At 70.4% G+C, this 111,489-nt stretch carries 108 protein-coding genes, 1 pseudogene and 1 riboswitch (2 of these 110 cut by a window edge); of the genes and pseudogenes, 53 read left to right on the top strand and 56 right to left on the bottom strand.

What is annotated here, in order from left to right; translation table 11 throughout:
• The 3 genes from betT to H5368_RS08480 all read right to left on the bottom strand — a co-directional run.
• Positions 1-1,809: the 5' portion of a choline BCCT transporter BetT gene (betT, locus tag H5368_RS08490; protein ID WP_182823259.1), read on the bottom strand. The gene continues 423 nt to the left of window position 1, outside the view; only the first 1,809 of its 2,232 coding nucleotides appear in the window; it begins with the start codon at positions 1,807-1,809; its stop codon lies off the left edge, out of view.
• Between the two features lie 110 nt (positions 1,810-1,919).
• Positions 1,920-2,450, bottom strand: a complete 531-nt coding sequence (locus H5368_RS08485; RefSeq protein ID WP_182823257.1) for a GNAT family N-acetyltransferase — start codon at positions 2,448-2,450, stop codon at positions 1,920-1,922.
• A gap of 29 nt (positions 2,451-2,479) precedes the next feature.
• Positions 2,480-2,917 (bottom strand): hypothetical protein, encoded by a 438-nt coding sequence (locus H5368_RS08480; RefSeq protein ID WP_182823255.1) that lies wholly within the window; start codon positions 2,915-2,917, stop codon positions 2,480-2,482.
• Between the two features lie 134 nt (positions 2,918-3,051).
• Here H5368_RS08480 and H5368_RS08475 point away from each other — a divergent pair, with 134 nt between their 5' ends.
• Complete coding sequence (locus H5368_RS08475) at positions 3,052-3,591, top strand: lipocalin family protein (RefSeq protein ID WP_182823253.1); 540 nt, start codon at positions 3,052-3,054, stop codon at positions 3,589-3,591.
• Positions 3,592-3,613: 22 nt separating this feature from the next.
• Here the strand turns inward: H5368_RS08475 and H5368_RS08470 are convergent, their stop codons facing one another.
• The 9 genes and pseudogenes from H5368_RS08470 to H5368_RS08430 all read right to left on the bottom strand — a co-directional run.
• Positions 3,614-4,021, bottom strand: coding sequence for a GFA family protein (locus H5368_RS08470; protein WP_182823922.1), 408 nt, complete (start codon positions 4,019-4,021; stop codon positions 3,614-3,616).
• A gap of 62 nt (positions 4,022-4,083) precedes the next feature.
• On the bottom strand, positions 4,084-4,467 hold the full coding sequence (locus H5368_RS08465; protein WP_182823251.1) for a nuclear transport factor 2 family protein: 384 nt from the start codon (positions 4,465-4,467) through the stop codon (positions 4,084-4,086).
• Between the two features lie 20 nt (positions 4,468-4,487).
• The gene (locus H5368_RS08460) at positions 4,488-5,015 is read right to left on the bottom strand and encodes a GrpB family protein (RefSeq protein WP_182823249.1); all 528 of its coding nucleotides are present in this window, start codon (positions 5,013-5,015) and stop codon (positions 4,488-4,490) included.
• A gap of 18 nt (positions 5,016-5,033) precedes the next feature.
• Positions 5,034-5,597 (bottom strand): cold shock and DUF1294 domain-containing protein, encoded by a 564-nt coding sequence (locus H5368_RS13510; RefSeq protein WP_182823247.1) that lies wholly within the window; start codon positions 5,595-5,597, stop codon positions 5,034-5,036.
• A gap of 206 nt (positions 5,598-5,803) precedes the next feature.
• Positions 5,804-6,460 (bottom strand): hypothetical protein, encoded by a 657-nt coding sequence (locus tag H5368_RS08450; protein WP_182823245.1) that lies wholly within the window; start codon positions 6,458-6,460, stop codon positions 5,804-5,806.
• A gap of 2,739 nt (positions 6,461-9,199) precedes the next feature.
• On the bottom strand, positions 9,200-9,961 hold the full coding sequence (locus tag H5368_RS08445) for an endonuclease/exonuclease/phosphatase family protein (RefSeq protein ID WP_255486489.1): 762 nt from the start codon (positions 9,959-9,961) through the stop codon (positions 9,200-9,202).
• A 46-nt stretch (positions 9,962-10,007) separates the two neighbouring features.
• Entirely contained in the window at positions 10,008-10,850 is an 843-nt protein-coding gene (locus tag H5368_RS08440; protein ID WP_182823242.1) for a thiol:disulfide interchange protein DsbA/DsbL, read from the bottom strand.
• Between the two features lie 33 nt (positions 10,851-10,883).
• Positions 10,884-11,534, bottom strand: a complete 651-nt coding sequence (locus tag H5368_RS08435) for a thiol:disulfide interchange protein DsbA/DsbL (RefSeq protein ID WP_182823241.1) — start codon at positions 11,532-11,534, stop codon at positions 10,884-10,886.
• Between the two features lie 280 nt (positions 11,535-11,814).
• Positions 11,815-12,573, bottom strand: a pseudogene (locus H5368_RS08430) (c-type cytochrome); the annotation flags it as partial.
• A gap of 160 nt (positions 12,574-12,733) precedes the next feature.
• Here H5368_RS08430 and yihA point away from each other — a divergent pair.
• From yihA to H5368_RS08410, 4 genes are all read left to right on the top strand, one after another.
• Complete coding sequence (yihA, locus tag H5368_RS08425) at positions 12,734-13,348, top strand: ribosome biogenesis GTP-binding protein YihA/YsxC (protein WP_182823237.1); 615 nt, start codon at positions 12,734-12,736, stop codon at positions 13,346-13,348.
• A gap of 160 nt (positions 13,349-13,508) precedes the next feature.
• The gene (locus tag H5368_RS08420; protein ID WP_182823235.1) at positions 13,509-14,873 is read left to right on the top strand and encodes a glutamate--cysteine ligase; all 1,365 of its coding nucleotides are present in this window, start codon (positions 13,509-13,511) and stop codon (positions 14,871-14,873) included.
• A gap of 19 nt (positions 14,874-14,892) precedes the next feature.
• Positions 14,893-17,646 carry a phosphoenolpyruvate carboxylase gene (gene ppc, locus H5368_RS08415; protein WP_182823233.1) on the top strand — a complete coding sequence of 918 codons (2,754 nt, stop codon included), beginning with the start codon at positions 14,893-14,895 and terminating at the stop codon, positions 17,644-17,646.
• 41 nt (positions 17,647-17,687) lie between these two features.
• Complete coding sequence (locus H5368_RS08410; RefSeq protein ID WP_182823231.1) at positions 17,688-18,326, top strand: glutathione S-transferase family protein; 639 nt, start codon at positions 17,688-17,690, stop codon at positions 18,324-18,326.
• On the opposite strand, the gene H5368_RS08405 is transcribed toward H5368_RS08410, so the two are convergent.
• Positions 18,323-18,676 (bottom strand): TfoX/Sxy family protein, encoded by a 354-nt coding sequence (locus tag H5368_RS08405; RefSeq protein ID WP_182823229.1) that lies wholly within the window; start codon positions 18,674-18,676, stop codon positions 18,323-18,325. The genes H5368_RS08410 and H5368_RS08405 overlap by 4 nt on opposite strands.
• Positions 18,677-18,798: 122 nt before the next feature.
• On the opposite strand from H5368_RS08405, the gene frmR reads away from it, so the two are divergent.
• The 4 genes from frmR (at position 18,799) to H5368_RS08385 (ending at position 21,509) form a co-directional block, all read left to right on the top strand.
• The gene (frmR, locus tag H5368_RS08400) at positions 18,799-19,074 is read left to right on the top strand and encodes a formaldehyde-responsive transcriptional repressor FrmR (protein WP_182823227.1); all 276 of its coding nucleotides are present in this window, start codon (positions 18,799-18,801) and stop codon (positions 19,072-19,074) included.
• A gap of 73 nt (positions 19,075-19,147) precedes the next feature.
• Positions 19,148-20,257 (top strand): S-(hydroxymethyl)glutathione dehydrogenase/class III alcohol dehydrogenase, encoded by a 1,110-nt coding sequence (locus H5368_RS08395; RefSeq protein ID WP_182823225.1) that lies wholly within the window; start codon positions 19,148-19,150, stop codon positions 20,255-20,257.
• Positions 20,258-20,265: 8 nt separating this feature from the next.
• Positions 20,266-21,093 carry an S-formylglutathione hydrolase gene (fghA, locus tag H5368_RS08390; RefSeq protein ID WP_182823222.1) on the top strand — a complete coding sequence of 276 codons (828 nt, stop codon included), beginning with the start codon at positions 20,266-20,268 and terminating at the stop codon, positions 21,091-21,093.
• Complete coding sequence (locus H5368_RS08385) at positions 21,090-21,509, top strand: sugar transporter (RefSeq protein ID WP_182823220.1); 420 nt, start codon at positions 21,090-21,092, stop codon at positions 21,507-21,509. Before fghA ends, H5368_RS08385 begins: the two co-directional genes overlap by 4 nt.
• Here H5368_RS08385 and H5368_RS08380 read toward each other — a convergent pair.
• The 6 genes from H5368_RS08380 to H5368_RS08355 all read right to left on the bottom strand — a co-directional run bounded on the left by H5368_RS08380 (position 21,479) and on the right by H5368_RS08355 (position 27,542).
• Positions 21,479-22,216: an ATP-binding protein gene (locus tag H5368_RS08380; protein ID WP_182823218.1), complete on the bottom strand. Its 738-nt coding sequence runs from the start codon at positions 22,214-22,216 to the stop codon at positions 21,479-21,481. The two genes, H5368_RS08385 and H5368_RS08380, sit on opposite strands and share 31 nt — an antisense overlap.
• Positions 22,217-22,221: 5 nt before the next feature.
• Positions 22,222-22,563, bottom strand: a complete 342-nt coding sequence (locus H5368_RS08375) for a hypothetical protein (RefSeq protein WP_182823217.1) — start codon at positions 22,561-22,563, stop codon at positions 22,222-22,224.
• Between the two features lie 96 nt (positions 22,564-22,659).
• Positions 22,660-22,824 carry a hypothetical protein gene (locus H5368_RS08370; RefSeq protein ID WP_182823215.1) on the bottom strand — a complete coding sequence of 55 codons (165 nt, stop codon included), beginning with the start codon at positions 22,822-22,824 and terminating at the stop codon, positions 22,660-22,662.
• 64 nt (positions 22,825-22,888) lie between these two features.
• Positions 22,889-24,835, bottom strand: a complete 1,947-nt coding sequence (locus H5368_RS08365) for an acyltransferase family protein (protein WP_182823213.1) — start codon at positions 24,833-24,835, stop codon at positions 22,889-22,891.
• Positions 24,835-26,154 carry an amidohydrolase family protein gene (locus H5368_RS08360; RefSeq protein WP_182823211.1) on the bottom strand — a complete coding sequence of 440 codons (1,320 nt, stop codon included), beginning with the start codon at positions 26,152-26,154 and terminating at the stop codon, positions 24,835-24,837. The genes H5368_RS08365 and H5368_RS08360 overlap by 1 nt, the downstream gene beginning before the upstream one ends.
• Positions 26,151-27,542: an amidohydrolase gene (locus H5368_RS08355; protein ID WP_182823918.1), complete on the bottom strand. Its 1,392-nt coding sequence runs from the start codon at positions 27,540-27,542 to the stop codon at positions 26,151-26,153. Before H5368_RS08355 ends, H5368_RS08360 begins: the two co-directional genes overlap by 4 nt.
• Positions 27,543-27,681: 139 nt before the next feature.
• On the opposite strand from H5368_RS08355, the gene H5368_RS08350 reads away from it, so the two are divergent.
• Together H5368_RS08350 and H5368_RS08345 are read left to right on the top strand one after the other, a co-directional pair.
• Positions 27,682-28,458 carry an AMP nucleosidase gene (locus H5368_RS08350; protein WP_182823209.1) on the top strand — a complete coding sequence of 259 codons (777 nt, stop codon included), beginning with the start codon at positions 27,682-27,684 and terminating at the stop codon, positions 28,456-28,458.
• A 2-nt stretch (positions 28,459-28,460) separates the two neighbouring features.
• Complete coding sequence (locus tag H5368_RS08345; protein ID WP_182823916.1) at positions 28,461-28,994, top strand: DUF924 family protein; 534 nt, start codon at positions 28,461-28,463, stop codon at positions 28,992-28,994.
• Positions 28,995-29,432: 438 nt separating this feature from the next.
• On the opposite strand, the gene grxD is transcribed toward H5368_RS08345, so the two are convergent.
• A complete protein-coding gene (gene grxD, locus H5368_RS08340; RefSeq protein ID WP_182823207.1) occupies positions 29,433-30,359 on the bottom strand; it encodes a Grx4 family monothiol glutaredoxin in 927 nt (308 codons plus the stop codon).
• 81 nt (positions 30,360-30,440) lie between these two features.
• On the opposite strand from grxD, the gene H5368_RS08335 reads away from it, so the two are divergent.
• Complete coding sequence (locus H5368_RS08335) at positions 30,441-31,226, top strand: polysaccharide deacetylase family protein (protein WP_182823205.1); 786 nt, start codon at positions 30,441-30,443, stop codon at positions 31,224-31,226.
• Here H5368_RS08335 and H5368_RS08330 read toward each other — a convergent pair.
• Complete coding sequence (locus H5368_RS08330) at positions 31,199-31,891, bottom strand: TetR-like C-terminal domain-containing protein (RefSeq protein WP_182823203.1); 693 nt, start codon at positions 31,889-31,891, stop codon at positions 31,199-31,201. The two genes, H5368_RS08335 and H5368_RS08330, sit on opposite strands and share 28 nt — an antisense overlap.
• An 82-nt stretch (positions 31,892-31,973) precedes the next feature.
• Here H5368_RS08330 and H5368_RS08325 point away from each other — a divergent pair, with 82 nt between their 5' ends.
• Genes H5368_RS08325 through H5368_RS08315 form a run of 3 tightly spaced genes read left to right on the top strand, consistent with a single transcriptional unit; the run spans position 31,974 to position 33,211 of the window.
• Positions 31,974-32,369, top strand: coding sequence for a VOC family protein (locus H5368_RS08325; protein ID WP_182823201.1), 396 nt, complete (start codon positions 31,974-31,976; stop codon positions 32,367-32,369).
• 51 nt (positions 32,370-32,420) lie between these two features.
• Positions 32,421-32,804 carry a DUF1428 domain-containing protein gene (locus H5368_RS08320; RefSeq protein ID WP_182823200.1) on the top strand — a complete coding sequence of 128 codons (384 nt, stop codon included), beginning with the start codon at positions 32,421-32,423 and terminating at the stop codon, positions 32,802-32,804.
• The gene (locus H5368_RS08315; RefSeq protein ID WP_182823198.1) at positions 32,801-33,211 is read left to right on the top strand and encodes a VOC family protein; all 411 of its coding nucleotides are present in this window, start codon (positions 32,801-32,803) and stop codon (positions 33,209-33,211) included. Before H5368_RS08320 ends, H5368_RS08315 begins: the two co-directional genes overlap by 4 nt.
• 454 nt (positions 33,212-33,665) lie before the next feature.
• On the opposite strand, the gene H5368_RS08310 is transcribed toward H5368_RS08315, so the two are convergent.
• The 3 genes from H5368_RS08310 to H5368_RS08300 are packed head-to-tail and all read right to left on the bottom strand — an operon-like array spanning position 33,666 to position 36,257.
• Positions 33,666-34,358 carry a methyltransferase gene (locus H5368_RS08310; protein WP_182823195.1) on the bottom strand — a complete coding sequence of 231 codons (693 nt, stop codon included), beginning with the start codon at positions 34,356-34,358 and terminating at the stop codon, positions 33,666-33,668.
• A complete protein-coding gene (locus H5368_RS08305; protein ID WP_182823193.1) occupies positions 34,355-34,981 on the bottom strand; it encodes an SGNH/GDSL hydrolase family protein in 627 nt (208 codons plus the stop codon). Before H5368_RS08305 ends, H5368_RS08310 begins: the two co-directional genes overlap by 4 nt.
• 7 nt (positions 34,982-34,988) lie before the next feature.
• Positions 34,989-36,257 carry an aminotransferase class I/II-fold pyridoxal phosphate-dependent enzyme gene (locus tag H5368_RS08300; protein WP_182823191.1) on the bottom strand — a complete coding sequence of 423 codons (1,269 nt, stop codon included), beginning with the start codon at positions 36,255-36,257 and terminating at the stop codon, positions 34,989-34,991.
• Positions 36,258-36,369: 112 nt separating this feature from the next.
• Between H5368_RS08300 and rsgA the strand changes: the two genes are divergently transcribed.
• The 3 genes from rsgA to H5368_RS08285 all read left to right on the top strand — a co-directional run bounded on the left by rsgA (position 36,370) and on the right by H5368_RS08285 (position 41,128).
• A complete protein-coding gene (rsgA, locus tag H5368_RS08295) occupies positions 36,370-37,422 on the top strand; it encodes a ribosome small subunit-dependent GTPase A (protein ID WP_255486398.1) in 1,053 nt (350 codons plus the stop codon).
• A 34-nt stretch (positions 37,423-37,456) separates the two neighbouring features.
• Positions 37,457-38,707, top strand: coding sequence for a flavohemoglobin expression-modulating QEGLA motif protein (locus H5368_RS08290; RefSeq protein ID WP_182823189.1), 1,251 nt, complete (start codon positions 37,457-37,459; stop codon positions 38,705-38,707).
• Between the two features lie 87 nt (positions 38,708-38,794).
• Positions 38,795-41,128, top strand: coding sequence for an NADP-dependent malic enzyme (locus H5368_RS08285; RefSeq protein ID WP_182823187.1), 2,334 nt, complete (start codon positions 38,795-38,797; stop codon positions 41,126-41,128).
• Between the two features lie 12 nt (positions 41,129-41,140).
• On the opposite strand, the gene H5368_RS08280 is transcribed toward H5368_RS08285, so the two are convergent.
• From H5368_RS08280 to H5368_RS08270, 3 genes are read right to left on the bottom strand one after another with little or no spacing between them, the layout of a single operon-like run.
• On the bottom strand, positions 41,141-41,497 hold the full coding sequence (locus H5368_RS08280) for a response regulator (RefSeq protein WP_343203905.1): 357 nt from the start codon (positions 41,495-41,497) through the stop codon (positions 41,141-41,143).
• Positions 41,498-41,502: 5 nt separating this feature from the next.
• Positions 41,503-41,943: a response regulator gene (locus H5368_RS08275; RefSeq protein ID WP_182823182.1), complete on the bottom strand. Its 441-nt coding sequence runs from the start codon at positions 41,941-41,943 to the stop codon at positions 41,503-41,505.
• Positions 41,940-43,739, bottom strand: a complete 1,800-nt coding sequence (locus H5368_RS08270; RefSeq protein WP_182823180.1) for an ATP-binding protein — start codon at positions 43,737-43,739, stop codon at positions 41,940-41,942. The genes H5368_RS08275 and H5368_RS08270 overlap by 4 nt, the downstream gene beginning before the upstream one ends.
• 122 nt (positions 43,740-43,861) lie before the next feature.
• On the opposite strand from H5368_RS08270, the gene aceE reads away from it, so the two are divergent.
• Entirely contained in the window at positions 43,862-46,552 is a 2,691-nt protein-coding gene (aceE, locus tag H5368_RS08265; protein ID WP_182823178.1) for a pyruvate dehydrogenase (acetyl-transferring), homodimeric type, read from the top strand.
• Between the two features lie 103 nt (positions 46,553-46,655).
• On the opposite strand, the gene H5368_RS08260 is transcribed toward aceE, so the two are convergent.
• From H5368_RS08260 to H5368_RS08235, 6 genes are all read right to left on the bottom strand, one after another.
• A complete protein-coding gene (locus tag H5368_RS08260) occupies positions 46,656-48,029 on the bottom strand; it encodes a collagen-like protein (RefSeq protein WP_182823176.1) in 1,374 nt (457 codons plus the stop codon).
• A gap of 252 nt (positions 48,030-48,281) precedes the next feature.
• Complete coding sequence (locus H5368_RS08255) at positions 48,282-49,802, bottom strand: acetyl-CoA hydrolase/transferase family protein (RefSeq protein WP_182823174.1); 1,521 nt, start codon at positions 49,800-49,802, stop codon at positions 48,282-48,284.
• Positions 49,803-49,928: 126 nt separating this feature from the next.
• Positions 49,929-50,171 (bottom strand): DUF3297 family protein, encoded by a 243-nt coding sequence (locus H5368_RS08250; RefSeq protein ID WP_182823172.1) that lies wholly within the window; start codon positions 50,169-50,171, stop codon positions 49,929-49,931.
• A gap of 95 nt (positions 50,172-50,266) precedes the next feature.
• A complete protein-coding gene (gene msrB, locus H5368_RS08245) occupies positions 50,267-50,728 on the bottom strand; it encodes a peptide-methionine (R)-S-oxide reductase MsrB (protein ID WP_182823170.1) in 462 nt (153 codons plus the stop codon).
• A 26-nt stretch (positions 50,729-50,754) separates the two neighbouring features.
• Positions 50,755-51,039 carry a DUF4031 domain-containing protein gene (locus H5368_RS08240; protein WP_182823167.1) on the bottom strand — a complete coding sequence of 95 codons (285 nt, stop codon included), beginning with the start codon at positions 51,037-51,039 and terminating at the stop codon, positions 50,755-50,757.
• An 11-nt stretch (positions 51,040-51,050) separates the two neighbouring features.
• The gene (locus tag H5368_RS08235; RefSeq protein WP_182823165.1) at positions 51,051-51,608 is read right to left on the bottom strand and encodes a DUF3016 domain-containing protein; all 558 of its coding nucleotides are present in this window, start codon (positions 51,606-51,608) and stop codon (positions 51,051-51,053) included.
• A gap of 142 nt (positions 51,609-51,750) precedes the next feature.
• On the opposite strand from H5368_RS08235, the gene H5368_RS08230 reads away from it, so the two are divergent.
• From H5368_RS08230 to H5368_RS08220, 3 genes are all read left to right on the top strand, one after another.
• The gene (locus H5368_RS08230; RefSeq protein ID WP_182823163.1) at positions 51,751-52,476 is read left to right on the top strand and encodes a murein L,D-transpeptidase catalytic domain family protein; all 726 of its coding nucleotides are present in this window, start codon (positions 51,751-51,753) and stop codon (positions 52,474-52,476) included.
• 63 nt (positions 52,477-52,539) lie between these two features.
• Entirely contained in the window at positions 52,540-53,583 is a 1,044-nt protein-coding gene (locus H5368_RS08225; protein ID WP_182823161.1) for a L,D-transpeptidase, read from the top strand.
• Positions 53,584-53,586: 3 nt separating this feature from the next.
• Positions 53,587-54,279, top strand: a complete 693-nt coding sequence (locus H5368_RS08220) for a M23 family metallopeptidase (RefSeq protein WP_182823159.1) — start codon at positions 53,587-53,589, stop codon at positions 54,277-54,279.
• Positions 54,280-54,298: 19 nt separating this feature from the next.
• On the opposite strand, the gene H5368_RS08215 is transcribed toward H5368_RS08220, so the two are convergent.
• Positions 54,299-54,934: an arylesterase gene (locus H5368_RS08215; protein ID WP_223877998.1), complete on the bottom strand. Its 636-nt coding sequence runs from the start codon at positions 54,932-54,934 to the stop codon at positions 54,299-54,301.
• A gap of 181 nt (positions 54,935-55,115) precedes the next feature.
• Between H5368_RS08215 and H5368_RS08210 the strand changes: the two genes are divergently transcribed.
• Both H5368_RS08210 and H5368_RS08205 read left to right on the top strand, forming a co-directional pair.
• Positions 55,116-55,763, top strand: coding sequence for an ABC transporter ATP-binding protein (locus H5368_RS08210; RefSeq protein ID WP_305067738.1), 648 nt, complete (start codon positions 55,116-55,118; stop codon positions 55,761-55,763).
• Positions 55,760-58,288: an FtsX-like permease family protein gene (locus H5368_RS08205; protein ID WP_182823154.1), complete on the top strand. Its 2,529-nt coding sequence runs from the start codon at positions 55,760-55,762 to the stop codon at positions 58,286-58,288. The genes H5368_RS08210 and H5368_RS08205 overlap by 4 nt, the downstream gene beginning before the upstream one ends.
• A 42-nt stretch (positions 58,289-58,330) precedes the next feature.
• Here the strand turns inward: H5368_RS08205 and H5368_RS08200 are convergent, their stop codons facing one another.
• Complete coding sequence (locus tag H5368_RS08200; protein ID WP_182823152.1) at positions 58,331-58,657, bottom strand: hypothetical protein; 327 nt, start codon at positions 58,655-58,657, stop codon at positions 58,331-58,333.
• A 139-nt stretch (positions 58,658-58,796) separates the two neighbouring features.
• On the opposite strand from H5368_RS08200, the gene H5368_RS08195 reads away from it, so the two are divergent.
• Together H5368_RS08195 and H5368_RS08190 are read left to right on the top strand one after the other, a co-directional pair.
• Positions 58,797-59,411 (top strand): RNA polymerase sigma factor, encoded by a 615-nt coding sequence (locus H5368_RS08195; RefSeq protein WP_182823150.1) that lies wholly within the window; start codon positions 58,797-58,799, stop codon positions 59,409-59,411.
• On the top strand, positions 59,408-59,851 hold the full coding sequence (locus H5368_RS08190; protein ID WP_182823149.1) for a hypothetical protein: 444 nt from the start codon (positions 59,408-59,410) through the stop codon (positions 59,849-59,851). Before H5368_RS08195 ends, H5368_RS08190 begins: the two co-directional genes overlap by 4 nt.
• 6 nt (positions 59,852-59,857) lie before the next feature.
• Here H5368_RS08190 and H5368_RS08185 read toward each other — a convergent pair whose 3' ends face one another.
• Positions 59,858-60,118 carry a hypothetical protein gene (locus H5368_RS08185; protein ID WP_182823147.1) on the bottom strand — a complete coding sequence of 87 codons (261 nt, stop codon included), beginning with the start codon at positions 60,116-60,118 and terminating at the stop codon, positions 59,858-59,860.
• Between the two features lie 124 nt (positions 60,119-60,242).
• On the opposite strand from H5368_RS08185, the gene H5368_RS08180 reads away from it, so the two are divergent.
• Positions 60,243-61,346 carry a class I SAM-dependent methyltransferase gene (locus H5368_RS08180; protein ID WP_182823145.1) on the top strand — a complete coding sequence of 368 codons (1,104 nt, stop codon included), beginning with the start codon at positions 60,243-60,245 and terminating at the stop codon, positions 61,344-61,346.
• Positions 61,343-62,071 (top strand): pseudouridine synthase, encoded by a 729-nt coding sequence (locus H5368_RS08175; protein ID WP_182823143.1) that lies wholly within the window; start codon positions 61,343-61,345, stop codon positions 62,069-62,071. The genes H5368_RS08180 and H5368_RS08175 overlap by 4 nt, the downstream gene beginning before the upstream one ends.
• Here H5368_RS08175 and H5368_RS08170 read toward each other — a convergent pair whose 3' ends face one another.
• Positions 62,072-62,644 carry a DUF1415 domain-containing protein gene (locus H5368_RS08170; RefSeq protein ID WP_343203894.1) on the bottom strand — a complete coding sequence of 191 codons (573 nt, stop codon included), beginning with the start codon at positions 62,642-62,644 and terminating at the stop codon, positions 62,072-62,074. It abuts the gene before it with no gap.
• Positions 62,637-63,119, bottom strand: coding sequence for a YajQ family cyclic di-GMP-binding protein (locus H5368_RS08165; RefSeq protein WP_182823140.1), 483 nt, complete (start codon positions 63,117-63,119; stop codon positions 62,637-62,639). Before H5368_RS08165 ends, H5368_RS08170 begins: the two co-directional genes overlap by 8 nt.
• A gap of 103 nt (positions 63,120-63,222) precedes the next feature.
• On the opposite strand from H5368_RS08165, the gene H5368_RS08160 reads away from it, so the two are divergent.
• Positions 63,223-64,275 (top strand): NAD(P)-dependent alcohol dehydrogenase, encoded by a 1,053-nt coding sequence (locus H5368_RS08160; RefSeq protein ID WP_182823137.1) that lies wholly within the window; start codon positions 63,223-63,225, stop codon positions 64,273-64,275.
• Between the two features lie 88 nt (positions 64,276-64,363).
• A complete protein-coding gene (locus H5368_RS08155) occupies positions 64,364-65,227 on the top strand; it encodes a DMT family transporter (RefSeq protein WP_343203904.1) in 864 nt (287 codons plus the stop codon).
• Positions 65,228-65,292: 65 nt separating this feature from the next.
• Here the strand turns inward: H5368_RS08155 and H5368_RS08150 are convergent, their stop codons facing one another.
• Entirely contained in the window at positions 65,293-65,928 is a 636-nt protein-coding gene (locus H5368_RS08150; protein WP_182823135.1) for an OmpW family outer membrane protein, read from the bottom strand.
• A 251-nt stretch (positions 65,929-66,179) separates the two neighbouring features.
• Between H5368_RS08150 and H5368_RS08145 the strand changes: the two genes are divergently transcribed.
• The 13 genes from H5368_RS08145 to H5368_RS08085 all read left to right on the top strand — a co-directional run bounded on the left by H5368_RS08145 (position 66,180) and on the right by H5368_RS08085 (position 79,878).
• Complete coding sequence (locus H5368_RS08145) at positions 66,180-66,932, top strand: DUF2884 family protein (protein ID WP_182823133.1); 753 nt, start codon at positions 66,180-66,182, stop codon at positions 66,930-66,932.
• A gap of 78 nt (positions 66,933-67,010) precedes the next feature.
• Positions 67,011-68,441: a dihydrolipoyllysine-residue acetyltransferase gene (locus H5368_RS08140; protein WP_182823131.1), complete on the top strand. Its 1,431-nt coding sequence runs from the start codon at positions 67,011-67,013 to the stop codon at positions 68,439-68,441.
• A gap of 5 nt (positions 68,442-68,446) precedes the next feature.
• Positions 68,447-70,267 carry a dihydrolipoyl dehydrogenase gene (lpdA, locus tag H5368_RS08135; RefSeq protein ID WP_343203903.1) on the top strand — a complete coding sequence of 607 codons (1,821 nt, stop codon included), beginning with the start codon at positions 68,447-68,449 and terminating at the stop codon, positions 70,265-70,267.
• A gap of 229 nt (positions 70,268-70,496) precedes the next feature.
• Positions 70,497-72,434: a peptidoglycan recognition family protein gene (locus tag H5368_RS08130; protein ID WP_220486517.1), complete on the top strand. Its 1,938-nt coding sequence runs from the start codon at positions 70,497-70,499 to the stop codon at positions 72,432-72,434.
• Positions 72,435-72,764: 330 nt separating this feature from the next.
• Positions 72,765-73,145 (top strand): hypothetical protein, encoded by a 381-nt coding sequence (locus H5368_RS08125; RefSeq protein ID WP_182823127.1) that lies wholly within the window; start codon positions 72,765-72,767, stop codon positions 73,143-73,145.
• A gap of 2 nt (positions 73,146-73,147) precedes the next feature.
• Complete coding sequence (gene atpB, locus H5368_RS08120) at positions 73,148-73,945, top strand: F0F1 ATP synthase subunit A (RefSeq protein ID WP_182823125.1); 798 nt, start codon at positions 73,148-73,150, stop codon at positions 73,943-73,945.
• Between the two features lie 68 nt (positions 73,946-74,013).
• Positions 74,014-74,304 (top strand): F0F1 ATP synthase subunit C, encoded by a 291-nt coding sequence (gene atpE / locus H5368_RS08115; protein ID WP_182823122.1) that lies wholly within the window; start codon positions 74,014-74,016, stop codon positions 74,302-74,304.
• A 98-nt stretch (positions 74,305-74,402) separates the two neighbouring features.
• Positions 74,403-74,873: a F0F1 ATP synthase subunit B gene (locus H5368_RS08110; RefSeq protein WP_182823120.1), complete on the top strand. Its 471-nt coding sequence runs from the start codon at positions 74,403-74,405 to the stop codon at positions 74,871-74,873.
• A 5-nt stretch (positions 74,874-74,878) separates the two neighbouring features.
• Positions 74,879-75,406 carry a F0F1 ATP synthase subunit delta gene (locus H5368_RS08105; protein ID WP_182823118.1) on the top strand — a complete coding sequence of 176 codons (528 nt, stop codon included), beginning with the start codon at positions 74,879-74,881 and terminating at the stop codon, positions 75,404-75,406.
• Between the two features lie 105 nt (positions 75,407-75,511).
• Positions 75,512-77,062 carry a F0F1 ATP synthase subunit alpha gene (atpA, locus tag H5368_RS08100; protein WP_182823115.1) on the top strand — a complete coding sequence of 517 codons (1,551 nt, stop codon included), beginning with the start codon at positions 75,512-75,514 and terminating at the stop codon, positions 77,060-77,062.
• Between the two features lie 75 nt (positions 77,063-77,137).
• Complete coding sequence (atpG, locus tag H5368_RS08095) at positions 77,138-78,001, top strand: F0F1 ATP synthase subunit gamma (RefSeq protein ID WP_182823113.1); 864 nt, start codon at positions 77,138-77,140, stop codon at positions 77,999-78,001.
• Positions 78,002-78,035: 34 nt separating this feature from the next.
• Entirely contained in the window at positions 78,036-79,442 is a 1,407-nt protein-coding gene (gene atpD, locus H5368_RS08090; protein WP_182823112.1) for a F0F1 ATP synthase subunit beta, read from the top strand.
• 10 nt (positions 79,443-79,452) lie between these two features.
• Positions 79,453-79,878, top strand: a complete 426-nt coding sequence (locus tag H5368_RS08085; protein WP_182823109.1) for a F0F1 ATP synthase subunit epsilon — start codon at positions 79,453-79,455, stop codon at positions 79,876-79,878.
• A gap of 110 nt (positions 79,879-79,988) precedes the next feature.
• Here the strand turns inward: H5368_RS08085 and H5368_RS08080 are convergent, their stop codons facing one another.
• Positions 79,989-80,372: a GtrA family protein gene (locus H5368_RS08080; RefSeq protein ID WP_182823107.1), complete on the bottom strand. Its 384-nt coding sequence runs from the start codon at positions 80,370-80,372 to the stop codon at positions 79,989-79,991.
• Positions 80,369-82,426 carry a hypothetical protein gene (locus tag H5368_RS08075; protein ID WP_182823105.1) on the bottom strand — a complete coding sequence of 686 codons (2,058 nt, stop codon included), beginning with the start codon at positions 82,424-82,426 and terminating at the stop codon, positions 80,369-80,371. Before H5368_RS08075 ends, H5368_RS08080 begins: the two co-directional genes overlap by 4 nt.
• Positions 82,427-82,486: 60 nt before the next feature.
• On the opposite strand from H5368_RS08075, the gene glmU reads away from it, so the two are divergent.
• A complete protein-coding gene (gene glmU / locus H5368_RS08070; protein ID WP_182823908.1) occupies positions 82,487-83,878 on the top strand; it encodes a bifunctional UDP-N-acetylglucosamine diphosphorylase/glucosamine-1-phosphate N-acetyltransferase GlmU in 1,392 nt (463 codons plus the stop codon).
• Between the two features lie 19 nt (positions 83,879-83,897).
• On the opposite strand, the gene H5368_RS08065 is transcribed toward glmU, so the two are convergent.
• The 7 genes from H5368_RS08065 to H5368_RS08035 are packed head-to-tail and all read right to left on the bottom strand — an operon-like array spanning position 83,898 to position 91,482.
• Entirely contained in the window at positions 83,898-85,208 is a 1,311-nt protein-coding gene (locus H5368_RS08065) for a PAS domain-containing sensor histidine kinase (protein ID WP_223877999.1), read from the bottom strand.
• Positions 85,208-86,560, bottom strand: a complete 1,353-nt coding sequence (locus H5368_RS08060; protein WP_182823103.1) for a sigma-54 dependent transcriptional regulator — start codon at positions 86,558-86,560, stop codon at positions 85,208-85,210. The genes H5368_RS08065 and H5368_RS08060 overlap by 1 nt, the downstream gene beginning before the upstream one ends.
• 9 nt (positions 86,561-86,569) lie before the next feature.
• On the bottom strand, positions 86,570-87,802 hold the full coding sequence (locus tag H5368_RS08055; RefSeq protein WP_182823101.1) for an ABC transporter permease: 1,233 nt from the start codon (positions 87,800-87,802) through the stop codon (positions 86,570-86,572).
• Between the two features lie 48 nt (positions 87,803-87,850).
• Positions 87,851-89,161, bottom strand: a complete 1,311-nt coding sequence (locus H5368_RS08050) for an ABC transporter permease (protein ID WP_182823904.1) — start codon at positions 89,159-89,161, stop codon at positions 87,851-87,853.
• A gap of 46 nt (positions 89,162-89,207) precedes the next feature.
• Positions 89,208-89,936: an ABC transporter ATP-binding protein gene (locus H5368_RS08045; protein ID WP_182823099.1), complete on the bottom strand. Its 729-nt coding sequence runs from the start codon at positions 89,934-89,936 to the stop codon at positions 89,208-89,210.
• 33 nt (positions 89,937-89,969) lie between these two features.
• On the bottom strand, positions 89,970-90,185 hold the full coding sequence (locus tag H5368_RS08040; protein ID WP_182823097.1) for a hypothetical protein: 216 nt from the start codon (positions 90,183-90,185) through the stop codon (positions 89,970-89,972).
• 1 nt (position 90,186) lies between these two features.
• Positions 90,187-91,482 (bottom strand): efflux RND transporter periplasmic adaptor subunit, encoded by a 1,296-nt coding sequence (locus H5368_RS08035; protein WP_182823095.1) that lies wholly within the window; start codon positions 91,480-91,482, stop codon positions 90,187-90,189.
• A gap of 192 nt (positions 91,483-91,674) precedes the next feature.
• Between H5368_RS08035 and glmS the strand changes: the two genes are divergently transcribed.
• The 6 genes from glmS to dinB all read left to right on the top strand — a co-directional run bounded on the left by glmS (position 91,675) and on the right by dinB (position 100,605).
• Positions 91,675-93,504, top strand: coding sequence for a glutamine--fructose-6-phosphate transaminase (isomerizing) (glmS, locus tag H5368_RS08030; protein ID WP_182823093.1), 1,830 nt, complete (start codon positions 91,675-91,677; stop codon positions 93,502-93,504).
• 30 nt (positions 93,505-93,534) lie between these two features.
• The gene (locus H5368_RS08025; RefSeq protein WP_182823091.1) at positions 93,535-94,986 is read left to right on the top strand and encodes a bifunctional 2-methylcitrate dehydratase/aconitate hydratase; all 1,452 of its coding nucleotides are present in this window, start codon (positions 93,535-93,537) and stop codon (positions 94,984-94,986) included.
• Between the two features lie 135 nt (positions 94,987-95,121).
• Entirely contained in the window at positions 95,122-96,120 is a 999-nt protein-coding gene (locus H5368_RS08020) for an LLM class flavin-dependent oxidoreductase (RefSeq protein WP_182823089.1), read from the top strand.
• Positions 96,121-96,235: 115 nt separating this feature from the next.
• The gene (locus H5368_RS08015) at positions 96,236-96,805 is read left to right on the top strand and encodes an isochorismatase family cysteine hydrolase (RefSeq protein ID WP_182823087.1); all 570 of its coding nucleotides are present in this window, start codon (positions 96,236-96,238) and stop codon (positions 96,803-96,805) included.
• On the top strand, positions 96,802-99,516 hold the full coding sequence (locus H5368_RS08010) for a bifunctional acetate--CoA ligase family protein/GNAT family N-acetyltransferase (RefSeq protein WP_182823085.1): 2,715 nt from the start codon (positions 96,802-96,804) through the stop codon (positions 99,514-99,516). The genes H5368_RS08015 and H5368_RS08010 overlap by 4 nt, the downstream gene beginning before the upstream one ends.
• A gap of 21 nt (positions 99,517-99,537) precedes the next feature.
• Positions 99,538-100,605, top strand: coding sequence for a DNA polymerase IV (gene dinB / locus H5368_RS08005; RefSeq protein WP_182823083.1), 1,068 nt, complete (start codon positions 99,538-99,540; stop codon positions 100,603-100,605).
• On the opposite strand, the gene H5368_RS08000 is transcribed toward dinB, so the two are convergent.
• From H5368_RS08000 to H5368_RS07980, 5 genes are all read right to left on the bottom strand, one after another.
• Positions 100,592-100,918, bottom strand: coding sequence for a lipid-A-disaccharide synthase N-terminal domain-containing protein (locus H5368_RS08000; RefSeq protein ID WP_182823081.1), 327 nt, complete (start codon positions 100,916-100,918; stop codon positions 100,592-100,594). The genes dinB and H5368_RS08000 overlap by 14 nt on opposite strands.
• A complete protein-coding gene (locus H5368_RS07995) occupies positions 100,915-101,691 on the bottom strand; it encodes a glycosyltransferase family 2 protein (RefSeq protein WP_182823902.1) in 777 nt (258 codons plus the stop codon). Before H5368_RS07995 ends, H5368_RS08000 begins: the two co-directional genes overlap by 4 nt.
• Before the next feature lie 2 nt (positions 101,692-101,693).
• The gene (locus H5368_RS07990; RefSeq protein WP_343203848.1) at positions 101,694-103,355 is read right to left on the bottom strand and encodes a phosphoethanolamine--lipid A transferase; all 1,662 of its coding nucleotides are present in this window, start codon (positions 103,353-103,355) and stop codon (positions 101,694-101,696) included.
• Complete coding sequence (locus tag H5368_RS07985; RefSeq protein ID WP_182823079.1) at positions 103,352-104,056, bottom strand: phosphatase PAP2 family protein; 705 nt, start codon at positions 104,054-104,056, stop codon at positions 103,352-103,354. Before H5368_RS07985 ends, H5368_RS07990 begins: the two co-directional genes overlap by 4 nt.
• Positions 104,057-104,133: 77 nt before the next feature.
• Positions 104,134-105,828 carry a glycosyltransferase family 39 protein gene (locus H5368_RS07980; RefSeq protein ID WP_182823077.1) on the bottom strand — a complete coding sequence of 565 codons (1,695 nt, stop codon included), beginning with the start codon at positions 105,826-105,828 and terminating at the stop codon, positions 104,134-104,136.
• Positions 105,829-105,934: 106 nt separating this feature from the next.
• Here H5368_RS07980 and H5368_RS07975 point away from each other — a divergent pair, with 106 nt between their 5' ends.
• From H5368_RS07975 to gph, 3 genes are read left to right on the top strand one after another with little or no spacing between them, the layout of a single operon-like run.
• A complete protein-coding gene (locus H5368_RS07975; RefSeq protein WP_182823075.1) occupies positions 105,935-106,627 on the top strand; it encodes a response regulator transcription factor in 693 nt (230 codons plus the stop codon).
• Positions 106,624-107,910, top strand: a complete 1,287-nt coding sequence (locus tag H5368_RS07970) for a HAMP domain-containing sensor histidine kinase (RefSeq protein ID WP_182823073.1) — start codon at positions 106,624-106,626, stop codon at positions 107,908-107,910. The genes H5368_RS07975 and H5368_RS07970 overlap by 4 nt, the downstream gene beginning before the upstream one ends.
• 43 nt (positions 107,911-107,953) lie before the next feature.
• On the top strand, positions 107,954-108,610 hold the full coding sequence (gene gph / locus H5368_RS07965) for a phosphoglycolate phosphatase (protein WP_182823071.1): 657 nt from the start codon (positions 107,954-107,956) through the stop codon (positions 108,608-108,610).
• A 23-nt stretch (positions 108,611-108,633) separates the two neighbouring features.
• On the opposite strand, the gene btuB is transcribed toward gph, so the two are convergent.
• The 3 genes from btuB to H5368_RS07950 all read right to left on the bottom strand — a co-directional run.
• Positions 108,634-110,508 carry a TonB-dependent vitamin B12 receptor gene (gene btuB / locus H5368_RS07960; RefSeq protein ID WP_182823069.1) on the bottom strand — a complete coding sequence of 625 codons (1,875 nt, stop codon included), beginning with the start codon at positions 110,506-110,508 and terminating at the stop codon, positions 108,634-108,636.
• Between the two features lie 121 nt (positions 110,509-110,629).
• A riboswitch (cobalamin riboswitch) is annotated at positions 110,630-110,867 on the bottom strand.
• Positions 110,866-111,210 carry a TfoX/Sxy family protein gene (locus H5368_RS07955; RefSeq protein ID WP_182823067.1) on the bottom strand — a complete coding sequence of 115 codons (345 nt, stop codon included), beginning with the start codon at positions 111,208-111,210 and terminating at the stop codon, positions 110,866-110,868. It overlaps the preceding riboswitch by 2 nt.
• On the bottom strand, positions 111,207-111,489 hold the 3' portion of the coding sequence (locus tag H5368_RS07950) for a GAF domain-containing protein (protein WP_182823065.1). 203 nt of this gene lie beyond the right edge of the window; 283 of the gene's 486 nt are visible here — the last part of the coding sequence; its start codon lies beyond the right edge, outside the window; its stop codon occupies positions 111,207-111,209. Before H5368_RS07950 ends, H5368_RS07955 begins: the two co-directional genes overlap by 4 nt.

The following is a 111,489-nucleotide window of genomic DNA, read 5'->3' as shown; positions in this document are numbered from 1 at the left end:
GCGGTCGAGGAACTGCGCGACCTGGCGCAGCGACGGAAAGGCGCGCATCTGTTCCAGCCGCTGCTTCCACGAGCGTTCCGGCACGTGGCCGCCGGTCGACGCCATCGACGGCCGGCGCAGCACCTGGCCTTCGCGTTCGGCGCGCTCCATGCGCAGCACCTTGTGGAACGACGCCATCACCAGGTACGCGATGATCGTCACCGGCAACGCGAAGATCAGCGTCGCGTACTCCATCGTGGTCACGCCGCCCGCCAGCAGCATCGCCACGGTGAGCACCGCGGTCAGCACGGCCCAGAAGATGCGCAGCCACTTCGGGCCGTCGTGCGAGGGATCCGGGATGGACGCGGAGAAGTTGGACATCACCATGGCGCCGGAATTGGCGCTGGTGAGATAGAACAGCAGCCCCGACAGCGTCGCCAGGCCCACCAGGAACATCGGCCCCGGGAACATCTGCAGCAGCGCATACCAGCCCTGTTCGGGGCTGGCGACCGCCAGTGCGGCGAACTCGGTGTTGCCCTGCAGCACCTGGAACAGCGCCGAATTTCCAAACAGCGAGACGATGATGAAGTCGCACAGCACCGGCGCGGTGATCGCCGCGATCACGAACTCGCGCAGCGTGCGCCCGCGCGAGATGCGTGCGAGGAACACGCCCACGAACGGCCCCCACGCCAGCCAGAACGCCCAGAAGAACAGCGTCCAGCCGCCCATCCAGTCGGCGCCGCCGGGCTCGTAGGCGAAGGTCTGCAGCGTGCGCGCCGGGAAGGTCACGATGAAGCGGCCGATGTTCTCCACCAGCGCGTTCAACAGGAATGCCGTCTGCCCGGTGACCAGGATGTACACCATCATGGCCAGCGCGCTCCACAGGTTCAGCTCGGAGATCACGCGGATGCCGCGGTCCACGCCCGACGTGGTGGCGGCGATGGTCAGCACCACCGCGCCGATGACAAGTGAGATCTGCAGCGGCAAACCCTGCTCAAGCCCGAAGATCAGCGCGAAGCCGACGTTCAACAGCACCACGCCGATGCCCATCGACGTCGCCACGCCCATCACCGTGCCGACCAGCGCGATGATGCTGATGCCGTCTCCCAGCGGGCCGCGCACGCGCTTGCCGAGCAGCGGGTACAGGGCCGCGCGGATCGACAGCGGCATGCCCCAGCGGTAGGCGAAGTAGCCCATCGCCATGCCCAGCAGCGCGTACATCGCCCAGCCGGCGATGCCGTAATGGAACATCGTCCAGACCACCGCATCCTGCATCGCCGCGGCCGAAGAGCCGTCACCCGATGGCGGATACAGGTACTGCACCACTGGCCCGGTCACCGAATAGAACAGCATGTCGATGCCGACGCCCGCGGCAAACAGCATCGCCACCCAGGTGCCGAGCTTGTACTGCGGCCGCGAATGATCCGGGCCGAGCCGCACATCGCCTTCCTTGGAAAACGCCACCCACAGCACGAAGCCGATCACCAGCGTCATCGTCAGCACGTAGTACCAGCCGAGGCTGGAGGCGATCCAGTTGACGGCGGCCAGCATGGACGTGCGCGCATGCGCAGGCACCAGGATCGCCCAGGCCGAAAAGGCGAGGATCACCGCCGAGGAGATCAGCAGCACCGGCCAGTTGATGCTGGCCGTGCTGGTTTCCAGCAGCTCCTGCGGCCCCTTGCTGAGGTCGCTGCGCGACACCGGCGCGTCGTCGTCGTGCGGGCGTTCGGGCCGGCGCTCGCTGCCGCCGAAGCGGCTGCGCTCCAGCGGTGGCGGCTTCCCCGGCTGGGCGGCGTCAAAGGGCTCGTTCCCGGGTGGCTCGGTCGGCATGCGCGCGCTCCATGGCCAGGCTCCGCAGCCGCCCGCGGCGAACCGGCATGGTGATGATGACCAACGGAAAGATCATCCGGCGTGAATGGTGGGCGGTCAGGCCGGTCGCGTCACGCTGGCCGGCAGACCGCGTAGACATGCTCCGTGCACGGCTCGCCCGCGGACACCACGTTGCGCGTTTCCACCCTTTCCATGCCCACCCGTTCCAGCAGGCGGATCGACGCCAGGTTGCGCACGTCGGCAATCCCGACCACCCGTTGCGCGGGCGTGTGCGCGAAGACCATCGCGATCGCCTCCTTGACCGCCGCCGTCGCCAGGCCACGCCCCTGCGACCCGCGGCTGAGCGTGAATCCGATCTCCAGCCTGGTGGCGTCGCTGGAGAGCAACAGGCCGATGTCGCCGATCAGCGCCTGGTCGCTGGCCTGCGCAATGCCGATCTGGCACCACACCCCGGGCCGCAGCAGGTCCGCCGCGCCCATGTGGCGCAGGAACTCGCGGGCGTCATCGTCCGGCGTGGGCGCCCAGCCCTGGAAGCGGCCGAGTTCCGCGTCCTGGCGATAGGCCTGGAAGGCGCGGAGGTCGGAAGGCGCCAGCCTGCGGAGCATCGCGTCGCCGGCCATGCGGGGCAGGGGGTCGGCCATCGCGTCGCGTCGGGGCCTTCGGGTGTGGATCAGACCGCTGCGCGCCGCCGCTGCGGAACCAGCGCGGCCACGATGCGATGCCCCAGCCAGGCCATCGGCAGGTAGGCCACGACAAGGTCGAGCGCGCTGAACCACACCGGTGCCGGCAGCATCACCACGCTCGCAATACCGCCCAGCAGGAACGCCACGCCGACCGCCCACGCGGGGCCGGACGTGCGGGCAGGTGCAAGCAGGGTGGCCACCATTGCTCCCGCCAGCGTGCCTAGCGCATGCGCCAGGAACGGAAAGGTGAAGTGGCGCGGCTCGAACAGCGGCAGCGACGCCCTGAGGCCCTCGGCGGTGGTGGTGTCGGCGCCGCCGGGCAGCGGCATGACGCTGGCGCCCAGGCTGATCAGGCCCATGTTGACCACGCTGCCCACGACCAGGCCGATGACCGTTGCCGCGATGAGATGGAGTGCCCTGCGCATCGTGGATCTCCCTTTGCGTACCGTTGCGAACGCCAAGTATGTCGCCTGCCGGCCGCCGTGGCAGCGGCCACTTCATGCCATCGACACGGCGGCTATGCGATTTCACCCTGCCCCTTGGTCAAGGATTCCGCCCCATGCGACATGCAGCCCTCATCCTCACCGCGCTTGCCCTGTCGGCGGGCGTCTCCGGCACGGCGCGCGCGCAGCCGGTCGAGGCCGTGCCGTCGGTGGACCTCGCGCGCTATGCCGGCACCTGGTACGAGCAGGCACACCTGCCGCTGTTCTTCCAGCGCAACTGCGTGGCCAACACCACGGCGAACTACGCCCTGCGCGACGACGGGCGCATCGATGTCGTCAACCAGTGCGACGACGCCAGGGGCAAGCGCACCGAGGCGCGCGGCATCGCCCGGAAAGTGGACGGCAGCACCTCGAAGCTCCAGGTGCGGTTTGCGCCGGCGTTCCTGTCGTTCCTGCCCGCGGTCTGGGGCGATTACTGGGTCATCGGCCTGGACCCGGACTACCAGTGGGCCATCGTCGGCACCCCGGACCGGAAGTACCTGTGGTTCCTGACGCGCGAGAAGACCGTGCCCAAGGAGGCACTGGACGCCCTGATCGCCAAGGCCGACGCGATGGGCTACGACACATCGCGCCTGATCCACACCCAGCAACGTTGACGTGGCAGGTCGCGCGCGCCGCTCAATCAGCAACGCGATCGGCGGGGTGGTTCACGCCGTCGTTGGTCGGAACATCGGCGATGGCGAAGGGGTTGACACCTTCGAGGCAGCCCACGTTGTAGCCGTATTCGTCAGGGCTGGAGCGGCGCTGGTGGTGCGTGTGGATGCCGCAGACACCGCAGAAGAAGTGCTTCGCGATGCCGGTGTTGAACTGGTAAAGCCGCAGGTGCTCCGCGCCCTGCACGACGTGCAGCCCTGACAGCGGCACCGACGCGACAATTGCACCCTTGCGGCGGCACATGGAGCAGTCGCAGCGCCGCGGGTCGACGATGCCATCCGGCAGCTCGAGTTCCAGCACCACCCGGCCGCAGTGGCACCGGGCTCGGTGCCGCGGCTGGATGGTCACGCCCCCCACTTCATCAAGCGTCACGTTCACGCGCTGCGTCTCCCATGGATTTCATCGCCGTGCCGCACGGATCCCGCCGCGCGTTGTCAGGAGGCGTGCACCGGCGTCAGGTGCGTGAGCATGCACAACCAGGTCCCGTCGACCCGGCGATAGATGTCGGTGATGTATTCGTCCGCCTGCATTGGCGCACCGTTGAAAGTTCCGGTGTTCTGCCCGCGGCCGGTCACCCAGGCCATGTCGCCGACGATTGCCGCATGCGTGGCCACCTTGGTCATGGATGCATGTGTCAGCCGGCCGGACGCCACGACGTCCAGGATCCGTGCGCGCGGCACGGGCCCGGCCTCCGGCGTAACCAGGATCCAGTCGTCGGTGACGCATGCCGCGATGCGCGCAACGTCGTTTGAAACCATCGCCGCGTTGAAGCGGTCCTCAAGCTCGATCAGGAACTGCGGAACCTGGGTGGTGCTCATGGGCGTTCCCGTCAGGGGGTTCATTCCAACCCGTTGGCGATGGTGCCACGCACCGCGGCGTGGATGAAATCGCGCTTCGCGTCGGTGTAACCCGCCCGGTCATCCCCGAACACCCCGGCGAGGTGCTGCTTCAGCGCAGCGTAGCGCCCGGCAAGCGCTGCATCGCTGCGGAGCAGGTCGCGAAACCGCAGCTGCTCGCGCCAGATGGTGCCGCCCATGACGACACCATGCAGATGGAAATGACGCGGCCGGACCACAGGCTTGGCAAGGAAGCGACGGTCCGGGATCTCGGCTTCGTGCCGGGCGATATATTCGTAGCCAAGACGCGCCAGCGCCGGGATCACCAGCTCGATGTCGGCGAGGGAGTCCGCACCCAGCAGCATGTCGATGACGGGCTTGGCGGGCATTCCGGGAACCGCGGTGCTGCCGATGTTCTCAATCACGAAGTGCCGTGGCAGCACCGACGCCAGGGCCTCCGATTCCTCATGGAACCGGACCGGCCACTGGTCGTTGTAGGGAGCAATGACAACGGGCGCGCGGTGGGCCATTTGGATGCGGAACGCAGCTCAGCCGATGATACAGGCGGCGCCGGCCAGGTTGAAGACGACCGTCGCCCAGAAGGTGAGCTGGAACGATTGCTTGGCGGTCTTGTGGCGATACCGTTGCTGGGCGATCAACGCTCCCGGCCAACCGCCAAGGAGGTCAACGAGGTGCAACCTGGCTTCGGGCGTGCGTTGCGCATCGCGCCTGGCCGCCAGCTTGTCCGAGCGGTACATGAGGTACGACAGGACACTCAGTGCAAGGTACGCGGCAAGCAGCAACGGCGGGAGAACGCCGGCGGCACAAGCGGCAACACCAGCAGCCAGCGCGCAAATGCCCAGCGCTGCCCTCGGCACCCGCGAAGGTGTGCGTGGCTTCTCGATCAATTGCCCTGCGTGACGAACCTGCCGCGCATTGGTCCGCCCTCGCGCGTCCACGCTGGGCAGGTACGAGATCAGGTCTCCCGCGACAGGCCGACGCGAGGCTCGCTGGAACTCGTTGATATGCACGAACGCGCGCACACCGCCGCCATTCGGCAGGACGAAGCCAAAGCCCTTGTCGTCGTTCCAGTCAGTGATGCGGCCCGCCATGCGCACCGTCGCCCCGCTAGAGCTCACGGCCGTTCACCTGTGCGCGATCGAGTGCATGGAGCGTGTGGCAGAGGAGGCCAATAGCCATCCATACAGCAAATCTCCCCATGACCATCCCAGTTCAATAGTCGTACTCAAACAAAGGAATTGACGCGAGATTGAGGGACTCGAACAACTACTCGCGGTGGTGCACTTCGCGTGTTAATTCACCACTCATCTGCGCGCTCCTTAATCGCCTGTACAAGGTGTGGATTCGCCTTGGTGACTACCCATCCCTCGAGATAAAGGAATAACGCATCAGTAGCCGCAATGAACCCCTCCGCCATCTCTACCCAGAGGTTGCTGGGAAAGCGATCCGGATCTGAACCGATGAGCATTGAGAACGTACCGTCATCTGAAGCGGCCTGAATGGTGCTGTAGATATGCTTGTCTGAGAGATGGATAAAGCCTGAAGTTGCTTTGTACACGCTAGGTGCCCAGCGGAACTCAGAAGCAACGGTCTCAACCAAGTGTCGGTCCGTCATGAATGAGCCGGAACGATCTTTCAACTTTCTTACTTCTGTTCCGGCAAAGACCGAAGTGGCGAACTCATGAGGATCGCCCACACGGTACGAAGCAAAGAAGCGGAGGAATGTGTCTAGCTGAAGCCTGACGAGAGATGCAGCTGCCAAATAATTGTTAGCTCTTACCAGCTGGGTGAAAGCAGAGCTGTTGCTCAGAGAACGATTGAGGACCGCCACAGCTAGAAGATCTAGCGGGAACATCTTAGCGCCGTCAGCAGCAAGCATCTCCTTTCCAAGGCTGAGATGCCTGTCCCTCTCCTTATCGATCTTCTCTAGCAGGGTTTCGAGACTGCTCGACATGAGTGCTAACACCTAAGTTAAGCCGAGACGCGTAGTGGAGAAAAGCATATGGCAAGCTCTACCTGCCATGTGCTTTGCGTAACGAAGCGGCTTCGGCTTGAACGCATTGTTAGGCCTCACGCGATTGGCACACGCGTAACGTGCGAGTGGCCATGTGCTCGCCGCACTGTTTGTACTCGCGCTTGCACTTGATAAGGTCCCCGCCAAGGTAGCGACGATCCTCGCCAAGTATTACGTATGCGATGTAAAACTCGCCAGGCGCGCTAGACAGCGACGGCGGGCTGTCCCATACACGGCTTCTCGGATCTGCTCGCTCTGTCCTGACCAGAAGCAATGTAAGGTCCTTGTCTGCCTGCTCAGAAATGCTTAGGCCCTCAGTAGCCTCTATGGACAGGGTCGCTTCCTGCAGTACTGAGTGCGCGAGATGTCCGTGCGGCTCCCCATTAGCGATTGAAACAGAGCAAGGTTTCATTGGCGGCAAAGCTACAACTCGGGAAGATACCCCGCTTGCAAGATCTTCTGAAGCTGCTTCCCGCGCGGCGTCGGCAGCGGCACGTATCACGCCCTCGGAGGGCTCGTCTGCTGAAGAGCACGCCGTGGCAATCAGCGCCAAAGAGAGAATCAGTAGTCGCGATAGTGACATGAGGCCTAACGCCTGAATTAAGCCGCGCCGCGAAGCGGCGTCGGCTTGAATGAACTGTTAGCGCTCAATCGCGAAGAGTAAAGTCAGTGACAGGCTCATGCTCAACGAAACGTGGATGGTACAAGTCCATGTAAATGATGATCTGGCCCGTCCGGCTGCATTTGACTTCATACAAGTCCATGGGATAGCCGTAGGGGCTTTCATCGCTAGAGCCAACTCGCTTGAAATCAGGGGTTTTGCCGTTCCGACAAACGAGGCGGCTCAAGTAGTCAATTTGCCCTTGCGGCCCTTGCGTGCGGACCGGGCGCTGGGCGCTCCCGAGTGGGAACTTTGAGAGTTGTTCCTGCGAAACGACTGGCGGCTCCCAGTCTGGGAAGAATCGCTGCTTCCGAGCGACCGGGTCAAAATCTGGTGAGTTTGGACTCGGGATGTCTTGGGCCGGCGCCAAGCCGGGCACTAACAGTAGTGCAGCACAGAACAACAAGCGCACAGTAATCTCCTCTTGAGTGCTAACACCTGAATTAAGCCGCGCCGCGAAGCGGCGTCGGCTTGAATGAATTGTTAGAGCCCGCCTAGCTGGCGTTCAACCAGTCGTACCAGCTCAGGATCTGATGAAACCTCATACGAGTTGCCGTGCGCTAGGACAACTACCTTGGCTTGCATCTCAGGTAGGAACGGCCCGCAACTAGGGAGAAGCGTCTCCACGATTGAGCGACTTCTTCCGCGCAGTGTACGGATCACCGTCACGCGTCCCTTACGAGCGCCGTTTGCGACCAAGACGTCATCCTGCGCTGCTATTAACGCGCGCTCAAGCTCCACAAGGTGCAGTCCGGTCACCACGCCAAGATGGACCGAAGTAGCCAAGGCTAGTCTCTCTTCTGCAGGGATGTGCCGGATGCGACACGCATCGGCCGGAAAAGCGAGGAGCGAAACCAGGACGATGGCGAGAACTTTCATTGCGGGCGCTAACGCCAGAATTAAGCCGTGCCGCGAAGCGGCATCGGCTTGAATGAACTGTTAGGCGGCACCGCGCGGAGAGTGTTCAATCGAGGAATTTCCACGTATCTGCACCATCGAAGCGCCTTACGACCACTGACTCGAGGAGCGCTGGCTCGAAGTTGCGCAGGTTTACTCCGTGCCGAGCGCCAGGTTTGGGGTCCAGTGGTTCCCAGTGAGTGAAGATTCCGCACGCTTTGCACCGCACGTTCCTCAGGGTCCGGTCACCCCAAACATAGTCCTCCGTGTTCTCGGGATGCCCTTGAATAGACACTGTGCCTAGCCCGTAGTAGGCGCAAATGACTCCGGACCGGCGACAGAGCGAGCAATTGCAGCTCGTGGCCTCGCTTGGCGGGAATGGAAGAGTGAGTCGAACTGCCCCGCAGTGACAAGAGCCGTGAAGCGATGGTGTTGGCTGTTCATCACTCATGGGCCGCAGTCCTAGTTGGTGTGCCGCCTAACACCTAAGTTAAGCCGAGACGCGTAGTGAAGCGAAGCACATGGCAAGCTGTACCTGCCATGTGCTTTGCGTAACGAAGCGGCTTCGGCTTGAACGCATTGTTAGGCCTTTGCCGGTGAGTACGTCCGACGAACAACTACGACTAAGTAAAGCCCGTAAGCGACTAGCAAGCCACCGAACAAGAAGCCAAAGCCTGCGCCTCGATTGCCGGAGTACAGCTCGTAGCCGACAAAGGATGAGCCCAGAACAAGGAAGAAGAGCGGAGAGAGATACTTGTTGGAGCGATTTACTCCTTGAGCCTGCGTAGCACGCTCCACCATCTCATTGACGGCAGTGACCTCTGGTTCATGCAGATCTCGGCAGGCCAGCCCAAAGCCAAGGTCGTTGGCACAGCTGTGACACAGACCTTTACTGCAATGCTTGCAAAGGCCAACTGCTCGAGTCTCTAAATGGTTGAAGCAACGCATGAAAATCCCCTATGGCCTAACAATTGATTACACCCCATCAACGGGGCGGTAATGCCGGATTAGAGCCCATCTTTAGGGCGGTAGCGAGTACCGCTTCGATTCCGCCGGTATGCACCGAGCTCTCCGCTCAAGGCACATCCATCGAACGTCGCCTTCGGCGCGCCCGAAAACCCCTACCGCCGCAGCGCCCCATCCGGCACTTCCAGATCCACCGACAGCGCCAGGTGGTCCGAAAACGCCGCCGGGAATGCCTGCAGGTCGCGGCATGCAAGCTTGTCGCTCACCAGGATATGGTCGATCGCCCGCTGCGGTTTCCAGCTGGGGAAGGTGTGCACCATGCACGCCGGTGGTTGCAGGCGGGTCTGCCGGAACAGGGTGGCCATTTCCGGGCGGTCGATGGTGCAGTTGAAGTCGCCCATCAACACCACGTGCGGCTGGTCGGCCAGCAGTTCGGCAATGAACGACAGCTGCGACGCGCGCGATTGCGCGCCGAGCGAGAGGTGGGCGACGGCGATGGTCAGGCCTTCGTCGCCTTCGCCGAAGCGCGCCAGCAGCACGCCGCGGCCGGTGATGCGGCCGGGCAGCGGGTAGTCGCTGATGGAGGTCGGTTCGAACTTGCTGAGCAGGCCGTTGGCGCTGGAGGCGAACTGCCCCATGCGGCGGTTGGGCTGGTGCGTCCAGTAGTCGAAGCCGCCGCGTTCGGCGAGGTAGTGGGTCTGGTTGGTGAAGCCGGAGCGCCAGCTGCCGGGGTCGGCTTCCTGCAGGCCCACGATGTCGTGGCGGCCGGCGAGCTTGGCGATGGTGTCGAGCATGCCGAGCTTGTTGCCGGCGGGCAGCACGTGCGACCAGCTGCGGGTGGCGTAGTCGCTGTAGCGGCGGGTGCTGGAGCCCGCCTGGATGTTGGCGCTCAGCAGCTTCAGCCGCTGCACGCGCAGTTCCTCGCGCGGCGCCTCGTCGGGCGCCGCGCCAGGAAGGATGGCGTCAGTTGCCGCCACCGGCCTGCATGGTGGCGCGCTCGCGCGCGATCAGCTGGTCGGTGATGCGCAGCACGTCTTCCAGCGAGCGCCCGCGCACGCGGTACTTGCCGTTGACCACCACGGTGGGCGTTGAGTCGATGCCGCTGCGCACGGCGAACTGCTTGGCGCGGCCCACCTTGGCGTTCACCGCGAAGCTGTCCATGGTGCCCTTGAGCTGCGCGCCGTCGACGCCCTGCTTGGCCATGAACTTGATGATGTCGTCGCTGCTGGCGTTCGGGCGCAGGCTGCGATCGATGTGCATGGCCTTGAAGGTACTGGCGTGCACCTTGTCCAGCGCGCCGATGGCCTCCGCGGCGAAGAACGCCTTGGGGAAGTTGTCCTGGTCGGAGAACACCGCCGGCAGGTAGTTGAACCGCACGTCGCCGGGCAGCTTGTTCTTCCACGCGGTGATCAGCGGGTCGAAGGCGGCGCAATGGCCGCAGGAGTAGGCGAACACCTCGACCACTTCGATCTTGCCGGCGAGCGGCGCGAACGGCTGGCCACCGGTGATCTCGACGTAGTCGGTGCCGGCGACGGGGCCGGGGCCCTGCACCGCGGCCTGCGAGGCGGCGGCGACGGCGGCATCTGCGGCGGGGGCGGTGGCGGCCGGCGCGGTGGCCGCCACGTCATCGGTGGCTGCCGCGGCAGGCGCGGACGGGTCCAGCGCGGGCTCGTCCGGGATCGCGGCCGGGCTGGACGCCTCGGTGGTGGCGGGGGCAGCGGCGATGTCGGTGGCCGGGGCCTCGTCTCGGCTGCAGGCAGCCAGCAGCACGGTCAGCAGCAGGGGGGCGAAGAGCAGCTTGTTCATGGCATGGACTCGATGCGAACGGAAAAAAGGGGGTCAGCGCGCCTTGGCGGCGGCGCGCTCGCGCGCGACCAGCAGGTCGGTGTGGCGGAGCATGTCGGCCAGGCTGCGGCCTTTCACGCGGTACTTGCCGTTGACGATCATGGTGGGCGTGCCCTCCACGCCGGCGCCGATCATGAACTCGCGCGCGGCCTGCATGCGCGCATCGGTCGCCTTGGACTGCATGGCGTTGGCCAGGCGCTTGGCATCGATGCCGAGCGTGGCGTACAGGGTGCCGATCTCCGCCGCCGTGGCGCCACGCGCCGGCAGGCTCTGCTCCACATGGATGGCGCGGAAGGTGGCGTGGTGGGTGCGTGCCAGCTTGCCCATCGACTCGGAGGCGAAATAGGCGCGCGCCAGGCCGTCGTTGGGATCGAACGCCGCCGGCAGGTAGCGGAAGGCGACGTCGCGCGGCAGCGTTTTCGTCCAGGTATCGACCAGCGGCTGGAAGTCGTTGCAGACGTGGCACCAGTAGGCGAACACCTCGACCACTTCGATCTTGCCCTTGGTCGCCTGCAGCGGCGCGCCGCCGGCGATGACCACGTAGTCGCGGCCTTCGACCAGGCCGTCGGTTTGCGCCAGCGCGGGCGCGGCCGCGCACAGGGCGAACAGCAGCGGGAGAAGCAGGTGCGGGAGGCGCAGGGTCATCGACATGGGCTCGTTGGCGGGGGCGGACAGCAAAGCGCCGGCACAGGAGTCTGGCCGGCGCTGCGATTCAGGCGTTGTGAAGACTCCGACCGCGGCGGTCGGCGCAAGTTCACGAAGCCTGCTGGGCGTCCGCTTCCGGCGCGGCGGCGGGCACGGCTTCCACCGGCGCCTCGCCTTCCGGTGCAGCGCCTTCCGGCGCGGCGTCGACCGGCGCGGGCGCAGGGGCGGCGGGAGCCGGCGGGGCCGGCGGCATCTTGGCGATCGCGGCCAGCATGGCGGCGTCGGGACGCGCGTGCAGGCCCTGCATGTAGCTCGACAGCGCGCCGATCTCTTCGTCGGTCAGCTGGCGGGCGATGCTGGCCATGACGTCGAAGTTGGCGGTGTCGCGCGCGGTGGTGGTACCGGTGCGGTATTCCTGCAGGCGGCGCGCGGTGTACCAGGACTGCTGGCCACCCACCTGCGGGTACGCGGGGCCGGGGTTGCCGGCGCCGGTCGGGCCGTGGCAGGCCATGCAGCCCGGGATCCCGCGGGCGAAGTCGCCGCGGCGGAACAGCTGTTCGCCGATCTCGTAGAACTTCATGCCGGCGTAGGTGCCTTCGGTGACTTCGGTGTCGTCGGCGATGCCGGCCGACGACGGCTGGTGGGCGAAGTGCGCGCCGACGTCGCGCATGTCCTGCGCGGACAGCATCGACGCGAACGGCTGCATGATCGCGTTCTGCCGCTCGCCGCTCTTGAACAGTGCGAGCTGCTCGGCGAGGTAGCGTTCGCTCTGGCCGCCGATGTTGGGGTAGACCTCGGGGATGGTGCTCTTGCCGTCCAGGCCGTGGCAGGCGGCGCAGGTGCCGGCCAGAGTGGCGCCGTTCTGGGCGTTGCCCGGCACGGTCTTGGCCAGTTCGGCCAGCGCGTCGACGGACTCCAGCGGCAGGGTCTCCACCGGCTCGGCTTCTTCCAGCGGTGCCACCGTGGTCTGGGCGAAGGCGACGGCGCCGATCACCAGGGCGGTGAGGCCGACGAGGGCGTAGCTGCGGGCGTGGCGCATCTTGCTGGGCTCCGTGGATCGGTCAGGCGGGGCGTTGTGCGCCCGCGCCGCGCTGGCGCCGGAAGGCGCCCGCAAGGCCTGCCATTATCTAGGGCGCGGCTTGGAACGGTCAAACCGGTCTGGCGGCCCGTGGCGCACGCGCCCATGCGATCCTGTGCGCATGGCCAATCCCCTTGCACGCGCCCAGTACCTGCTGGCGGCGCACAACCCGCGTCAGCTCCCGCCCGATGACGGCTTCGAGGTCGCGTTTGCCGGCCGTTCCAACGCCGGCAAGTCCAGCGCGCTCAACGCCCTGTGCCAGCAGAATGCGCTGGCGCGGGTGTCCAAGACCCCGGGGCGCACCCAGCAGCTGGTGTTCTTCGACCTGCCGCCGCACACCCTGCGCTACCTGGTGGACCTGCCGGGCTACGGCTACGCCAAGGTGCCGCGCGAGCTGCAGGCGCATTGGCAGGCCTTCCTCGACCGCTACTTCCAGGCGCGCCAGGCGCTGCGCGGGCTGGTGGTGGTGATGGACATCCGCCACCCGCTGAAGGACTACGACCGGCACATGCTCGGCTACGCCGCCAACCGCGGCCTGCCGGCGCACGTGCTGCTGACCAAGGCCGACAAGCTCTCGAAGGGCAACGCCGGCGCCACGTTGCTGACGGTGCGCCGTGACCTGGCCGCGACCTACGGCGACACGGTGGGCGTGCAGACCTTCTCCGGCGAGTCCAAGCTCGGCGTGGACGAAGCGCGCAAGGTGATCTGCGGCTGGCTGGAGCTGCCCTGCAGCTGATGCGCCAGCAGCCGCCGGCGCGTCCCGATTGCGGGGATGGCGGCGACGCTGCAATCCGGTGGTGGGGCCGGCCGTGCGGAAGCCACAGGATATAGTGGCCGCTTCCTGCGCCGGGCCGCGACCGTTGGCCTTGCCAACAAGCGTCGACGAGCCCGCCACCGTGTCCAGCCCCAGTGAAAGTGCCAACCCCCCCATCCGCTCGCGCGACGAGCTGGTCGCCTATATCGCCGGCGGCGCGCGCGTGCCGGACGATTGGCGCATCGGCACCGAGCACGAGAAGTTCGGCTTCCGCCTCGACGACCTGCGCCCGCCGACCTTCGAAGGCCCGCAGGGCATCGGCGCGCTGCTCGACGGCCTGTGCCGCTTCGGCTGGGAGCGGGTGACCGAGCACGGCCAGGTGATCGCGCTGCTGAAGGATGGCGCGTCGGTCACCCTGGAGCCGGCCGGCCAGCTGGAGCTTTCCGGCGCACAACTGACCACCATCCACGAGACCTGCCGCGAAGTGGGCAGCCACCTGCGCGAGGTCAAGACCGTGGCCGACGAGCTCGGCCTCGGCTTCCTCGGCATGGGCTTCCAGCCCAAATGGGCGCGCGCCGACATGCCGTGGATGCCCAAGGACCGCTACCGCATCATGAAGTCGTACATGCCCAAGGTCGGCAACCTCGGCCTGGACATGATGACCCGCACCTGCACGGTGCAGGTGAACCTCGATTTCGCCAGCGAAGCCGACATGGTGAAGAAGTTCCGCGTGGCGCTGGCGCTGCAGCCGATCGCCACCGCGCTGTTCGCCGACTCGCCGTTCACCGAGGGCAAGCCCAACGGCTACCTCAGCTGGCGCTCGCACATCTGGACCGACACCGATCCCGACCGCACCGGCATGCTCGATTTCGTGTTCGAGGACGGCTTCGGCTACGAACGCTACGTCGACTACCTGCTCGACGTGCCCATGTACTTCAGCTACCGCGACGGCGTGTACCACGACGCCAGCGGCCAGAGCTTCCGCGACTTCATGCAAGGCCGCCTGCCGGTGCTGCCGGGTGCGTTGCCGACCATGACCGACTGGTCCGACCACATGACCACCGCGTTCCCGGAAGTGCGCATGAAGAAGTTCCTGGAAATGCGCGGCGCCGATGGCGGGCCGTGGAACCGGCTGTGCGCGCTGCCGGCTTTCTGGGTCGGCCTGCTGTACGACGATGCCGCGCTGGATGCCGCCTGGGACCTGGTGAAGGATTTCAGCCGCGACGAACGCCACGCGCTGCGCGACGGCGTTCCGAAGCACGCCTTCAAGCTGAAGTTCCGCGACGGCACCGTGCGCGACCTGGCGCAGCGCGCGCTGGAGATCGCCTCCGCCGGTCTCGCGCGCCGCGCGCGTCTCAATGAGGACGGACAGGACGAAACCCGCTTCCTCGAGCCTCTGGTCGAATACGTGATGGCCAACGAAACCCCCGCCGAACGCAAGCTCGCGCTGTACCACGGCGAATGGGCCGGAAACATCGATCGCGTCTTCCGCGAGTTTGCGTACTGAGATCGGTAGCCTGCAAGGCATGAGCAAGCACTCTCCGGAATCCCGGGACCTCGACGCGCCGCTGCGTGAGCAGCTCGACTTTGCCGAGACCGATACGTTGCTGCGCGATGACGTGCGCCGGCTGGGCGGGATGGTCGGCGAGATGCTGTCCGAACAGGTATCGCCGGCGTTGCTGGCGCAGGTGGAGACGGTGCGGCGGGCGGCGATCGCGCGGCGCGAGAGCGGGGCGCCGATCGATGAGCTGGCCGGGCACCTGGCCGCCGTGTCGCTGGACGACGCCGATGCGCTGGTGCGTGCGTTCTCGGCGTGGTTCAGCGCGATCAACCTGGCCGAGCGGGTGCACCGCATCCGCCGCCGTCGCGACCACCAGCGCAGCGACGAGGGGCCGCAGCCGGGCGGGCTGGAGGCGGTGCTCGGCGCGCTGCATGCCGATGGCGTGACGCTCGGCGAGCTGCAGGCACTGCTGCCCGCACTGTGGGTGGAGCCGGTGTTCACCGCGCATCCCACCGAGGCCGTACGCCGCGCGCTGCTGGCCAAGGAGTCGGTGATCGTGGAGCGGCTGGTGGCCGACATCGACCGCACGCGCACGCCCGACGAGCGCCGCAGCGACGAGTCGCGCATCCGCCAGGCGCTGGCCACCACCTGGCAGACCTCGGAAGCGCCACCGCTGAAGCCCACCGTGACCGACGAGGTCGAACACATCGGCCACTACCTCGGCGTGCTGTTCCGGGTGCTGCCGGCGTTCTACGAAGTGTTCGCCGATGCCGTGGACGCCATCTGGGGCGAGCGCATCGCGCTGCCCAACGTGTTGCGCTTCGGCACCTGGGTGGGCGGCGACATGGACGGCAACCCCAACGTGGGCGCCGACACCATCGAGGCCGCGCTGGCCGCGCAGCGCGCGCAGGTGCTGGGCCAGTACCGCGCGGAGCTGGCGGCGCTGGGCCAGGTGCTCACCCAGAGCCGCGGCCGCGCCGGCGTGGACGACGCGGTGAACGCACGGCTCGCCGCGTACAAGGCGCTGATGCCAAAGGCCGCGGCGCGCCTGCGCGCGCGCCAGGCGGACATGCCCTATCGGCAGCTGATGGAGCTGATGTCGGCGCGGCTGGCGGCGACCGCAGCCGACGAGGGCGCGCCGCCCGGCGCGGCATATGCCGGCGTGGACGACTTCCTCGACGACCTCGGGCTCATCGACGCCAGCCTTGCGCACCATCGCGGCCAGCACGCGGGCCTGTTCGCGCTGCGGCGCCTGTTGCGGCGCGTGCGCAGCTTCGGCTTCCACCTCGCAGCACTCGACCTCCGCCAGGACTCGGCCGCGCACGATGCCGCGCTCGCCGCGCTGGAAGGTGACGACGACTGGGCCACGCAGCCGCTCGACGCGCGCCTCGCGCGCCTGCATGCGCTGATCGATGCGCCGCAGCCGCGCGTGCCGGCCGCCGACGCCGCCAAGGCCGCGCTCGACGTGTTCCGTGCGGTGACCACCGCGCGCGCGCGCTACGGTGACGCCGCCTTCGGCCCCTACATCGTCAGCATGAGCCGCAGTGCCGCCGATGCACTCGCGGTGCTGGCGCTGGCGCGCATCGCCGGCTGCGTCGAGGGCGACGGCGCGGGCGAAGTGCCGCTGGACGTGGCACCGTTGTTCGAGACCGTCGACGACCTCGATGCCGCCGCAGGGGTCATGCACGCACTGTTCGACGACCCGGTGTACCGCCGCCACGTGCGCGCCCGCGGCGATCGCCAGATCGTGATGCTGGGCTATTCCGACAGCGCCAAGGACAGCGGCCTGCTCGCCTCGCGCTGGGCGCTGCAGCGTGCGCAGGTCGACCTGATGCGGCTGGCGCGCGAAGCCGGCGTGCGCCTGGTGTTCTTCCACGGCCGCGGAGGGTCGGTGAGCCGCGGCGGCGGCAAGACCGAGCGCGCGATCATCGCCGCGCCGCGCGGCACCGTGGACGGGCGGCTGCGCGTCACCGAGCAGGGCGAGGTGATCCACCGCAAGTACGGCATCCGTGCACTCGCGCTGCGCAACCTCGAGCAGATGACCGGCGCGGTGCTGCGCGCCAGCCTGCGGCCGCGTCCGCCGGAGCCGCGCGTGCAGGCCTGGCGTGCGATCGCCGACCGCCTGTCCGCGGACTCGCGCGCCTGTTACCGCGCGCTGGTGCACGAGGATCCCGGCTTCAACGCCTATTTCCGCGCGGCGACGCCGGTGGACGTGATCGAGCGCCTGCAGATCGGCTCGCGGCCATCGCGCCGCCGCGATGGCGGCATCGCCAACCTGCGCGCCATTCCCTGGGTGTTCGCCTGGTCGCAGAACCGCTCCGGGCTCACCGGCTGGTATGGCGTGGGCCATGCGCTGCAACGCGGCATCGACGAGCACGGCCTCGACGCCATGGCCGAGCTCGCGCGCGACTGGCATTTCTTCGCCGCCATGCTCGACGACGTGGAAATGCTGCTGGCCAAATCCGACCTTGCCATCTTCGAGCGCTACTCGCGCCTGGCCGGTGACGCCCATGACGTGTTTTTCCCGGGCATCGCCGCGGAGTTCGCGCGCACCCGTGACAGCATCCTGGCCATCAAGGGCGCCGACAGGCTGCTGGCGGGCGATTACCGCCTGCGCCTGTCGATCCGCCTGCGCAATCCCTACGTCGACCCGATCAGCCTGCTGCAGGTGGAGCTGCTGCGCCGCTGGCGCGCGGGCGGCAGCGCGGATGACGCGACCCTGCGCGCGCTGTTCGCGACCGTCAACGGCATCGCGGCCGGGGTGCAGAACACCGGCTGAGCGGCGCTAGACTTCGCGGACCCGATCACGGAACCGCCGCCATGTCCGCACCGCGCGAAGAACTCGTCTTCCACACCCACCCGATGTCGCGCGGCCGCATCGTGCGCTGGATGCTCGAAGAGCTGGGCGTCGAATACCGCACGGTGGTGCAGGAGTACGGCGGCAGCATGAAGTCGGCCGAGTACCTGGCCATCAACCCGATGGGCAAGGTGCCGGCGCTGCAGCACCGCGGCGTGGTGGTCACCGAAGCCGCGGCGATCTGCGCCTATCTTGCCGACGCCTTCCCGCAGGCCGGCCTGGCCCCGGCGCTGGACGACCCGGCGCGCGGGACCTACCTGCGCTGGATGTTCTTCGCCGCCGGCCCGGTGGAGGCCGCCGTCAGCGCGCGTGCGATGGGGTTGCTGGCGCCCGCCGAAAAGGCCGGCATGGTCGGCTACGGCAGCTACGAGCACACCGTTGATGCGCTGGAGCAGGCGGCCGCGGCGGCATCGCCGTGGCTGTTGGGCGAGCGCTTCAGCGCGGCCGATGTCTACGTCGGTGGCCAGGTCGACTTCGGCCTGGGATTCAAGTCGATCCCGGAGCGCCCGGCGTTCACCGCCTGGGCCGAACGCCTGCGCGCGCGGCCGGCCTACCAGCGGGCGCAGGCGCTGGACAATGCGCTGATGCCCGCGCGCGGCTAGCCCGCTTTTTCGGGCTGCCGCCGCGGTTTCGGCTTGGCCTTCGGCTTCGGCTCCGGCATCAGCGCGGCGGTGTCGAGCAGGAGCCGCTTCAGCGCTTCGGCATCGTCCAGCAGTTCATCGGCGACGGGATAGTCCTTCGCGCCGGGATACGGAGGCCGCAGTGGCAGGCCGCGTGCCAGGCGCGCCACTGCGGCGGAGGGTTTCACGAACAGGCTGTTGTCGCAGGCGAAGGCCACGACCTTGCCGTCCACGTAGACCGCGTACTCGCCGAACAGCTTCCTGTGGGTCAGGCGCTCACCAAGCGCGGCCTGTTCGGCGATGTAGGCGAGGAAGTGCGGGTCGGTGGCCATGCGGGGATCGGTTGTAGCCCTGGGGCGATGGGTGGATGGTGCATGCATCGTTCTCCTTGGCCGCGCTCCCGGTCAAGTGTCGGCTGGTATACTCCCCCCCACTATCAACCGGGCTGCCCGCCGTGCCGCATTCGCCAGAGGAAAAGAAGAAGGTCCTCGCCCGCGTGCGCCGCATCCGCGGCCAGTGCGACGCGCTCGACCGCGCGCTTGGGGCCGGCGCCGACTGCGCGCCGGTGCTGCAGCAGATCGCGGCCATCCGCGGCGCGGTCAACGGGTTGATGAGCGAAGTGCTCGAGTCTCACCTGCGCGAGCAGTTCGGGCAGCCGGCGGCCGACGCGTCCGACCGCGACGCGCGCGTCGCCGAAATGACCGGCCTGATCCGTTCCTATCTGAAGTGACCCATATCAAGCCGCCACGGCACCTCCGCGCCGCGGCCGCCGACCACGCCATTGCATTGCAGGAGTTGAAACCATGAAATCCCGTGCCGCCGTCGCCTTTGCCGCAGGCCAGCCGCTGCAGATCGTCGAGCTCGACGTCGCCCCGCCGCAGAAGGGCGAAGTGCTGGTCAGGATCACCCACACCGCGCTCTGCCACACCGATGCGTTCACGCTCTCCGGCGACGATCCGGAAGGCGTGTTCCCGGCGGTGCTCGGACATGAGGGCGCGGGCATCGTGGTCGAGGTCGGCGAGGGCGTGACCAGCGTGCAGCCCGGCGATCACGTGATTCCGCTGTATACCGCCGAGTGCGGCGAATGCCTGTTCTGCAAGTCGGGCAAGACCAACCTGTGCGTCGCCGTGCGCGCAACGCAGGGCAAGGGCGTGATGCCCGACGGCACCACGCGCTTCAGCTACAACGGCGAGCCGGTCTACCACTACATGGGCTGCTCGACCTTCAGCGAGTACACGGTGGTCGCCGAGGTCTCGCTGGCGAAGGTGAACCCGGACGCCAACCCCGAGCACGTCTGCCTGCTCGGCTGCGGCGTGACCACCGGCATCGGCGCGGTGCACAACACCGCCAAGGTGCAGGAAGGCGACACGGTCGCGGTGTTCGGCCTTGGCGCCATCGGCCTGGCGGTGATCCAGGGCGCGGTGCAGGCCAGGGCCGGGCGCATCATCGCCATCGACACCAACCCGTCGAAGTTCGAGCTGGCCACGCAGATGGGTGCCACCGATTGCGTCAACCCGAAGGACCACGACACGCCGGTGCAGCAGGTGATCGTGGAGATGACCGGCTGGGGCGTGGACCACAGCTTCGAGTGCATCGGCAATGTCGACGTGATGCGCGCCGCGCTCGAATGCGCCCACCGCGGCTGGGGCCAGAGCGTGGTCATCGGCGTCGCCGGCGCGGGGCAGGAGATCAGCACGCGCCCGTTCCAGCTGGTCACCGGCCGCAAGTGGCTGGGCACCGCGTTCGGCGGGGTGAAGGGACGCAGCCAGCTGCCGGGCATGGTGGAGGACGCGATGCGCGGCGACATCCAGCTGGCGCCGTTCGTGACCCACACGCTGCCGCTGGAGCGCATCAACGAGGCCTTCGACCTGATGCACGAAGGCAAGTCGATCCGCACCGTCATCCACTACTGAGGCCTGCCATGGAACGCATCGAACACCGCGCCAGCTTCGGCGGCTGGCAGGACGTCTACCGCCACCGCTCGGACGTCCTGGACTGCGACATGACCGTGGGCGTGTACTTCCCGCCGCAGGCGGCGGAGGGTCCCTGCCCGGTGCTGTACTGGCTCTCGGGCCTGACCTGCAACGAGCAGAACTTCATCACCAAGGCCGGCGCGCAGCGCCATGCCGCCGAGCACGGGATCATCATCGTCGCGCCGGACACCAGCCCGCGCGGCAACGACGTGCACGACGCCGAGGGCTACGACATCGGCAAGGGCGCGGGTTTCTACGTCAACGCCACGCAGGATCCGTGGGCGGCGCACTACCGCATGTACGACTACATCGTCGACGAACTGCCGGCGTGGGTGGAAGCCGATCCGTCGGCCAGCGACGCGCGCGCGATCAGCGGCCATTCCATGGGCGGCCACGGCGCGCTCACCATCGCCCTGAAGAACCCGGGCCGCTACCGCAGCGTGTCGGCGTTTTCGCCGATCGTCGCGCCGAGCCAGGTGCCGTGGGGCGAGAAGGCGTTCGCCGCCTACCTCGGCGACGACCGCGCAGCGTGGAAGCGGCACGACGCGGTCGAACTGGTGAAGTCGGCAAAGGAAAAGCTGCCGCTGCTGGTCGACCAGGGCGATGCCGACGAATTCCTCGCCACCCAGCTGCGCCCCGAGCTGCTGCAGGCCGCCTGCGCAGCGGCGGACCATCCGCTGCAGCTGCGCATGCAGCCCGGCTACGACCACAGCTACTACTTCATCGCCAGCTTCATCGGCGACCACATCGCCCACCACGCGAAGGCGCTGCGATGAAAGTGCCGGCCAGCGTCTGGATCGTCGGCGGGCTGGCGCTGCTGTGGAACCTGATCGGGGTGGCGGCGTTCACCATGCAGGTGGCGATGCCGGAGCAGGCGCTCGCGGCGATGCCCGCCGACCAGCGCGCGATCTACGAGGCCACGCCCGCCTGGCTGTATCTCTTCTACGGCCTGGCGACCATTGGCGGTGTGCTCGGGTCCATCGGCCTGCTGCTGCGCAGGCGCTGGGCGGTGCCTGTGTACCTGCTGGCGCTGGCGGCCCTGGTGGTGCAGGTGCTCGCCAGCTTCGCGGTCACGCCGGCGTGGACCACGGGGGGTGTCTCAAGCCTCGGTTTCCCGGTGCTCCTGGTGGCGATCGCGTTCGGCCTGTGGTGGTTCGCGCGCTACATGGCCGCGCGCGGAGTCCTGCGCTGATCCGTGGTATCGCTCGGCCGTCGCCCAACCCCCACCGTGTAATCGGTCACGGCGAAGCGGCCGTCGCGCAGGGACGTGGCGCCGCGCACCAGTTGCAGCGGCGCGGTGAACATCGGGCCGTCGCTCACGCAGGTGTGGAATTCGCCGTTCTCGCCGCAGGGGTCGACGGCCGCGGGTAGCGTATCCAGCAAGTCGGCGTCGAAATCGCGGCCGCTGAAGGCGGCATCGAGCTGCGTGGTGTCGACGCAGCACAGCTGCGCGCGCAACCCGCCGGCGAGCATGTCGCGCGCAAGCGCCGTGGTGTCGGCGCCGAACAGCGGGAACAGCGCGCTCCAGCCCAGCCGCGCGCACAGGGCTTCGCGCCAGCCGCGGATGTCGGCCAGCAGCAGGTCGCCGAAGGCGATGCGGGTGATGCCGGGCCAGCGCGCCTGCGCTTCGGCGAGCGTGGCGGCGAAGGCGGCTTCGTAGCAGGCGTTGTCGCAGCCGTGCGGGATGCGCATTTCCAGCAGCGGCAGCCGGGTAGCCGCGGCCTGCGCGTGCAACACGTCGGCGCGCACGTGCTGCAGCGATGCGCGCTCCTCGCCCGCGCTGATGGTGGACAGCAGGCCGACCACGTCGACCTCGCCGCGCTGGCGCAGGGCCTGCAGCGCCCAGGCCGCGTCCTTGCCGCCGCTCCAGGCCAGCAGTGCGACGGGCCGCGGTGCCACGCCGTTCAGCCGGCGCGCACGTCGCGCAGTTCCCAGGCGCTGCCGGCCAGCAGGCGCATGCGGTGCTTGAAGACCGCGCCGGGCAGGACGGTGTCGGCGACCAGTTCCACGCGCGTCTCGCGCTGGGTGCCGGTGACGGTGGCGGATGAATCGATCACGCCGAGCGCGGGATCCACTTCGTCCGGTTCGTCCTGCGTGGCGCGCCAGCGCTGGAACAGGCCGTCGCCGCGCAGCGCGTCCTGCAGCTCGCGGGCAAAGGCGTCGGCACCCTGGGCAATGAAGGCGAACTCGCCCGCGGCGCGGGTGCGTTCCGGGTCGGGCAGGGCAATGAGGTAGCGCGTGGACATGGGCGTCTCCAGGGCTGCGTTGGCCCCAGCTTAGCCGGCGGCGGCGTGAGTCCGGCGTGCCCACCCCCGGCACGGCGGCGTCACGCCATCACGCAGTCACGGCGTGCCCAGGCGCTTGCGTTCCGCTTCACGCGCCTCGGCGCGCTCGCGGCTGCGGATGAAAAGCGGCACGCCGATGGTGATTCCGAACATGATCAGCGCGCCACCGATCGTGAGCCAGCCGACCGGCCGGGCGAACAGCTCGACGAAAACAGGATGCATGGCAGTCCCTCCCTCTGTGTATCCGGATCATCGGCCGTTGCAGGCCGGCGGGTGTTGACCGCGATCAAGGTCTGCGCGGTGCCTCGAGCGCTTCGACCACGGCCGATGCCACCAGCGCGGACGCGCGTGGGCCAAGATGGCCGTAGTCCCAGGTGGTGAGCTCGGCGGGCGTGTCGACGTAGGTCAGGCAGCCGCGCAGGTCGCACAGCGTGGCCAGTGCCGAGACATAGGTGACGTCGTCGCGACCGCTGAATGCGGCGCGCAGCGCGGCGTCCAGCGCATGCACCTCGGGAACGGTTTCGCCGCGCAGCCGCTGCGGCACCTGCAGGAACGGCTCCCGCGCATGGCGCTGCACGAGCAGCGCCGGCAGCCACGCGCGCCAGCGCGGCGCCGGCCCCAGCACCACCACCTGGCCCACGCCGGAGGCGTGCAGCGCGGCGATGCCGGGCTCGAGGTCCGCCAGCACCTGCGCCGGGTCCCGGTATTCGCGCCCGTTCCAGTAGGCGAACAGCACCACGTAGTCCGGGCGCAGGGTGGCGATGCGCTGCAGCACGCGCGCGTTGTCGCTCCGGCACGGCTCCTTGCGGGGATCGACATAGGGCCGGCAGCCGCTGCGCGTGAACTGCGCCAGGCGCAGGCGGCCGTCCGCCACCTCGCGCATGCCCGGGTACAGCAGCGCGGAATGCGAATCGCCCCACAGCACCAGCAGCGGGCGTGGCGGCGAGGTCGGGGCGTCGACGCATTCGTCCGGGAATTCCGCCGGCTCGCCGGGCGCGCCGACCAGCGAACACGTCCCCTCGCGCGATGGCGCGCGCCAGTCGTAGCCGTAGTTCGCGTACCGCCGCACCGGTTCGCCGGCGCGCGACGCAACGCCCTGCAGCGCCCACAGCGCGAGGCCAGCCACCAGCACCATCGCCATCGCCGGCAGCAGCAGCGCCAGCGCGCGGCGCGCGCGCATGCGGTGCCGCAGCGGGCGCTCCACCAGCCACCAGGTGAGCCCTGCCAGCACCACGGCCAGCGCCACCAGCGCCATGCGCAGGCCCGGCGCCACTTCGCCGGTGGCGTGGATGCGCGCGAACGACAGCAGCGGCCAGTGCCACAGGTAGAGCGGATAACTGACCAGCCCGATCCACACCAGCGCGCGCAGCGACAGCAGCCGCTGCGCCCAGCGCGTGGCGGGCACCGCGGCGATCAGCAGCGTGGCACCGGCCACCGGCAGCAGCGCGCGCCAGCCCGGGAACGTCGACTGGTCGCTGAGGCCGACGCAGGCGGCGATGATCAGCGCGAGTCCGGCAAACGCCGCCAGTTCGGCGGCCAATCGCGGGCGTTGCGGCACCGCGGTGGCTGCGGTGCCGCCCAGGCGGTGCGCCAGCCACGCGCCGGCCAGCAGCTCCCAGAAGCGGGTGAACGGCAGGTAGAACGCGGCGCTCGCATCGCGCGGACTCAGCCACAGGCAGTACGCCAGCGACAGCAGCCCGGCCACCAGCACCAGGCGGCGCGTGTCGACCCCGCGCATGGATGCCAGCACCAGCAGCGGCGGCCACAGCAGGTAGAACTGCTCTTCCACGCCGAGCGACCACAGGTGCAGCAGCGGCAGGGTCTCGGCCGCCGCGGCGAAATAATCGGTGTCGTGCCAGAACGCCAGGTTGGCCACGAAGCCGGCGCTGGCCGCGGCATGGCGGCCGAGCGCGGCGTAGTCGGCCGGCACCAGCAGCCACCAGCCGGCCACCAGGCACGCCGCCAGCACGACCACCAGCGCCGGGAACAGCCGCCGGATGCGGCGCACGTAGAACCCGCCGAAGCCGAACGTGCCGGCGGCCAGGCCGTCGCGCAGGATGCCGGTGATCAGGAACCCGGAGATGACGAAAAAAACGTCGACGCCGACGAAGCCCCCCGGCACGAGGCGCGGGAACGCGTGGTACGCGACCACCGCGAGTACGGCGATGGCGCGCAGGCCATCGACGTCCGCGCGGTAGCCGGGCGCCGCCCCCGGGGCCGCGCCTGCTGCCATCAGCGCGCCGGCGTGGGGTACGCGCGCGGCAGGTCACCGCGCGTGGCGTCCGGCGCGGGCCGCAGGTAGCGGTCGCGCAACTCGGTCTGCCGCGAGTGCATCTGGATCGCGCGGCCGTCGAACCACACCTGGCGGGCGACGCTGGCGACGTCGAGCGGGTCGCCGTCCCACAGCACCAGGTCGGCGCGCATGCCTGGCGCGATGCCGCCCAGCTCGGCGCCGACGCCGAACGCTTCGGCGGGCACGCGGGTCAGGCCCGCCAGGCCGTCTTCCCACGGCAGGCCGTGCGCCACCGCGTTGCCGGCCAGCTGGCGGATCTTGCGCGCGTTGTGCGAACTGTCGCCGGCCTGGCTGAAGCCGACGGTCGCGCCGGCCGCGCGCAGCCGCGCGGCGTTTTCCAGCGCCGCGTGGATGCGGTCGAAGTTGGACGGCAGGTTGTCGAGCGGGTCGACGAACACCGGCACCCTGGCCGCGGCCAGTTCCGGCGCCACGCGCCAGGCCTCGCCACCGCCGCGGATCGCGACCTGCACGCCGTGGCGCTTCGACCAGCGCAGCAGCTCGCGGATGTCGGCGGCGCGGTCCACTCCCACCACCAGGCGCCCACCGCCGTCGAAATAGCGCTTCAGCGTGTCGCGCCCGGCGGGGGTGAGCAGCGCGGCGTTGGAGCCGGCCGGGATGCGGCCGCGCACTTCATCCACCAGCTGGTCGAGCAGCATCCACTGCGCCGCGCGCGAGCCGCCGGCGAGGCCAGCGGCACGGCCGCCGCCGAGCTGCACGAACAGCAGCTTCGGGCCCGCCGGCTGGTCGCTGCCGTCCAGGCGCATCACCGCGCCCTGGCCGCCGATGATCGAGCCGCCCTCGCCGGTGCCGGCCGCGAGCAGGGTGAAGCCAAGCCCTTCCACGCGCGCCACCGGGACCAGCAGCGAGTCCGCGTTGTAGGCGAGCGTGACGTCGAACTCCGGCCGCACCACCATCTCCTTGGACGCCGCCCCGAGGGCGAGCGTGGTGTCGGTGGTGGCGTCCTCGCCGGAGACTTCGTCGATGCCGATCGCGGTGATGCCGGCGAACAGCGCCGGGGTGACCGGCTTGCCGTTGGCCTCGACCACCGTGGCGCCGCCCGCATCCAGCCCGGTGCCGACTGCGGCGATGCGGCCGTTGCGTACCAGCACGTCCGCGCCCTGCAGCGTGCCGCGCGCGGTGGCGGTGTGCACGGTGGCGTTGCGGATCAGCAGGTCCTGCGCCAGCGCGGGCGCGGTGGCCACGAGAAGCGCCAGGGCCGCGAGCGGCGCGAGGCGGGTCGTGCCGCGCACGGCGCTCATCGGCCACCTCCGGCAGCCGCGCCCCGGCCGAGCATGAAGTCCGAGCGCGGCTGGCGCGACGGGTCGTTGCGGTCGTACATGCGCGCGCCGTCGATCCACACCTGCTCGGCGAGCGCGTACGAGCTGAAGGGGTTGCCGTTCCACAGCACCACGTCGGCGCGCTTGCCGGCCTCGAGCGTGCCGGTCTGGTCGAGGATGCCCATCGACTGCGCCGGGTTGCGCGTGATCCAGCGGATCGCGCGTTCCGGCGCGATGTCGATGCCGGCGCGGCGCGCGCTGGCCATCACCTTGGCCGACTCCTGGTTGAGGCGCTGGATGCCCTCCTCGGAATCCGAGTGCACGATGGCGCAGCCGTTCACTGCGCGGTCGACGATCGCCACGTTCTCCTGGATGCCGTCGAAGGCCTCCATCTTGAAGCCCCACCAGTCGGCCCAGAGCGCGCCGCAGACGCCGTCGGCGCCGAGCCGGTCGGCGATCTTGTAGGCCTCCACGCCATGGTGGAACGCCGCCACCTTGAAGCCGAACTCGTCGGCGAGGTCGAGCATGGTGACCATCTCGTCGGCGCGGTAGCAGTGGATGTGCACCAGGATCTCGCCGTCCATCGCCGCGGCCAGGGTCTCCAGCTTCAGGTCGCGCTTGCCGGCCTTGTCGCCGCCGGCCTTCTGCTTGTCGCGGTAGTCGGCGGCATCGATGAACGCGGCGCGGTAGCCGGCCACGTTGCCCATGCGCGTCGCGGGGCCGCCCTTCTGTCCATAGACGCGCTTGGGGTTCTCGCCGCAGGCCATCTTCAGCCCGTGCGGCGCATCCGGGAATTTCATGCCCTGGTAGCTGGTGGCCGGCACGTTGCGCAGCGTCACGCCGCGGCCGCCGACCAGGTTGGCCGAGCCCGGCAGGATCTGCAGGCTGGTCACGCCGCCGGCGAGCGCGGCGTGGAAGCCGGGATCCTGCGGCCACACCGAGTGCTCGGCCCACACCGCGGCGGTGACCGGCGAGGTCGCCTCGTTGCCGTCGCTGTGCGAGCGCGTGCCCGGGCTCGGGTAGACGCCGAGGTGGGAGTGCACGTCGATGATGCCGGGCGTGACCCACTTGCCGCTGCCGTCCACACGCACCGCGTCGGCGGGCGCGTCGATCCCGCGGCCCACGGCGACGATGCGGCCGTCGCGCATCAGCACGTCGGCGCCGTCGAGGCGTTCGCCGGTGCCGGTGAGCACGGTGGCACCGGTGACCAGCACCGGCGCGCTGGCGATCGCGCGGTAGGTGCTGGGATAGGCGTCGCCGGTGCTGCTGGCGCCAGGCTTCGCGCCGGCGTCGCGCGGGCCTGCGGCGCTGGTGCTGGCGCAGCCCGCGGCCAGCGCGGTGGCCAGCGCCGCGGCCAGCGCGGCGTGCATCGGATACTTCATCGTGCTCTCCCCCGAATGGTCGCCCACCCTAGCCGGCCCGTGCGCCGGGCCGCAATGTGCGGAAGGTGGGGGCCGCCGTCCGCCTTCGCCGCGCGTGCAAGAATGTTCCGCAAAAAAGGAGCATGGGATGAAAGAGAAGGACGAGATCGTCAACAACTGGCTGCCGCGCTACACCGGCGTGCCGCTTGACGGATTTGGCGAGCACATCCTGCTGACCAACTTCGGCGGTTACCTGGGGCACTTCAGCCGCATGACCGGCGCCGAGGTGGTCGGCATGGACCGGCCGATGCCGAGCGCCACGGCGGACGGCATCACCATGATCAACTTCGGCATGGGCAGCCCGAACGCGGCGACCATGATGGACCTGCTGTCGGCGATCAAGCCGAAGTCGGTGCTGTTCCTCGGCAAGTGCGGCGGGCTGAAGCGCAAGAACCAGCTCGGCGACCTGATCCTGCCGATCGCGGCGATCCGCGGCGAGGGCACCAGCGACGACTACCTGCCGCCCCAGGTCCCGGCGCTGCCGGCGTTCGCGCTGCAGCGCGCGGTGTCCACGATGATCCGCGACCTTGGCCTCGATTACTGGACCGGCACGGTCTACACCACCAACCGGCGGGTGTGGGAGCACGACGAGGCGTTCAAGGAGCGGCTGCGGGCGATGCGCTGCATGGCGATCGACATGGAGACGGCAACCATCTTTGCGGCGGGCTTCGCCAACCGGATTCCGTGCGGGGCGCTGCTGCTGGTCAGCGACCAGCCGATGATCCCGGAAGGGGTGAAGACCGAGGCCTCGGACGCGCGGGTGAGCATCGAGTACGTGGAGAGCCACATCCAGGTCGGCATCGAGGCACTGCGGTTGATCCGCCGCCATGGCAAGTCGGTGCGCCACATGAGGTTCGACGAGTGACGATGCCGGCGCCGGGCGAGGTCGTTGCGTTCTGGCGCGAGGCGGGGCCTGCGAAGTGGTTCGCGCGCGACGATGCGTTCGACGCGCAGCTGCGCGGACGCTTCGAGGCGGCTCACTTCGCGGCGGGGCGGCGGGGGCTGGAGCACTGGATGGCGTCGGCGGAGGGTGCGCTGGCGCTGTTGCTCCTGCTCGACCAGGTGCCGCGCAACATCTTCCGCGACAGTGGGCATGCGTACGCCTGCGATTCGCTGGCGAGGCATTACGCAGTGCGGATGCTGGACGCGGGGCTCGATCTCGAGGTCGATCCGGCGCTGCGGGTGTTCTGCTATCTGCCGTTCGAGCACTCGGAGGACCTGGCCGACCAGGAGCGCTGCGTGGCGCTGGTGCGCGGGCTGGATCCGGAGTTCCTGCGCTATGCGGTGGAGCATCGGGACGTGATCGCGCAGTTCGGGCGGTTCCCGCATCGCAACCGGGCCTTGGGACGGGAGAGTACGGCGGCCGAGGCGGCGTGGCTGGAGGCTGGCGGCGGCTTCTAGATTTGTTGGGGTCCGGCGGGGCTGACCACGCACGCCGGCACGCTTCGCTGGCGTTCCGAGGCGTGCGCGCACCGACATGCGCGGTCAGCCTTTGGTGGGCCGTCGCGGATGCTGGCGACGTCCTGGTTTATGGCGGGGCTGCCCACGCATGCCGGCGCTCTTCGCTTGCGTTCCGAGGCGTGCGAGCACCGACATGCGCGGTCAGCCGGCGGTGGGCTGTCGCGGGTTGTGGCGATGTGCGGCGTCACAACAATGTGTGGAATCGCCGGACGTCCCACTCATCCAGGCAAGAGCACCGTCCCGTCCCTGCCCCTCTCCCACTGCAGCAGGATCACGAGGAGGCCAAGGCCGCACGCCCGCAAGCGCACGCCTCGGAACGCCAGCGAAGCTTCTGGGCGTGCGGCCTTGGCCGGAACTTGGGCCAGGCGAAAGCACCCCTCAGTAGCGGGGGATGGTGCTGTCGACGTGCTGGCTCCAGGCGTCGATGCCACCTTCGATGTTGTAGACCTCGCGGAAGCCGAGCTGGCGGAAGCGTTCGGCGGCCTGGCCGCTGCGGCCGCCGTGGTGGCAGAGGAAGGCGAGCGGGGTGTCTTTCGGGAGCGCTTCGAGCGCGGCGGGGCCGTCGTCGAGGGTCATGAAGGGGGCGGTGACGGCGGCTTGCGCGCGTTCGTCGGCCGGGCGCACGTCGACCAGGCGGACGGTGCCATCGCTGGTGCGGGCCTGGGCGTCGACCGGGGACATGGGTCGTACCGGGGGGATGGCGTTGGGGTTGTCGACCACCAGGCCGCGGCCGCGGGTGTCGTCGGCCCAGTCGATGGTGACGCCGTCGGCGCGACGCGCGGCGGGGGCGTCGACCTGGACGCGCACGCCGTCGCATTCGACGGTGATGGCGGCGGCTTCGGGCTGGGCGAGGGCGAGGCGGGTGCGGTAGTTGGGGTCGATGTCGAGCTTGACCACGAGGTCGCCGCCGGCGTCGTCGATCGCCTTGCGCAGCACGGCGTGCGCGGCGGGTGTGACGGTGACGGTGGGCGGGGTGCGGTCGGGGGCGGGCAGGCCGAGGGCGCTGTGCAGTTCGCCGGAGTTGGACATCTGTTCGATGATGTCGCTGCCGCCGACCAGTTCGCCGTCGATGTACAGCTGCGGAATGGTGGGCCAGTCGCCGTAGGCCTTGATGCCTTCGCGGATCTCGGGGTCGGCCAGCACGTTGATGTGCGCGTAGGGAGTTTCAAGCGCAGTCAGGGCGGCGACGGCCTTGGCGGAAAAGCCGCATTGCGGGGCGCGCGGGTCGCCCTTCATGAACAGCACGATGCGGTTGGCCTGCAGCAGGTCTTTGATGCGCTGGCGGAGCTGGGGGTCGAGGGACATGGCGGCAACCGCATGGAGAGGGGCCGTCTAGGGTACCCCTTCGCCTCCGGCCGCGGCCTTGACGCATGTCATCATGCGGCGATGCCTGCGCCGCCTCCGCCCCCGTTGCATCGTGTTCCGCGCCGTCCGCATGCGTGGCTGTGGCTGGCGCTGGTGGCACACGGGCTTGTGGCCTGGCTTTGGTGGCGCGCGGGCTGGACCTGGGGCCTGGCGGCGCTGTTGGCGGTACATTTGGCGTTCGTGTGGGGCACGCTGCGGCCCGGTTCGCGGCTGTTCGGGCCGGTGCTGCGGCGCCTGCCCGCGGGCTCACCCGAGGTCTGGCTGACGATCGACGACGGGCCCTCCAACGACACGCCGGCCATCCTCGATCTGCTGGACACGCACGCGGCGCGGGCGACGTTCTTCCTGGTCGGTGCGCGTGCCGAGGCGCGGCCCGCGCTGGTGCGCGAGATCGCGGCGCGCGGGCATGGCATCGGCAACCACAGCCAGCGCCATCCGCAGGCGCGCTTCTGGGCCCTCGGGCCGGCGGCGATGCGCCGCGAGATCCTCGAGTGCCAGGCGACCCTGGCACGCATCACCGGGCGCGCGCCGCGCTGGTTCCGGGCGGTGGTGGGCCACGCCAATCCGTTCGTGCATGCGCCGCTGCGCGAGGCCGGGCTGGCGCGGGTGGCATGGAGCGCTCGCGGCTATGACGCCGTGGAATCCGATCCGGTACGCATCGCGCAACGCGTGGCGCGCGGCCTTGCGCCCGGCGCCATCGTGCTTCTGCATGAGGGTGCGCCGCACGGGCGCAGCGTCGAGGCGGTGGCGGAGGTGCTGCGCGCGGTGGAGGCCGCGGGCTACCGCGCGGCCTTGCCGCCCGACTGAGGCGGCGGGGCGGCCTGCAGTCCGTACTCGACCATCGCCAGGAGGCGTTCGGTCAGTGCCGCGCGCTGCGCCGGATCGGTGCCACGCAGCGGTCCTTCAAGCATGAACAGCGCCAGGCCGTGCACCGCCGACCAGGCCAGGAACTCCGCTTGGGGGCGTTGCGCGGCGGGCAACAGGCCCGCGCCGGCCATCGCGTCCAGCGCCAGGCCGAGCATGCCGAACGGGCCCAGCCCGCGTGCACCGGTGGCGGCCGGCTCCGCAGGCAGCGGGTCGCCGGTGGTGCCGGACGCGAAGGCGGTGCGGAACATGCCGGTTTCGCGCTGCGCATAGGCCACGTAGGCGCGTCCGACCGCAGCCAGCATGGCGCGCGCGCGGGGCTTTGCCGCCCGCAGCGCTTCGGCATGCGCGATCTCGTCCTCCATCGCACGCGCGGTCTCGGCCAGCGCCACGGCGCGCACCGCGGCGAACAGTTCGCCATGGCCGCTGAAGTGGCGGTACGCGGCATTCGGCGCCACGCCGGCGCGGCGCGTGGCCTCGCGCAGGACGATCGCGTCGGGGCCGCCTTCACGCGCAAGCGCCACCGCGGCGTCGACCAGTGCGTTGCGCAGGTTGCCATGGCGGTAGGTCTTGCGCGGACGCGGCGCTGGTGCGGTGCGGATTGACATGTGGACAGTGTCCAGTTTAGCCTCCGCGAACACAAGTGAACGGTGTTCACATTGAGCGCCGCACGACGGTCCGGAGGACACGATGGAAGGCTGCGCGAAGGGCAATCCGGTGGTCTGGTTCGAGATCCACGTCCGCGACCTCGCGAAGGCGAAGGCCTTCTACGAGGCGATGCTCGACACCACGCTCGAACCCCTGGCCGATCCAACCGCGGAAGGGACCCTGGCGATGTTCGCGTTCCCGGCCGATCCGCAGGGCTTCGGCGCCGGCGGCGCGCTGGTGCACGCGCCCGATGCGCAGCCGTCCGCGGGCGGCCTGATGGTGTACTTCGGCAGCGATGACTGCGCGGCGCCGCTGGCCCGCGCGCTGGCCGCGGGCGGCCGCGAGGTGTCGGGCAAGGAATCCATAGGGCCCTACGGCTTCTGCGCGGTCGTCGCCGATCCCGACGGCAACCACGTCGGCCTGCATTCGATGGCCTGACACCGCGGGCGACACCCACCGGGTGCCTCCCATCATTCACTGGAGGATGACATGAGCTACATCGACGGTTTCGTGCTCGCGGTGCCCACCGCGCGCAAGCAGGAGTTCATCGACCACGCCAACGAGGGTGATCCGATGTTCATGGACCGTGGCGCGCTGCGCGTGCTCGAGTGCTGGGCCGACGACGTGCCCGACGGCAAGGTCACCGACTTCCGCCGTGCGGTGCAGGCCAGGGACGACGAGTCGGTGGTGTTCTCGTGGATCGAGTGGCCCGACAAGGCGACGCGCGATGCGGCGATGAAGGACATGATGGACGACCCGCGCGCGGATCCGGCGAAGAACCCGATGCCGTTCGACGGCAAGCGGATGATCTTCGGCGGCTTTTCGCCGGTGGTCGCGATGGGCGCGGCGCTGGCGGGGGAGGCAGGCGCGTGAGTGCCTGCAGCGCGATCTACATCAACCTGCCGGTCGCGGATCCGGGGCGCTCGCGGTCGTTCTTCGAAGGGCTCGGGTTCGCCATCAATCCGCAATTCTCCGATGCCAACGCGACCTGCGTGGTGCTCGGCGACAACATGTACGCGATGCTGCTGGCGCGCGACTTCTTCGCGGGCTTCTGCACCCGGCCGGTCGGCGATCCCGCTGCGTCCACGGCGGTGCTGACCTGCCTGCACCTGGGGTCGCGGGACGAGGTGGACGCGATGGTGGCGCGGGCGTCATCGTCCGGCGGCGCGTCGCATCGGGAGCCGGCAGACCACGGGTGGATGTACCAGTCCGCCTTCCGTGATCCGGACGGAAACGTGTGGGAGTTGATGGCGACCACAGGGGATCCGCCGTGGGGGTAAGTGTGAACATCGTCGCTGCTGGCTGATCGCGCGGCGGCTGACCGCACATGCCGACATTCTTCGCTGGCGTTCCGAGGCGTGCGAATGCCGGCATGCACGGCCAGCCGGTGTTGGGCTGCGGCGGGTCGCTGGCAAGCGCCGTGGGTCTTCGCGGCGGCTGTCCGCGCACGCCGACGCTCTTCGCTGGCGTTCCGAGGCGTGCGAGCGCCGACATGCGCGGACAGCCCTTGCAGCGCCGTCGCAACTTGCCGGCGACGTACAGGCTTATGGAGAAGTGTGGCGCCGCGAAACGCCGCACTCCATCACGTCAAGAGCGCTGTCCCGTCCTAGCCGCTCTCCCCACTGCAGCAGGATCACGAGGAGGCCAGGGCCGTACGCCCGCAAGCGCACGCCTCGGAACGCCAGCGAAGCTTGCGGGCGTACGGATCTGGCCGGAGTGTGGCCTAGCGAAAAATCAACCCGCCACGATCAGCCAGTTGTTGAAGGGCGTGTTGCCGTAGAGGGGGCGGAAGTCGACGTGCAGGCCCGCGGCGGCGAGCTGCGATTGCAGGCCTTCGCGCGTGGGGTAGCACTTCGGGACTTCCTGCATCCAGCCGAACAGGTGCGCCAGGCGGTCGGTGATGCGGGTGGTGCGGCCGCGCCGGCTGTCGTCGCCCAGGCCGCTGCGGATCACGAGCTTCGCCCCGGGCGTGAGCATGGCGATCGCGTCGGCGAGCAGCGCGCGCTGCGCGTCGGCATCGAGGTACTGCAGCACGTCGAGGATGGCGACGCTGCCGGCGTGCGGCGGCCAGCCATCGGCGAGGTCGACGACCGCGAAGCGCGCGTCATCTTCGAACCCGCACTGCGCCGCGATGCGCGTGCCGCGGCGGATCTTGTCGGCATCGATGTCGACGCCGTGGTAGGGCATGGCCTGGCCGTCGAGGCGCAGCGCATGCAGCAGCAGGCCCAGCCCGCAGCCGAGGTCGAGCACCGGCGCGCTGGTGCCGCGCAGCGCGTCCAGGACGCCCGGGTAGAGCGGGTCGCTGCGCAGCTTGGACAGCGTGTAGAAATAGTCGTGGCGGTTGCCGAGCACGTGGGCGGGCAGGAACGCGCGCGCGATGGCGCGGGCTTCGTGGGGCGGGAACGGGGCGGTGGCGGAACGGGTCATGGCGTCCTTGCGTGGCGCTGCAGCAGGTGGCGGGCGGCCGGCAAGGCCAGGCGCGTCCATTCGGCGTGCATGGGGGCGGCGGGGTGCAGGCCGTCGTCAGCGAGCATGGCCGGCTCGGCGCCGCGTTCGCGACTGATGGGGCAGATGTCGACGAAAGCGACGCCACGCGCGTCGCAGATCGCGCGTGCGGCTGTGTTGTAGACATCCAGCTCGCGTGCGATCCCGGCCAGGTCCCGTCCACTTTCGGCGGCGAACGGGGTGACGCCCCAGTCGGGGATGGACAGCACCAGCACACGGTCGGTGCGGCCGTCGACAAAGGCGATGGCGCGGTCCAGCAGTGCGCTGAACCCGTCGCGGTACCCGGCGACATCGCGGCCGCGGTACTGGTCGTTGACGCCGATCAGCAGGCTGGCGAAATCGAACGGACCCCGTGGCTGGGCGGCGTCGATCGCAGTGGCGAGTTCGTCGGTGGTCCAGCCGGTGGCGGCGATGGTGAGCGGGTCGTCGATCGCGATGCCGTCCGCGCGCAGCACCCGGGCCAGGCCATGCGTCCAGCGCGCGTGGGGGGCGACGCCTTCGCCGATCGTGTACGAGTCGCCGAGCGCGAGGTAGCGGAGCGCCACGCCGCGGTCAGGCCGTGGCCGCGCGCGCGGCGGTGATCGGCACCACCTTGCCGGCGGCTTCGGCGCGTCGGTCGAGCACGCGTTCGATGCGCCGGAACACTTCGCGCAGCTGGTCCGGCTCGGGCAGCAGCGTCACGCGGAAATGGTTGCGGTAGGGCACGTTGAAGCTCGAGCCCGGCACCACCAGGACGTGCTCGGTCTCCATCAGCTCGAGCGCGAAATCGTGGTCGTCGAAGCCCTGCGCGGCCGGACCGGTGACGCCCGGGAACGCATACAGCGCGCCGGCCGGTGCGTGCAGCTTGAGGTGCGCGCTGGCGGCGCAGCTTTCGATCACCGCACGGCGCGCTTCGTGCAGTCGGCCGCCGGGCGCGCACAGCGGGCCGATGGTGTCGGGCCCCGACAGCGCTGCCGGCACCGCGAACTGGCCCGGCACGTTGGCGCACAGGCGCAGCGCGCCGAGCAGGTCCATGGCGTGGCGGTAGTCGCGGGTGGCGGCTTCGTCGCCGGACAGCATCGCCCAGCCCACGCGCCAGCCGCAGGCGCGGTGCACCTTGGACAGGCCGCCGAACGACAGGCACGGCACGTCGCCGGCCAGCGGCGCCAGCGGCTCGAACGTGGCGCTGTCGTAGAGGATGCCGTCGTAGATCTCGTCGGACATCAGCAACAGGCCGCGGCGCGCGGCGATGTCGACGATGCGCTCGAGCAGCGCGCGCGGGTAGGTCGCGCCGGTCGGATTGTTGGGGTTGATCAGCACGATGGCGCGGGTGCGCGACGACACCAGCGCTTCGAGCTCGTCCGGATCCGGCAGGAAGGCGTTGCCTTCCTTGCAGCGGTAGTACACCGGGCGGCCGTCGTTGAGGATGGTGGCCGCCGACCACAGCGGGTAGTCGGGCGAGGGCAACAGCACTTCGTCGCCGGGGTTGAGCAGGGCGCGCAGGGCGATGTCGATCAGCTCGCTCACGCCGTTGCCGATGAACACGTCGTTGGCCGAGGCGCCGGTGACGCCACGCGCGGCGTGCTGGGCGGCCACCGCCTCGCGCGCGGCGGGCAGGCCCTGCTGGTGCGTGTACGGATCGGTGCCGGCGATGTGGTCGGCGATCGCGCGCTGCAGGTGCTCCGGCGCACGGAACCCGAACGCGCCGGGGTTGCCGATGTTGAGCTTGATCAGGGTGTGGCCCTGGGCCTCGAGGTCGCGGGCGCGGCGGGCAAGTTCGCCACGGATCTCGTAGCGGACTTCGGACAGGCGCTCGCGCGTCTTCAGGCGGGGCTCGGACATCGGTGCGGGGCGTGCGGGGGTGGCCGCAAAGCCTAGCGGAATTGCCGCCCGGCCGCCGGCGCGGCGCGGCTGGGGGATAGAATCCGCGCATGCCCAACACCGACCCGCGCGCTTGAGTCCCGAGATCCTCGCCCTGCGGGCGATCGGCTGGCCGTACGAGGGCCTGCCGGCCACGGGCGGCTGGGCCGAGGTGATGGCCGCGCACCCCGCGGCGCAGCCGGTGCGGGTGGTCGAGCAGCACCGCACCAAGTACGTGGTCGCGGTGGGTCCCGGCGAGGGATTCGCCGTGGAGTCGCTGCCGGAATGGCAGCGTCCGAAGTGCCCGCCGGAGCAGCGCGCCGCGGTCGGTGACTGGCTGCTTGTCGAGGGCCGCCAGGTGGTGGCCCTGCTGCTGCCGCGGCGCAGCGTGGTTAAGCGCGCGGCCGCCGGCGAGCATTACAAGCAGCAGATCATCGCGACCAACATCGACACCGCGTTCGTGGTCTGCGGCCTGGACGGCGATTTCAACCCGCGGCGCATCGAGCGCTACCTGCTGCTGGTGCAGGGCGGCGGCGTGGAGCCGGTGCTGGTGCTCACCAAGGCGGACCAGCCCGGCGTCGACATCGACGGCGCGATGGCCGAGCTGGAAGACAGCATCCGCGCCGGCCTGGCGGTGGTGGTGGTCAATGCCCGCGACCCCGCCAGCGTGGCGGCGCTGGACCCCTGGCTCGGCCCGGGCCGCACCGCGGTGCTGGTGGGCAGTTCCGGCGCGGGCAAGTCCACGCTGACCAATTCGCTGGTCGGCCACGAGCGCATGCGCACCGGCGCGGTGCGCGAAAACGATGCGCGCGGCCGCCACACCACCACCCACCGTGCGCTGGTGCCGCTGGCCTCGGGTGCCTGCCTGATCGACACCCCGGGCATGCGCGAGCTCAAGCCCACCGGCGAGGAGGACATCGCCGAGGGCGGGTTTGCCGAAGTCGAGGCGCTGGCCGACGCCTGCCGCTTCCGCGACTGCAAGCATGATCGCGAACCCGGCTGCGCGGTGCGCGCGGCGATCGAGGCCGGGACGCTGGACGCGGCCCGCTTCGCGCACTACATCAAGCTGCGCGACGAGGTGGCCGGTGCCGCCAGCGTGCTCGCCAGCCGCCTGGCGCAGGCGCAGGCGAAGCCGGGCCGTCGCTGAGCGCGACCGGCGCGCCACGGGGAGATCCGCCGCCATGCACGCCAACGCCGACATCGCCCACCACGCCACGCTCGATGCGCGCATGGTCCAGGCCGCGCGCGGCATCCGCCTGCTGACCCTGGCGAGCTGGCCGGCATCGGTGCAGCACGCGTTCCTGGCGCGCTGGGCCAGCGGTGACGCGCGCCCGCCGCAGTACGCCTATCCGCGCCATGACTTCGGCGACGCACGCCGCGAGCTCGCGGCGATCGCGGTGGCCGCGGACCCGCAGCATCCGCTGGGCGCCTACATTGCCGATTCCGCGCGCAACTGGGGCGTTGCCGCGGAGCTGCTGGAGGCGCTGGGCACGGCGGCCGCCGGCCTGCATTCGGAACGGCTGTTCGGGCGCCCGGACGCGCCCTTGCCGGGCAGCGAGGCCACCACGCGCGATGCCGCGCGGCATTTCATCGCCATCGCCGACGAGCTCGACCGCGAGCTGCTGGCGCCCGAGGAGCAGGTGCAGGTCTCCGCCACCGCGCTGCAGCTGCAGCTGCAGGCCGACCTCGACGCGTTCTTCGACGCGCGCGTGGTCGAGGTGGTGCTCGACCCGGACCTGATCGCCAAGGCCGCCGCCGGCGCCACCCGCATCCGCCTGCGCGCGGGTGCGTCGTTCAGCGACTACGACCGCGGCCAGCTGCTGCAGCACGAGGCGTTCGTGCATTCGCTGAGCGCGCTCAACGGCCGGCGCCAGCCGCTGCTGGGCAGCCTGGCCCTGTCGTCGCCGCGCAGCACCGAAACCCAGGAAGGCCTGGCCACGTTTGCCGAGCTGGCCACCGGCAGCATCGACATCGAACGCATGAAGCGCGTGTCGCTGCGCACCGAGGCGATCGCGATGGCGATCGACGGCGCCGACTTCATCGACGTGTTCCGCTGGTTCCTGGCGGCCGGCCAGGGCGAGGTGGACAGCTTCTCCTCGGCGCAGCGCGTGTTCCGCGGCGTGCCCACCTGCGGCGGCGCGGCGTTCACCAAGGACACCGTGTACCTGCGCGGCCTGGTGGGCGTGCACACGTTCTTCCGGCAGGCGCTGGCCGGCGGGCGCCTGCGCCTGTGCCGCCTGCTGTTCGCCGGCAAGATGACGCTCGACGACGTGGTGGCGTTCGAGCCGCTGTTCGACGACGGCACGCTGCTGCCGCCGTACTGGCTGCCACGCTGGGTGTCGCGCGCCAACGGCCTGGCGGGGACGCTGGCGTTCTCTGTGTTCGCCAACCGGATCCGCCTCGACAAGGTGGGCACCGGCAGGCACGGCTGAGGCGCGACCGCTGCGTTGCGGTGGCGCGGCCGACGCCCCTGGCCGAAGCGGCTAGAATCGATGGCCCGCCCCGCCGACCGTGAACCGATGTCCGACAAGCCCGTCGATCCCGCGCCCCTGAGCCTGTCCGACCACAGCGGCAGCTTCGAGCAGGCGGCACTCGACTACCACCGCGTCCTGCCCGCCGGCAAGATCAAGGTGGTCGCCACCAAGCCCATGGTCACCCAGCGCGATCTGGCGCTGGCGTACTCGCCGGGCGTGGCGCATGCCTGCGAGGCGATCGTCGCCGACCCGCGCGAAGCCAGCACGCTGACCGCGCGCGGCAACCTGGTGGCGGTGATCACCAACGGCACCGCGGTGCTGGGGCTCGGCGACATCGGCCCGCTGGCCGGCAAGCCGGTGATGGAAGGCAAGGGCGTGCTGTTCCAGAAGTTCGCCGGCATCGACGTGTTCGACATCGAGCTCGACGAGCGCGACCCCGACAAGCTGGTCGAGATCATCGCGGCGATGGAGCCGACGTTCGGCGGCATCAACCTCGAGGACATCAAGGCGCCGGAGTGCTTCATCGTGGAGCGCAAGCTGCGCGAGCGGATGAAGATCCCGGTGTTCCACGACGACCAGCACGGCACCGCGATCATCGTCGGCGCCGCGGTCACCAACGCGCTGGAAGTGGCCGGCAAGCGCATCGAGGACGTCCGCCTGGCGACCGCCGGCGCCGGCGCCGCGGGCATCGCCTGCCTGGACATGCTGGTCGCGCTGGGCATGAAGCCGGAAAACATCCTGGCCGTGGACCGCGACGGGGTGCTGTATACCGGGCGCGGCAACATGGACCCGGACAAGCAGCGCTACGCGCGCGACACCGACAAGCGTTCGCTCGACGACATCATCGAAGGCGTCGACATCTTCCTCGGCCTGTCCGCCGGCGGCGTGCTCAAGCCCGGGATGGTGGCGAAGATGGCCCCGCGCCCGATCATCCTCGCGCTGGCCAACCCCTACCCGGAGATCCTGCCGGAAGCCGCGAAGGCCGTGCGTCCGGATTGCATCATCGCCACCGGCCGCTCCGACTACCCGAACCAGGTCAACAACGCACTCTGCTTCCCGTACATTTTCCGCGGTGCGCTCGACGTGGGCGCCACCGGCATCAACGAAGAGATGAAGCTGGCCTGCGTGCGCGCGATCGCGCAGCTGGCGAAGATGGAATCCTCCGACCTCGGCGCGGCCTACGGCGGCGAGATGCCGGTGTTCGGCGAGGAGTACATCATCCCGCGGCCGTTCGACCCGCGCCTGCTGACCATGCTGGCGCCGTGCGTTGCGAAGGCCGCGATGGACTCCGGCGTGGCCACCCGCCCGATCGAGGACATGGACGCCTACCGCGAGAAGCTGGGGCAGTTCATCCACCGCTCCGGGCTGATGATGAAGCCGGTGTACGAGCGCGCCCGTGCCAACCTGCAGCGCATCGTCTACGCCGAGGGCGAAGAGGAAACCGTGCTGCGCGCGGTGCAGACCGTGGTCGACGAGGGGCTGGCGCGGCCGATCCTGATCGGCCGGCCGGACGTGATCGACACCCGCATCAAGCGCCTCGGCCTGCGCCTGCGCGTCGGGGTGGATTTCGACCTCACCAACATCAACGACGACCCGCGCTTCGGCGACTACTGGCGCCAGTACCACGCGCTCACCGAGCGCCGCGGCGTGACCCCGGACGCGGCCAAGAACCTGGTGCGCTCGCGGCCGACCCTGATTGCCGCGCTGATGGTGCAGCGTGGCGAGGCGGACGGGCTGATTTCCGGCCTGGTCGGCCGTTACCACAAGAAACTCGGGTACATCCGCAGCGTGTTCGGCCTGGATCCGGGCGTCAGCAGCACTTCGGCGATGACCGGCGTGATCAACGATGCCGGCGTGTGGTTCTTCCTCGACACCCACGTGCAGGTCGACCCCACCGCCGAGCAGATCGCCGAAGCGACGCTGCAGGGCGCCTACCGCCTGAAGCTGTTCGGCATCGAGCCGAGCATCGCGTTGCTGTCGCATTCCAACTACGGCAGCCACGACAACCCGAGCGCGGCCAAGATGCGCCGCGTGCGCGAGATCCTCGCGCGCCGCGCGCCGCGGCTGAACATCGACGGCGAGATGCAGGCCGATACCGCCTGGGACAGCCTGCTGCGCGAGCGCCTGTTCCCCAACACCACGCTCAAGGGCCGCGCCAACCTGTTCGTGCTGCCCAACATCGACGCCGCCAGCATCGCCTACAACCTGGTGCGGGTGATGACCGACGGCGTGGCGATCGGTCCGATCCTGATGGGCGTGGACCACCCGGCGCACGTGCTCACCTCCACCAGTACGCCGCGGCGCCTGGTCAACATGACCGCGATCACCGCGGTCGAGGCACAGATCCGCGCGCTGCAGCGCGCCGGCGCGGACGACTGACCGCCGCGGCGGTCAGTGCGGCAGCAGTTCGCGCACCAGCGCCGGCAGGCGCGCCAGGTCGTCCTTGAGCAGGACGCCGTCGGCGACGGGAAGCACCTCGTCGCCGGCCAGCGCGCCGGTCATGAACACGAAGCGGGCCTGTGGCGCGTGCGCCAGCACCAGCGCGCGCGCCTCGCGGCCGGAATAGCCGGGCAGGTTGACGTCGCAGACCACCAGGTGCGGGTCGAAGCCGGCCAGCGCCTCGCGCAGCGCATCCTCGCGGTACAGCCGGCGGCACTCCACCAGGATGCCCGCCTCGCGCAGCGTCAGCTCGGTGAGCTCGGCGTCGTCGTGGCAGTCGTCGACAATCAGCACGCGGATCACGGCCATGGCGCTCAAGGGTCGGTCGGAGCCTCGTTGAGGACGGCCCAGAAGCGCCCAAGCGTCTTCACCGCCTCGAAGAACTGGTCCACGTCGACCGGCTTGACCACGTAGGCGTTGACGCCCAGGTCCCAGCTGCGGGCGAGGTCGTTTTCCTCGCGCGAAGACGACAGGATCACCACCGGCAGGCGCTTGAGCGTTTCGTGTTCGCGCAGCTGGTTGAGCACTTCCAGGCCGTCCATGCGCGGCATCTTGATGTCGAGCAGCAGCACCGCGGGGTCGCCTTCGGGGCGGTTGGCGTACTTGCCGCGGCGGAACAGGTAGTCCAGTGCCTCCACGCCATCCTCGACATGGACGATGGGATTGACCAGGTGCGCATCGCGCAGCGCATCGATGGCCATCTCGGCGTCGTGCGGGCTGTCTTCGGCAAGCAGGATGGTGCGGATCGCGGTCATGTGCGCGGGGTTCCTTGGCGGGCGTCCGGGTTGGCGGGCAGGGTGAAGTGGAAGGTGGCGCCTTCGCCGGGCGCGGATTCCGCCCAGACCTGGCCATTGTGCCGGGTCACGACCCGTTTGACGCTGGCCAGGCCGATGCCCGTGCCGCTGAACTCGCTCGCGGCATGCAGCCGCTGGAACACGCCGAACAGCTTGCCCGCATAGGCCATGTCGAAGCCGGCGCCGTTGTCGCGCACCGAGAAGTGGTGCAGGCCGTCGTCGCCCGCGCGGTGGTCGACGTCGATCACCGCCGGCTCGCTGCCGGTGCTGTACTTGACCGCGTTGCCGAGCAGGTTGGTCCACAGCTGGCGCAGCATGTTGTCGTCGCCGACCACGACCGGCATGTGCGCGATGCGCCACTCGACGTGGTGGCCGGGGTTGTCGATGCTGTTGTTGGCATCCAGCATCGCGCGGGTCTCCTCGACCAGCGACTGCATGTCGACCGTCTGCAGGCGCAGTGCGCTGCGCCCGAGGCGCGAGTACACCAGCAGGTCGTCGATCAGCGCCGACATGCGCTTGGCCGAGCCGCCGATGACGTCGAGGTAATGGCGACCCTTGTCGTCGAGGCCGTCGCCGAGGTGGCGGCCGAGCTTGTCGGCGAAGCCGGCGATGTGGCGCAGCGGCGCGCGCAGGTCATGCGACACCGAGTAGCTGAACGCCTCGAGCTCGCGGTTGACGTCGGAGACCTGGTCCACCTTGCCTTCGAGCTGGCGGTTCAGCTCGCGGATGTGGGTCTCGCTGGCCTTCTGCGCGCTGATGTCGCTGGCCGTGACCAGCGCCACCAGGTCGTCGCGGTCGGGCAGCGCCATGCTGCGCGCGTTGACCAGCATCACCCGGTCGACGCCATCCACGGTGCGCTGCTGGCGCTCGAAGTCCCACAGTTCGCGGCCGCGCAGCAGCACGTCGCGCAGGCGTCGCAGCGTTTCCTCGTCGCGCCAGGCGTCGCCGGCATCGGCCAGCGGCGTGCCGCGGATGTCACCCTCGATGCCGAACAGTTCTGCGAACGCGGCGTTGTGCATCACCACGCGCAGGCTGGCGTCGATCAGCACGATCGGCTCGCGCACGGTGTCGAGGACCACGCCGGCGCGGGCATCCGCGCGTCGCGAAATCCCCTCGGCCGCGGTGCGACGCCCGGCGTCGCGCATGGCCAGGGCCGCCAGGCCGAGGATCAGCAGCACCTGGGCGGCCAGCGACCCCCACGCGAGCACCCGGGCCTGGCGCTGGACGCGCGCGGCGTCGGCGTTGCGCACGGCGAGGATGTCGCGCTCGGTCTGGATCAGGGTGGAGATCGGCGCCTGCACCGGGAAGTTCTCGACCAGGCGCCGGATTTCCGCCTGTCGCTCCTCCGTGGCGGCGGCGAGCACGCGGTCGATCTGGACGATGCGCTCTTCCAGGCTGGTGCGCAGCGCGCCCATGCGCACCTGCTGGCGGGGGTTGTCGCGGGTCAGCTCCTCGGCGTGGTCGAGGAGGGGCTTGATCAGGGCTTCGCTGTAGGCGACCCGCTCGTCGAGGATCGGCGCGTCGACGCCGGCGGCCCTGGCGAGCCCCGCGCCCTCGAGGTTGCGGATCGCCGCCGACAGCATCTGCAGCGTGTTCTCCACCTCGAGGGTATGCGCCACCATCGCCGCGGCCTCGCCCACGCGTCGGTCGGCCACCCGCTGCAGCAGGAAGGGCACGAGTACGATCAGGAGCACGACCAGCGCCAGCAACGGCAGGCGCCAGCGCGCGTGTTCGCGTTGCGGCAGGGAGTCTGGCATCGCGGCGGATGATGCTGGATGGCGGCGGTGCTGGCAAACAGCCGCCCCCGGGGGCGGCTGGTAGAATCGGCCATTCTCGACCCTCGAACCAGCATGGCCGACGCGCCGTGGCGGAGCACACAATGAACTGGCTCAACGACGTCCTGCACAACGATCCCGATCCCGCGGAAGCACGCGAGTGGATGGAATCGCTCAAGGCGGTGATCGATGCGGACGGCCCGGAGCGCGCGCACCAGCTCCTGGAAGGCATGGTCGAGCTCACGCGCCGCGCCGGCAGCCACCTGCCGTTCTCGCCGACCACCGAGTACATCAACACCATCCCGCCGCACCTCGAGCCGCAGATCCCCGGCGACCAGACGCTGGAATGGCGGATCCGCTCGATCGTGCGCTGGAACGCGATGGCGATGGTGGTGCGCGCCAACCGCAAGCCCGGCGACCTCGGCGGCCACATCGCCAGCTTCGCCTCCGGCGCCACGCTGTACGACGTCGGCTTCAACCATTTCTGGCGCGCGCCGTCCGCCGACCATCCCGGCGACCTGCTCTACATCCAGGGCCACAGCTCGCCGGGCGTGTATGCGCGCGCGTTCCTCGAGGGCCGGATCAGCGAGTCGCAGCTGGACAACTTCCGCATGGAGGTCGACGGGCGCGGCATCTCGTCCTACCCGCACCCGTGGCTGATGCCGGACTTCTGGCAAACCCCGACGGTGTCGATGGGCCTGGGCCCGATCGCCGCCATCTACCAGGCGCGCAACTGGAAGTACCTGGAAGCGCGCGGCCTGATGCCGAAGTCCGACCGCAAGGTCTGGTGCTTCCTCGGCGACGGCGAGACCGACGAGCCGGAAAGCCTGGGCGCGATCTCGATCGCCGGGCGCGAGGGCCTGGACAACCTGGTGTTCGTGGTCAACTGCAACCTGCAGCGCCTGGACGGCCCGGTGCGCGGCAACGGCAAGATCATCCAGGAGCTGGAAGGCAACTTCCGCGGCGCCGGCTGGAACGTGGTCAAGGCGATCTGGGGCAGCTACTGGGATCCGCTCCTCGCGCGCGACGGCCAGGGCATGCTGCGCAAGCTGATGATGGAAACCGTCGACGGCGAGTACCAGAACTGCAAGGCCTTCGGCGGCAAGTACACGCGCGACAACTTCTTCGGCAAGTATCCGGAAACGGCGGCGATGGTGGCCAGCCTGTCCGACGACGACATCTGGCGCCTCAACCGCGGCGGCCACGACCCGCACAAGGTGTATGCCGCGTACCGCAACGCCATGGAAACCAAGGGACTGCCCACGGTGATCCTGGCCAAGACGGTCAAGGGCTACGGCATGGGCAGCGCCGGCGAGGCGCTCAATCCCACCCACCAGACCAAGAAGCTCGACGACGACGCCGTGCGCGCGTTCCGCGACCGCTTCAAGATCCCGGTGGGCGACGACCAGCTGAAGGACGGCGCGGTGCCGTTCTACCACCCGGGCGAGAAGTCCGACGAAGTGCAGTACATGCTCGAGCGCCGCGCCGCGCTTGGTGGCCACCTGCCGCAGCGCCGCCGCAAGAGCACGCAGACGCTGGTGGCGCCGAAGGTCGAGGTGTTCGAGCGCCTGCTCAAGGACACCGGTGAACGCGAGATCAGCACCACCATGGCGTTCGTGCAGTCGCTGGCCATCATCCTCCGCGACAAGGAGGTCGGCCCGCGCGTCGTGCCGATCGTCTGCGACGAGGCGCGCACCTTCGGCATGGAAGGCCTGTTCCGCCAGATCGGCATCTACGCGCCGGATGGCCAGAAGTACAAGCCGGTGGATCGTGACCAGCTGATGTACTACCGCGAGGACGCCACCGGCCAGGTGCTGCAGGAAGGCATCTCCGAGGCCGGCGCGTTCGCCTCGTGGATGGCCTCGGCGACCAGCTACAGCACCAACGACCTGCCGATGCTGCCGTTCTACATCTACTACTCGATGTTCGGCTTCCAGCGCATCGGCGATGCGGCGTGGCAGGCGGCGGACATGCGTGCGCGCGGCTTCCTGCTCGGCGCCACCGCGGGGCGCACCACGCTCAACGGCGAAGGCCTGCAGCACGAGGACGGCCACAGCCACCTGCTGGCGGGTGCCATCCCCAACTGCCGCGCCTACGACCCCACGTTCGCCGGCGAGGTGGCGGTGATCCTGCAGCGTGGCATGCAGCGCATGCTCGACGAGCAGCAGGACGAGTACTGGTACCTCACGCTGATGAACGAGAACTACGTCCATCCGGCGCTGCCCGAGGGCGCGGCGGAGGGCGTGATCCGGGGCATGTACCTGCTCAAGGACGCCGGCAAGGCGAAGAAGGGCGAGCTGCGCGTGCAGCTGCTGGGTTCGGGGACCATCCTGCGCGAGGCAATCGCGGCGGCGGAGCTGCTGGACAAGGACTTCGGCGTCACCGCCGACATCTGGTCGTGCCCGAGCTTCACCGAGCTGCGCCGCGACGGGTTCGACGTCGAGCGCTGGAACCGGCTCAATCCCGAGGCCAAGGCGCCGCGCAAGGCGTACGTCACCACGCTGCTCGAGGGCCGACAGGGCCCGGCGATCGCCGCGACCGACTACGTGCGTGCGTTCCCCGACCAGATCCGCGCCTTCGTGCCGATGCACTACACGGTGCTCGGCACCGACGGCTTCGGCCGCTCCGACACGCGCGCCAACCTGCGCCGGCATTTCGAGGTCGACCGCTTCCACATCGCCCACGCCGCGATCGCGGCGCTGGCGGCGGACGGCAAGATGACCCCGAAGGACGTCTCACGCGCGATCAAGCAGTACAAGATCGCCGTGGACACACCGAACCCGCTGCTGGCCTGACGGCCCGCGCTGCCGGCACGTCCGCCGTTACGGGGCGACTGGCCGGTTCCAGAAACAGGAAGGCGCGCCTGGGCGCGCCTTCCTGTCTTTACCTGGCAGTCGGTTATTCCGCCAGCTTGGCCCCGTCCACGTTCCACCTCGTCACGGCCTGGTTGGCGGACGCCGCGGCTGGCGCGGTGCCGTTCTGCGCGCAGGCCATCCAGAATGTGACGTTCTGCGACGAGAAGTTGCGGACGTTGGTGGCGATCACCACCCAATCGCGCGCAGTGCCGCCGACGCCGCTGGTGTTGACGTAGATGCCGTCGACGTTCGAGAGGTCGAAGCTCGAGCCCCCGTGGTTGGCGACATACATGCCGCCATTGAAGGCGATCTCGTTGCTGGCGCACTGTGCAACGCCGCGGCGCAGCTCGCGTGCCGGGATAGTGATGGTGCTGGTGACGAAGCGCATGTTCGACAGGCCGGCGGCACCGACCGGACCCTGCGGGCCCATCGGCCCAACCGGACCAGCCGGACCCGTTGCGCCCGTGGCGCCGATGGTGCCCGGAAGTCCCTGCACACCCGGCGCACCTGCGACACCTTGCGGACCGGTTGCGCCGTCCTGGCCGTTCTGGCCGGGCAGCCCGCGTTCGCCCTGCGGCCCGGCGATGCCGGCGACACCCTGCGGCCCGGTCGCGCCGTCCACGCCGCGTTCGCCCTGCGCACCGGTCGCGCCGGTGGCGCCATCGGAGCCGCGCTCGCCCTGCGCGCCCGTCGCGCCTGTCGCTCCGTCAAGGCCCCGCTCACCTTGCGCACCGGCCGGCCCGGCATCACCCTGCTGGCCAGTCGCACCGGTTGCACCCGTCGCGCCGTCCACGCCGCGCTCGCCCTGGGGACCTGCGATGCCTGCGACACCCTGGGCACCCGTTTCGCCCTGCGGGCCGGACAAGCCGCGTTCGCCCTGCGCACCCGCCGGGCCCGTTGCACCGTCCTGGCCGGGAAGTCCGGGCTGTCCCGGCGCACCTGCGTCGCCGGCCGCACCCTGCGGGCCCTGCGGGCCCGTCGCGCCCGCGGCGCCGGCAGTGCCCTGGGCGCCGGCCGGACCGCGTGCGCCGTCCTGGCCGGTCGCGCCCCGCGGGCCGACCGCGCCGATGGTCAGGCCGTAGTCGGACTGGGTGACACCGTTGTTGGTGAAGTGCTCGATGGTCAGCATGTAGTCGCCCGCGGGCGGCAGGCCACCGGGCAGGGTGCAGGTCATCATCGTCAGCCCGTCCGGCCCGCGCGAGCGCATGCAGTGGCGGGTGATGTCGCCCACGTCGCCGAGGGTGATGCGCGAACGCGCCACCGACTGCTGAAGGTTCTCGCCCAAGACGACGAAGGCGTCCAGGTCGTCCATCACCACCACGGATACGATCCGCGGGTCCTGCGCCAGTGCGGCGGTCGAGGCCAAGGCGAAGGTGACGGCCGCTGCCAGCGCCTTCCGGTTTCCAATGATGTTCATCAAGCTGCTCCCCTGTCGTCATCGCGCCCCGGGCCCCCGCCCGACGCATCGCCAAACCGGGAAGCAATTCGCATGCCAAGTGTGACCAGCTGCTCAGTTGATGGGAGGTCTGGCCTGGAACAGGTCGAGCACCGCGAACTGTCTGCCACGCAGGCCGGATTCGAGGCGCGCGTGTTCTCCGACGAGCGCATCGCCGTTCTCTGGCTGCGTTACGGAAGTCCGCCGGCGGCCCGCGCTGCCGGCGATGCGCGCTCAGGCGTCGGCGCGCCGCATGCTGCCGGTTTCGACCAGCCGCTGGTGCCACGACAGCGCCTCGCCCAGCAGGTGCGGGGTGTGCTTGCCGTGGCTGTCGCGGCAGGCGCGGTCGAAGTAGTCCTGCAGCATCGGCCGGTAGTCCGGGTGTGCGCAGCGCTCGATCACCAGCCGCGCGCGCTGCTTGGGCGACAGCCCGCGCAGGTCGGCCAGGCCCTGCTCGGTGACCACCACCATGGTGTCGTGCTCGGTGTGGTCGACGTGGCTGGCCATCGGCACGATGCTGGAGATGCGCCCCCCCTTGGCGGTGCTCGCCGACATGAAGACCGACAGGTAGGCGTTGCGCGCGAAGTCGCCGCTGCCACCGATGCCGTTCATGATGCTGGTGCCGGCGACATGCGTGGAGTTGACGTTGCCGTACAGGTCGGCTTCGAGCATGCCGTTCATGGCGATGCAGCCGAGCCGCCGGATCAGTTCCGGGTGGTTGGACATTTCCTGCGGCCGCAGCACGATGTGCTTGCGGTAGAAATCGACATTGCGCTTGAACTCCGCGGTGCCCGCCGGGCTGAGCGAGAACGAGGTCGCCGACACCATCGACAGCACGCCTTCGCTGACGAGCTCGAGCATGCCGTCCTGCACCACCTCCGTAAACGCCGACAGGCCCTTGTAGCCGCCCTTGGCGAGCGCGGAGAGCACCGCGTTGGTGACGTTGCCGATGCCCGACTGCAGCGGCAGCAGCTGGCTGGTCAGGCGACCCCGCTCGATCTCGTGGGCGAAGAACTCCAGCAGGTGGCCGGCGATCTGCTCCGATGCCGCGTCCGGTGGCGCGAAGGCGCCGATGCGGTCCGGAGCGTCGGTTTCCACCACGGCCACGACCTTGTCCAGGTCGACGCGCAGGTGCGGCTCGCCGATGCGGTCGGCGGGCGCCAGCAGCGGGATCGGCTTGCGATGGGGTGGCAGCGCCGTGCCGTAGTAGATGTCGTGCATGCCGTCCATCTCCGACGGCTGCCAGCGGTTCACCTCGATGATCACCTTGTCGGCGAGGTCGAGCCAGGTCTTGTTGTTGCCGACCGATGACGAGGGCACCAGGGTGCCGTCCGCGTTGATGGCGGTGACCTCGATCACGGCGATGTCGATGTCGCCGAAGAATCCGAACCAGGCGAACTGGGCGACGTGGCTCAGATGGATGTCGAGGTAGTCGAGGCTGCCGTCGTTGATCTGTCCGCGCACCACGGGGTCGGACTGGAAGGGCAGGCGCATCTCGATGCCGTCGACCTTGGCGAGCGCGCCGTCGAGTTCCGGCGCGGTCGACGCGCCGGTCAGGACCTTGATCTGGAAGCGCCCGCCGGCGGCGTTGGCGCGCTCGATGCGGCTGGCCAGGGCGAGCGGAACGACCTTGGGATAGCCCGCGCCGGTGAACCCGCTCATCGCCACGGTCATGCCCGGCTCGATCATGGCCGCCGCCTCGTCGGCCGACTTCAGGCGGTCACGGAGCACGGGATTGAGGATGCGGTCGGTCACGGCGGTGGGGCTCCTGTCTGCGCGCGCACCGCGCGAGTCCCATTCTACCGGCGACGCCCTAGTGGCCCCGGGCGCTGGCGGAATGCAGCGTTGCCGGCCACCCGGTCCCCGGCCGCGACGGCCGTGTCAGGCCTCGTCGCGGAAGTAGGGCTCGACCTGGCCGTTGATCTTCATGGTCATCGGATTGCCGCGGCGGTCCAGCGCGCGGCCTACGGCAACGCGGATCCAGCCCTCGCTGACGCAGTATTCCTCGACGTTGGTGCGCTCCTGGCCATTGAAGCGGATGCCCACGCCGCGCTGCATGGCGGCATCGTCGTGGTGCGCGCTGCGCGGGTCGTTGCTGAGGCGGTCCGGCGGGGTGTCGGTCATGGCGTGGCGGTCCTGGTCGCGATGGTGCGCGCGGGAAGGCCGCGCGGCGGCAAAGGATACGCGCGGCGGGCGGGCCCTGCAGCCGGCCGGCGCGTTCAGTCGGCGACGATGCGCTCGTCGCGGCCAAGGATGTCCGGGAGCAGCTCGCCGCGCGGCGTGAACTGCAGGGACACCGAATTCAGGCAGTGCCGCTCGCCCGTCGGCGGGGGGCCGTCCGGGAAGACGTGGCCGAGGTGGCTGCCGCAACGCGCGCAGACCTCCTCGATGCGCACCATGCCGTGGCTGCTGTCGCGGATGTAGCGGATGTGGCTCGGGTCGTAAGGGGCGAAGAAGCTGGGCCAGCCCGTGCCGGAGTCGAACTTCGCGTCGGAGCGGAACAGCGGCAGGCCGCAGAAGCCGCAGCAGTACGTGCCGTCGCGCTTGTTGTCGAGGAACGCGCCGCAGAACGGCGCTTCGGTGCCGTGCGCCAGCATCACGCGGCGGGCGTCGTCGTCGAGCGTCTGGCTGATGGCACTGCGTGCGTCGTCGCTGGGCGGGGTGAGGTCGAACCTGGTCATGGGCTGCTCCGGGGGATGGTGTGCGTTCAATCGGGGATGCGCCGGCCCTGCGCACGCGCGTTGGCGATGACCTCGCGCAGCCGCGCGCGATCGTGGTGGCGTGAGATCGGCACGGCACCGCACGCGATCGCGCGTTCGCGCAGTTCCGCGGTGACGTCGTAATGGGCGCCGCTGGTCTTGTCCTGGAATGCGTGACGTGGGATGCCGAGTCCATCCGCGAACGCGTGCAGCTCCGCAAGCGTGTCGGCCATCAGGTGCGCCCACCGCCGGCCACGCCAGAGCGTGACCGCATCATCCACGTACACCGCCACCGCGCGCCGTCTCAGCGCCGCGGCGCGCGCAGTTCGTCGCGCACCCAGCGATCGATGAGGCGCTTCTCGTGCTGCAGCGGATCGCTGCGCGCCGCCATGCCGGCCGACGAGGTCAGGAATCCGAGGTCGGTCAGCCGACGCTCGCCTTCGGCAAGCACCTGGCCGCCGGCATCGCGCAGGGTGAAACGCAGCTCGAGGCTCGGCGGATACAGGTCGCGCACCACGCGCACGTCGCCCAGGCTCTGCGTCGCGGGCTCGTACTCGCCGGCGCGGTCGATGTCGATGATCTCCACATCGAGCCGTTCGCCGTCGGCGAGCGCAGCAGCGGATGCCGTGCGCAGGTGTTCGGCGAGGTCGCGGACCCAGTCACCACGGACCGCTTCGAAGCGGCTGCGGCTGTAGCGGATCTCGGTGAACGTTTCCGGATCGGTCCAGGAAACGGCGACCGGGCCGTACGCGTCCAGGGCGCGCGGAGCGTCGGCGTCGGTCACGTTGGTCGGGCGGGTTTGGGCGTGGCCGGCGAACAGCGCGGCGAGCAGGAGGACGGTGATCCTGGCGAACGTGGCCATGGCAGGCTCCGTCGAATGTCTGCAGCCATTCTGCGCGCGTGCCATCGCGGCGGCAAACGCGGGCACGCGCCGCGCGTGCAGGCATTCAGCCGGTTCGACGCCACGCCTTGCGCAGCGACGCAGGCGGCCGCATCTTGCCGAGATGGCAGTCCGTTCCCGCCGCCACATCCATCCATCGCAGGCGCGCCTGCCGGGCCTGCTGCTCGCGGTGCTGCTGCTCGCGGCCACGCCGCCGGCCCATGCCCGGGACCTGCTGGCGCGCCTGTCCGCTGCGGCGCCCACGCTCGACCGCACGGTCCTCGCGCTCGCGCTGCAGGCGCGCGACTGTGCGCGCGCGGCGGACGTCGCCGGCGCCGGTGCCGATCGACTGGCGGTGATCGACTACACGCTGCCGTCGACCGAGAAGCGCCTGTGGGTGTTCGACCTCGGCAAGGCGACCCTGCTGCACGCCGAACACGTGGCCCACGGCCGTGGCAGCGGCGACAACATCGCGGCGCGCTTCTCCAATGTCGAAGGCAGCTTCCAGTCGAGCCTGGGCCTGTTCGCCACCGCCGAGACCTACATCGGCGAGAACGGCTACTCACTGCGCATGGATGGCCTGGAGCCCGGCGTCAACGACGCGGCGCGCGAACGGCTGGTGGTGATGCACGGCGCCGACTACGTCGATCCCGCGCAGGCGCGCCGGCAGGGCCGGCTGGGGCGCAGCTGGGGCTGCCCGGCGGTGCGCGCGGGGGTGGCACGCGCGGTGATCGACAATCTGCGCGACGGCCAGTTGCTGTTCGCGTACGCCCGCGACGCGGCATGGTTGAACGGCTCCCGCTTCCTGCATTGCGCGCGGGCTGAACGCAAGGCACGCGCGGCGCGCTGATTTCACGCGCCATCGCCAGGCGCTCACGCAGCATCGCCGCACCTGCCACCAAGGACTGTCCGCATGACTCCAGCCAAGCCGCTTGCCCTCGCGCTGAGCGCGATCCTGTTCGGCGCGCCCCTGCTTGCCGCCGCGCAAGCACCCGCCCTGCCACCGGGGGCGAAGCCTGTCGTACCCGCTGTGCAAGCCGCGGACACCGGGCCCGCGCCCCGCGTGGAGGTGACCGGGGCCGACCATCCCGCCAACGCCGCCACGGCCACGTCCGGTGATGGCGCGATGCTGCGTGCGCAGATCCTGCTCGACCGCGCACACTTCTCCCCGGGCGAGATCGACGGCAGTGGTGGCAGCAACACCCGGCGCGCGATTGCCGCCTTCCAGCGCAGCCGCGACCTGACGGCGAGCGGCAAGCTCGACGCCGCCACCTGGCAGGCGCTGAACGCCGACACCGCCCCGGTGCTGGTCGAACATGCGATCGCGGCTGACGAGGTCGCGGGTCCGTTCCGCAAGCTGCCCACCGACATGATGGCGAAGTCGAAGCTCGACAAGCTCGGTTTCGAGAGTGCGGCCGAAGCGCTGGGCGAGAAGTTCCACGCCAGCCCCAAGCTGCTGCAGCGCCTCAACGCGGGCAAGGACCTCGCCGCGGCCGGTACCCGCATCGTGGTGCCGAATGTCTCCGGCGCGACACCGCTCCCGGAGATCGCGCGGGTGGTCGTGGACAAGTCGGATTCGGTGGTGCAACTGGTGACCGCGGACGGCAAGGTGGTGGCGCAGTTCCCGGCCTCCACCGGCAGCAAGCACGACCCGCTGCCGATCGGCGAGTGGACCATCAAGGGCGTCGCGCGCGACCCAACCTTCCACTACAACCCGGCGCTGTTCTGGGATGCGGATCCGTCGCACGCCAAGGCGACGCTGCAACCCGGCCCCAACAACCCGGTCGGGCTTGCCTGGGTCGATCTGTCGAAGGAGCACTACGGCATCCATGGCACGCCGGTGCCGGCCAACGTCGGCAAGACCGATTCCCACGGTTGCATCCGATTGAGCAACTGGAACGTGCTGATGCTGGCGGCCGCGGTGAAGCCGGGCCTGCCGGCGATCCTGCAGGAATAGGCCATGCGGTACGTCGCCATGGTCCTCGCCGGCCTGCTGCTGGCGGCGGTCGTGCACCTGGCGGGGATGTCGCGCGCCGAGCGCGCGCGGATCCTTCGCATCACGCCGGCACCGGAGGCAGGGGCTGAGGATCGCGCGGGCCCCGTCGACCGTGGTCCCAGCCGGGCGACGCGGCGCCACACCACGCAGCCGCCGTCGCCACCCGGGCGGCCGGTCGCCATCGCGACCCGGCCACGCACTGCCTTGCCGCTGCCCCTGCCGTCGGGACTGGTGCTGCCGGTGCAGGGCGTGGTGCCCGCGCAGCTGTCGCCGACCTTCGAGGACGCGCGCAGCGAAGGCCGGGTGCACGAGGCGATCGACATCATGGCGCCCACCGGGACCCCGGTGCTGGCGGTGGCCGATGGCCACGTCGAAAAGCTGTTCGACAGCGCGCAGGGCGGACTGACGATCTACCAGTTCGAGCCGGGCGGGCGCTTCGCGTACTACTACGCGCATCTCGACGGCTATGCGCCGGGGCTGGCCGAGAAGCAGCAGGTGCGCCAGGGCCAGGTGATCGGCTACGTCGGCAGCACCGGCAACGCGGACCCGGCGGGCCCGCACCTGCACTTCGCGATCTTCGTGCTGGGGCCGGAGAAGCAGTGGTGGAAGGGCACCCCCATCGACCCGTTCCCGCTGTTCACCGGCAAGGCGCCCTGATGCGTCGTCGCCGCGATCGTCAGCGCAGCAGCGGTTCCAGCGCCGGCCAGACATGGTCGCCGATCGCGGGCTGCGCCTCGGCCACCGGATGCAGGTTGTCGTCCATGAAGTTGCCGCGGTCGGCGGCGACGGGTTCGAGCAGGAACGGCAGCAGCGGAATATCGAAGAAGGACGCGAGTTCGCGGTAGGTGCGGTCCAGGCCACGGGTATATTCCGCGCCGAGGTTGGGCGGCATGCGCATGCCGACCAGCAGCACGCGCGCACCGACATGCTCCGAAGCGCCGATCATCCGCGCCAGGTTGTATTTCAGCTCGGCCAGCGGCAAGCCGCGCAGCGCGTCGTTGGCGCCGAGCGCGATCACCACCACCGCCGGCTGGTGGCGCACCACCTCGCGTGCGACCCGCGACGAGCCCCCGGCGCTGGTCTCGCCGCTGATGCTGGCGTTGACGACCCGCCAGCCGGGGCGTTCACTGGCCATGCGCCGCGCCAGCAGGTCCACCCAGCCCTGGTCGGTACGCAGGCCGTAGGCGGCCGACAGCGAATCGCCCATCACCAGGACGGTGCGCGGCGGGGCGTTGTCGGGTGCGGCGGCGGCGGGCCGGCCCTGCGCCTGGGCCACACCGGCCAGCAGCAGGATGCACAAACCCAGCAGCATTTGGACCTGGCGGCATATCGCCCAATATCCTGTCATCGACTTCTCCGATCCGGCTGACCGCGGCGCGCCACGCGCCAGGCTGGACATCATGCCCCCACGAAGGTCCCCCATGCCCGATTCCACCGCAACCCCGTCCGCCGCGCCGCCCGCACTCTCCGCTGTCGGTCTCGGCAAGCGCGTCATGCTGCCCGCCGGCGAACTGGTGATCCTCGACGGCGTCGGCTTCGAGATCGCCGCCGGCGACAGCGTGGCGATCGTGGGCGCGTCGGGTTCGGGCAAGAGCACGCTGCTGTCACTGCTCGCGGGACTCGACACGCCCAGCAGCGGTGATGTACGGGTGGACGGCGCGCCGCTGTCGACGCTCGACGAGGACGGACGCGCCAAGGTTCGCGGCGCCAAGGTCGGCTTCGTGTTCCAGAATTTCCAGCTGCTGCCATCGCTCACCGCGCTGGAGAACGTGATGCTGCCGCTGGAGCTGCGCGGCGATGGCGACGTGGAAGGCCCCGCGCGCGAGATCCTGGTGCGCGTCGGCCTCGGCGAGCGCCTGGGCCACTACCCGCGGCAGCTGTCGGGCGGCGAGCAGCAGCGCGTGGCGGTGGCGCGCGCGTTCGTCACCCGGCCGTCGTTGCTGTTTGCCGACGAGCCCACCGGCAACCTCGACACGCGCACCGGGCAGGCGATCATCGAGCTGCTGTTCGCGCTCAACGCCGACCTCGGCACCACGCTGGTGCTGGTGACCCACGACGAGCACCTCGCGCAGCGCTGCCGGCGCACGCTGCGCCTCGACAGCGGCCGCCTGGTCGCCGACGACGCGCGCGCCGCGGCATGAGGGCGCTCGCACTCGCCGCGCGGCAGCTGCGCCGCGACCTGGCCTCCGGCGACATCCGCATCCTGCTGGCGGCGCTGGTGCTGGCGGTGGTGGCGGTGACCGCGGTCGGCTTTGTCACCGATCGCGCCGCGCGTGCGCTGGCCATCGAGGCCAACCGCCTGCTTGGCGGCGACGCCGTGCTGCGCGGCGACGCGCCGATCACCGGTGCGCTGCGCGAAGCCGCGCAGGCGCCCGGGCTGCGCCATGCCGACACCGTCGGGCTGGACACCATGATCCGCGTCGGCGAGGGCGAAGCCGCGCAGCTGAAACTCGGCGAGCTGCGCGCGCTGGGCGCGGGCTTCCCGCTGCGCGGCAGCTTCCGCATCGCGGGTGCCGACGGCATCGAGCGCGCGGCGACCGGGCTGCCGGGGCCGGGCACGCTGTGGATGGGCCGTGCCGGCGCCGAAACGCTTGGCGCGCGCATCGGCGACGCCGTCGGCATCGGCGAATCGCGGCTGCGGCTGGCGGCGATCGTGGCGCAGGAACCCGATGCCGCGCTCGACTACTTCAACGTCGCGCCGCGGGTGTTCCTCAACCTCGGCGACCTCGACGCCACCGGGCTGGTGCAGGAAGGCAGCCGCATCCGTTACCGGCTGGTGGTCGCGGGCGACGCGGCGGCGGTGGACCGCTTCACCCGCGCCGCGCGCGATGGCCTCGAGCGCGGCCAGCGCCTGGAAACCGCCGCGGATGCGCGCCCGGAAGTGCGCTCCGCGCTCGACCGTGCGGGACGCTTCCTCGGGCTCGCCGCACTGGTGTCGGTGGTGCTGGCGGCGGTGGCGGTGGCGATGGCCGCGCGCCGGCACAGCGCACGCCACCTGCAGGGCGCGGCGGTGATGCGTTGCCTGGGCGCCAGCCAGCGCACGCTGGTGGTGATCCATGTCGGCGAACTGGTGCTGCTGGGGCTGCTGGCCTGCGCGGTCGGGATCGCGATCGCCTATGGCCTGCAGTGGGCGATCGGCGCATGGCTGGCGGACCTGCTCGGCATCGGCATCCCGCCGGCCGGTCCGCTGCCGGCGCTGCAGGGCATGGGCGTGGGCATGGTGGTGCTGCTGGCGTTCGCCGCGCCGCCCGTGCTCGCCCTGCGCCGCGTGCCCGCGCTGCGCGTGCTGCGCCGCGACCTGGATGCCACCGAACCCAGCGCCTGGCTGGTGGCGCTGGCCGGGCTGGGCGGCATGGCGGCGTTGCTGTGGTGGCAGGCCGGCTCGGCCACGCTGGGCCTGGCGATGCTGGCGGGCATTGCCGTGACGCTGCTGGTTCTGGCCGGGTTGGCGTGGCTGTTGATCCTGGCCGTGCGCCGGCTGCGCACGCGGCTGCGCGGCAGCCTGCGCTATGGCCTGGCCAACGTCAGCCGCCGTGCCGGCACCAGCATCGCGCAGGTCTCGGCGCTCGGCCTTGGCCTGATGGCACTGCTGCTGCTGACCTTCGTGCGCACCGACCTGCTCGACCGCTGGCGCGTGTCGCTGGCCGAGGACGCGCCGAACCGCTTCGTGATCAACGTGCAGCAGGAGCAGATGCCCGGCGTGCGCGCGCTGCTGGCCGAACAGGGCCTGGGCGAGCCGGTGCTGTACCCGATGGTCCGCGGCCGCCTGGCCACGCGCAACGGCGAGGCGGTCGACACCGCCGGCATCGCGGCGTCCGCCGACGACGCCGACGACGGCCGCCGCGCGCAGCGCCGCGCCGAGCGCGAGTTCAACCTGTCCACCGCCACCGCACTGGGCGATGACAACCGCGTCACCGCAGGACGCTTCTGGGGCGCAACGCCGCCGGCCACCCCCGAGCTGTCTGTGGAGGAAGGCTTTGCCGAGTCGCTGGGCTGGAAGCTGGGCGACCGCATCGCCTTCGACATCGCCGGGCGCGCGCTGGAGGGCACCGTCACCTCGCTGCGCAGCGTGGAGTGGGAGAGCTTCAAGCCGAACTTCTTCGTGCTTGCGTCGCCGGGCGCGCTCGACGGCTACCCGGCGAGCTGGATCACCGCGGTCGGCGTGCCGCGCGGCGATGCCGCGTTCACCCGCGCGCTGGTCGGCCGCTATCCCAACGTGTCGGTGATCGATGTCGACGCGGTGCTCGACCAGGTGCGCGCCACCGCCGACCAGGTGTCGACGGTCGTGGAGGTGGTGTTCTGGTTTGCCCTGGCAGCTGGCGTGCTGGTGCTGCTGGCCGCGATCAGCGCCAGCCAGGACGAGCGCCTGCTCGAGGGCGGGGTGATGCGCGTGCTCGGCGCCAGCCGCTGGCAGCTGCGCCTGGCGCAGGCTTCTGAATTCGCCGCCATCGGCCTGATTTCCGGGGTGGTGGCGGCGATCGCCGCCTCGGTGCTGGCCGGGGTGATCGCCAAACGCGTGTTCGACCTGCCGTGGCAGCCGGACCTGGCGATGGTCGCGATCGGCGCGGCGGTCGGAGTGGCGGCCGCGCTGCTGGCCGGGCTGTTCGCCACGCGCCGGGTGCTGGATGCGCCCCCGGCGGTGACCCTGCGCGAGCTGCAGGGCTGAACTCGCGGGGCCGGGTCCAGTCGACCGCGGCCCCGTGCGGGCTCAGCCTGCGCGTCGGGCGATGAAATACGCCGCCAGGTTGCCGAGGCCGGTGGCGCCGAGCAGCACCGCGAACGCACCGGGCGTCGCTTCACGCAGGCCCAGCGCCTCGATCACCGCAAAGCCGATCGCCAGCAGCACCAGCACCGTGCCCCAGCGCAGCGAGGCCTGGCGGCGGCGCGCCTCCTCGCCTTCAAGGATCGAGCGCACCATGGCTTCCGAGCCGTTGCTGGCGACCATCTGCCGGCGCGTGCGGGCGTCGACGACGGCCTTGATGGACAGGTAGATGCACGCGAACAGCACGATCGGGATGAAGACTTCGAAATCCATGGCGGTGTCCCTGGGTAGGTGGTGACGCCGCGCGGATTGGCGGCTTGCTGGAGTGGATACCGCGGCGGCGGCGCCGGTTGCATCGGCGGGCGCGTGCGATCGCTTGCAACCGCGGCCCTGCCGGGCGTATCCCGTGCACATGGATCAGGTTTTCAATGCGGGCGGCGCCAACGCGCTGCGCGATGACGCGCACGGCGACGATGCCGCGCGCGTCGCCGCCGTGCTCGCCGGCACGCCCGGGGCCTTCGAAGCGCTGGTGCGGGACTACCAGCGCCTGGCCTGGCACGTGGTGCAGCGCATGGTGCGGCACCCGGAGGACACCCGAGAACTGTGCCAGGAGGTGTTCCTGCGCGTGCACCGCTACCTGCCGCAGTACCGCGCGGACGCGCCGCTGCAGGCATGGATCGCGCAGGTGGCGTACTCGGTGGCCAGGCGCCACCTGGAGCGCCGCAGGATTCCGCTGGCGGAGCCGATCGACGGCGACGCGCTGGCACCGGCCGAGCGCGTGGCCGACGCGTTCGACCTCGCTGCGGCGCACGCCGAAGCAGACGAGGCGCGCCACCTGCACGCGGCGATCGACGCGCTGCCGCCGCTGCAGCGCACCCTGCTCACCCTGTACCACCTCGAAGAACTGCCGATCGCGGAGATCGCCACGATCACCGGGCTCGCCGAGGGCACCATCAAGAGCCACCTGTTCCGCACCCGCAAGGCCCTGCGCGCCGTGCTGGAACGCCGCATCGGAGTCGCCGCATGAAACCGCATCCCCCGATCGATGAGCGCGAATGGCAGGCGCAGGAGCGCGCGATGCGCCGCAGCGCGCCGGGCGGCCACGAGGATCCGCTGGTGGCGGGCTACCGCAAGGTGGCCGCGGCGGCACGCGCGGCGTCGCCACCCGAACTGCCGGAGGATTTCGCGGCGCAGGTCGCTGCTCTCGTCGGCGGTGAAGCGCGCGCGGTGCCGGATGGCCGTCTCGAACGCGTGCTGCTGCGCATCCTGCTGGCGTTGCTGCCGGTGGCGCTGGCCGCGGTGCTGGTGCTGTTCGGTGCGCGCTGGTGGCAGGCGGCGTCGGGCGTGCTGGGCGAGGACGCGCTGCGCTGGCTGCTGGTGGCCCTTGCCTGCGCGGTCGTGTCCTGGGGGATCGACCGGGTGCGGGCTGGCGCCGACTACCCCGGCGGCGGCCACGCCGCTGCCTGAGCCCGGTCAAGCGGGCGCGCGTTCCTCGTCGGCGCCGAAGCGGCGCGCGTAGTCGCGTTCGGCCGAGGTGCCGTTCACCTCGCTCGCGGCGAGATCCGGCGCGCCGTAGACGGCATAGACCGGTGCGCCTTCCGTGCGGCCGACCAGATGCAGGCGATACCGCGAATGCCCGCTGCCGGTATCGGGCGGGTAATGGGCGGGCGGCTCGCCGCCGTCATAGGCGATTTCGGTGTTGTCCACGGGACCGCCGACAAAAAGCAGGCGCATGTTGCCTCCAGGGTGTTCGGGTCTGCATCCATCCTCGCCGCCATGGCGTTCAACGGCGATGAAACCGGCGTGCCCGAGCCCCTCACGTAGAATCGCGGTCCCTCCCCGCGGCGAACCCACCTCCATGCCAGGCCCCAACGGCGACCCCGCGCTCGACGCGCTGCTGCTGCCCTTTGCCGAAGGCGAACTCGCCTGGCCGGCCGACGGCGCACTGTTCCTGCGCGCGCGCGCAGGCGCGGCCCTGCAGGCGCAGGACCGGCCCGGGCTGGTGTGCGAACAGGGCTATCGCCCGGATGCCGCAGCCCTGGCCAGCGCCGGGTTCAACGTGCGCGACCCGGCAGACGCACCCGACGACGGTCGCCGCTGGCCGCTGGTGCTGCTGCTCCCGCCGCGCCAGCGCGACGAGGCACGCGCGCTGTTCGCCGAAGCCTTCGCGCGGGTCGCGCCGGGTGGCACGGTGATCGCCAGCGTGGCCAATGACGCCGGCGCGAAGTCCGCGGAAGCCGATTTCGCGCGCATCGCCGGCAGCGTGGTGACGCGCAGCAAGCACAAGTGCCGCGTCTTCCATGCGCGTGCCGATGGCCAGGGCGATGCCGCGCTGGCGGCGCAGTGGCGCACGCTGGACGCGCCCCGGCGCATCGCCGGCAACCGCTTCTTGAGCCGTCCGGGCGTGTTCGCCTGGGACCGCATCGATCAGGCATCGCAGCTGCTCGCCGAGCACCTGCCCACCGACCTGGCCGGTCGCGCCGCCGATTTCGGCGCGGGCTGGGGCTACCTCGCCGGCGAGCTGCTGTCGCGCAATCCGGGCATCACCGCGCTCGACGCCTTCGAGGCCGAGGCGCGCGCGCTGGCCCTGGCGCGCGAAAACCTGGCCGGGTTCGCAAACGCGGTGGCGCTGGGCTTCCACTGGCACGACGTCACCGCCGGCGTCCCCGGCACCTACGACGTGATCGTGAGCAACCCGCCGTTCCACGTGCCCGGCGGCGCCGAGCGCCCCGACATCGGCCGCGCCTTCATCGCCAGCGCCGCGCAGGCGCTGAAGCCGGGCGGCCGGCTGTGGCTGGTGGCCAACCGCCACCTTCCCTACGAGGAGGCACTGGGCGCCGGCTTCGGCACGGTGCGCCTGGTCGCGCAACACGACGGCTTCAAGGTGGTGGAGGCGGTGAAGTCCCTGCCCAAGCCCCCCGCGCGTCCGGTGCGCCCCGAGCGCGAGGCGCGCTGGCGGTGAAGCTGGTGCGCATGCTGGCCAATCTCGGCCACGGCAGCCGCAAGGAAGTCGCCGCGATGTTCCGCGAGGGGCGCGTCACCGACGCCGCCGGCGAGGTGCTGTATGCCGACGACCAGCCTGACCGCGACAACGTGCGCGTGGACGGCGAGCGGCTCGACCCGGCGCCGGGCATGCTGTTGATGCTGCACAAGCCGATCGGCCACACCTGTTCGGCCAAGGATCGCGGGCGCCTGGTCTACGACCTGCTGCCGCCGCGGTTCGCGCTGCGCTCCCCCACGCTGTCCACCGTCGGCCGGTTGGACCGCGAGACCAGCGGGCTGCTGCTGATGACCGACGACGGCCAGCTGCTGCACCGGATCATTTCGCCGAGGGCGGGGCTGCAAAAGGTCTACGAGGCCACGTTGGCCGAGCCGCTGCGCGGCGACGAGGCGGCGATCTTCGCCAGCGGCACGCTGATGCTCGAATCCGAGAAGACGCCGCTGCTGCCCGCGGAGCTGGACGTGCTGGGGCCCACGCACGCGCGCCTCACCTTGCATGAAGGCCGCTACCACCAGGTGCGGCGGATGTTCGCCGCGGTCGGCAACCACGTGGTCGCGCTGCACCGGCCGCAGGTGGGCGGGCTGACGCTCGGCGACCTGCCGGAAGGCGCGTGGCGGCTGCTCGACGACGGCGACCGCGCGCAGCTGTACGCGGGTGGCGACGCCGGCGCGACGCAAGCGCCGTAATCAGTCGAACAGCTTGCGCCAGCCGGCGTGGCCGAGGTCCTCGAGCGTGCGGATATTGCGCTCGACGATCGCGTCCGGATCCGGGAACGCGTCCACCGCGCGCGACACGCTGTCCTCGCGCAGCAGGTGCAGGGTCGGCCACGGCGAGCGGTTGGTGAAGTTGGCGATGTCGTCCGGCGCGCTGCCGGCGAACTGGTACTGCGGGTGGAAGCTCGCCACCTGCAGCACGCCTTCCAGCTCGAGTTCGCCGACCAGCGCGTCCGCGTGCTCCAGGAAATCGTTGTAGTCGAGGAAATCGCCGAGCACGTGCGGGTGCACGATGAGCGTGGTGTCGGTGGCTTCGACGGGCGTGTCGCGCAGGTGCAGCAGCTCCACGCCCAGCGTTTCCAGCAGGCTTGCGGCGTCGCGCGCCTCGCTCAGCACCATCCGCACCTGGCCCTTGGTCACCACCGCCTTGGCGAAGGGACAGAGGTTGAGGCCGATGACCGCGCGCTCGAGCCAGCGCGAGGTGTCGCCGATGTAGTCGGGCGCCGGCGCGCCCGGGGCCGACCCCGTGCCTGCGGACTCAGTCACGGAAGTTGTCGAACTGGATCGGCTGCTCGAATTCCTTGCTGCGCAGCAGCGCCATGGCCGCCTGCAGGTCATCGCGCTTCTTGCCGGTCACGCGCAGCTTGTCGCCGTTGATCTGGGTCTCGACCTTGAGCTTGGCGGCCTTGATCTCGTTGCCGATCTTCTTGGCCATCTCGCGCTCGATGCCCTGCTTGACGGTGATCTTCTGGCGCGCGCCGGCCAGGTTGGTGTCGACGTCGCCGAACTCCAGGCAGCGGGTGTCGATCTTCCGCGCCGCCAGGCGGGCGCGCAGGATGTCGGTCATCTGCTGCAGCTGGAACTCGCTGGGCGCCGACTGCGAGATCACGTTCTCCTCGCGCGTGAACGTCGCCTCCACGCCCTTGAAGTCGAAGCGCGTGTCCAGCTCGCGGTTGGCCTGGTCGACGGCGTTGGTCAGCTCGTGGGTGTCGATTTCCGAGACGATATCGAAGGAGGGCATGGCGTTTTCTGGCGGGTTCCGGGGGCCGACAGGGTACCGCACCGCGCACGCCGGCCCGGCGCGCGGCATCATGGCGGCCTCCCCCCGCAGACCGAGGTGCCCCATGCACAAGACCGCCGCCTATGCCGCCACGTCGGCGACATCGCCGCTCGCCCCGTGGACGCTCGAACGCCGCGCGCCGCGCGCCGGCGAGGTGCTGATCGACATCCGCTACTGCGGCGTCTGCCATTCCGACCTGCACACCGTGCGCGGCGACTGGGGCCCGATGGACTACCCGCTGGTGCCCGGCCACGAGATCGTCGGCCACGTCGCCGCGGTCGGCGAGGGCGTCAGCCGCTACAAGGTGGGCGATGCGGTCGGCGTCGGCTGCTTCGTCGATTCCTGCCGCGCCTGCGAGCACTGCAAGGCCGGCGAAGAGCAGTACTGCGCCGAGGGCATGGTCGGCACCTACGCCGGGCGCGACCGCAGCACCGGCGAGGTGACGCAGGGCGGCTACTCCACGCGCATCACCGTGCACGAGGACTACGTGCTGCGCATTCCCGAGGGCCTGCCGCTGGATCGTGCCGCGCCGCTGCTGTGCGCCGGCATCACCACGTGGTCGCCGCTGCAGCACTTCGGCCTCAAGGCCGGTGACGAGCTGGCCGTGGTGGGCCTGGGCGGGCTGGGACACATGGCGGTGAAGCTGGGCGTGGCGCTGGGCGCGCGGGTCACCGTGCTCAGCACCTCGGAGGGCAAGCGCGCCGACGCGCTGGCGCTCGGCGCGCACGCGTTCGAGGTGGTCGGCAAGGACCGCTCCGCCGCGCGCAGGCTGGCGCGCAACTTCCACATGATCCTCGACACCGCGTCGGCCGCGCACGACTACAACCTCTACCTCGGCATGCTGAAGGTCGACGGCACCATGGTGCTGCTGGGCATGCCGGAGCCGACGCTGGTGGGCGCGGGCTCGCTGGTGATGGCGCGCCGGCGCCTGGCGGGGTCGCTGATCGGCGGCATCCGCGAGACCCAGGAGATGCTGGACTTCTGCGCGGCCAACGACGTGCTGCCGGACATCGAACTGATCGCCATCGCAGATATCAACGAGGCTTACGAACGCATGCTGCGCAGCGACGTGCGCTACCGCTTCGTGATCGACGCCGCCAGCTTCGGCGACGCCTGAGCCGCGGGTGGAGATCGCGCCCGACGCCATAGCGCCCGACGCCACCGCAGGCGACGCCACCGCGGGCGACCGCCAGCATCGCCGCGCCGTGATCGCGATGCTGCTGGCGGTGCTGGTGCTGTGCGCGATGGATGCGTGCATGAAGCAGCTGGCCGGGCATTACCCGCCGATGCAGGTGGCGGCGCTGCGCGGCATGGTCGGCCTGCCGCTGGTGCTGGCCTGGGCGGCGGCGAGCATCGGCCTGCCGGCGCTGCTGCGCGTGCACTGGCCGCTGCACCTGCTGCGCGGGGTGCTGGGCGTGGTGTTCCTGTCGTGTTTCGTGGCCGGGCTGCGCGACCTGCCCATGTCGACCGCGTACGCGATCAGCTTCGTCGGCCCGCTGCTGGTGACGGCCATGGCGGTGCCGCTGCTGCGCGAACACGTCGGGCCGCGGCGCTGGACGGCGATCGCCGTGGGCATGGTGGGCGTGCTGGTGGTGCTGCGCCCGGGCGGCGAGGGCGTGATGACGCGCGCGGGCCTGCTGGTTCTCGCTGCCACGGTCTGCTACGCGGCTTCGGTGGTCACGGTGCGCATGCTGGCGCAGCGCGACAGCGCGCAGGCGCTGGTCTTCTGGTTCCTGGCGATGGTGGCGATCGGCGCCGGGCTGCTGGCCTGGCCGCAGTGGGTGCCGCTGCGCGCGGCGGACGGCTGGCTGCTGGGTGGCGTGGCGCTGTTCGGCACGCTCGGCCAGGTGGCGTTGACCCACGCCTTCCGGCTGGGCGAAGCGTCACTGGTGGCGCCGCTGGAATACACCGCGCTGGTGTGGGTGGTGCTGCTGGACGTGGTGCTGTGGCAGGTACTGCCCGATGCCATGACCTGGCTGGGCGCGGGGATCATCGTGGTCAGCGGCCTGTACCTGATGCGCCGCGAACGCGTGGTGCGCGCCGCCCCGCTGCCGCGCAGCGGCGACTGAAACGCGGAACGGGCCCTTGCGGGCCCGCTCCGTTTCCATCGTGTACCCGGCCGTGGCCGGAAGGCTCAGAAGCGTGCGCCGATACCCACGCCCACGACCACCGGGTCGAGCTTGGCGTCCCCGGCCTTGACGCCGTCGATCTTCACCTCGGAATCGCTCTGGAAATAGCGTGCATCGGCACGTGCGAACCAGGTCGGGCTGATGTTGACGTCCATGCCGACCGTGGCTACGCCGCCTTCGGCGGTTTCCACGCCAACGCGGTCGCCGGCCAGGGTGGCGGATTCGTTGTTGTAGTTGGTCTGGTGGTAGCCGAGGCCCACGAACGGCCGGACCGTGCTTTCCACCGTGCCGAACCGGTACTGGCCGCTCAGCGAATATGGCTGGGCGTCGACGCTGCCGACCTTCTGGCCGCCGGAGGTCACGCGCTGACCGTAGCTGTCGGCGCCCCAGGCTTCGATGCCGATGTTGTCGGTGGCGTGCCAGGTGACGCCGAGCGTCGGGGTGCCTTCACCGGCGAATTCGGTGCGCGCGCCGGCGATTTCCGGATTGCGCGTGGGTTCGACCATGGAATAGCCGCCCACGACCGACACGTGCTTGCCGGCGCCGTCGGCGGCGAATGCGGCGGACGGCACGATGGCCAGGGCCAGGGCGGCGGGGAGCACCAGCCTGGTGATGCGGGAAATGGTCTGCTTGGGGGACATTGGGGGAGGTCTCCTCTTTAAGGACATGTATGCCCCGGGGAGTGGGGCGCAGCCACCCTAGCGACGCGCCCATGAATCGAACTTGTCGCACCGCGCCTGTTGCGGGAACTTCCACACATCGCGTTCAGATCGCGAACGCGGCGACCATCAACGTGAACGGCGCGCGTCGATGGTCATGGCACCCAATGGCAGGTTCCGCATGGCACGTGCGTTGGATAGAGTCATCTTCCGCACTCTCTGACCAGGCCGGCATGCGCACGACCGTGATCGCCCTTTCCCTCCTTCTCGCCTGTGGCGGCGCCGCTGCCGCCGATGTCCAGGTCGACTGCGACATCGACAGCGACTACGACTTCCACCTGAGCGAGAAGAGCGTGATCCTGCTCGACAGGGGTGCGTCGCCGCACACCGTGCTGGTCCGCAAGGGCCGCCTGTTCATCGACGACCGCTGGGTGCAGGTGTCCGCGGCCGACGCGCGACGCCTGGTGGAGTACGAGCGCGAGGCGCGTGCCGCCATGCCGCTGGCCGCGTCCGTCGCGCGCCAGGCCGCCGGCATCGCCTTCGAGGTGCTGGGCGAGGTGGCGGCCGGCTTCGGCAGCGACCCGGACGCCGCGCGGCGCAAGTTCGCAGGCGTGCGCAAGGAGCTCGATGCCGCGCTCGCCGCGGCGGTGACTCCGAGCCGCTTCAACCGTGAGCAGCTCAACGACGCCATCGGGACGGCCGTGGCGCAGGCGGTGCCGACCCTGGTCGGCGATATCGTCGGCGGCGCGCTGCGCGCCGCGTTCAGTGGCGATGCCAGCCGCCTGCAGCGCCTGGAATCCCTGGATGCCGACATCGAGGCCTTGGTGGAGCCGCGTGCCCGCGCGCTGGAAGCCGACGCCCAGGCGCTGTGCAAGCGCATGGAAGCCCTGGACGCGCTGGACGATGCGCTCGAGTACCGGCTGCCGGATGGGCGCGCGCTCGACCTGCACCGGGTGGACACCGGGTCCCGCGCGGCGGGTGGTTGACGCGGGAACTGCCCGCCAAGGTTGGCGCATTCCTGCAGCGGGGCCACAATAGCCCGTCCCCAGATCGTGGAGTGCCGGATGGCCAGTCCCCAGGAAGCGCGCGTGCCGGACATCGGCGGCTATGACGACGTGCCGGTCATCGAGGTCCTGGTCGCCGTGGGTGACACGGTCGCCCGCGACCAGGGCCTGGTCACGCTGGAATCCGACAAGGCCACGATGGAAGTGCCCGCGCCGTTCGCCGGCGTGATCCGCGAGCTCAGGGTCAAGCTGGGCGACACCATTTCCGAAGGCGGAGTGGTGGCGCTGATCGAGCCGACCGGGGCGGACGCGGGTGCCGACGCCGCGCCGCAAGGCGGCAAGAGCGCCGAGGCGCCTGCCGTGCAGGCTGGCCCGGCCGCTGCCGACAACGGCCGCGCGCAGCCGGACGCCACCGCGGGCGCCACGCCCGCGGTTGAAACCGGCCACCAGGTGGAGCCGGTGGCGGTCGCCGCCACCCCCGACAACATCGCCCAGGCGTCGATCGACAGCCAGGCGGCGAAGACGCCGTCGGTCAGCGGCCAGCCCGCGGTGCGCTTCGAAGGCGACGCGCTGATCCCCGGCAAGCTCCCCTACGCGAGCCCGGCGGTGCGCCTGTTCGCGCGCGAGCTCGGCGTCGACCTGTTGCAGGTGACCGGCAGCGCGCGCGGCGGGCGCATCGTCCGCGAGGACGTGCAGCAGTTCGTCAAGGGCGCGCTGCAGCGTGGCCCGGCGGCCGGCGCGTCCGGCGGCGGGCTGGACCTGCTGCCGTGGCCGAAGGTCGACTTCAGCAAGTTCGGCGAGACCGAGGTGCAGCCGCTGTCGAAGATCAGGAAGATCTCCGGCGCCAACCTCGCGCGCAACTGGGCGATGATCCCGCATGTCACCCAGCACGACGATGCCGACGTCACCGACCTCGAGGCGCTGCGTGTCGCGCTCAACAAGGAAAACGAGAAGTCCGGCGCCAAGCTGACCATGCTCGCCTTCATCATGAAGGCCGCGGTCGCGGCGTTGAAGAAGTTCCCCGAGTTCAACGCCTCGCTGGACGCGTCCGGCGAGAACCTCACGCTCAAGAAGTACTTCCACGTCGGCTTCGCCGCCGACACGCCCAATGGGCTGGTGGTGCCGGTGGTGCGCGACTGCGACCGCAAGGGCGTGATGGAGATCGCCGCCGAGACCGGCGAGCTGGCGAAGAAGGCACGCGACGGCAAGCTCGGTCCCGCGCAGATGAGCGGCGGCTGTTTTTCGATCAGTTCGCTGGGCGGGATCGGCGGCACCTCGTTCACGCCGATCGTCAACGCGCCGGAAGTCGCCATCCTCGGCGTGTCGCGCGCGGCCATGAAGCCGGTCTGGGATGGCCAGGCGTTCCAGCCGCGGCTGGTGCTGCCGCTGTCGCTGTCCTATGACCACCGCGTGATCGACGGCGCTGCCGCCGCGCGCTTCACCGCGTACCTGGCGCAGGTGCTCGGCGACATGCGCCGGGTGCTGCTGTGAGCGCCGTGACCGGCCTGGTCGACGTCAAGGTCCCCGACATCGGCGGCTACGACGATGTGCCGGTGATCGAGGTGCTGGTCGCGGTCGGCGACACGGTCGCCATGGACCAGGGCCTGGTCACTCTGGAGTCGGACAAGGCGACGATGGAAGTGCCGTCGTCGGTGGCCGGCGTGGTGCGGGAGCTGAAGGTCAAGGTGGGCGACACGATTTCCGAAGGCGGGGTGGTGGCGGTGATCGAGGCCGCGGGTGATGTCGCCCCGTCTGCGCCTGCCCCCGCTGGCGATGCGCCGGCATCCGCCCCGACGGTGATGGCAGCCGATGCCGGGCCCGGCAAGCCGCCAGTCGCGCGCTCGCATCGCGCCCCCGCCGAACCGCAGGCGTCGCAGGCCGCCGCCGCCAGTGGCCGCACCGCCGACATCGAGTGCGCGCTGGTGGTGCTCGGCGCCGGCCCCGGTGGCTATACCGCCGCATTCCGCGCCGCCGACCTCGGCATGGACGTGGTGCTGGTGGAACGTTACACACAGCTCGGCGGCGTGTGCCTCAACGTCGGCTGCATCCCGTCCAAGGCGCTGCTGCACGCCGCCGAAGTCATCGACGAGGCTGCGCACGCGGCCGACTACGGCATCAGCTTCGGCACGCCGAAGATCGACCTGGACGGCCTGCGCGGGCACAAGGAGCGCGTGGTCGCGCAGTTCAACAAGGGCCTCGCCGGCATGGCGAAGCAGCGCAAGGTGCGCGTGGTGACCGGCAGCGGCATGTTCGTGTCCGGCAACGAGCTCGAGGTCACCGACGCGGACGGCAAGGCGCAGCTGCTGCGCTTCGGCCAGTGCATCATCGCCGCCGGCTCGCAGGCGCTGAAGCTCCCGGGTTTCCCGTGGGACGACCCGCGGGTGATGGATTCCACCGACGCGCTGCAGCTGGCCGACGTGCCCCAGCGCCTGCTGGTGGTCGGCGGCGGCATCATCGGCCTGGAAATGGCCACCGTGTACCGCGCGCTGGGCAGCGAGGTCACCGTGGTCGAGCTGGCCGACCAGCTGATGCCGGGGGCCGACAAGGACCTGGTGAAGCCGCTGGCCGACCGCCTGAAGAAACAGGGCGTGGCCATCCACCTGAAGACGAAGGTGGTCGAGGCCAAGGCCGGGAAGAAGGGTATCTCCTGCAGCTTCGAAGGCGAGAGCATTCCCGCGGGAGCGCTGTTCGACCGCGTGCTGGTCGCGGTGGGCCGCGCCGCCAACGGCGGCAAGCTCGGCGCCGACAAGGCCGGCGTGGCCGTCGGCGAGCGCGGCTTCATCGACGTCGACCTGCAGATGCGCACCAACGTGCCGCACATCTTCGCCATCGGCGACCTGGTCGGTCAGCCGATGCTCGCCCACAAGGCGAGCCATGAAGGCAAGCTTGCGGCGGAAGTCGCCGCCGGCGAGAAGCGCGAGTGGGTGGCGCGGGTGATCCCGTCGGTCGCCTACACCGATCCGGAGATCGCCTGGGTGGGCGTGACCGAGACCGAGGCGAAGGCCAAGGGCCTGAAAGTCGGCGTGGGCAAGTTTCCGTGGGCGGCAAGCGCGCGCGCGGTTGGCATCGGCCGCAGCGAGGGCTTCACCAAGCTGCTGTTCGACGAACCCACCGGCCGCATCGTCGGCGGTGCGATCGTCGGCCCGCGCGCCGGCGACCTGATTTCGGAAGTCGCGCTGGCGATCGAGATGGGCGCCGAGGCGGCCGACATTGGCCACACCATCCATCCGCATCCCACGCTCGGCGAGTCGGTGGCGATGGCCGCCGAGATCTTCGAAGGCACCATCACCGACCTGTACCTGCCGAAGAAGCGCTGACGCGCATTCCCGACGCGGTTCCCGGCCGTCCGCCGGGACCGCATTGCGTGACCGCCAGTGCGCAGGTACGCGACGGCCGTCGCGGTTCCACCCGCCTTAGGGCCAGCCCCATCTGTTGCCACGTGCCGCCAGCGCGCCCACTCGGTGCGCCGGCGGCGACGCCTGCATGCGGTTCCCGCATCGGGGACGGGGTCAACGCGCGCAAGCGCAGTCACGAGGGGTGGAAAGAATGAGCATTCGAAGCAAACGGGCACGGTCCGCGGCCACGCTGTCGGCCGGGGTCCTGTGCTGTGCCATGGTCGCCGGCGCCGCGACTGCCCGCGACGTGCCGCGCGCGCCGGTGACCGGCGCGGACGCGCTGGCCGACGCGGCCGCGCAGCGCGAGGAAGCCGCACTCGAAGCACGCCTGCGCCATGAGGAGACCCGCCTGCGCGCGGAGCGTGCCGCCTATCCGGGGTACTTCGCGCGCGCCTATGCCGCGTATCCGGCGATCCCGCGCGGAACGCTCGAGGCGCTCGCCTTCGTGCAGAGCCGCTGGCACAACGTGCAGCCGGCGGCCGATGCCGCCATGGTCGATCACCACATGCCCGAAGCCCACGGCGTGATGGGCCTGTATGCCGGCAACGGCTTCGCCGACCAGGTGGGCGAGGCTGCGGGACTGCTCGGCGTGAGCGCCGGTCGCGTGAAGCGCGATCCCGCGACCAACGTCATGGCCGCCGCCGTGCTGCTGGACCGCGGCCTGCGCGGCCACGACGTGCGCGCGCCCGAAGCACTGGCGCCGGTACTGGCCGCCTACGCCGGCTTCGCGCAGGCGCCCGGCAGCGGCGCGATCGACGACTACGCCCGCGCCAGCTTCGCGTTCGACGTGCTGCTGGCGATCGACCGCGGCGTGAGCGAGAAGGGCATGGTGGTGCCGCAGCGCGCGGTGGCCTGGGAGCGTGCATTCCCGGCCGACCAGCTGGCGCGCCTGAACGCGCCGTTCGTGCGCCTGGACGTCGAGAACGACCGCATCGAGACCGACGCATGGGCGATCGATCCGGTCAGCGAACAGCTGGTGCGCAAGGACGCGGCCACCGCCCGCGGCGACGTGGGCGCGATGAGCACCGACTACGGCCCGGCGATCTGGAACCCCGCGCACTCGACCAACTACAACGCCTCGCGCGCAGCCGCGGTCAGCGCCGTCACCCTGCATACCGCGCAGGGCAGCTACGCCGGCACGATCTCGTGGTTCAAGAACTCGACGTCCAATGTCAGCGCGCACTACGTGATCCGCAGCTCCGACGGCCAGGTCACGCAGATGGTGCGCAACGCGCACACCGCCTGGCACGTGCGCAACCAGAACAGCTACACGCTGGGCATCGAGCACGAGGGCTATGTCAACAACAGCGCCTGGTACACGAGCGCGATGTATGCCGCGTCGGCGGCGCTGGTGCGCGACTTCTGCGCCAAGTACAGCGCGATCAGCTGCGCAAGCGCGTACCGCGGCGCGCCCAGCAGCGGCATCAACGTCCTGCCCACCAGCGTCAAGATCAAGGGCCACCAGCACTTCACCGGGCAGACGCATACCGATCCGGGCATCAACTGGAACTGGGCGGGGTATTACACGCGCCTGAATCCCGGCAGCGGCGGCACCACGCGGATCCTCGACAGCTTCGAGAGCAACGTCGGCCACTTCAACACGAGTCCTGCGTACTCCGGGAGCACCACGGGGATCTCGGCGGCATCCACCGCCACGCGCGACTGCGCCACCCGTAAAAATGGCAGCTGCTCGCTGCGCGTGCTGCTGAAGGACAACACTGCGACGTCGGCAAGCTGGGCCGTGCGCCTGCTGTCCGGCTCCGGCAACCCGGGCAGCAACACCGCGATCACCCGCGCCAACGGTTCGGTCGGGTTCTGGGTGTTCTCGGCGGGCAGCGGGCTGACCGTCGGCGTCGGCATCGATGACAGCGACGGCACCGAGCGGTCGGTGAGCCGCAGCGTGCCCGCCAACACCTGGACCTGGGTGCAGTGGAGCCTCACCGACGCCGCGCAGTGGGATGCGTGGGTGGGCAACGCCAACGGTGCGATCACCGCGTCCAGCGTCCAGCTCGACGCGGTCTGGCTGTACCACGCCAACACCGCCTACGACCTCAACGTGTATATCGACGACGTGCAGGCCCGCAACTGAGTCCGCAATGCGAAGCCCCGGCGCCCGCCGGGGCTTCGTTGCGTCCGCGGCATGAAAAAAGCGAAGCCCCGGTAGCAGCCGGGGCTTCGGGCGGAGGTCTGTACGGATCGACGAGGAGTGCACAGGCCACGCGCAGGAGGATGGACCGCGGTTTTCCGCCAAGGTTCCGCGGTTCCCGGCATTGATTTGCTGAACGGGGGTCTTCGGGCCGGGGTCACGTCGCCGGAGCGGGGTGGTGGTGCTCAGAATGACCGGGGCTGGTATACTTTCGGGGCTAGATGGGGCCGATTGTGTTGGCGGTCCCGCTCCACGGCCACAGGATCCCATGTGTTGACTTCCGTTGCCGCAGGCTGGCGGCTGGTACGGCGCGCACTCATCTGGCAGGTGGTTGCGGTCGCGGTGCTCGCGCTGGCCTTCGTCCCCGTGGGGGCGGCCTGGAGCCTTGCGGCGCTGGCCGGGGGTGGGGCGATCGCCGTCGGCGGCGCGCTGTCCGGGGCCCTGGCGCTGGGCGGAGGAGTGGGGCCCGCCACCGGTGCGCTGATGCGCATGGTGCTGGGCCTGGCGGTGAAGTGGCTGGTGGTGGTCGTGGCATTGGTCCTGGCGGTCGGCGTGGCGCGGTTGCCCGCGCTCGCGGCGCTGGCCGGGGTCGTGGTCGCCTTGGTGGTACAGATGCTGGCGATGGCCGGCGTTACTCGATACGGGAAGCATTGAACATGGCGGCTGAGTCGGATCTGACCCCCACCAGCTACATCCAGCACCACCTGCAGAACCTTACCGCGCAGGTTGGCGAGGGCGGCTTCATGACCGTCAACGTCGACACCCTGGTGAGCTCGGTGGCGATGGGCCTGCTGATCACCTTCCTGTTCTGGCTGGGTACGCGCCGGGCGACGGCGGGCGTTCCGGGCAAGTGGCAGGCGGTGGTGGAAATGATGCTGGAGTTCGTCGATCGCCAGGCGCGCGACACGTACCACGGCTCCAGCAAGCTGGTCACGCCCATCGCGATCACGCTGTTCTTCTGGATCCTGCTGATGAACATGCTGAAGTTCATCCCCGCGGACTTCTTCGCCATCCCGCTGTCGTGGGTAGGCGTGGAGTACTGGAAGCCGGTGCCCACCGCCGACGTCAACGCCACCCTCGGCATGTCGATCAGCGTGTTCTTCCTGATGCTGTTCTTCGCGCTGCGCGCGAAGGGCATCGGCGGCTTCACCAAGGAATTCCTGACGGCGCCGTTCGGCAAGTGGATGATGCCGTTCAACCTGATCCTCAACATCGTCGAGTGGGTGTCGAAGCCCATTTCGCTGGCGATGCGACTGTTCGGCAACATGTTCGGCGGCGAGATCGTCTTCCTGCTGATCTGGGTGCTTGGCGGCGCCGGCATCCTCGGCCTCATCGGCAGCGCGGTGTTCGGCTTCGGCTGGATGATCTTCCACATCCTGGTCGTGCCGCTGCAGGCCTTCATCTTCATGATGCTGTCGATCGTCTATCTCAGCCTGTCCGAGGACAGCCACTGAGGCCCGCGTCGCCCCGCTTTGTTCCACCCTTCCGATAAACCCTCGCAACGTCCGTTCCGGAGAACACCATGGAAATCGTCATCAGCTCCCTCGCCCAGGTCCAGGCCTCCACGGTCCTCGCCATCGGCATCATGATCGGCCTCGCCGCCCTCGGCGCCGGCCTCGGCCTCGCCATCATGTCCGGCAAGTTCCTCGAGTCGGCCGCGCGCCAGCCCGAGCTGATCCCGGTGCTGCAGGTCCGCATGTTCATCACCGCCGGCCTGATCGACGCCGCGTTCATCATCAGCGTCGCCGTCGGCCTGCTGTTCGCCTTCGCAAGCCCGTTCCTGGGCCCGCTGCTGGCGCAGGCCGGCGCCTGATCGCGTCGACACGCCGGGTGCGGACGGCTTGACCGTCCGCGCCACGGCGTGAGAGCCGGCATGCACCGCATGCCCCGACCACCAGGACAGGCATTGCCATGAACATCAATCTCACCCTGATCGCCCAGGCGCTCGCATTCGCGGCGCTCATCTGGCTGATCGCGACCTTCGTCTGGCCGCCGTTGCTCAAGGCGATCGAAGAGCGCCAGCAGAAGATCGCCGAGGGCCTCGCCGCCGCGGACAACAGCCAGCGCGCGCTTGCGCAGGCCCAGGACACGGCGAACCAGGAACTCAAGGCGGCGCGTGCCAAGGCCAACGAGATCATCGACCAGGCCCACCAGCGCGCCACCCAGATCGTCGATGCCGCGCGCGTCGAGGCCCAGACCGAGTCCATCCGCCAGAAGGCGGTGTTCGAGGCCGAGATCGAGGCGTCCGCCAACCGCGCCCGCGAGGACCTGCGTCGCCAGGTCTCCGCGCTGGCGGTGACCGGCGCCGAGCGTCTGTTGAAGCGCGAGATCGACGCCGGCGTCCACAAGGCGCTGCTCGACGAACTCGCCGCGGAGATCTGAAGCCGATGAGCCAGGAGATCACCCTCGCCCGCCCCTACGCGCGTGCCGTATTCGGCATCGCCCGCGACGCCGGCGCATTCGTGCCGTGGTCGCAGGCGTTGGCGTTCTCCGCCCACGTGGCGGCCGATTCCCGCGTGCGCCCGCTGCTGGGCCACCCGGAGTTCGCCGACGCGGAAGCCGTCGCACTGTTGTCGCCCGACAACGTGCCGCACGACTTCGCCGCGTTCCTGGCGCTGCTGGCCGGCAACGGCCGGTTGGCGCTGCTGCCGGAGGTCGCCGCGCTCTATGAAGAGCTGCGTGCGGACGCCGAGCAGGTGGTGCGCGCCACGGTGACCTCGGCGACGGAACTGCCGGCCGCCGAACTCGACGCGATCCGCGGTGCCCTCAAGCGCCGCTTCGGCCGCGACGTCGAGGTGCAGACCGCCGTCGACGCCGCGCTCATCGGCGGCGCGGTGATCAGCGCCGGCGACGTGGTCATCGACGGCTCGCTGCGCGGCAAGCTCTCCCGCCTGCAGTCGGCACTCAGCCAGTAAGCATCGGACGCGGCAGCCGCCAGCAGCCACCGCTGCGCGCCGCGACCACCACAAAGCTCCACTTATCGCGCACCACCCGAACCGGTGCGCCCGAGGATCCCGGAAATGGCAAGCACCCAGCTCAACCCCTCTGAAATCAGCGAACTGATCAGGAGCCGCATCGAGAAGGTCAAGCTGGCCGCCGAAGCGCGCAACGAGGGCACGGTGACATCCGTGTCCGACGGCATCGTGCGCATCTACGGCCTGGCCGACGTGATGCAGGGCGAAATGATCGAGCTGCCGAACGACACGTTCGCGCTCGCGCTCAACCTGGAGCGCGACTCGGTCGGCGCCGTGGTGCTGGGCGACTACCAGAACCTGCGCGAGGGCGACGTGGCCAAGACCACCGGCCGCATCCTCGAAGTGCCGGTGGGCCCGGAACTCCTCGGCCGCGTGGTCAACGCGCTCGGCGAGCCGATCGACGGCAAGGGCCCGATCGGCGCCGCGCAGACCGCCCCGGTGGAGCGCGTCGCCCCCGGCGTGATCTGGCGCAAGTCGGTCGACCAGCCGGTGCAGACCGGCTACAAGGCGGTCGACTCGATGATCCCCATCGGCCGTGGCCAGCGCGAGCTGATCATCGGTGACCGCCAGACCGGCAAGACCGCGCTGGCGATCGACGCGGTGATCAACCAGAAGGACACCGGCATCAAGTGCGTGTACGTGGCGATCGGGCAGAAGGCCTCGACCGTCGCCAACATCGTGCGCAAGCTGGAAGAGAACGGCGCGCTGGCGCACACGGTCGTGGTTGCCGCGACGGCGTCGGAATCGGCGGCGATGCAGTACATCAGCCCCTATTCCGGCTGCACCATGGGCGAGTACTTCATGGACCGCGGCCAGGACGCGCTGATCGTGTACGACGACCTGTCCAAGCAGGCCGTGGCGTACCGCCAGATCTCGCTGCTGCTGCGCCGCCCGCCGGGCCGCGAAGCCTACCCGGGTGACGTGTTCTACCTGCACTCCCGCCTGCTCGAGCGCGCCGCGCGCGTCTCCGAGGACTATGTAGAGAAGTTCACCAACGGCGAAGTGAAGGGCAAGACCGGTTCGCTGACGGCGCTGCCGATCATCGAGACGCAGGCCGGCGACGTGTCCGCGTTCGTGCCGACCAACGTGATCTCGATTACCGACGGCCAGATCTTCCTCGAGACCGACCTGTTCAACGCCGGCATCCGCCCGGCCGTGAACGCCGGCATCTCGGTGTCGCGCGTCGGTGGCGCCGCGCAGACCAAGATCATCAAGAAGCTGTCCGGCGGCATCCGCATCGCGCTGGCGCAGTACCGCGAGCTGGCGGCATTCGCGCAGTTCGCGTCCGACCTCGACGAGGCCACGCGCAAGCAGCTCGAGCGCGGCCAGCGCGTTACCGAACTGATGAAGCAGAAGCAGTACGAGCCGATGTCGGTGGCGCTGCAGGCGCTCTCGATCTACGCGGCCAGCGAGGGCTACATCGACGACGTGCCGGTCGCCAAGATCGGCGCCTTCGAGGAAGGCCTGCACGCCCACTTCGAGAACACCGCCGGCGAGCTGCTCGCCAAGGTGAACGCCTCGGGTGCGTGGAACGACGAGATCGAAGCCGCGTTCAAGCAGGGCATCGGCGACTTCAAGGCGACCGGCAGCTGGTAAGCCGCACGCCGGCGGACACGGGCGCGCAGGCGCCCGCGCACCGCGGCTGACGGACCAGGGCCCACGGAGAAAGAGATGGCAGGCGGCAGGGAAATCAAAACCAAGATCAAGAGCGTGCAGAACACCCGCAAGGTGACGCGCGCGCTCGAGATGGTCTCGGCATCCAAGATCCGCAAGGCCCAGGAGCGGATGAAGGCGTCGCGCCCGTACGCGCGCGCCATGAAGCAGATGATCGGCCACTTGGCGCAGGCGAACTCCGAGTTCCAGCACCCGTTCCTGGTGGAACGCGCGGACCCGAAGCGCGTCGGCTACATCATCGTGTCGTCCGACCGCGGCCTGGCCGGCGGCCTGAACAACAACATGTTCCGCAAGCTGCTCGGCGAGATCCGCGACTGGCAGGACAAGGGCGTCGAGGTCGACGTGGTCACCATCGGCCAGAAGGCCACGGTGTTCTTCCGGCGCCTGAAGGTGCACATGCTCGCCAGCGTCAGCCACCTCGGCGACGCGCCCGAGGTGGAGCAGCTGATCGGCATCGTCAAGGTGATGCTGGATGGCTACACCGAAGGCAAGCTGGACCGCGTCTACCTGGCCTACAACGACTTCGTCAACACCATGACGCAGCGCGCCACGTTCGACCAGTTGCTGCCGCTGCCGGCGTCGGAGGAGGTCCTGGTCAAGCACGACTGGGACTACCTGTACGAGCCCGACGCGGCCAGCGTGCTCGAGCACGTGCTGACGCGCTACGTGGAATCGCTGGTGTACCAGGCGGTCATGGAAAACGTGGCCTCCGAGCACGCGGCGCGCATGGTGGCCATGAAGTCCGCCAGCGACAACGCCAACAAGCTGATCGACACCCTAAACCTGGTCTACAACAAGGCCCGCCAGGCTGCGATCACGCAGGAAATCTCCGAGATCGTCAGCGGCGCATCCGCCGTCTGAGCGGCAAGAAAAATACTTCCAGAGGAATACGGCAATGAGTCAGGGCAAGATCGTTCAGATCATCGGCGCAGTCGTCGACGTGGAATTCCCGCGCAGCGAAGTGCCGAAGGTGTACGACGCACTGAAGGTCGAAGGCACCGAAATCACGCTGGAAGTGCAGCAGCAGCTCGGTGACGGCGTGGTGCGCACCATCGCGCTCGGCTCCACCGACGGCCTGAAGCGCAACCTGCTGGCCACCAACACCGGCCGCGGCATCTCGGTGCCGGTCGGCGTTGGCACGCTCGGCCGCATCATGGACGTGCTGGGCCGCCCGATCGACGAGGCCGGCCCGATCGACGCCACCGACACCTGGGAAATCCATCGCGCGGCGCCGTCGTACGAGGAACAGTCGTCGGGCAACGAGCTGCTGGAAACCGGCATCAAGGTCATCGACCTGATGTGCCCGTTCGCCAAGGGCGGCAAGGTCGGCCTGTTCGGCGGCGCCGGCGTGGGCAAGACCGTCAACATGATGGAACTGATCAACAACATCGCCAAGGCGCACGAAGGCCTGTCGGTGTTCGCCGGCGTGGGCGAGCGTACCCGCGAGGGCAACGACTTCTACCACGAGATGAAGGACTCCAACGTCCTCGACAAGGTGGCGATGGTGTACGGCCAGATGAACGAGCCGCCGGGCAACCGCCTGCGCGTCGCGTTGACCGGCCTGACCATGGCGGAGTACTTCCGCGACGAGAAGGACGCGTCCGGCAAGGGCAAGGACGTGTTGCTGTTCATCGACAACATCTACCGCTACACGCTGGCCGGTACCGAAGTGTCGGCGCTGCTCGGCCGCATGCCGTCGGCGGTGGGCTACCAGCCCACGCTGGCCGCGGAAATGGGCGTGCTGCAGGAGCGCATCACCTCCACCCGCAGCGGCTCGATCACCTCCATCCAGGCCGTGTACGTGCCCGCGGACGACCTGACCGACCCGTCGCCGGCGACCACCTTCGCCCACCTCGACGCGACCGTCGTGCTGAGCCGCAACATCGCCTCGCTGGGCATCTACCCGGCGGTCGATCCGCTCGACTCCACCTCGCGCCAGCTCGACCCGAACGTGATCGGCAACGAGCACTACGACACCGCGCGCCGCGTGCAGTCCACGCTGCAGAAGTACAAGGAGCTGAAGGACATCATCGCGATCCTCGGCATGGACGAGCTGTCCGAAGAGGACAAGCAGGCCGTGTCGCGCGCGCGCAAGATCGAGCGCTTCTTCTCGCAGCCGTTCCACGTGGCCGAAGTCTTCACCGGCTCGCCGGGCAAGTACGTGCCGCTGAAGGAAACCATCCGCGGCTTCAAGGGCATCGTGGACGGCGAGTACGACCACCTGCCGGAGCAGGCCTTCTACATGGTCGGCGGCATTGACGAAGCGGTCGAGAAGGCCGCGAAGATGGCCGAAAAGGCCTGAGGAAACAGCCATGGCCCCGACCATCCGTTGTGACATCGTGAGCGCCGAGGCGGAGATCTTCCGCGGCGAGGCCACCATGGTGGTCGCCACCGGCGAGATCGGCGAGCTCGGCATCGCGCCGCGCCACGCGCCGCTGATCACGCGCCTGAAGCCCGGCAAGGTCGTGGTCACCCTGGCCAACGGCGAGAAGCTCGACTTCGCCATCAGCGGCGGCATCCTCGAGGTGCAGCCGCAGGTGGTGACGATCCTCGCCGACACCGCGGTGCGCGCCGACGAGATCGACGAAGCCGCGGTGCGTGCCGCCAAGGAAGAGGCCGAGCGCGTGCTTGCCGGCCGCGGCGAGGCGATGGACATCGCCGAGGCGCAGCAGAAGCTCGCCGAAGTCAGCGCCCAGCTGCAGGCGCTCGAACGCCTGCGCAAGAACCTGAAGCACTGACCGCGACGGTCGACGGGCCGTTCCCGCCGCCGTCCGGACGCGAAAGCCCCGCCATGTGCGGGGCTTTTTGCATGTGGATGCAGGCGGCGCGGGCAGGGCGCAGGACGGACTCAGCGGCGGTAGATCCAGTGCCGCGAGGCCAGGAACCCGAACAGGCCCAGCACCGCCTCGACCAGCGGCTTGGCCAGCCACGCCCACTTGCGCCCGAGGTCGTCATCGATGGCCTCGATCGCCACGGTGCTCACCAGCGTCATCACCAGCCAGGTGACGACGAACCTCAGCAGCGCTCGGCGCCCGATGCGATGCTCGTCGCCGGTGAAGGTGATCTTGCCGTTGAGCCAGAAGCCGACAAGCGCGCCGCACACGCGCCCCGACACGTTGGCCAGGCCGATGCGCAGCCCGAAGTGGCTGAGCGCCACCATCACGCCCCAGTCAAGCAGCCACTGGATGCCGCCGATGACGACGAAGCGCGGCCCCTGCCGCATCAGGCTCATGGCGAGGCCACCGTGGCGCGCGGCGGCACGCGCCACCATTCCGCCGCTCCCGCGGCCGCCTCGCGCGTCGCGCCAACGGCCCGCAGCCCCGCCGCGCGCGCCGCGTGCAGTTCGCCAGGCCGCAGCAACACGTCCCGGACATGTTCGCTGCGCAGCAGGCCTGCCCAGGCGCGGCCGCTGGCATCCTGGTCGGCGCGTTGCGCCGCCGCCTGCAGCGACGGGTCGTACCAGCCGATGGTGCGCGCCGCGGCGCCGAACTCCGCCGACATCGGCGCCGCGCTCGCGAGCGACAGCACCGTACCGCGTCCACCTTCCGCGGCGCGGCGCGCATGCACCTGCTGCGCCAGCACGCGCTCCGGCGCGTACTCCAGCCACACCGGCGCGTCGCGCCCGGCCGCCATCACCGTCTCCTTGACGATGCCGGTGCGCAGCATCCAGTGGCCGTTGGCCTGGAACAGCAGGTTGGCGACGCAGGTCGCCGCCAGCAGCACATGCGCGCTGCGCGGGGCCGCGGCCGCGGCGGCCACCACCAGCGCCGGCAGCACCAGCACCAGCGCAGGCTGCACATAGCGCAGGTATTGCGTGGCGAGCAGCGGCGCGACCGCCATCGCCAGTGCCAGCGCCGCGAGCGCGCGCGTGCGCGGCGCCAACAGCGCCAGCAGCCAGGCACCCGCCAGCGCCACCAGCACGAAGCCGCCGCCGCCGGCGTAGGCCTCCAGGTAGCGGCCGGTATCGAAGGTGAGCTGCCAGGCGAGGTCCAGGCCGGCGCCCGCATGCCAGCGCGGGTCGTCGAAATCCTGCGTGGCGAAGTACGGCGAGCCGAACACGCCGTTGAGCAGCGGCAACACCGGATTCCCGGCGACGCAGGCGGCGTAGGCGTAACTGCTGCCGCCCAGGCCGGCGATGAGCGCCAGGCCGGCGGACAGGCTGCGCCAGCCCAGCACCTGCCGCTGCCGCCACAGCAGCCACGGCAGGAGCATCGCGGCAAATCCGGCGGCCGCGAGCTTGGTCGCCACCAGCGCGCCGACCAGGGCGCAGGCCGCCCACAGCGTGCGCACCGACGGCGGGCGCAGCGCCAGCACCGCAGCCCAGGCCAGCAACGCCGCCGTCTGCAGTTCGGTCTGCATGCCCATCGCCAGCACCGCGGTGAGCGGCAGGCTGGCGTACAGCGCCACCGTCCACCAGCGCTGGCGCGCGTCGCCGCCCAACGCCGCGCACAGCTGCCACAGCGCGGTCGCGGTGAGGGCAAGCCACAACGCGTTGACCGCGCCGCGTGCCTCCATGCCGGCCAGCACCTGCGGCAGCGCCTGCACCACGTCCGCCGCCCACGGCGCCACGGCCCAGGCGTGCATATCGGGATCCAGCGCATGGCGTCCGTCGATCTGCAGCATCCACGGCAAGAGTGCGTGGTAGCCGAGGTCGTCGTACTGCACGGTGGGGACCCAGCAGCCGGTACCGGCGAGTCCGGCGACCAGCACCGCGGCGGCCGCGGCCCTTGGTGCGCCGGCCACAGCGGCGTGCCAGCCCTGCCACGCCTGCCGCATGGCGCCAGCGAGGTCGCGGCCGCGCAGTGCGAGCACCACGACGATCGCGGCAAGGTACGTCCAGCGCCCGTGCACCGGCAGTGGCAGCAACCAGCCGAGCACGCCGGCCACCAGCGCCAGGCCGATGGCGCAGGCCGCCGCCACGCCCGCGTCCGGAAGCAGGCCGCGGCCCAGCGCGATCGCGGCCGCGGCGCAGGCAAGTGTCGCCAGCACCGGCAGCGGCCCGGCGAACAGCAGCAGCGCAAGCAGCCACGCAAGCAGCAGGCCGTGCGCCCAGGCCAGTCCGGCGACACGCCGCAACACGGCGGCGAGCGCGAGCGCGGCGAGCACGATCACCAGCAACGCGGTGGTGCGCGACGGCACCCATTCGGCGAACAGGTCGTGTCCGACGATGCCGGCGATGCAGGCCGCAGCCCCCGCCCAGAGCAGCAGCGCGCGCCAGCGGCTGGCGCGCGCGCGCGTCGTCGTCGGGGTCTGCGGGGGCGGCCCCGTCGGAACGGCTCGCAACATCGCGCGCATGCTATCAGCCCGCCGATTAGAATGGCCGCGACTACGACAGCAGGACGCATGATGCCGATCCAGGACCAGCCGACCCCCGACATCCACGTGGTGATCCTGGCCGCGGGCGAGGGCAAGCGCATGAAGTCGCGCCTGCCCAAGGTGCTGCAGAAGATCGCCGGGCGGCCGATGCTGGCGCATGTCATCGCCGCGGCGCGCGGCCTCGCGCCCGCCGCCATCCATGTCGTGCACGGCCATGGCGGTGACCAGGTCCAGGCCGCGTTCGCCGACCAGCCCGACCTGCGCTGGGTGGAGCAGGCGCGCCAGCTCGGCACCGGGCATGCGGTGCGCGAAGCCATGCCCGGCGTGCCGGATGGTGCCCAGGTGGTGGTGCTGTACGGCGACGTGCCGCTGATCACCACGGCCACGCTGCAGCGCCTGCTCGCCGCGGGTGGCAGGCTCGCGGTGCTGGTGGCCGAGCTCGACGACCCCACCGGCTACGGCCGCGTGGTGCGCGACTCCGAAGGCAACGTCGGCGCCATCGTCGAGCACAAGGACGCCACCGCCGACCAGCGCCGCATCGCCACGGTCAACACCGGCGTGCTGGCGGCCGAGTCGACGGCGCTCAAGGGCTGGCTGGCGCGGCTGTCGGCCGACAACGCGCAGGCCGAGTACTACCTCACCGACGTGTTCGCGATGGCTGCCGCCGAGTACAGCGCCGCCGAGATGGTGGCCGTGGCCGACCCGGTCGAGACCGAAGGGGCGAACGATCCCTGGCAGCTGTCGCAGCTGGAGCGCGCGATGCAGCGCCGCCTGGTGCGCGCGCTGTGCGAGCAGGGCGCGCGCTTCGTAGACCCCGCGCGCGTCGACATCCGCGGCGAAGTGGTGGTGGGCCACGACGTGGAGATCGACGTCGACGTGGTGTTCGAGGGCCGCGTGGTGCTGGGCGACGGCGTGCGCATCGGGCCGTTCTGCCGCATCCGCGACGCCGAGCTCGGCCCCGGCACCGAAGTGCGCGCCCATTGCGACATCGACGGCGCGCGGACGGAAGGCGCGGTGCAGGTCGGTCCGTTCGCGCGCCTGCGCGCGGGCACGGTGCTGGCTGACGGGGTGCACGTCGGCAACTTCGTGGAAACCAAGAACGCGCAGCTCGGCGTCGGCAGCAAGGCCAACCACCTGAGCTATCTCGGCGACGCGCGCATCGGCGCCGGCGTCAACATCGGTGCCGGCACCATCACCTGCAACTACGACGGCGCCAACAAGGCCACCACCACCATCGAGGACGGCGCCTTCATCGGCTCCAATGCCGCGCTGGTCGCGCCGGTGACCATCGGCCGCGATGCCACGATCGGCGCGGGATCGGTGATCGGCAACGACGCGCCCGCGGGCAAGCTGACGGTGGCACGCGCGCGCCAGGTCAGCATCGACGGCTGGCAGCGGCCGGTGAAGGTGCGCAAGGACTGAACCCGCGCAAGCCGGCACCTCAGGCCGGCAAATGGATGCTTACGCACAGGCCACCGCCGTCACGGTTGACCAGTGCGATGCGTCCGCCGTGTGCCTCGGCGATCTCGCGCGCCAGCGCCAGGCCCAGGCCGGTGCCGTGGCGCTTGGTGGAATAGAACGGCAGCAGCGCATTCGACAGCACCGACTCGTTCATGCCGGTGCCGCGGTCGAGCACATCGATGCGCCAGGCGTCGGGCAGGCGCCGCAACGCCAGCCGCACCTCGTCGTCGGGCGAACCGGATTCATGCGCGTTCTTCAGCAGGTTGAGCAGGCACTGTTCGAGCTGCGGCACGTCCGCGCGGCCGTGGCCTTCCGGCGTGCCCTCGGTGGCGAACGCGACCTGGCCGTGCAGGCGGGTGACGAACCCGCTCCAGTCGAACGTTTCCAGGCGCGGCGCCGGCATCTTCGCGAAGCGCGCGTAGTCGCGCAGGAAGCCATCCAGGTGGCGCGCGCGCTCCTCGATCGTCGCCAGCGCCGCCGGCAGGCGTTCGAGCTGGCCACGGCGCAGCAGTTCGGCCCCGGAGTGGGCGAGGGATGCGATCGGCGCCAGCGAGTTGTTGAGCTCGTGGCTGATCACGCGGATCACCTTCTTCCAGGTCTGCACTTCCTGGCGGCGCAGCTCGGCGGTCAGCTGGCGCAGCAGCACCAGCTCATGGCGACGGCCGTTGAGGCGGAACAGGCGGCGCGAGAGGTGGTAGATGTCCTCGTCATCGTCGCGGCCGACGGTGAACATGCCGTCGCCGCCACGCTCGATGGCTTCGCGCAGCGCCGCGGGCCCCTGTGCAAGCACGGCCTCGAACGGCATGCCTTCCAGCCTGCGGCCACCCCCGAGCATCCTGCGCGCGGCCAGGTTGCCGAGCACCACGTGGCCGCCGGCATCGACCAGCACCATCGCCACCGGCGTGTTCTGCACCATGGTGTCGAGCAGCAGTTCGCGCTGCACCAGGCGCAGGCGCTGCTCGCGCAGCGTGTCGCCGAGCGCGCGGTGGCTGGCAACGAGGTCACCAAGCTCGCCGCTGCCATCCCAGGCGATGCCGAAGCTGTAGTCGCCGTCGCGGTACGCGGCCACGCTGCCTGACAGCGCGCGGAACAGCGCGCGCGCCGGCTGCAGCAGGCGGCGCGCGTGGTAGGCCAGCAGCGGCAGCGGCAGCAGTGCCGCGAGCGGAATGGCCAGCCATGGCGTGAGCTGCAGCCAATCGTGCAGCGCGAGCGCAAGCGCCGCGGCCAGCAGCATGTAGGCGCACGCCACCGCGGTGAACGCCAGCCACAGCGGCGGCCGGCGGCGGGCCATCAGTCGCGGCGGATGCCGAGGCGTTCGAGGCGCCGGTACAGCGCCTGGCGCGACATGCCCAGCTCGGCCGCGGCCTGCGCCAGCACGCCCCGGGCGCGGGCCAGTGCGGCCTCGATGGCCGCGCGGTCGGGCTCGTCGCCGCCGCCTGCAGGCGCACCCGCCGGGCTGGCGGCGACGGCGCTCGGCAGGCCCAGCGCCGGCGCGGCGATCACCTCGCCCGGCGACAGCAGCGCCGCGCGCTGCACCACGTTGCGCAGCTCGCGCACGTTGCCCGGCCAGGCATGGGCCAGCAGCGCGGCCGCGGCGTCGGCGCCGAGCTGGCGGCCGGCCGGCAGGAACAGGCGCGCCAGCGGCAGGATGTCGTCGCGGCGCTCCGCCAGCGGCGGCACCTTCAGTTCGATCGCGTTGAGCCGGTAGTACAGGTCTTCGCGGAACCGCCCGTCGGCGATCATCGCCGCGAGGTCGGCGTTGGTGGCGCTGACCACGCGCACCCGGACCTGGCGTTCACGGTTGGAGCCCAGGCGCGCGAAGCGTCCGGTCTCCAGCACGCGCAAAAGCTTCACCTGGCCGGCCGCCGGCAGGTTGCCGATCTCGTCGAGGAACAGCGTCCCGCCATCGGCGGCCTCGAACTTGCCCTCGCGCGCCTTGCCGGCACCGGTGTAGGCACCCGCGTCGGCGCCGAACAGCTCGGCTTCGATCAGCTCGGCCGGCAGCGCGCCGCAGTTGAGGGCGACGAACGGGCCTGCGCCGACCGGCGAGTTCGCGTGCACGATCTCGGCGATCTTCTCCTTGCCGGCGCCGTTCGGGCCGGTCACCAGCACCGGCAGCTCGGAGCGCGCCACCTGGCAGGCCAGCGCCAGCAGGCGCTCGCTGGCCGGGTCGGCATAGACCATGCCGCGCAGGTCGTTGTCGCGTTCCAGCGCGTCGCGCCGACGGCGCTCGCCGCTGCGGTGGCGGGCGAGCTCGCGGCGCGCCTCGGACAGTTCCACCAGGTTGTTGACGGTGGCCAGCAGCTTGCGGTCATCCCAGGGCTTGCCGAGGTAATCGGCGGCGCCCGCCTTGACCAGGTCGACCGCGGACTCCAGGTGCGTCCACGCCGTCAGCAGGACCACCGGCAGGTCAGGCTCCAGTTCGCGGATGGCATGGAACAGCGCGGTGCCTTCCTCGCCCGACGTGGTGTCGGCGAGGAAGTTCATGTCCTGGATCACCAGGTCGATGCCACCCGCGGCCAGCCGGGCCAGGCCGTCGCCGGGCGATTCGGCGGCCACCGTGTCGATGTCGTGCAGCGAAAACAGCACTTCGAGCGCGGTGGCAACCGCGGGGTTGTCATCGATGACCAGGACGGTGGGCATGGGCGCCGATCATACGCTGCGCGTGGCGACCGCCGGCGGCACCATCGCCGCGCGGCGCGCCGGCCCGTAGACCGCGAGCTGGCCGAGGAACCACAGCGCCAGCGCGCCGATCGGCAGGTACGCCAGCGGCAGCCGCGGCAGTTCATAGCGGCCCATCAGCAGCTGGTTGATCGCGTACGCCATCATCATGCCGATCACGATGCCGACGGTCGCCAGCAGGAAGTTCTCGACCTGGAAATAGCGCAGGATCTGTCCGCGCGTGGCGCCGAGCGCGCGCCGCACGCCGATCTGCTTGGTGCGCTGCTGCACCCAGAAGCTGGCGAGGCCGACGATGCCGAGCGCGGTGACGACCAGCAGCGCGATGCACACCGCCACCAGCAGCCAGACCATCGCGCGATCGGCCTGGTAGTACTCCTGGCGCAGCTCCGCGACGGTCTTGGTGTTGTCTTCAAGGATGATGCGGTTGGGGCCGTTTGCCTTCAGCACTTCCTTCGCGGCCGCGAGCACTTCCGCGCGGCGCTCCGGCGTGGTGCGCAGCATGATGTTGTTGCCGACCGTGTACGGCAGGCGCACCGGCAGGATCATCGAGAACTCCTTTTCCGCAGGGCCACCCTGGTCGCTGGGACGGATCAGGTGGTCGACCACGCCGATCACCGGCGTCGGCTTGTCGCGGCTGATGTACACCTGCTTGCCGAGTGCCGACCCGCCCGGGAACAGCTTCTCCGCGGCCTTGCGGGTGATGATCACCGCGGGTGGCGCGAGATCGGCGCCTGGCGCGTCGATCACGTCCCACTCCTGGATCTCGTCGGCGTTGAAATTGCGGCCCTCGACAAGCGTCGGCCCAAACGTCGGCAGGAAATGCTCGTCGCCCATGTACATCGTGAGTCCGGCGGTGGGCCGCGGCTGGTCGGGCTGCAGGTTCACCGACGTGTTCCAGGACGAGTTGGAGAACGGCACCTGGTTGGTCGCGACCGCGGCCTTGACCCCCGGCAGTCCGCGCAACGCGGTCATGTCGGCGCGGGTCAGCGCGGCGGCGTTCTCGTCCTCGCCGATGCCGGTGATCTGGATGCGGACGAGCTCGTTGTCGGCGATGCCGCTGTGCAGGCTGATGCGATCGACGCGGTTGCCGATCAGGAACAGCGCGTTGCAGATGATCGCGCACGAGAGCGCGATCTCGACCACGATCAGCGCCGCGGCGGTCTTGTGGCGCAGCAGGGTGGAGAGGATCGGACGGATGTCCATGGAAATGCTCCGGGAGTCGGGATGCCCGCCGCAGGGGCGGGCGAGGGGCTACTGGGTCTTGAGCTGGATCGCCGGGGTGACCTGCATCGCGCGCCAGGCGGGCAGGATGCCCGCCAGCAGGCTGGCGACGACGGCGAGGACGAACGTCGCCAGCAGCATCAGCGGATCCAGGCGCGCGAGCTCGGCGTAGCTCGCCGGCTGCTGGCGCACGGCCCACAGCCCGAGCTGCGCCAGGCCCAGCCCGAGCACGCCGCCGGCCAGCCCGATCGCGCCGGCCTCCACCAGGCACTGGGTGAAGATCGCCGAACGCGAGGCGCCGAGCGCGCGGCGCACGCCGATCTCGCTGCTGCGGCGCAGGAACTTCGCAAGCAGCAGGCCCACCGTGTTGACCAGGCACACCAGCAGGAAGCCGAGCGCCAGCCACACCTGCAGGCGTACGTCACCCGGCACCACGCGGTTGAAATCCAGCCATTCCATGACGCTGCTCAGGCGCACGTTGTCCGGACGCTCGAAGCGGCCGGCGGCGCGCTGCTGCGCCGAATAGTTGGCGAGGTACTGGCGGTAGTCGGCCACCTTCTCCGGCGTGCCGAGTTCCACCCAGTACTGGATCCACACGCAGGGCGCGCTCACGCCGGTGCTGCCCTCGGGGTCGCTGCCGGACTCGCCCCAGCAGTTCATGCTGCCGTTGCGCCCCATCTTCAGGTCGCGCGAGGTCGAGAACGGCACGAACACCTGCTCCGGCTCGCCGTAGCGATCACTGTTCATGTCGTAGAACTTCGGCGTCGGCCGCCAGTCGGAGATCACGCCGACGATGCGGAACGCTTCCTTGTCGATGCGCAGCGTCTTGCCGACGCTGTTGGCGCCGCCGAACACCTTGTCGTTGAGCGACTTCGCGATCACCGCCACGCGCTCGCGGTTGTCGTCCGCGTTCGCCGGCCAGCCGCTGCCGTGCAGGAACGGCAGGTCGAACATCGGGAAGAAGTCGCTGGTCGCATAGCGCGCATCCACCAGGAACGGATCCAGACCCTCCACCTCGGGCTCGATGCTGGCGCTGCCGCCGGTGGTCATCGTCTGCCGGTCGCCCCGCTTCTCGCGCAGCATGGTTTCGGCGTCGAACCGGGTGACCTGTTCCTCCGGGTCTTCGCCGGGGGTGTAGTCGTTCATCGACCGCGGGTCCAGCTGCGGGTAGAACAGCTTGTCGCTCTTCTGCGGGATCGGATCGCCCGAGAGCACGTGGAACACGGTGAGCGTGGTCATGCTGGCGCCGATGCCGAGCGCGATCGCCAGCACCATCAGCGCGGTGAGCACGCGGTTGCGGCGGAAGCTGCGCAGCGCGAGGTTCGCGTAGTAGCCGAACATGCTGTCGCCGAACAGCCGGTCTGTGAGCGTGGACATGGCGGGTCCTTCAGGTGTTGGTTTCAGCGATGCCGCGCGCGGACTGCGCCATCCGCACCAGGCTCGGCTCCACCGACAGGTCGGTGGCCATGCCGTCGACGATGTGCACGTTGCGCTGCGCGCGTGCAGCCAGCTCCGGGTCGTGGGTCACCATCACGATGGTGGTGCCCTGCTGGTTGATGTCCTCGAGCAGCTCCAGGACGCTGCGCGCCATCTGCGAGTCGAGGTTGCCGGTGGGTTCGTCCGCCAGCAGCAGGCGCGGGCTGCCGGCCAGCGCACGCGCGATCGCCGCGCGCTGTTGCTGGCCACCCGACAGCTCCGCCGGGAAGTGCTTCATGCGCGAGCCCAGCCCGACCATGCCCAGCGCGTCCTCGATGCGCAGCCGGCGCTCGCTGGCCGGCATGCGCCGGTAACGCAGCGGCACGTCGCAGTTGTCGAACAGGTTGAGGTCGGGGATCAGGTTGAAGCTCTGGAAGATGAAGCCGATCTTCTGGTTGCGCAGCCTGCTGCGCGCATCGTCGTCGAGGTCCTTGACGTTCTCGCCGTCGAGGCTGAACTCGCCGCCGGTGAAGGTCTCCAGCAGCCCGGCGATGTTGAGGAAGGTGGTCTTGCCGGAGCCCGACGGGCCGGTGACGGCGACGAACTCGCCTTCCCCGACGTGCAGGTCGAGCGAACGCAGGGCGTGGGTCTCGACGAGCTGGGTGCGGTAGACCTTGGTGACGCCGCGCATGTTGAGCATGGGAGATCCTTGGATGGTCGGTGCGTACCGGCTTCAGCCGATGCGGAAGGGAGCGAGGTCGGAGTTGCGCAGGTACCCCTGGCGGGTCGCGCGGTACGCATGCGCCATGCCGTTGGCGGAGGCACCGCCATGCCCGTCGGCGAGCGCATCGAACGACGGCAGCTCGGACAGGCGCAGCGGCACGGCGTCGGCAAGGTCCTGGGCGTCCCAGGCCTGGGGGAAGTGGAAGGCGAAGTTCGGGGTGGCCATGTCAGTCTCCAGAGATCCGGACGCGTTCTGCACTGTCGAACTGGTCGGCTCCGGACACGACGACCCGTTCGCCCGGCTCGAGGCCGGAGAGGATTTCAACCGCACCGAGGCTGCTGACCCCGGTCTGGATCGGACGGCGCACGGCGCTGCCGTCCTGGACCACGTAGGCGAAGCGGCCGCCGTCCTGTTCCAGGAACGGGCCGCGCTCCACCATCAGCGTGTCCGGCCGCGTGTCCAGCACGATGCGCGCGGACAGGCGCTGGTTCTGCCGGAGGCCCGGAGGCTGGCTGTTTTCCGCGAAGCGAAGGCGTGCATTCACTTCGCCATTGACCACTTCGGGCGACACCGCGGAGACCTCGGCCGGAAACGTCTTGCCGGTGCTGGTCACCTGCGCCGGCATGCCGATCGCAAGGTCGCGCGCGAAGCTCTCCGGCACCTTGATCTCGAGTTCGAACACCGACAGGTCGACCACGCCGAGCACCGGGCCGTTGGCGGCGACGCTGGTGCCCTGCGGCACCTGCACCTGGCCGACCTGGCCGTCGAACGGCGCGCGCAGGGTGAGCGCATCGACCTGGCGGGCGAGTTCGCCGGCGACGGCGCGCTGGCGGTCGGCCATCAGGCGCTTGTTGCGGGCGTCGAGTTCGGCGCCCTGCGCCGACAGCGAGAACTCCTGGCGCGCGGCGGACAGGCCGAGGTCGGCCTTCTTCAGCGCGTCCTGTGCGCGCGCCACGTCGACCTGCGGCACGGCGCCGCCATCGAAGCCGCGCTGGTAGCGTTGCAGGTCGCGCTCGGCCGCGGTGCGGTCGATCCCGGCCTGGTCGAGCTGCTTGCGCGCATCCGACTTGGCCAGGCGCGCGTCGAGCAGCGCGCGGCTGGCCTCGGCCTCCATGCCGGCCAGCGCGGATTCTTCCTGCACCAGGCGGCTGCGCAGTTCCGGGCTGTCGATCACCGCCAGCTCCTGGCCCTGCTTGACCACGTCGCCGGCCACCACCTTGAGGGCCACGGTGCCGGCAGCGATCGCGTACAGCGTGGGGCTGTTGGCGGCGATCACGCGGCCATCAGCGGACAGGTCGCGCACCAGCTCGCCGCGGGTGACCTCGGCCACGCGCAGGCGTGAGGCGTCATAGGAGCGACCGCCCGCCGACCAGCCGCTGGCGAGCCAGGCGATCGCCGCGACCAGCGCGATCATCACGGCGCCGCCGACCAGCCATGGCTTGCGGCCACCAAGGGCACCGCGCGGCGTGGCGAGCACCTGGTCCTGGCTGGCGGTGTCGCGGATGCGGGAGCGTTGGTCCATGGCGGGCGGTCTGTCGTGTTCGGGGTCGGGTCGACTTGATTGACGCAAGCTGCGTGCCAACTGCAAGTCATTGAAAGTACGATATTTAATCAGTGCGTCCAGGCGTCCGCGCGGACGCCTGGCTGTCCGCGCGGACGGCCCGGACGCCTTTCCCCGTTAGACTTGTGGTTCCAAAGGAAGGGGTTCCAGCACATGTGTGGCATCGTCGGCGCGATCGCGGATCGCGATGTGGTTCCGGTCCTGATCGAAGGACTCAAGCGGCTTGAATATCGCGGCTACGATTCGGCCGGCATCGCGGTCGTCGATGGCGACGACGTACGCCGCGTACGCCGCACCGGGCGCGTGTCGGAGATGGAGTCCGCCGCCGGCAGCGAAGGCTTCGAGGCCAAGCTCGGCATCGGCCACACCCGCTGGGCCACCCATGGCGGCGTGACCGAAAGCAACGCCCATCCGCACGTCAGCCACGGCGTGGCGCTGGTGCACAACGGCATCATCGAGAACCACGAGGAGCAGCGCGAGCGCCTGAAGGATCTCGGCTACACCTTCGAATCGCAGACCGACACCGAGGTCATCGCGCACCTGATCCACCATTACCTGAAGGATGGCGACGACCTGCTGGGTGCGCTGCAACGCGCGGTGAAGGAACTCGACGGCGCCTATGCGCTGGCCGTGGTCAGCCGCAAGGAGCCGGGGCGCCTGGTGTGCGCGCGCATGGGCTGCCCGCTGCTGGTGGGCCTGGGCGAAGGCGAGAACTTCGTCGCCTCCGACGTGTCCGCGATCCTGCAGGCCACGCGCCGGGTGATCTTCCTGGAAGAGGGCGACACCGCCGAGGTGACCCGCGAGGGCGTGCGCGTGTTCGGCGCCGACGACCAGCCGGTCACCCGCGAGGAGCACCTGTCCGACGTCTCGCTGGCATCGCTGGAGCTCGGTCCGTACCGGCACTACATGCAGAAGGAGATCCACGAGCAGCCGCGCGCGCTGGCCGACACGATGGAGGCGATCATCGACGCCGGGCGGTTCGTGCCCGAACTGTTCGGCGCCGACGCGGCCGCGGTGCTGGGCGACGTGGACGGCGTGCAGATCCTCGCCTGCGGCACCAGCTTCTACGCGGGCTCGGTGGCGCGCTACTGGATCGAGGCGATCAGCGGCCTGCCGTGCAGCGTCGAGATCGCCAGCGAGTACCGCTACCGCACCGCGGTCGCCAACCCGAAGCACCTGATCGTCACCATCTCGCAATCGGGCGAAACGCTCGACACCATGGAGGCGCTGAAGTACGCCAAATCGCTGGGCCACGACCACACGCTGTCGATCTGCAACGTGCCCGAGAGCGCCATCCCGCGCGCCAGCAAGCTGGTGTTCTACACCCGCGCCGGGGCCGAGATCGGCGTCGCCTCCACCAAGGCGTTCACCACCCAGCTGGTCGGCCTGTTCGCGCTTGCGGCCACGCTCGCCAAGCTCAACGGCCGCTTGCCGGAAGAGAAGGAAGACGAGTACATCGAGGCGCTGCGCCACCTGCCCGGCAGCGTGCAGCACGCGCTCAACCTGGAGCCGCAGATCGCGCTGTGGGCCGAGCGTTTCGCGCCCAAGGACAACGCGCTGTTCCTTGGCCGCGGCGTGCACTACCCGATCGCGCTCGAAGGCGCGCTCAAGCTCAAGGAAATCTCCTACATCCACGCCGAGGCGTATCCGGCTGGCGAGCTCAAGCACGGCCCGCTCGCGCTGGTCGATGCGGACATGCCGGTGGTGGTGATCGCGCCGAAGGACTCGCTGCTGGAAAAGGTGAAGTCCAACATGCAGGAAGTGCGCGCGCGCGGCGGCGAACTGTTCGTGTTCACCGACGCCGACAGCAACTTCAGCGAGTCGGAAGGCGTGCACGTGATCCGCACTCCGCGCCACGTCGGGGTGCTGAGCCCCATCGTGCACACGATTCCCGTACAGATGCTGGCGTACCACGTGGCGCTGGCGCGCGGCACCGACGTCGACAAGCCGCGCAACCTGGCGAAGTCGGTAACGGTGGAGTAGGTTCCAGGCGTGCTGCAAGCGAGGGCCGCCATGTCATCACCCGTCAGCAACGTCCGTCCCGCACCCGACCAGGTGCTGGTCGACATCGTCGACTATGTCGCCGGCTACGTGATCGACTCGCCTCTCGCCTGGGAGACCGCGCGCAACTGCCTGATCGACACCTTGGGCTGCGGCCTGGAGGCGCTGGAGTACCCGGCATGCACCAGGCTGCTGGGCCCGCTGGTGCCCGGCACGGTGGTGCCGGACGGCGCCAAGGTGCCCGGCACACGGTTCCAGCTCGACCCGGTGCAGGCGGCCTTCAACATCGGCGCGATGGTCCGCTGGCTGGACTTCAACGACACCTGGCTGGCCGCCGAGTGGGGGCATCCGTCCGACAACCTCGGCGGCATCCTCGCGGTGGCCGACTGGCTCAGCCGCACCGCGGTGACCGCGGGAAGGCCGCCGCTGGCGATGCGGGACGTGCTGGCGGCGATGATCAAGGCGCACGAGATCCAGGGCTGCTTCGCGCTGGAGAACAGCTTCAACCGTGTCGGCCTGGACCACGTGGTGCTGGTGAAGGTGGCATCCACCGCGGTGGTCGCCTGGCTGCTGGGCCTGTCGCGCGAGCAGATCCTCAACGCGGTGTCGCTGGCGTGGGTGGACGGGCAGAGCCTGCGCACCTACCGGCACGCGCCCAACACCGGCAGCCGAAAATCCTGGGCCGCGGGCGACGCCACCAGCCGCGCCGTGCGCCTGGCGCTGATCGCGGCGACCGGGGAGATGGGCTACCCCGGCGCACTGACCGCGCCCACGTGGGGCTTCTACGACGTCTCCTTCAAGGGCGAGCCCTTCCGGTTCCAGCGCCCCTACGGCAGCTACGTGATGGAAAACGTGCTGTTCAAGATCAGCTTCCCGGCCGAGTTCCACGGCCAGACCGCGGTCGAGGCGGCGCTGCTCCTGCATGGGCAGCTCGCGGCCGCCGGCAAGGGTGTCGACGACATCGCCGGGATCACCATCCGCACGCAACAGGCCTGCATCCGCATCATCGACAAGCAGGGCCCGCTGGACAATCCGGCTGACCGCGACCACTGCATCCAGTACATGGTCGCGGTGGCACTGGTGTTCGGGCGCCTGACCGCCGCCGACTACGAGGACGATGTGGCCGCCGATCCGCGCATCGACCGCCTGCGGGCGAAGATCACCTGCGTCGAAGATCCGCGCTACACCGCCGACTACCACGACCCCGACAAGCGCAGCATCGCCAATGCGCTGGCGGTGGAGTTCAGCGACGGAACCGGGCTTGCCGAAGTCGCGGTGGAATATCCGGTCGGACACCCGCGGCGGCGCGAAGAGGGCATCCCGCTGCTGGAGGCCAAGTTCCGCACCAACCTGGCGCGGCGCTTCCCGGAGCAGCAGCAGCGCGCGATCCTGGCCGCCAGCCTCGACCAGGCGACGCTGGAGGCCCTGCCGGTGCACGAATACGTCGATCTCTACGTGATCTGAAGCCGGTCGGCGACCCGGTCGGACACAGCGTGCCAGCCATGCCTGCGGGTCGCGCGCACCCGCTTGTATCATCGTGATGCGCGCGGACGCAGCGGCACACCGGTTGCTGACGCCGTTGCGCACGGAGCCTCCCCCATGCCCAGCGCCGGCGGCAACATCGCCCTGTCCATCCTCGAACTCGGACGCGTGCGCCAGGGCTCCGACCGGCGCAGCGCGCTGGACGGCGCACGCGACCTGGCGCGCCATGCCGAAGGCCTCGGCTACACGCGGTTCTGGATCGCCGAACACCACAACATGCCCGCGGTCACCACCGCGGCGACGTCGCTGGTCATCGCCCACGTCGCGGCCGGCACCAGCACCATCCGCGTCGGCGCCGGCGGCATCATGCTGCCCAACCACGCGCCATACATCATCGCCGAGCAGTTCGGCACGCTGGCGACGCTGTTCCCGGACCGCATCGATCTCGGCCTCGGCCGCGCGCCCGGCACCGACCAGCTGACGCTGCGCGCGCTGCGCCGCGATCCCGCCAGCAGCGAGCACTTCCCGCAGGACGTGCAGGAACTGCAGGCCTGGCTGGGACCGGTGCGCGAAGGCCAGCGGATCGAAGCGGTGCCGGGCTCCGGTACCGAGGTGCCGCTGTGGATCCTCGGCTCCAGCCTGTTCGGCGCGCAGCTGGCGGCCGAGCTGGGCTTGCCCTACGGCTTCGCCTCGCACTTCGCGCCGCAGGCACTGGACCAGGCGCTGCGCGTGTACCGCGAGCGCTTCAAGCCGTCGGCGCAGCTGGACAAGCCCTACGCGCTGGTCGGCGTGAACATCATCGCCGCGCCCACCGACGAGGAGGCGCGGTTCCTGGCCACCTCGCAGCAGATGTCGTTTGCCGACATGTTCCGTGGCGTGCGCAACCTCACCCAGCCGCCGATCGCGGACATCGAGTCGTACTGGTCGCCGCAGGAGAAGCAGCAGGCCTCGCAGATGCTCGCCTGCAGCATCGTCGGCGGCCCGGACACGGTGCGCGCCGGGATGCGCGCGTTCGTCGAGCGCACGGGTGCCGACGAGCTGATGGTGGTGTCCGACATCTTCGATCCGGCGCTGCGCCAGCGCTCGATCGGGATCATCGCCGACGTCAGGCCGTGACCTTCGACACCCGCTGAGCGCGGCACCGTCGCCGCGCCCGGGCCGTGCCGGCGCGCGCCTTCACGTCCGATTGCGCGATCATGGCGCGACCCGGATCCAAGGAGGCCGACGGCCGATGACCGCTGCACGCGCCAAGGCGGACACCGCCCTGCTGCTGGTGGACCTGTTCAACCTGTTCGATTTCCCCGGCGGGACTGCCCTGGCACGCTCGGCACTGGAGATGGTGCCGCGCGTCGCCGCCTTGCGTGACCGCTTCGACCGTGCCAACGCGCCGGTCATCTACGCCAACGACAACTTCAGCGACTGGCAGGGCGGGTTTCCGGAGCTCGTTGCCGCCTGCCTGGCCGCAGGCGGAACGCCCGCCGCGATCGTCGCGGCCCTGGCGCCACGCGCCAGCGACTACTACATCCTCAAGCCCAGGCACTCCGCGTTCATGGCCACGGCGTTGCCCGTGCTACTGACACAGCTCGGCGTGCGTCGCCTGGTGCTGGCGGGCATCGCGGCCGACTCCTGCGTGCTGGCGACGGCGCAGGACGCGCACATGCGCGAGTACACGCAGTGGGTGCCTTCGGACTGCGTGGCCGCGATCTCGCCCGCGCGCAAGGACACGGCGCTGACGCTGCTGTCACGTTCGATCGGCATCCAGACCCGCGGTTCGCGCGGTACGCCGGGCGTGTTTCCGTGAGCACGTACGCGCTGGACGCGGTCTTCGCGCCGCGCTCGGTAGCCGTGGTCGGCGCCAGTCCGCGCGCGCGCTCGCTTGGGCGCCTGGTGCTGCAGCAGGTGCGCGAGGGCGGGTTTGCCGGGCCGGTCGGGCTGGTGAACCCCTTCCACCGCGAGATCGAGGGCATGGCAGCCGCGCCGTCGATCGATGCCCTCGGTTTCAAGCCCGACCTGGTGGTGATCGCCACGCCGCCCGGCGAGGTCGCCGCGGTGGTGGCGGCCGCGGCTGCGTGCGGCACCCGTGCGGCGATCGTGCTCACCCGCGGCATGGGCAGCGGCCCGGGCTCGTACAACGCGGCGCTGGAGTCGGTGGCGCGCCCGCTCGGCCTGCGCATCGTCGGCCCCAACTGCCTGGGCGTGGTGGCGCCGCATGCGGGGCTGTTCGCAAGCTTCGCCGCGCACCGGCCGCTGGCCGGCGACCTTGCGCTGCTGTCGCAGTCCGGCGCGGTCGCCGCCGGCGTGCTGGAGTGGGCGCATCCCCGCGGCATCGGCTTCTCGGCGGTGGCGTCGCTGGGCGATGCCATCGACGTCGACTTCGCCGACCTGCTCGACTATTTCGCGGTCGACCGCCATACCCGCGCCATCCTGCTGTACCTCGAGGAAGTCCGCGACGCGCGCAAGTTCCTGACCGCGGCGCGCGCCGCCGCGCGCGGCAAGCCGGTGGTGGTGGTGCGTCCCGGCCGGCACGTGCCGGCACCAGCGCATGCGCAGACCCACACCGCGCGCCTGGCGACGCCCGACGCCGCGTACGAAGCTGCGTTTCGCCGCGCCGGCCTGCTGCGCGTGCACGCGCTGGACGAGCTCTTTGCCGCGGTGGAGACGCTGTCGCACCTCGGCGACGTGCCCGGCAAGCGCCTGGCGGTGCTCACCAACGGCGCGGGCGCCGGCATGCTCGCCCTCGACCGCCTGGTCGACCTGGGCGGCCGGCCCGCAACGCTGTCGCCCGACACCACGCAGCAGCTCGACCGCGCGTATGCGCGCGGCTGGTCGCGCGAGAACCCGGTGGACATGCTGGGAGATGCCGACGGCGAGCGCTACGCGGCCGGGATGGATGCGCTGCTGTCGGATCCCGGCAATGACGCGGTGCTGGTGATGCACGCGCCCACCGTGCTGTCCGATCCCGCCGAGGCCGCCGACGCCGTGGTGCGCACGCTCGCCGCGCGCCCACGCGGCCTGGTGCGCAAGCCGACGCTCGCGGTGTGGATGGGCGGCGACCCGGCGTCGATGGCGAAGCTCGGCGAGGCCGGGATTCCCAGCTACGCGAGTGAGGCCGAGGCCGTGCGCGGCTTCATGTATCTCGTCCGCCATCGCGAAGCGCAGCAGGCGCTGATGGAAACGCCTCCGAGCCTGCCCGAGGACTTCGTGGTCGACCGCGTCGCCGCGGATGCGGTGGTCGGCGCCGCACTGGCCGCGGGCGAAGAGTGGCTCGCGCCCGAAGCGGTGGCGAGCCTGCTCGAGGCCTACGGCATTCCCTTCGCCCGCGCGCTGCCTGCCGCGGATGCCGACGCCGCCGCGCGCATCGCTGCGCCGATGCTCGCCGCCGGCGGCACGGTGGCGGTCAAGGTGCTCTCGCCGGACATCGCGCACAAGTCGGATGTCGACGGCGTGCGCCTGAACCTGGCGACCGACGCGACGGTGCGCGAGGCAGCGGCGGACGTGATGCGCCGCGCCGCGCTGCGGCGGCCGGCGGCGCGCATCGACGGCGTGCTGGTGCAGCCGATGGCGCTGCGCCCGAAGGCGCGCGAGGTGCTCGCCGGCATCGCCGACGATCCGGTGTTCGGGCCGGTGGTGGTGTTCGGCCGCGGCGGCACCGCGGTCGAGGTGATCGACGACAAGACGCTCGCCCTGCCACCGCTCGACCTGCGCCTGGCGCACGAGATGATCGGCCGCACGCGCGTGTCGCGCATCCTCAAGGCCTACCGCGACGTGCCCGCCGCCGACGAACGCGCGCTGGCGCTGGTGCTGGTCAAGCTGGCGCAGCTGGCCGCCGACATCCCCGCGGTGCGCGAGGTCGACATCAATCCGCTGCTGGTGGATGCCGACGGCGTGCTGGCGCTGGATGCGCGCGTGGCGGTCTCGGTGTCGCGGCAGTTGCACAGGGGCCGCGGCCATCCGCGCTTCGCGGTGTTCCCGTACCCGAAGGAGCTGGAGCGCACGCTGACGCTCGGCGACGGACGCGAGGCGTTCGTGCGCCCGGTGCGCCCCGAGGACGATGCGATGTTCCGCCGCTTCTTCGACAAGGTCAGCGCCGAGGACCTGCGGCTGCGCTTCTTCCGCGCGGTGCGCGATTTCAGCCACGATTTCATCGCCCGCCTGGTGCAGCTGGACTACGCGCGCTCGATGGCACTGGTCGCGATCGACGTCGACAGCGGCGAGATGCTCGGCGCGGTGCGCCTGCTGGCCGATGCCAACTACGACCGCGGCGAGTACGGGATCATGGTGCGCTCCGACCTCAAGGGCGCCGGCCTGGGCTGGCGACTGATGGAGGAGATGGTGGAGGTCGCGCGCTGGATGGGCCTGAAGCTCATCGAAGGCCAGGTGCTGCGCGACAACAGCACCATGCTGCGCATGTGCCGCCAGCTCGGCTTCAAGGTGGTGCCGGATCCGGATGACGCCACGGTCATGCTGGTCACGCTTCCGGTCCCGGCCGGGGCGCGGGTGCATCCCGCGTGACGCCAGGTGGATGACCGGGTGATGCGCAAGATCCTGCACATCGACATGGACGCGTTCTACGCGTCGGTGGAGCAGCGCGACGATCCCGCCCTGCGCGGGCGCCCGGTGGTCGTGGCCTGGCGCGGCGCGCGCTCGGTGGTGTGCGCGGCGTCGTACGAGGCGCGCGTGTTCGGCGTGCGCTCGGCGATGCCCGCGGTGCGCGCCGAGCGGCTGTGCCCGGACGCGGTGTTCGTGCCACCGGATTTCGCGCGCTACAAGGCGGTCTCAAGGCAGGTGCGCGAGATCTTCCTGCGCCATACCGACCTCGTGCAGCCGCTGTCGCTGGACGAGGCCTACCTGGACGTGACCGCGCCCAAGGTCGCCTCGCCCAGCGCCACCGAATCGGCGCGCATGATCCGCGCCGCGATCCGCGACGAGACCGCGCTCACCGCGTCGGCCGGCATCGCGCCCAACAAGTTCCTGGCCAAGATCGCCTCGGACTGGAACAAGCCCGACGGCCAGTTCGTGATCCGGCCGTCGCAGGTCGACGCGTTCCTCGCTCCGTTGCCGGTGGGGCGTATCCCTGGCGTCGGCAAGGTGATGGAGGCGAAGCTGGCCGCGATCGGCGTGGCCACGATGGGCGACCTGCGCGGGTTCGCGGTCGAGGAGTTGCAGGCGCGCTTCGGAAGCTTCGGCGCCAGCCTGCACCGGCGTGCGCACGGCATCGACGAGCGTCCGGTTGAGCCCAACCAGCCGGTGCAGTCGATCTCCGCGGAAGACACCTTTGCCACCGACCTGCCGTTGGCGGAGATCGAGCCCGCGATCCGCGCGCTGGCCGCGAAGGCCTGGGCGGCGAGTCGCAAGACGGAGCGCGTGGGGCGCACGGTGGTGCTGAAGCTCAAGACCGCGCAGTTCCGCATCCTGACGCGCAGCTACACGCCGGAGTCGCCCCCGGCCACCGAGGCGGAATTCGCGGCGTTCGCGCTTGCCCTGAGGGAGCGCGTCGACCTGCCCGGGTCGACACGCTACCGGTTGGTCGGCGTAGGCCTCGGCGGATTCCGCGAACCCGGGGAACTGCCGCTGCAGGCGGTCCTGTTCAATCCGCGCTGAGTTCGCCGCGCGGCGGCCGCGGGCGCAGGTCCAGCCACAGGCTGTAGGCGGCGGTCAGCGCCGGCAGGAGGTTCTGCAGCACGCCCACCGCGTCCTGCTTTTCGGAGAACAGGAAGTACGACAGCGTCATCGCGCTGCCGCACAGGCTGATGATCCAGAAGCTGCGCGGCACGACCGCGCGGCCGGCCTGCCGCGAGGCCGCGAACTGCACCAGCCAGCGCGCGCCGAACAGCATGGCGCCGGCCAGGCCGATCAGCTTCCATGGCGTCACCACGACGCCGGTCCACGCCAGCGCGGCAATGGTCTCGTTCATGGCATCACTCCCGTGTCCTGCGTCGCGCGTTCGTCGGCCACGGCGCAGGCGCCGCGCCGCAGCAGCCAGAGCACCCCGCGCAGGTCGCTGATGCCGACCAGCGCGCGCCCGAGGTTGTCGTACTTGCTGTTGCCGTGCAGGCGCGGGCGGTGGCCCACCGGAACGCTGAGGGTGCGCCAGCCGGCCCGCTGCATCAGCGCCGGCAGGTAGCGATGCATGTGGTCGAACGCCGGCAGGTCCAGGAACGCATCGCGCGCGAACAGCTTGATGCCGCAGCCGGTGTCCGGGGTCGCGTCGTGCAGCAGCCGCGCGCGGATCGCGTTGGCAATGCGCGAGGCCACGCGTTTGCTCGTGGAATCCTCGCGCTTCACGCGCCAGCCAGCGAACAGGCGCACGTCGTCGCCGGCGGTGGCACGCGCCTGCAGCAAGCGCGGCAGGTCGGCGGGATCGTTCTGGCCATCGCCGTCGAGCGTCGCCACCCACGGCGCGCGCGCCGCCCTCACGCCGGTGCGCAACGCTGCGCTCTGGCCGCTGCGCACGCGGTGGCGCAGCACGCGCAGGTGCGGGCGCGTGGCCGCGCATCGTGCCAGCGCGGCGTCGGTGCCGTCGTCGGAGGCATCGTCGACGCAGATGACCTCGTAGCTGTCGACGGCCGCGGCAAGCGCCGCATCGATCTCGTCGAGCAGCACCGGCAGGTTGGCGGCCTCATTGAACGCCGGTACCACCACGCTGAGCTCGGGGGCCCACGGGCCGTGGGTGGGCGGCAGGTTCATGGTCATGCGATGCACTCCGCAAAGACGTCGTGGCGCTGGTCGTAAGACATGGTGCGTACCTGGAGCAGGCCGAGGACTGAATGGAACAGGTCGTCGTGGCTGGCCGGTGCGCGTGCCCGGCGGGCCAGGCATGCGCGGTCGAAATGCCGCGCCGCCGCCATGCCCGGCGACAGCCAGGCCACCATGGGCACCTTCTTCTGCGTGTCCGGGGCGATGGCGTAGGGCAGGCCGTGCAGGTACAGCCCGTTCTCGCCCAGGGATTCGCCATGGTCTGATATGTACAGCAACGCGCTGTCGCGGTCGTGACGGCGCGCGAGCAGGGCGATGGTATCGGCCAGCATGTCGTCGGTGGCGAGCACCGCGTTGTCGTAGCTGTTCACCACCTGCTCGCGGCTGCAGTGGCCGAGGTCGTCGCTGTCGCAGGTCGGCACGAACCGGCGAAGCCGCTCCGGCACGCGGCGGTGGTAGGCAGGACCGTGGGTGCCGACCTGGTGCAGCACGATCACCTGGTCGCCGGGCCAGCGGTCGATGGCGGCATCAAGCCCGGACAGCAGGATGTCGTCGTGGCATTCGTGCGCGCCGCAGCCCCCCGGGGACGTGTCCTGCATCGCCTCGTACGCAAGGCCGGTGCACACGCCCTTGCAGCCGGACTGGTTGTCGCGCCAGATGGTGTGCACGCCGGCGTGCTCGAGCACGTGCAGCAGGGATTCGGAATTCGCCAGCCGTGCCTTGTCGTAGCCCTCGCGGCCGTCCGGCGAGAACATGCATGGCAGAGACACCTCCGTGCTGGTGCCGCAGGCGGTCACGTCGATGAAGTTGATCGCGTCGGACGCAGCCAGCCTCGGCGTGGTCTGCCGCGCATAGCCGTTCAATCCCCAGTTCTGTGCACGCACGGTCTCGCCGATGACCAGCACCAGCAGGCGTGACCGCGCGTCGGGCGGGCGCACCGCGAGCGTCGCATCGCCGCCAAGCACGCGACGCGGGCTGTGCATGGCGCCATCGCCGCCGGCGATGGTGGCCGCCGCGACCACCAGGTTGCCGGGCGTGATCAGGTGCCGCAGTTCGCGGTTGTTGCGCATCAGTGCCGACAGGTCCTGGAACCCGCCGAGGGCGGCGCCCGCGGCGAGCACCGCCAGCGCCAGCAGCCAGCCCAGGCGGGCCACGCCCGCGCGCGCCAGCGTGCGCCGCCGCAGGCGGATGCGGGACAGCACCAGCATGGGCAGCCCGGCATGCAGTACCAGCGAAGGCAGCAGGCCCCAGGACAGCAGTTCGCCGGCCTCGCGCGCGTCGGTCTGCAGCACGTTGCGCACCATGTCGGTGTCGAAATACGTGCCGTAGTTGCGCGCGTAGTGGTTGGCCGCGGCGCCCGCCACGAGCAGCAGGGCCAGCACCGGCTTCGCCAGAGGGCCATGCAGCAGCACGCAGAACAGGAACGCCTGCAGCGCGAACACCAGCACCAGCAGGCAGGCCGCCGCGAGCGCCCCGGACGCGCCCGCCAGCGCCCCGGTCGCGAACACCGCATGCCAGAACGGCCCGTTGCAGGCCAGCACGAAGTACAGGCTGGCCCACAGCGCCAGGGTTTCCACCGTCATCGCCGGCCGCCAGGCGCCCAGCCGACCAATCAGATCGATGGGGTGTCGACGCGGCAGTGCGGCAACGCTCACGCCGCGCGCTCCGCCGGCGTGGGCCACAACGCGGCCACCGCCACGGCGACCGCCCAGCACAGCGCCGCCGCCCACAGGTCGTGCGACAGGAAGTGCGCGCCGCGCAGCTGCTGGTCGACGCCGAAGACCAGGCCGACCACCGCGCCGATGGCGAGCCCTGCGCGACGGCCGGCCGGGGTCGTTGCCGAAAACGCCAGTGCGAGCCATGCGTATCCGGCGCCGGCATGGCCGGCAGGGAAGCAGGCGCCGCCGCCGTCGCCGGGGAGGGCGCCGCCGCCGTAGCGCACGAGGTCCCACGGACAATGGACGGCGGTAACCTGCTTCAGCGTGGCCAGCAGCGTCGCGGCTGCCAGCACCGACAAGGCGAGCCTCCCCAGGCGCTGGCGATGCGGCCGCAGCGCGGCCACGGCGTACGTCGCCAGCCACGCCAGGACCACGGCCACCCACGCGAGCCTGCACGCCAGCGCGCCGCCATCGTGCAGCAGCCCGCGCGCGATGGCATCGTCACGCAGCGCCCAGCGCTGGCCCTCCCACGCGAACAGCGCATCGGCGAGCACGGTATCCAGCGCGGTCTGCCGCGCGGCGATCGCAAGCACCGCCGGCAGCAGCGCCCACGGCAGGAGCGCCCAGCCGCTGTATGCGCGGAAGGCGCCACGCGCGCCGGCGGCCGGCAAGGACAGGGTGGAGAGTTCGGGACGCATCGCGGAGACCGGGTGGAGGTGCGGCGATGATCGTGGCGCGCTTGTCGGAGAGGCGTGGGAGCAGTGTTCGCGCTTTGTTAATTGCCGTCGCGGAAGAACGGCGGCACCTGGCAGTGCGGTGTGATCGCGGTGCCGGGCACCAGCCACCAGTCCTGGCGGCTGGCGCGGCCCATCGGCAGGGCGCGGCTGCGGTCCACGCAGGGGCCGAGCGCATCGGCGGGCAGCCACAGCCAGCGCCGCTCCGGCGCTCCGGCGATCCACGCGGCGGCCTCGCGCCACTGCAGGTGCCAGGGCTGGCGATAGCCGAATTCGGCGACGGGGCGCACGGCCTGCAGCAGGTGCTGTTCGCGCCACGCCACTGCGCCGAGCTCGCCGTCCGCGCCGAGGTGCGCGTCCACCCGCCGCATCAGCGCGCGCCCGGAACTCGAGGCATCCAGCGCCGGCGCCAGCACCAGTCCGTAGGTCGTCCACAGCAGCGCCGTGAACAGCACGAGTGCCAGCGCGATGCGGCGCCCGCGGAACACCGCGGCGAGCAGCAGGGCGCCGGCACCGAGCACCCCCAGCGCCCACAGCAGCGTGCGCATGTCCGGCGCCGCGATGCCGCGCGTCGTGGCGACGCGCGCGGCCCACGTGGCATCCGCCAGGCCGCTCGCCGCCGCGCCAAGGCACAGTGCCGCGACCAGCAGCAGCCAGCCACGCAGCAGCCGGCGCACGCCGGTGCGGCGCAGCAGCGCCGGCAGCAGCGGGGCCGCGGCCAGGCACAGGGCCGGCAGTGCCGGGAACACGTACACCTCGCGCTTGCCGGGGCTGAGCGAGAAGAACAGCAGCACCAGCGCCGCCCAGCCCAGCAGCAGCACGTAGCGCGGATCGCCGCGGCGCAGCCGCCGCCACCACGCCGGCAGCAGCCACGGCAGGAGCAGCGCGCCGGGCAGCCACAGCGTGGCGATGGTCTGCGCGTAGTACCAGGGCGGCTGCACGTGGTGCCAGGCGTTGACGTAGCGCTCGCCGGTCTGGCGGAAGAGCAGTTCGTGCGCGTAGGCCTGCAATGCCGGATCCGGGTGGCGCAGCAACGCCAGGCCGAGCGGCGCAAGCCAGACCGCCACGCCGGCCACGAAGGCCGCGACCGCGAGCGCGGAATCGCCCGCGACGCGCGCGGCGGGCAGGCGAGGCTGGCCACGCCGGACCCACAGCCACGGCAGCAGCACCAGCAGCGGCAGGAAGCCCACGCCCTTGGTCACGGTGCCCAGGCCCGCGGCGAACATGCCTGCGGCGAGCCAGCGCCGTTCGCGCCCGTACAGCAGGTGGCGCAGCAGGGCGCACAGCGACAGCGTGGTCAGCGCCACCAGCACCATGTCGATCTGCGCACGCTTTGCCTGCAGGCCGAACTGCAGGCACACGAACAGCGCGCCCACCGCCCACGGCGCTTGCCGCCGCGACCACAGCCGTGCGGCGGCGTCGCGCACCAGAACCAGCGTCGCCAGCGCCGCAAGCAACGATGGCAGCAGGAACGCCACCCGCCAGTCGCGCACAAGCGTCCAGCTCGCGGCCTGCATCCACATGAACACCGGCGGCTTCTCGGCGTAGGCCTCGCGGCCGCGGCGCGGCACCAGCCAGTCGCCGCTGTCCACCATGGCGCGTGCCGCCAGCACGAACCTCGGCTCGTCCGGTGGCGACGGGTCACGTAGGCCCAGACCCGCGGCCAGCGCGAACAACAACAGCAGCGCCAGCGGCCAGGTGCGCGTGGAACTCGGGACGGGAGGGAATGGCGGCATGGCGCGGATGCTACCGCCGACACGTGGGAGAATCGTCGGAATCCCGGCGTTCCGACGTCGTTCCGACGTCGCGGCGCGCAGCCTCGCGTGATTTCCGGAGCTCCGCATGCACCTGCTGGTCGTGGAGGACAACCGCGCCCTGGTCGCCAACCTCTTCGATTATTTCGAAGCGCGCGGCCACGTGCTCGACGCGGCGCCCGACGGCCCCACCGGGCTGCACCTGGCTGGCCACCACGCCTACGACGCCATCGTCCTGGACTGGATGCTGCCGCGCCTGGACGGCCCGGAGGTGCTGCGCCGCCTGCGCGAGGCGGGCAGCGATGTGCCGGTGCTGATGCTGACCGCGCGCGACGAGCTGCCCGACAAGATCATCGGCTTCCGCGCCGGTGCCGATGACTACCTGACCAAGCCGTTCGCGTTGCCCGAACTCGAGGTGCGCCTGGAGGCGCTGGTGACGCGCGCCACCGGCCGCGGGCGCAAGCGCGTGCTCGAGGTCGCCGACCTCAGGCTCGACCTGTCCACGCTGGAGGCCACCCGCGGCGGACGCGTGCTGCACCTGTATCCGGCCTGCCGCAAACTGCTGGAAGAGCTGATGCGCGCCAGCCCCGCGGCGGTGACCCGCGACCGCCTGGCACATGTGCTCTGGGGCGATGATCCGCCCGATGGCGACATGCTGCGCTCGCATGTCTACGAGCTGCGGCGCAGCGTCGACGAACCGTTCGCGCGCAAGCTGATCCATACCCTGCCGCGCGTCGGCTACCGCATCGCCGAGCTCGCCCCCGAGGGTGGCGAGGGATGACGGTGCGCCGCAGCCTGCGCAGTCGCCTGACGTGGTCACTGGTCGCCTACGGCCTGCTGCTGTCGCTGGCGGTCATGGTGCATGGCCTGGTGGTCAACGAACACGCCGAAGCCCTGGTGTGGAAATCCCTGCTGGAAGCCGAGTTCGACCATTTCCTGGCGCGCAGCGCGGACCCGGGCTACCGCTGGATCGACACCGACACGCTGGCGCTGTACGAAGCCCCGGCCAGGCCGCTGCCGCCAGAGCTGGCGGCGCTCGGGCCAGGCGTGCACGACGAAGTGGACCTGGCAGGCGGCAAGCACGTGCTGATGGTGCGTGACCTCGCCGGGCGGCGGCTGGCACTGGCGCTGGACATCACCGACCTGGAGCGACGCGAACGCGAGCTGGGCATGAGCATGCTGGCGTCCGCGCTGCTGGTGGCGCTGCTGCTCGGGTTGTTCGCGGCCTGGGGCGCGGGGCGGCTGGTGGGTCCGCTGGCGGACCTTGCCGGGCAGATCGCGCGGCTGCGCCCGGGCCGTGCCGAGTCACGCGTCACGGTGCCGGATGCGGCGACCAGCGAGATCGAGGTGATCGCCGCGGCGGTCAACGGCTACCTCGCCCGCAACGCCGAGTTCGTCGAACGCGAGCGTGCGTTCATCGACAGTGCCAGCCACGAGCTGCGCACGCCGATCTCGGTGATCGGCGGTGCGGCCGAACTCGCGTTGGCGCAGCCGGGCGTGCCGGCCAAGGCGCTGGAAAAGCTGCAGCGCATCCACCGCGCCACGCGCGACATGGAGCAGCTGGTGTCGCTGCTGCTCGTGCTGGCCAAGGAGCCGGCGCGGCTGGCCCACGCCAACGACCACATCGCGCTTGGCGAGCTGCTGCCGGAGATCGTGGAGGATCACCGGCCGATGGCCGGGGCCAAGGGGCTGCAGCTGGATCTCGCGGTCGGACGGCCATGCGAGCTGCTGGCGCCGGCGCCGGTGGTGCAGGCGGCGATCGGCAACCTGCTGCGCAACGCGGTGGAGAACAGCGGCGACGGCGTGATCCACGTGCGGCTGCTGCCGGGCGCGGTGGTCGAGATCGCCGATCCCGGGCAAGGCATGTCGCCGGAGGAAATCAGCGCTGTCTATGCGCGCGCCGCGCGCGGCGGCGGGCGCGATGGCGGCGGCATCGGCCTCGACCTGATCACCCGGTTGTGCGCGCACCTGGGCTGGGGGCTGGTGATCGAGTCGCGCCCGGGCGAGGGCACGACCGCGCGCCTGGACCTGGGCGCGTCGCGGGTCCCGTCCGGCGCGGTGTAGGCTTCGGTGCTGCGTCGGCCCCCCAACCGGCGAGGTGCCCGACATGCGATTCGCCTGGCCCCTGGTGCTGTTCGACCTCGATGGCACCCTGGTCGACAGCGCCGCCGACATCTCCGAAGCGGTGAACCGCACGCTCGATGAGCTGGGCCATCCGCGCCAGCCGGAAGCACTGGTGCGCAGCTGGATAGGCCTGGGCACGCGCGTGCTGATGGACAGCGCGCTGCAGCACGTCGGCAGCGACATGCCGGTGGACGACGCGCTGCCGCGGCTGATGCGCCATTACGGCGATTGCCTGCTGCTGCAGGCGCGCCTGTATCCGCGCACCGTGGAGACTCTGGATGCCCTGCACGCCGATGGCGTGGCGATGGCGATCTGCACCAACAAGCCCGAGCGCTACGTGCGCCCGCTGCTCGAGGCGATGGGTATCGCCCACCGCTTCGACGGCATCGTCGGCGGCGACACGCTGCCCGAGCGCAAGCCGCATGCGATGCCGCTGCTGCACCTGGCGGCGCAGCACGGCCGGCGCGTGGACGAATGCCTGATGGTCGGCGACTCCGAGGCCGATGCCGGCGCCGCGCACGCCGCCGGCATGGACCTGGTGCTGCTGCGCCACGGCTACCCGCGCGATTTCAACCTGGAGCGCGCGGGCGCGGTGGCGGTGCTGGACGGGCTGGAGGGGTTGCTCGCGCTTCGCGGCTGACGGCAACCCCGCGCACCCCGCGGTCAGAGCCGCTGCTGGTAGCGCAACGTCAGCCCGTACTCGCGCCCCGGCTGGTTGAACCAGGCGATGGTCTCGTATTCACGGTCGAACACGTTGGCCACCCGCGCCTGCAGCGTCCACTCGCTGCCGATCGCGTACTCCACGCGCAGGTCGAGCGTGCCGTAGCCGGCGAGGCGCACGGTATTGGCCGCATCGTCATGGCGCGCGCCGTTGCCGAAGCCGCTCATGCCGATGCGGAACGCGCCCAGCGCCCGGTCGATGTCGACGCGCGCGGTGTTGCGCGAGCGCCGCGGCAGCACGTTGCCGTGGTTGCTGCCGGCGCTGCGGTTGCGCGGGTCGATGTGGCTGAGCTCGGCGTTGAGGTCCCAGCCTGCCAGCGACATGAAGCCGGTCAGCTCGGCACCGCGGATGCGGGCCTCGTCCACGTTCACCAGTGCGAACGCGATGTCGTAGCCGATGAGCTCGTCGATGTCGGTCTGGAACGCGTTGGCGGTCCAGTTCCAGCCGGCGCCGAACTGCGCGAGCCCGAGGTTCACCGTCTGCGACTCCTCCGGCTCGAGGTCCGGGTTGCCCCAGCCGCCGGGGTAGTAGAGGTCGTTGAAGGTCGGCACCTTGAAGCCGGTGCCGGCGCTGGCGGTGAAGCGCATGCCGTTGCCGAACTTCAGGCCGTAGCCGACGCTGCCGGTAGCGTGGCCGCCGAACTGCTGGTTGTCGTCGTGGCGCAGGCTGGCTTCGTAGCTGTGCGCGCCGCTGCCGCCCTGGTACGCCAGGAACAGCCCGGCGTTGTCGCGGCTGTCGACGGTGAACCCGGTGCTGCCGGTCACCCGGTCGCGCATCCAGTCGACGCCGGCGCTGAGGAGGTGCGTTTCGGCCAGGCTGAAGTCGCCCTGCACCGACGCGGTGTCGCGGCGGGTGTCGAAGGTGCTGGCGAAGCTGCGCGTATCGGTGGCGTGGTCGAAGAAGTGGCTCTCGGCCTGGTCGTCGGCGCGGCCGATGCGCACGTTGACGTCGGTGCGCGCGTCCGGGCGCCAGCCGAGGCGGGCGCCGAACACCTGCTGGCGGTTGTCGGCCTCGTTGCCGCCGAACAGGGTGCCGTCGTATTCGTTGAAGGCGTCGGCGACCAGCGCGTGGCCTTCCAGCTCCACGGTTTCGCCGAAGCTGGTGCCGCCACGCAGGCTCAGCGACGCATTGCGGTAGCCGTCGCGGTCGGGCTCGTCGGCGTAGCAGCCCGCGCCCCAGCCGGCGGCGGTGCCGCGGCAGGAGTCGATGCCGTCGGTGCGCTGCCAGGCGCCCTGCGCCTGGAACCAGCCGCGCTCGCCGGTGTGGCCGATGCCGGCGCTGGCCTGGCGCAGGTGATGGCTGCCGATGCCGAGGCTGAGGTTGCTGCGCGTGCCCGCGCCGGCACGCCGCGTGAACACCTGGATCACCCCGCCGATGGCCTCGGAGCCGTACAGGCTCGAGCGCGGGCCGCGCACGATCTCGACGCGGTCGATCTGGTCGAGCGGCAGGTCCTGGAACGAGGCCATGCCGGCGGAGGCCGAGCCGATGCGCACGCCGTCCACCAGCACCAGCACATGGTCGGACTCGGTGCCGCGCAGGAACAGCGACGACAGCTTGCCCGGGCCACCCTGGTTGGCGAGGTTGATGCCGGCGCGGCCGCGCAGCAGCTCCTGCAGCGAGGTCGCCTGGCTGCGCTCGATGGCGGCGCGGTCGAGCACCTGCACGGGGACGTTGCTGTCCTCGGCGTTGATCGCGGTGCGGGTGGCGGTGACCACGATGGTGTCGAGGTCGGTGGACTGGAGGGCGCCGGCGGCGAAGGCCGCGGGTGACAGGGCCAGGGCAACGGCAAGGGTGAGGATCCGGTACTGCGGTTTCATGCGTGTCTCCATGCGTCGCGCACGCCCGCGCGACAGTGTCGTGGAGGTTGCGGGCAGGGAGCGGGGACGGAAGGAGACGTGACAAGACACGGCGCACTGCCGCCGCGACGCCCTCCGCGTCACAACCAGTCGTCTTTCGGGCCGGTCTCCGGGCTCGCGGGCGGAGCGATGCAGCCGCTCCAGCCCCGGCGCCTTCCCGTGCGATGCACAGTGGCGGTTTGCCGGGGTGTTCCACGCTTACCGTTGCGGGGGCAGCGCCGGAGTGCTTCGCACGCCGTGGTGGCGGGCGGAAGGTCACCGGCTTCCCGTTTCAACCGTTGGGGGAAGCCCCGCGGGTCACCAGAAAGTGCGCGCAGTCTACGGCATCGCGCCGTCGTCGTCCTGCATCAGCGTGGTGGTGACCGGGCCGGCCGGGGGGCGGTTGCGCGGCGCCGGCAGCTGGGCGATCGCTTCTTCCGCGGCGGCCACCAGCTCCAAGCGGCGCGCATCCGGCACGTCCTGCCAGTGGCAGTCGCACAGGGCGCCTTCGAGCGAGTACAGCAGGTTGAGGCTCGGCTTGAAGCCGGCGCGCTTGATGCGCATGAAGGCGTCGAGTGGCCCGGCGGCCATGAGGTCCTCGGGGGTACGCAGCCCGACCTGGCGCAGCCACGCGGCCGACTTGGGGCCGATGTTGCGCATCTTGAGCGGCGGTGGCGCGCTCATTGCTGCATGGTTTCCAGATACACGGCCGCGATCTCCTCGAGTCCCCTCTGGTCAGTAACGTCGAAGCGACCGGGAACCGGACTGTCGAGGTCGAACACGCCGACCAGGGCGCCTGCGTGGAACAACGGCACCACCAGTTCCGAGCGCGATGCGGCGTCGCAGGCGATGTGGCCGGGGAACGCCTCCACGTCGTCGACGCGCTGGGTCTGCGCGGTGCGCGCCGCCGCGCCGCACACGCCGCGGTCGAGCGGGATGCGCACGCAGGCCGGCTGCCCCTGG

Source organism: Luteimonas sp. MC1782 (assembly GCF_014164605.1).
Lineage (GTDB): Bacteria > Pseudomonadota > Gammaproteobacteria > Xanthomonadales > Xanthomonadaceae > Luteimonas.
Note: the sequence above shows the minus strand (reverse complement) of the source record. Positions and strands in the feature narration are given on the sequence as shown.

Excerpts from the sequence above, each read along its gene's own strand:
- H5368_RS08235 (WP_182823165.1), bottom strand. The coding sequence starts at position 51,608 with ATGGCCACGTTCGCCAGGATCACCGTCCTCCTGCTCGCCGCGCTGTTC.
- H5368_RS08330 (WP_182823203.1), bottom strand. The coding sequence starts at position 31,891 with ATGTCAATCCGCACCGCACCAGCGCCGCGTCCGCGCAAGACCTACCGC.
- H5368_RS08025 (WP_182823091.1), top strand. The coding sequence starts at position 93,535 with ATGTCATCACCCGTCAGCAACGTCCGTCCCGCACCCGACCAGGTGCTG.
- H5368_RS08000 (WP_182823081.1), bottom strand. The coding sequence starts at position 100,918 with ATGAACGAGACCATTGCCGCGCTGGCGTGGACCGGCGTCGTGGTGACG.
- H5368_RS07985 (WP_182823079.1), bottom strand. The coding sequence starts at position 104,056 with ATGCGTCCCGAACTCTCCACCCTGTCCTTGCCGGCCGCCGGCGCGCGT.
- ppc (WP_182823233.1), top strand. The coding sequence starts at position 14,893 with ATGAGCAAGCACTCTCCGGAATCCCGGGACCTCGACGCGCCGCTGCGT.
- H5368_RS08435 (WP_182823241.1), bottom strand. The coding sequence starts at position 11,534 with ATGACCCTGCGCCTCCCGCACCTGCTTCTCCCGCTGCTGTTCGCCCTG.
- H5368_RS08190 (WP_182823149.1), top strand. The coding sequence starts at position 59,408 with ATGAAACCGCATCCCCCGATCGATGAGCGCGAATGGCAGGCGCAGGAG.
- H5368_RS08165 (WP_182823140.1), bottom strand. The coding sequence starts at position 63,119 with ATGCCCTCCTTCGATATCGTCTCGGAAATCGACACCCACGAGCTGACC.
- H5368_RS08220 (WP_182823159.1), top strand. The coding sequence starts at position 53,587 with ATGCGGTACGTCGCCATGGTCCTCGCCGGCCTGCTGCTGGCGGCGGTC.
- H5368_RS08110 (WP_182823120.1), top strand. The coding sequence starts at position 74,403 with ATGAACATCAATCTCACCCTGATCGCCCAGGCGCTCGCATTCGCGGCG.
- grxD (WP_182823207.1), bottom strand. The coding sequence starts at position 30,359 with ATGTCCCTCGACCCCCAGCTCCGCCAGCGCATCAAAGACCTGCTGCAG.
- H5368_RS08185 (WP_182823147.1), bottom strand. The coding sequence starts at position 60,118 with ATGCGCCTGCTTTTTGTCGGCGGTCCCGTGGACAACACCGAAATCGCC.
- H5368_RS08460 (WP_182823249.1), bottom strand. The coding sequence starts at position 5,015 with ATGGCCCACCGCGCGCCCGTTGTCATTGCTCCCTACAACGACCAGTGG.
- H5368_RS08210 (WP_305067738.1), top strand. The coding sequence starts at position 55,116 with ATGCTGCCCGCCGGCGAACTGGTGATCCTCGACGGCGTCGGCTTCGAG.
- H5368_RS08145 (WP_182823133.1), top strand. The coding sequence starts at position 66,180 with ATGCGCACGACCGTGATCGCCCTTTCCCTCCTTCTCGCCTGTGGCGGC.
- H5368_RS08075 (WP_182823105.1), bottom strand. The coding sequence starts at position 82,426 with ATGTTGCGAGCCGTTCCGACGGGGCCGCCCCCGCAGACCCCGACGACG.
- btuB (WP_182823069.1), bottom strand. The coding sequence starts at position 110,508 with ATGAAACCGCAGTACCGGATCCTCACCCTTGCCGTTGCCCTGGCCCTG.
- H5368_RS08085 (WP_182823109.1), top strand. The coding sequence starts at position 79,453 with ATGGCCCCGACCATCCGTTGTGACATCGTGAGCGCCGAGGCGGAGATC.
- H5368_RS08285 (WP_182823187.1), top strand. The coding sequence starts at position 38,795 with ATGTCCGACAAGCCCGTCGATCCCGCGCCCCTGAGCCTGTCCGACCAC.
- H5368_RS08140 (WP_182823131.1), top strand. The coding sequence starts at position 67,011 with ATGGCCAGTCCCCAGGAAGCGCGCGTGCCGGACATCGGCGGCTATGAC.
- H5368_RS08060 (WP_182823103.1), bottom strand. The coding sequence starts at position 86,560 with ATGCCCACCGTCCTGGTCATCGATGACAACCCCGCGGTTGCCACCGCG.
- H5368_RS08410 (WP_182823231.1), top strand. The coding sequence starts at position 17,688 with ATGTCCGCACCGCGCGAAGAACTCGTCTTCCACACCCACCCGATGTCG.
- atpE (WP_182823122.1), top strand. The coding sequence starts at position 74,014 with ATGGAAATCGTCATCAGCTCCCTCGCCCAGGTCCAGGCCTCCACGGTC.
- H5368_RS08370 (WP_182823215.1), bottom strand. The coding sequence starts at position 22,824 with ATGCATCCTGTTTTCGTCGAGCTGTTCGCCCGGCCGGTCGGCTGGCTC.
- H5368_RS08360 (WP_182823211.1), bottom strand. The coding sequence starts at position 26,154 with ATGAGCGCCGTGCGCGGCACGACCCGCCTCGCGCCGCTCGCGGCCCTG.
- H5368_RS08275 (WP_182823182.1), bottom strand. The coding sequence starts at position 41,943 with ATGACCGCGATCCGCACCATCCTGCTTGCCGAAGACAGCCCGCACGAC.
- H5368_RS08270 (WP_182823180.1), bottom strand. The coding sequence starts at position 43,739 with ATGCCAGACTCCCTGCCGCAACGCGAACACGCGCGCTGGCGCCTGCCG.
- H5368_RS08335 (WP_182823205.1), top strand. The coding sequence starts at position 30,441 with ATGCCTGCGCCGCCTCCGCCCCCGTTGCATCGTGTTCCGCGCCGTCCG.
- glmS (WP_182823093.1), top strand. The coding sequence starts at position 91,675 with ATGTGTGGCATCGTCGGCGCGATCGCGGATCGCGATGTGGTTCCGGTC.
- H5368_RS08180 (WP_182823145.1), top strand. The coding sequence starts at position 60,243 with ATGCCAGGCCCCAACGGCGACCCCGCGCTCGACGCGCTGCTGCTGCCC.
- H5368_RS08440 (WP_182823242.1), bottom strand. The coding sequence starts at position 10,850 with ATGAACAAGCTGCTCTTCGCCCCCCTGCTGCTGACCGTGCTGCTGGCT.
- H5368_RS08250 (WP_182823172.1), bottom strand. The coding sequence starts at position 50,171 with ATGACCGACACCCCGCCGGACCGCCTCAGCAACGACCCGCGCAGCGCG.
- H5368_RS08290 (WP_182823189.1), top strand. The coding sequence starts at position 37,457 with ATGCACGCCAACGCCGACATCGCCCACCACGCCACGCTCGATGCGCGC.
- H5368_RS08465 (WP_182823251.1), bottom strand. The coding sequence starts at position 4,467 with ATGAGCACCACCCAGGTTCCGCAGTTCCTGATCGAGCTTGAGGACCGC.
- H5368_RS08205 (WP_182823154.1), top strand. The coding sequence starts at position 55,760 with ATGAGGGCGCTCGCACTCGCCGCGCGGCAGCTGCGCCGCGACCTGGCC.
- H5368_RS07995 (WP_182823902.1), bottom strand. The coding sequence starts at position 101,691 with ATGAACCTGCCGCCCACCCACGGCCCGTGGGCCCCCGAGCTCAGCGTG.
- H5368_RS08035 (WP_182823095.1), bottom strand. The coding sequence starts at position 91,482 with ATGGACCAACGCTCCCGCATCCGCGACACCGCCAGCCAGGACCAGGTG.
- yihA (WP_182823237.1), top strand. The coding sequence starts at position 12,734 with ATGGCCAATCCCCTTGCACGCGCCCAGTACCTGCTGGCGGCGCACAAC.
- H5368_RS08045 (WP_182823099.1), bottom strand. The coding sequence starts at position 89,936 with ATGCTCAACATGCGCGGCGTCACCAAGGTCTACCGCACCCAGCTCGTC.
- H5368_RS08475 (WP_182823253.1), top strand. The coding sequence starts at position 3,052 with ATGCGACATGCAGCCCTCATCCTCACCGCGCTTGCCCTGTCGGCGGGC.
- msrB (WP_182823170.1), bottom strand. The coding sequence starts at position 50,728 with ATGACCAGGTTCGACCTCACCCCGCCCAGCGACGACGCACGCAGTGCC.
- H5368_RS08020 (WP_182823089.1), top strand. The coding sequence starts at position 95,122 with ATGCCCAGCGCCGGCGGCAACATCGCCCTGTCCATCCTCGAACTCGGA.
- H5368_RS08355 (WP_182823918.1), bottom strand. The coding sequence starts at position 27,542 with ATGCACGCCGCGCTGGCCGCGGCGCTGGCCACCGCGCTGGCCGCGGGC.
- H5368_RS08405 (WP_182823229.1), bottom strand. The coding sequence starts at position 18,676 with ATGGCCACCGACCCGCACTTCCTCGCCTACATCGCCGAACAGGCCGCG.
- H5368_RS08200 (WP_182823152.1), bottom strand. The coding sequence starts at position 58,657 with ATGGATTTCGAAGTCTTCATCCCGATCGTGCTGTTCGCGTGCATCTAC.
- H5368_RS08195 (WP_182823150.1), top strand. The coding sequence starts at position 58,797 with ATGGATCAGGTTTTCAATGCGGGCGGCGCCAACGCGCTGCGCGATGAC.
- H5368_RS08260 (WP_182823176.1), bottom strand. The coding sequence starts at position 48,029 with ATGAACATCATTGGAAACCGGAAGGCGCTGGCAGCGGCCGTCACCTTC.
- H5368_RS08130 (WP_220486517.1), top strand. The coding sequence starts at position 70,497 with ATGAGCATTCGAAGCAAACGGGCACGGTCCGCGGCCACGCTGTCGGCC.
- H5368_RS08160 (WP_182823137.1), top strand. The coding sequence starts at position 63,223 with ATGCACAAGACCGCCGCCTATGCCGCCACGTCGGCGACATCGCCGCTC.
- H5368_RS07980 (WP_182823077.1), bottom strand. The coding sequence starts at position 105,828 with ATGCCGCCATTCCCTCCCGTCCCGAGTTCCACGCGCACCTGGCCGCTG.
- H5368_RS08050 (WP_182823904.1), bottom strand. The coding sequence starts at position 89,161 with ATGTTCGGCTACTACGCGAACCTCGCGCTGCGCAGCTTCCGCCGCAAC.
- H5368_RS08300 (WP_182823191.1), bottom strand. The coding sequence starts at position 36,257 with ATGTCCGAGCCCCGCCTGAAGACGCGCGAGCGCCTGTCCGAAGTCCGC.
- H5368_RS08150 (WP_182823135.1), bottom strand. The coding sequence starts at position 65,928 with ATGTCCCCCAAGCAGACCATTTCCCGCATCACCAGGCTGGTGCTCCCC.
- H5368_RS08230 (WP_182823163.1), top strand. The coding sequence starts at position 51,751 with ATGGCAGTCCGTTCCCGCCGCCACATCCATCCATCGCAGGCGCGCCTG.
- H5368_RS08080 (WP_182823107.1), bottom strand. The coding sequence starts at position 80,372 with ATGAGCCTGATGCGGCAGGGGCCGCGCTTCGTCGTCATCGGCGGCATC.
- H5368_RS08280 (WP_343203905.1), bottom strand. The coding sequence starts at position 41,497 with ATGGCCGTGATCCGCGTGCTGATTGTCGACGACTGCCACGACGACGCC.
- H5368_RS08320 (WP_182823200.1), top strand. The coding sequence starts at position 32,421 with ATGAGCTACATCGACGGTTTCGTGCTCGCGGTGCCCACCGCGCGCAAG.
- H5368_RS08485 (WP_182823257.1), bottom strand. The coding sequence starts at position 2,450 with ATGGCCGACCCCCTGCCCCGCATGGCCGGCGACGCGATGCTCCGCAGG.
- H5368_RS08310 (WP_182823195.1), bottom strand. The coding sequence starts at position 34,358 with ATGACCCGTTCCGCCACCGCCCCGTTCCCGCCCCACGAAGCCCGCGCC.
- gph (WP_182823071.1), top strand. The coding sequence starts at position 107,954 with ATGCGATTCGCCTGGCCCCTGGTGCTGTTCGACCTCGATGGCACCCTG.
- H5368_RS08385 (WP_182823220.1), top strand. The coding sequence starts at position 21,090 with ATGAAAGTGCCGGCCAGCGTCTGGATCGTCGGCGGGCTGGCGCTGCTG.
- H5368_RS08215 (WP_223877998.1), bottom strand. The coding sequence starts at position 54,934 with ATGCTGCTGGGTTTGTGCATCCTGCTGCTGGCCGGTGTGGCCCAGGCG.
- H5368_RS08015 (WP_182823087.1), top strand. The coding sequence starts at position 96,236 with ATGACCGCTGCACGCGCCAAGGCGGACACCGCCCTGCTGCTGGTGGAC.
- H5368_RS08325 (WP_182823201.1), top strand. The coding sequence starts at position 31,974 with ATGGAAGGCTGCGCGAAGGGCAATCCGGTGGTCTGGTTCGAGATCCAC.
- atpB (WP_182823125.1), top strand. The coding sequence starts at position 73,148 with ATGGCGGCTGAGTCGGATCTGACCCCCACCAGCTACATCCAGCACCAC.
- H5368_RS13510 (WP_182823247.1), bottom strand. The coding sequence starts at position 5,597 with ATGGCGGGCCGCATCACTGACTGGAACGACGACAAGGGCTTTGGCTTC.
- H5368_RS08450 (WP_182823245.1), bottom strand. The coding sequence starts at position 6,460 with ATGTCGAGCAGTCTCGAAACCCTGCTAGAGAAGATCGATAAGGAGAGG.
- H5368_RS08225 (WP_182823161.1), top strand. The coding sequence starts at position 52,540 with ATGACTCCAGCCAAGCCGCTTGCCCTCGCGCTGAGCGCGATCCTGTTC.
- H5368_RS07970 (WP_182823073.1), top strand. The coding sequence starts at position 106,624 with ATGACGGTGCGCCGCAGCCTGCGCAGTCGCCTGACGTGGTCACTGGTC.
- H5368_RS08105 (WP_182823118.1), top strand. The coding sequence starts at position 74,879 with ATGAGCCAGGAGATCACCCTCGCCCGCCCCTACGCGCGTGCCGTATTC.
- dinB (WP_182823083.1), top strand. The coding sequence starts at position 99,538 with ATGCGCAAGATCCTGCACATCGACATGGACGCGTTCTACGCGTCGGTG.
- H5368_RS07975 (WP_182823075.1), top strand. The coding sequence starts at position 105,935 with ATGCACCTGCTGGTCGTGGAGGACAACCGCGCCCTGGTCGCCAACCTC.
- H5368_RS08055 (WP_182823101.1), bottom strand. The coding sequence starts at position 87,802 with ATGGACATCCGTCCGATCCTCTCCACCCTGCTGCGCCACAAGACCGCC.
- fghA (WP_182823222.1), top strand. The coding sequence starts at position 20,266 with ATGGAACGCATCGAACACCGCGCCAGCTTCGGCGGCTGGCAGGACGTC.
- H5368_RS08365 (WP_182823213.1), bottom strand. The coding sequence starts at position 24,835 with ATGGCAGCAGGCGCGGCCCCGGGGGCGGCGCCCGGCTACCGCGCGGAC.
- H5368_RS08065 (WP_223877999.1), bottom strand. The coding sequence starts at position 85,208 with ATGGCCCGCCGCCGGCCGCCGCTGTGGCTGGCGTTCACCGCGGTGGCG.
- glmU (WP_182823908.1), top strand. The coding sequence starts at position 82,487 with ATGCCGATCCAGGACCAGCCGACCCCCGACATCCACGTGGTGATCCTG.
- atpG (WP_182823113.1), top strand. The coding sequence starts at position 77,138 with ATGGCAGGCGGCAGGGAAATCAAAACCAAGATCAAGAGCGTGCAGAAC.
- aceE (WP_182823178.1), top strand. The coding sequence starts at position 43,862 with ATGAACTGGCTCAACGACGTCCTGCACAACGATCCCGATCCCGCGGAA.
- H5368_RS08480 (WP_182823255.1), bottom strand. The coding sequence starts at position 2,917 with ATGCGCAGGGCACTCCATCTCATCGCGGCAACGGTCATCGGCCTGGTC.
- H5368_RS07955 (WP_182823067.1), bottom strand. The coding sequence starts at position 111,210 with ATGAGCGCGCCACCGCCGCTCAAGATGCGCAACATCGGCCCCAAGTCG.
- H5368_RS08350 (WP_182823209.1), top strand. The coding sequence starts at position 27,682 with ATGAAAGAGAAGGACGAGATCGTCAACAACTGGCTGCCGCGCTACACC.
- H5368_RS08395 (WP_182823225.1), top strand. The coding sequence starts at position 19,148 with ATGAAATCCCGTGCCGCCGTCGCCTTTGCCGCAGGCCAGCCGCTGCAG.
- H5368_RS08375 (WP_182823217.1), bottom strand. The coding sequence starts at position 22,563 with ATGTCCACGCGCTACCTCATTGCCCTGCCCGACCCGGAACGCACCCGC.
- H5368_RS08040 (WP_182823097.1), bottom strand. The coding sequence starts at position 90,185 with ATGGCCACCCCGAACTTCGCCTTCCACTTCCCCCAGGCCTGGGACGCC.
- H5368_RS08345 (WP_182823916.1), top strand. The coding sequence starts at position 28,461 with ATGCCGGCGCCGGGCGAGGTCGTTGCGTTCTGGCGCGAGGCGGGGCCT.
- atpD (WP_182823112.1), top strand. The coding sequence starts at position 78,036 with ATGAGTCAGGGCAAGATCGTTCAGATCATCGGCGCAGTCGTCGACGTG.
- atpA (WP_182823115.1), top strand. The coding sequence starts at position 75,512 with ATGGCAAGCACCCAGCTCAACCCCTCTGAAATCAGCGAACTGATCAGG.